A 115,343-nucleotide genomic window follows, 5' to 3' on the forward strand; every position below is an offset into this window, starting at 1 on the left:
CGATTTTAGCGATTGATTTTGGGGGAACACAGGTGAAGTCAGCACTTGTTTCGGAGCAGTTCGCCATTGAAAAGAATCTGCCGACGCAGTCATCCCCACAAACCTTGGAACAAGCTATTGACGTGATTGATCAGATAGTTACTTCAGTTAAAGTAGACTTATCAGGTTTAGCAATTAGTGTTCCAGGGACAGTTGATACTGAGGAAGGTGTGATTTATCATGGTGGCTTATTGAGGTTCTTCCACGGCTTTCGTATTAAAGAGGTCCTCGAAGCCAAGTACCATCTGCCTGTAATGGCTCTTAATGATGGTAAAGCAGCGGCCTTAGCAGAGCTAGCCACAGGTCATTTGCAAGGAGTGACCAATGGTGCAGCCCTTGTTTTGGGTTCAGGTCTAGGTGGTGGATTTATTATTAATGGTAAACTTTTTCAAGGAAGCCACTTTCAAGCGGGGGAGTTGACCTTTCTTTTACCAGTTCAAATGGAAAAAGTTGATCCTTCATTGATGCGAGGCATGACTTTGTCGGCTGTCGGTTTAATTACCGAGGTAAATGAAGTGCTAGGTAACTCAGATTTAAAGGATGGTTTAGCCGCATTTAAGGCCATAAATGCAGGAGATAAAACGGTCTATTCGCTTTTTGAAAGCTATTGCCGTAATCTAGCCATTACCATTTTGAATCTTCAAACCATCTTTGATGTGGAAACCTTTGTTATTGGAGGTGGTATTTCAGCTCAGCCGATACTTATCGAGGAGGTCAACCGCCAGTTTGATAAGGTTCACCATGAGATTGACTTTATCGGTAAAATTATTAAACGTCCCGAGATTGTTGCTTGTCATCATCATAATGGAGCTAATCTAATTGGGGCAGCCTATTTTCTTAAGCAAAAATAAACGGATACTAAAATCAATTACTGATAAGAATATACATAAAATACCTAACTTTTTTGAGGCGAGCGGTTAATCCCGTTCGTTTTTTACTGTTAACACTTTACAATATTCAGAAAATTCGCTATAATAGGACCATTAAAATTTTGGAGGTGTCTTTATGACAATTTATAATTTCTCAGCAGGACCTGCTACATTACCAAAACCAGTGCTTGAAAAAGCGCAGGCTGAATTGCTTAACTATCAAGATTCCGGTATGTCCGTGCTAGAAATGTCCCACCGTTCTCCAGAATTTGACAAGATCGTTAAAGATGCGGAAGCGACACTTCGTGAGCTCATGGCCATTCCTGATAACTATAAGGTTATTTTCTTGCAAGGTGGCGCTTCAACGCAATTTACAATGGTCCCACTTAACCTCGCTCAAGGTAAGAAAGCTTACTACCTTGTAGGTGGTTCATGGGGTAAAAAAGCTTATACAGAAGCTGTTAAACTTTCAAAAACCATTCCTTTCGAACCAATTCTTTTGGCCTCTTCAGAAGAAACTGTTTACGATCACATCCCAAGTTTTGACCCATCAACAATTGATCCAGAAGCTGCTTATGTTCACTTGACAACGAACAATACCATTGAAGGTACAGCTATCTACGATTTGCCTGATACTAACGGTGTGCCAATTGTAGCTGATATGTCTTCAAATATTTTGGCTGCTCGCTACAATGTTGAGGACTTTGCCCTTATCTACGCTGGAGCTCAAAAAAATATCGGACCAGCTGGTGTAACAGTAGTTATCGTTCGTGAGGACTTCCTAAATGACCAGCCACAATTGTCTGCCATGTTGGATTATCGTATTCAAGCTGAAGCAGGATCACTTTACAATACACCACCATGTTTCAACATCTATATTTCAAAACTCGTCTTTGACTGGGTTAAAAATGAAATTGGTGGCGTAGACAAGATGGCTGAAATTCAACGCGAAAAATCAGGACTTCTCTACGATTACATTGAGTCATCTGATTTCTACACAAACCCTGTCAAAGATGCCAAGGATCGTTCTGTCTGCAACATTCCATTCGTCACACCAAGTAAAGAGTTGGATGCTAAGTTTGTAGCAGAAGCAGATGCTCTTGGTTTCAAGAATATCAAAGGACACCGTTCAGTAGGTGGTATGCGTGCTAGTATTTATAATGCTTTCCCACGTCAAGGTGTGCTTGATTTGATTGACTTTATGAAGAAATTTGAAGCCGAAAATAAATAATTAGGTAAAGAGATGGAAATTAGACAAGCCTTTCCAAATGAAATTGGGGCTATTATGACTGTCATTGAGAGTGCTAGAACTGCTTTAGCAGAAGCTGGTAGCACCCAATGGCAAGGAGCTGATGGTTACCCTACTGAAGAAACAATCTTCGACGATGTCCTTAAGGGACAGGCCTATGTAGGACTCATTGATGGTCAAATTGTTTCTTATGCTGCGGTGATTACTGATGGAGACCTTGCTTACGACAAAATCTATGATGGAGACTGGAAACATCACAATAAGCGCTACATTACTTTCCATAGGGTTGCTGTTTTGACTGAGGTTACGGGTCAAAGGGTCGCTCAAACCTTTATTCAAGGTCTTATTGAGGGAACTGATGCTCATGATTTTCGTTGCGATACACATGAAAAGAATCTTATCATGCAGCATATTTTGGAGAAACTTGGCTATGTCTATTGTGGCAAGGTCCCTATTGATGGTGAACGTCTTGCTTATCAGAAAATCAAAACCAAACGTGAAAAAGCCTTTTATCAAGAAGTTGATGAAGCAGCTCACCACGGGATACATTGATTTAAGAGGAATAAAATTATGGTATTTAGTGTAAAAACATATAACAATATTAACCAGATTGGTTTGAAGGAACTTGGAAATCATTTCCAAATTGATGGTGATTTAGCGGAAAATCCAGATGCCTACATCATTCGTAGTCAAAATCTCCATAATACCGTCTTCCCTGACAACTTGAAAGCTATTGCGCGTGCTGGTGCAGGAACTAACAATATTCCAGTTGACGAAGCAACTGAAAAAGGAATTGTTGTCTTCAATACTCCAGGTGCCAATGCTAACGCTGTTAAAGAAGCTGTTCTGGCCTCTATCTTACTCTCAGCACGTGACTATATTGCGGCCAATGCTTGGGTTAACACACTTAGTGGTGACGATGTTCCTAAACAAATTGAAGCAGGCAAGAAACAGTTTGCTGGTAGCGAGATTGCTGGTAAGACCCTTGGTGTTATCGGGCTTGGTGCTATTGGTGCACGTATTGCCAATGATGCTTACCGTTTGGGTATGAAGGTCTATGGTTACGATCCATACGTTTCTATTGAAGCAGCTTGGAATATTTCTCACCATGTAAGACGTGTTTCTGATCTCAAAGAGATTTTTGAAAACTGTGATTATATCACTGTTCACGTTCCATTGACACCTGACACAAAAGGAACTTTCAATGCGGATGCCTTTAACCTTATGCAAAAAGGGACAACTATCATTAACTTTGCCCGTGCAGAGTTGGTAGATAACGATGCCCTCTTTGATGCTTTGGAAACAGGTGTGGTTAAACGTTATATCACCGACTTTGGTACAGAAGAGCTACTTAATAAACCTCATGTGACTGTCTTCCCACACGTTGGAGGATCAACAGGTGAAGCAGAACTTAACTGTGCGATTATGGCCGGTCAAACCATTCGTCGTTTCATGGAAACAGGTGAGATTGTTAACTCTGTTAACTTCCCACGTGTGCAACAGGCCTTGAGTGCCCCATACCGTATCACCTTGATTAATAAAAACGTGCCTAATATTGTGGCTCGTATCTCTACAGCGGTTTCTGATTTTAATATCAATATTGATAATATCATCAACCGTTCTAAGGGTGAATATGCCTATACACTTCTTGACCTTGATGAAACAGACAAGTCTAAGATTGATGAATTGGTTGCTAAGTTTGAAGCTAGTGACAATATCGTTCGTGTGCGTTTGATTAAAGGTAAATAATAAGAGTTAATTGACAGGAACAAGAGATTCCTGTCTTTTTTGTTATAATAAAGACATGCTTTATCGTCAGTATTATTTATCTCCTATTGGACGCTTGTGCTTGGTGGCAAGTGACCAAGCACTTTATGGCATTTGGTTGGAGGGACAAAAGCATTTTCAGGCAGGTATTAAGGAAGAGGAATTAGTAGACACCTCAAATCCTATCTTGAAAATGACGAGGGATTGGTTAGAGGCTTATTTTAAAGGTAATAATCCAAGTCCAGATACCCTCCCTCTAGCAGATAGAGGGACAGCCTTTCAGCTAAAAGTTTGGTCAGCTTTACGGGACATTCCTGCGGGTCAGAGCAGAACTTATAGTCAGATTGGTAAAGTGATTTCATGTCAATCAGCTCAGGCTGTAGGAACTGCTGTTGGTAAGAATCCCTGGTTGATTCTGATCCCTTGTCATCGGGTTCTTCCTAGTAGTGGTCATATAGGAAATTACGCCGCAGGAGAAGACGCCAAGCGTTTCTTACTTCATTTAGAAGGCATTAGGTTTGACAATCCTTAGATAGATATCTTATGCTAGAAAAAAGGAGAAAATTATGTACACTTTTTATGAATATCCCAAATGTAGCACTTGTCGTAAGGCAAAGGCAGAACTCGATCAATTAGGTTTAGATGTTGAATCTATTAATATTAAGGAAAATCCACCTTCAGCTCAATTTTTAAAAGAGCTTTTGGTAGGGTCAGATTTAGAACTTAAGAAATTCTTCAATACGAGTGGTCAATCCTACCGCTCTCTAGGTCTAAAGGATAAGTTGCCAACCCTATCTCTTGATGAAGCTGTTGAACTCTTGGCTTCAGATGGTATGTTGATTAAACGTCCTATCTTGATTAAAGATGGTAAGGTTTTACAGGTTGGTTACCGTACCCCTTACCAAGACTTAAATTTATAAAAAATAAGCAAAAAATCTTGCCACAGTAAATAGAAGTATGGTAAGATTAAAACAGTTGCCGCTATAGTTAAATGGTATAATAGAGCAATGGTAATGCTCCGTTCCGAGTTCAATTCTCGGTGGTGGCATCTGTGATAAAGTCCAGCCTTAGGGTTGGATTTTTTTATATTCAAAGAGGCTGATTTATACCTCTCAATTTTTCAAAAGAATTTACTGAAAACTCTTGAAATTCAAAAAAAAAGGAGTAGACTAATAGGTGATTAAACCTAGGAGGCAAGTCGTGAAATACTACGTTCAATTCATGTTGATTTGTTTGTTTGCCGTTATTGGTGAAGCTATTTCAACATTCTTCAAATTACCTATTCCTGGAAGCATTATTGGTTTATTCTTGCTTCTTATTGCTCTTCAGCTTAAGTGGATTCGTCTACGTCATATTCATGCAGTAGCAGAGTTTTTAATTACCAATATGACCATTCTATTTTTGCCAGCAGGTGTCGGTATTATGGAACGATGGAATGCTATTTCAGCGAATATTGTCCCTATTATTTTGATTATTATGGGAGCCTTGGTTCTTAATATTGTAGTGATTGCAGTAGTTGTCGGTTTCATCAAAAAACATTTTGAAGGTGATTACGAGGAGGTTAAACGTGGCTAATTTTTTTAATACACCCTTGTTTGGGCTAACACTTTCTGTACTAGCTTACACAATAGGGCTTTTGATTTATCGCCGTTTTCCTAATCCTTTGACAACGCCTCTTCTTGTATCGACTGCCTTGATTATCGTCATTTTGCACTATACAGGTATTTCCTATAAGGATTACTATGTAGGTGGTTCTTACCTTAACAGTTTGATTATTCCTTCAACAGTCGCGCTAGCAGTTCCTTTTTATAAGAATCTACACCTCATGCGCCATCACTATAAGAGTATTCTAATTGGATCAACTGTTGCCTGTGTTCTAAATACGAGTTATACGGCCTTGATTGCTAAGCTTTTTGGTATGGATTATTTCCTAGCCATCTCTCTCTTTCCTAAGTCTGTAACGACTGCCATGGCTGTAGGGATTTCGGAAAAAATGCAGGGGATTACGACGGTAACCTTGGTTGTAGTTGTTATTACGGGTATCTTAACCTCTGTCTTAGGTCCTGTCTTTCTAAAAATGATTGGGATTAAAGACCCAGTCGCTATAGGACTTTCACTAGGAGGAACCGGACACGCTGTAGGTACAGGAACTGCCTTCAGATATGGTCAGGTTGCAGGTGCCATGGGTGGTCTCTCAATCGCTGTAACAGGGATTCTATATGTCTTTATTAGTCCTATTGTGGCGAGTTTGATTCTGAAATAAAAAATTAAGGTTTGGATAGGTTTTCCAAGCCTTTTTAGCTGTGAAAAGCAAGCAAAATCTGACCTTTTATGTTATAATTAAGGTTATGAATTACGGAGATTATATCTGGGATTTGGGTGGTACCTTATTGGATAATTACCAGGTATCAACCCAAGCCTTTCTAGCAACTTTAGAACAGTTTGAGCGTACAGCAGAACCTCAAGCAGTCTATGATGCCCTTAAGGTATCAACGAGCACTGCCATTGCTATGTTTGCGCCTGATATAGCTGATTTTCGAACCCTATATAAGCAAGAGGAAGCCAAGCATTTACAGGAACCTGTTCTTTTTGAAGGTGCTAGGGCTGTCCTAGCTAAGATTGTGACCGAGGGTGGGCGTAATTTTTTGGTTAGCCACCGTAATCACTTGGTGCTAGACATCCTTGATAAAGCAGAAATTGCCTCTTATTTTACAGAGGTTGTAACTTCTGAAAATGGTTTTGCTAGAAAGCCGAGTCCAGATAGTTTCCTTTATTTAATTAAAAAATACGATATTAAACACGGCTTGGTCATAGGTGACCGCCAGATAGATATAGAGGCAGGAAAAGCAGCGGGTCTGGATACCTTGCTTGTTGATGGCCATAAATCATTATTGGAGATTGTGACATAAATGACTGATGAATTAAAAAATCTTGAAGAAAAAGCGCAAGAATATGATGCCAGCCAGATTCAAGTCCTAGAGGGACTTGAAGCGGTACGTATGCGCCCAGGTATGTATATTGGCTCAACCTCAAAAGAGGGGTTGCATCATTTGGTATGGGAGATTGTCGATAACTCAATCGATGAGGCCTTGGCTGGTTTCGCCACTCATATTCAAGTCTTTATCGAGCCGGACAATTCTATTACGGTTGTCGATGATGGTCGTGGTATTCCAGTCGATATCCAAGAAAAAACTGGCCGTCCTGCGGTAGAAACTGTCTTTACGGTACTTCACGCTGGTGGTAAATTCGGCGGAGGCGGTTATAAGGTCTCTGGTGGTTTACACGGGGTTGGTTCTTCGGTCGTTAATGCCCTCTCAACACAACTTGATGTTAAGGTTTATAAAAATGGCCATATCCACTTCCAAGAGTATAAACGTGGGGTAGTGGTAGCAGATTTGGCAGTAATTGGTGAAACAGAGAAACATGGTACGACTGTTCACTTTACGCCAGACCCAGAGATTTTCCAAGAGACAACCGAGTTTGATTTTGGAAAATTGGCTAAACGTATCCAAGAATTAGCCTTTTTGAACAAGGGGCTCCGTATCTCTATCACAGATAAGCGTGAAGGTCTCGAACAAGAGAAACATTATCACTACGAAGGTGGTATCACATCCTATGTGAAATACATCAATGAAAACAAGGATGTTATCTTTGATGAACCTATCTACACTGATGGTGAGATGGATGGTATTTCGGTTGAAGTTGCTATGCAATACACGACTGGCTATCATGAAACGGTAATGAGTTTTGCCAACAACATTCACACCCATGAGGGTGGTACTCACGAACAAGGTTTCCGAACAGCCTTAACGCGTGTCATTAATGACTATGCACGTCAGAATAAGATTCTCAAAGAAAAAGATGATAATTTGACAGGGGATGATGTTCGTGAAGGTTTGACTGCTATCATCTCTGTTAAACATCCAAACCCACAGTTTGAAGGTCAAACCAAGACCAAGCTTGGAAACTCTGAAGTGGTTAAGATTACCAATCGTCTTTTCAGTGAAGCTTTGAGTCGCTTCCTCTTGGAAAATCCTGCTATCGCTAAGAAGATTGTTGAAAAAGGGATTTTGGCTTCTAAGGCCCGTATCGCCGCTAAGCGTGCCCGTGAAGTGACACGTAAGAAGTCAGGTCTTGAAATTTCTAACCTTCCAGGGAAGTTGGCAGACTGTTCATCGAATAATGCTGAAATGAATGAACTTTTCATTGTCGAAGGGGACTCAGCCGGTGGATCTGCTAAATCAGGTCGTAACCGTGAATTCCAAGCTATTCTGCCAATTCGAGGTAAGATTTTGAACGTTGAAAAGGCTAGCATGGATAAGATTCTAGCCAATGAAGAAATTCGTTCTCTCTTCACAGCTATGGGAACAGGTTTTGGAGCTGAATTTGATGTCAGCAAGGCGCGTTACCACAAGTTGGTAATCATGACCGATGCCGATGTCGATGGGGCCCACATCCGTACTTTGCTTCTGACTTTGATTTACCGCTTTATGCGTCCAGTCTTGGAAGCAGGCTATGTCTACATTGCTCAACCACCAATTTATGGGGTTAAGGTTGGTTCTGAGATTAAAGAATACATCCAACCTGGTGCCGATCAAGAAGACAAATTGCGTGCTGCTTTTGAAAAGTATAGTGTGGGACGTTCAAAACCTACAGTACAACGTTATAAAGGTTTGGGTGAAATGGATGACCACCAACTTTGGGAAACTACCATGGACCCTGAAAATCGTTTGATGGCACGTGTTTCTGTGGATGATGCTGCAGAGGCCGATAAGATTTTCGATATGCTGATGGGAGACAAGGTTGAACCTCGTCGCGAATTTATCGAAGAAAATGCCGTTTACAGTACTCTAGATATCTAATATTCTTTTAGAAAAGGGTGCAATGCTAGAATAACTATGATATAATCGTAATGTTATTCTACATTTATGAACATAATAGACGATTAAGGAGAAACTATGTCTAGCGGAATTGTTTTACTGATTGTAGTGGTAGTTATACTCGTAATTATCGCTTACTTAGTCGGTATTCTTATTAGAAAACGAAATGATTCGCGGATTGCACAGCTTGAAGAACGCAAGCAAAAATTGTTTGACTTGCCAATTAACGAAGAAATTGAAGAAGTTAAAAAGCTTCACTTGATTGGACAAAGTCAGACAACCTTCCGTGAATGGCATCAGAAATGGATAGATATCTCGACAAATTCATTCGCAGATATTGAAAATCATATTTTCGAAGCTGAAAATATGAACGATACCTTCCATTTCTTCAAGGCTAGTGGTGAAATCAATAACATTGAGAGTCAGTTAGATCTTGTGGAAGAAGACATCAAGTCTATCCGCGAAGCGCTCTCAACCTTGAAAGAACAAGAAGAAAAGAACAGTGCTCGCGTTAAGCATGCATTAGACTTGTACGAAGAGTTGCAAAACTCAATCGAGGAAAACTCTGATAATTTCGGTTCTACCATGACCGAAATCAATAAGCAACTTAAAAACATTGAAGCTGAGTTTGCAGAATTCGTGACTCTTAACTCATCAGGTGACCCTGTTGAAGCATCTACTATCTTGGATCGTGCAGAAGAGCACACTATTGCATTGGGTCAAATTTCAGAGAAGATTCCTGCTATTGTAGCTAAGTTGGAAGATGATTTCCCAGATCAGTTGGATGATTTGGAATCTGGCTATCGCAAGTTGATTGAGCAAAATTATCACTTCCCTGAGAAAAATATCGAACGTCGCTTCCAAGAAATTCGTGAAGCTATCCGTTCAAACTCAAGTGAGTTGGTTTCTCTTGATTTAGACCGTGCGGAAGAAGAAAACGCTGAGATTCAAGAAAAAATTGACAACTTGTATAGCATTTTTGAACGTGAAATTGCCTCATACAAGGTTGTTATGCGTCAAAAGAAAATTTTGCCAGATTATCTCAAGCATGCTAAAGAAAACAACAAGAAACTTCAAGAAGAGCTTGAGCGTCTCATGTTGACTTACATCTTCGATGAAACATATGCAGCAGATGTTCGTAGCTTTGCATCTGATATTTCAGGTGTGGAGACGGCTGTTCTTCCAACCCTTGAAAATTTTGAAACTCAGGTAAAACCATTCTCAGAACTTGAGAAAATCTTTGAAAAGAGTCTTAATACCTTGTCAGCTGTTGAAAATGGTCAGGTTGAGGTCTTTGAAAATCTTCAGGCTATTGAGAAAAACGAAGCTAAAGCACGTGAAGAGCTTGATCTTTATGTTAATAAATTGCATGTTATCAAGCGTTACATGGAAAAACGTAACCTACCAGGTATTCCTCAATCCTTCTTGAGTGTATTCTTCTCAACTAGTGCTCAAATTGAGGCCCTTATGGATGAACTCAGCCGTGGCCGTATTAATATTGATGCGGTAATGCGTTTGACAGAAACATCTAAAAACGCCATTGATCATTTGGAAGAGACTGCTTACTTGGTTGTTCAAAATGCAACCTTGACTGAGCAACTCTTGCAATACTCAAACCGCTACCGTTCGTTCGAACCTGCTGTTCAAAGTAGCTTTGAGCATGCACTTAAATTGTTTGAGGTTGATCATGATTATGATGCATCTTTGGAAGAAATCTCTTATGCCTTGGAAACAGTTGAACCAGGTGTGACAGATCGTTTTGTATCATCTTACGAGAAGACACGCGAACAAATTCGTATGTAAGAGAAAGATTCTGGACTGCGGTCCAGATTTTTTTGTAAGGTCCGTTTTTCATTTCATATTTGAATTAAATCTAGTGAAGGCTTATATAGGCATCGAAGAATCGAGGTAATTATGTCAGAAGTTAAAGGTTTATTAGTTATGGACGTAGATTCTACGCTAGTCCAAGAAGAAGTTATTGATTTATTGGGAGAAGAAGCAGGCGTTGGTCAAAAGGTTGCTGAAATCACAGAGCGTGCCATGCGTGGAGAATTGGATTTTAGACAGGCCTTGAATGAGCGTGTGGCGACCCTCAAGGGATTGCCAGAGAGTATATTTGACAAGGTCTACGCCCGTATTCATTTCAACAAGGGAGCCAAGGAACTTGTAGAAGAACTCCACGCCCGTGGCTTTAAGGTAGGCTTGGTTTCTGGAGGTTTCCATGAGACTGTGGATAGACTAGCAGTTGAAGCAGAAATCGATTATGTTAAGGCTAATCACCTAGAGGTGGTTGACGGTGTCTTAACTGGTAAGGTCTATGGTGACATTGTCACCAAAGATGTCAAGGTAGCCAAACTCAAAGATTGGGCAGCAGAAAATGGTCTCGAACTCTCGCAAACCATTGCTATGGGTGACGGTGCTAATGATTTGCCTATGATTAAGACAGCTGGCATCGGCATCGCCTTTTGTGCCAAACCAATTGTTCGTGAACAAGCGCCTTATCAAATCACAGAACCAGATTTATATAAGGTGATTGAGATTTTGGATGAGGTTGAGAAATAGTAGCTATAAAAAGAGTCCTTTGGATAATTCCAAGGGACTTTTTGGGCAGCAAAAAAGCACCGAATCGGTGCCACTTTCTCAAGTTGAATACGGACTAAGCCTTATTTTAACTTTGCTGTATTGTTTCGAATGGTTTCACTCCCCCATTGTAATGATTTTGGTTGACTTCTCTTCAAACGCATCTTATCATAGAGGAGTATAGTATTGAAATGGGGGAAGAGACATGTTATACGAATATCCAGCGATTTTTCACACGATTGAGGAAGGTTATCAAATTAATTTTCCTGATTTTGGTCGTAGCATTAGGGCAGATTCTTTACCTCTTGCCATGACAAAAGCGTCTGTGTTCTTATCACATATTATTAAGGGGTATGGAGATAAGGCTTTACCTGAGCCGACTGCGGTAAGCAGCATTCCTAATGAGGAAGAACTCGTCGTGTTAATCCAAACAGAGCTTGATTAAGACTAAAAACTCTCGGAAGATTAATTCCCGAGAGTTTTAGGTTTTATTGGCCACATAGACGCCCAAGACGACTAAAATTCCTGCAAGAATTTGTAAATACGAGAAGGGTTCTCCTAAGACGACGACAGCCGCTAGAATTGAGATAATTGTCGAAATCCCAATAAAGGATGCTGTTCGGTTAACCCCGATATTTGCGATGGCAAAATTTGATAGAAGATAGCCCAGAACACTGCATCCCAAGCCTTGATAAAGGATGGTGATAGTGAATTTTGGATTGGTCACAGGGAGTAGCAAGAGCTCTTTCAAATCGCCTGCTAGAAAGCCTTGGCTGAGTGCAAAGAGTCCAAATGTCAGGCAACCACTGGCAAGCATAAAATAAGTAATCTCAAGGCTACTGAATTGACTAGCCCTTTCAACATCAACGCAATACAGGGCGTAGGAGACAACTGCTAGACCTAGAATCAAGTAGCCCACCAGGGAGAAGTGGGTAGAACCGCCAGCAGCAAAGACAGCCATGATGATACCGACGAGGGTGGTGATGACACCAACCACCTGCCAACGGCTGGGCCATTCTTTTAAAATAAGGCTAGACATGATAAGGGCAACGACTGGGATGCAGGCGAGAAAGGCTCCACTTTCAGAAGCCGTCGTCATACGAATACCAATTGTTTCACAGATAAAATAGATTATCGGATTGAGGATAGCAATACGTGTCAGAGGTTTAAGATTTCTACCGTTAATTGTTATCCGACGTCGACTGATGAGAAAATAGAGGTTAATAAAAAGGAAGGCTGTGACAAAACGCCAAGAGATTAAAGCCAGGTCACTGACCTGTGCTGTAATAGATTTGGTAAAGATAAAACTGAGCCCAAAGAGAATCTCACAAGTCGCTGCAGCCAAACATCCCAAGACGATTTTATTTTTCATTGTCTCACCTCCTGAATTTGGATTTCCACGCCTATTATAGCACTTTCAGGAAGCGTTTACATCAATCTGAATCTAAAAAATAGACTAGCAGAATAGCTAGCCTTTTTTATCTTATTTAGTTACCAATTGAGACAGTTCCGTCTGATCCGACTTTGACGTTTGTACCGTCTTGGCTATTAACTTCGACTGAACCATCTTGACCAACTGTTGCGCTGTTACCTTCGCTATCGTTGGCTTCTACAGTGTTATTGCCGTTTGTTTTTGCTGAGTTACCGTTTCCGTCGCTGACTTCAGTTGATCCATCTTTGCTGACTTTTACTGAAGCACTTGAATCAGTTGAAGAAGATTCTTTGGTCACCTTGCTTGATGATGGTGCTGAAGATGACGAGTCAGTTTTGTCTTTAGGGTTGCCACATGCTGCTAAGGTCAACAAGGCAAGAACTGAGACAGAGGCTAAAGTTAATTTAGAAAATGTTTTCATAATAGTCTCCGTTTTTCTTAGTAAATTCATTTTAAATGAAAAACCAAAATTTTAAAAGCGCTTCCAGTCATTTTTACTCAACTGTAACCCCTTGGTAATATCAGTGTTGTACAAGACTAATCTATTGGAAAATCAGAGCTGATAACCCTTACGCTTTCTGTTTTTTTGATAGATATTTCAAATCGTTCAGCTCGGTCCTCAGGCCTCTCTTTGTTATAATAATAAAAACAGATTGAGGTGATATGATGTATCAAACAACAATTAAAGGTGACAAACGATTCCATTCACTTTCAGAGGGGTATGGAGCACCTGTGGAACTTTTTGGCTATACGGAAGATGGGGAAACACCTATGAGCCTGGTGAATATTGCTTTGGCTTCTTGCGTGACCATGTGTCTACAGAGTTATTTTGCCAAGTATCAGGGAATTGAGGAGCTTGCTATTCAGGTTGATTCCAACTATGAAGAAGGGCATTTCACACTTGCGATTCATTTACCTAAGGATCTGATTTTGGAAAATGAACAAGAACTCTTGGTTTTTGTGGATAATTATTGTCGAGTGAAGAAGCTTTTTCGTGAAGATATTAAGGTTGATATTAGCTTAGCTAAATAAGCTTATTATCCTTTATGAACTTCGTGTTATACTAGTAGATAAAGACGTGTCATTTCACTAGGTGTGGAATGAGCAACGATAGGAGGGCTTGCTATGGAAGACAAACTACATGAGATCCGTGTATTTGAGAATTTTCAAGAAGAACTATTTGAAACGGGACATGTTATCGTGACAACTAAGGTAGTCGAGAAGTCCCTGAATTATTTTGGTAATGCTCATGGGGGATATCTGTTTACGCTTTGTGACCAGGTCGCAGGGCTCGTGGCCATTTCAACAGGTGACTATGCGGTGACGCTTCAGTCTAATATCAATTATCTCAAGGCAGGGCATTTGTCTGACCAACTCAAGATTGAGGGATTGTGTGTTCATAATGGTAAGACGACTAAGGTGGTGGAAGTTGTCATTACTAATCAGGAAGAGAAAATTCTTACAAGGGCTACATTTACTATGTATGTGACAGGCTCGGTTGAGGAATAGAAAAGGAGCGTTTATGTCAGATTTTCAAACCATGGATGACTTTGCAGTCTTTGTTAATGACTACCTGACACCAAACCAACTGGGCGTTCAAGCATATTCCTATGCATCTGACCAGCAGGAGCTCTCTCTTCTGGTGACCATTGACGATTATGAGATGATGTGTCGTTGGCATGCTGTCTGGACTTTTTCAGGTTTACACCAGGCCTTCTTTCAGTCTGTAATGGACACAGATAACACCTTTTCTATTGATAGTGATAGCTTGGCTATGAAGGCTCGTTTAAGGGATCAAGAGCTCTTGTTTAAGGCAAAGGGGCTTGAGATGGTGGTTGTCGATTTGCCTGAACCTCTTTTTCGTTTAGCTGATGTGTCTTTTAACGAAGGAGGAAAGCACTTTACCTACCTTTGTGAAGATCAAAGTGTTGCAGCAGAAGATTGGGTCTTGGTTCCTATAGGCTCTGGTAATGCCGAAAAAGAAGCATTTGTAGAAAAGATTTCCTATGTCCTAGCGGACGAGGTTCCAGTTGAGCTGACAAAACTGAAAAAGGTGATTCAAAAGTTGGATTTAGTAACCGTTCGTTATGATGTGAGGATTGTTAGGAAGGGTTTTTTGAGTTTTTCAGGAATGGCTTTTGAAGGCGAGGAATTAGGTAAGCCAACAGACTTCCTTTGGGTACCTTTTTTAGCAGAACAAGATGATTTGTCTGTTTCTACCTATGGCATTCGGATCAATGATGGCAGTCGCAAGACTTATGTAACAGCCTTGGCTGGTGAGGATGATAGTATGGAAATGATTGCTCTAGCACCAGCTACTTATGCGGTATTTAAACTTAGAGGGCCTGCAACGGCAGCTGTTTGGGAGAGTTTTCACTATGCTAAGAACCATTTTGAAATGATTGACCAGCCCACTGTAGAGGTTTATCTCCCAGGAAATCGTCAGGCTGAAGATTATGAAATGGAAGTTTGGATTCCAATAAAGGAGGAAGTTTAGATGCGTCTGGATAAGTTTTTGGTAGACTGTGGTGTCGGGAGTCGTAGTCAGGTCAAGATCTTTCTAAAAAAGAAGCAAGTGACTGTAAATGGTCAGGTGGAGACGTCAACTAAGATTCAGATTGATGAGAAGCAAGATCAGATTGCTTTTCAAGGTCAAGCATTAACACACGAGACCTTTGTTTACTATCTTTTAAATAAGCCTCAGGGTGTCATTTCAGCAACAGAGGATGCCCGTCACAAGACAGTGCTCGATTTACTCGATGACACAGCAAGACATAAGCAAGTTTTTCCAGTTGGTCGCTTGGATATTGACACTCATGGTCTTCTTCTATTGACCAATAATGGTGACTTAGCTCACGCCATGCTATCTCCAAAGAAACATGTGGACAAGATTTATCAAGCCAAGGTGGATGGTATCATGGATCAGGAGGATATTCTGGCTTTTGAAAAAGGGATTGAACTCAAAGACCATACTTGCCAATCAGCTAAACTAGAGATTGTATCCGTAGATAGGGCTGCTGGGACTAGCTTGGTTCAGATTACCATTGCTGAGGGGAAATTCCATCAGGTTAAGCGTATGGTAGCTGCTTGTGGTAAGGAAGTGACAGAGTTACAACGTATGAGTATGGGGCCTTTAAGTCTGCCAGATGATTTAGAACTTGGTGCTTGGCGACGTTTAACCGAGGAGGAGTTGGAAGCTTTGGCTGTTTTTGGAATTCCTTTGGCTTAAGCTAGTTAAGAGTTGCGAAATGGGCAGATTTTTGTTACTATTATTGTGAAATAATAGAAGAAAAAACGAGGTAAATTCAAGTGGCATTTGGAGATAACGGACCACGTAAGAAATCATTTTTTGAACGTCTAACAGTATTGGTCGTTTTGATTATGCTATTAGTAACAGTTGGGGCATTGATTTTCCAAGCAGTCGCAGCTGTCCTTTAAGACGCTATCAAGCGTTTTTTTGTGTCTGTCAGAAATTCTTTTATATGAGAATGTCTTGATATAGGACACATGAATCAGAAAGAGAGATATAGAGATGAGTATGTTTTTAGATACAGCCAAGATTAGTGTCAAAGCTGGTCGTGGTGGTGACGGGATGGTCGCTTTCCGTCGTGAGAAATATGTACCCAATGGCGGTCCTTGGGGCGGTGACGGTGGTAAGGGTGGCTCAGTCATTTTCAAGGTTGACGAAGGCTTGCGTACCCTTATGGATTTCCGTTATAACCGTAAATTCAAGGCTAAGAATGGCGAAAAAGGGATGAACAAGGGAATGCACGGTCGAGGTGCTGAAGACCTCATCGTTAGCATCCCGCCAGGTACGACAGTTCGTGATGCTGAGACTGGCAAAGTTATTACTGATTTGGTTGAAGATGGCCAAGAGTTTGTCATTGCTCACGGTGGACGTGGTGGTCGAGGAAATATCCGTTTTGCAACACCTCGTAACCCTGCTCCTGAAATCGCTGAAAATGGTGAACCAGGTGAAGAACGCGAACTTCAATTGGAATTGAAGATTTTGGCTGATGTTGGTTTGGTTGGTTTCCCATCTGTTGGTAAATCAACGATTCTCAGTGTGGTAACAGCAGCAAAGCCGAAGATTGGTGCCTATCATTTTACGACAATTGTTCCTAATTTGGGAATGGTTCGTACCAAGTCAGGTGAGAGCTTTGCTATGGCTGACCTTCCAGGATTGATTGAGGGTGCTAGTCAGGGTGTTGGTTTGGGAACGCAGTTCCTTCGCCACATTGAGCGTACACGTGTTATCCTCCATGTGATTGATATGTCAGCGAGTGAAGGACGTGATCCTTACGAGGATTATCTTCAGATCAATAAAGAGTTGGAAACTTACAACTTACGCTTGATGGAACGCCCACAAATTATTGTGGCTAATAAGATGGACATGCCTGAGGCTGAGGAAAACTTGAAAGAGTTTAAGGAAAAATTGGCTGCTAACTACGATGAATTCGATGAGTTGCCACAAATTTTCCCAATTTCAAGTTTGGCTCACCAAGGTTTGGAAAATCTCTTAGAAGCTACTGCAAAATTGCTTGATGAGACAGACGAATTCTTGCTTTATAGCGAAGATGATATGGAACAAGAAGAAGTTTACTACGGCTTTAACGAGGATGAACGTCCATTTGAAATTAGCCGTGACGATGATGCCTCATGGGTACTTTCTGGTGAGAAACTTGAAAAACTCTTTGTTATGACCAACATGGAACGTGACGAATCAATCATGAAATTTGCACGTCAATTGCGTGGTATGGGAGTTGATGAAGCGCTTCGTGAACGTGGTGCTAAGGATGGCGACATCGTTCGTATTGGTAACTTCGAATTTGAGTTTGTGGATTGACGTTGAAAGACTCTCTAAGTGCTGAAGCACTTGATAGTCTACGGCAGCCGCTATGGCGGATTGCCTATCAACCTCACTAACTGCGCAAAGTCGGTATAATCGACCGACTTTCCTTCGTGTCGTGACCATGAAAGACTCTCTGAGTGCCAAGCACTTGATAGTCTACGGCAGCCGCTATGGCGGATTGTCTATCAACCTCACTAACCGCGTAAAGTCGGTATAATCGACCGACTTTCCTTCGTGTCGTGACCGTGCAAGACTCTCTAAGTGCCAAGCACTTGATAGTCTACGGCAGCTGCTATGGCGGATTGCCTATCAACCTCACTAACTGCGTAAATTCGGTGAAATATAAAAAATATTGAAATAAGAGGTTTACAATGGGAGATAAACCGATATCCTTCAGGGATAAAGATGGGAACTTTGTTTCTGCGGCCGATGTTTGGAATCCAAAGAAACTTGAGGAACTCTTTACGCGCTTAAATCCTAACCGAAAACTCCGTCTTGAGCGTGAACGTTTGGCAAGGGAAGAAGCAGCAAAACACCCTGAATTAAATGAAGAAACAGAGCAAGTCTAGCACTTGCTCTGTTTTTTTCTTATCCAAATTGGTAATCAAAAACAGCTACTCTAGCAAGAGTAACTGTTGTGATGATTAAGCGTTTAGAACCTTGTCTAAGAAATCTTTCAAACGTGGGTGTTGTGGGTTATCGAAGATTTGATCTGGCGTACCATCTTCGAGGAACTCACCGTCCGCAGTAAAGATTACTCGGTTGGCTACCTGACGGGCAAATCCCATTTCGTGAGTAACGATAATCATGGTCATACCTTGCTCTGCCAATTCTTTCATAACATTAAGAACGTCTCCGACCATTTCGGGGTCAAGGGCAGAAGTAGGTTCGTCAAAGAGCATGATGTCAGGATTCATCGCCAAACCACGTGCAATTGCCACACGTTGTTTTTGTCCACCTGACAAGCTATCAGGTGTAGCATCGGCTTTGTCAGCAAGTCCAACACGATCAAGAAGATCCATAGCTAATTTATCAGCTTCTTCCTTGTTCATACGTCCAAGTTCAACAGGTGCAAATGTTACGTTTTCAAGGACTGTCATGTGTGGGAAGAGGTTGAAATGTTGGAAGACCATCCCGATATTTTCACGGGCTTTGTCAAGGTCTGTCTTAGGATCTGATAATTCATAGCCATCAACGACTACTTTACCAGATGTCACTGTCTCAAGTAGGTTAAGCGTACGAAGGAAGGTTGATTTTCCTGAACCTGAAGGACCGATGATACATACAACGTCACCTTCGTAGAATTTGGCGTCAATGCCTTTAAGGACTTCATTGTCGCCGTATGATTTGTGCAAGTCCTGCACATCGATTTTCAATTCAGCCATTATTTAAGTCTCTTTTCTAGTCGTTTAGCCAATTTCGTCAAGCATGTGATGATGACCAAGTAAAGGATGGCCAAGATCGCATACATACGGAATGATTGGTAGTTACGAGCAATGATGATTTTACCAGTTTGGAAGAGTTCAACCAAACCAATAGCTGATACGATAGTCGTATCTTTCAATGAGATAACAAATTGGTTGATGAAGTTTGGCAACATCAAGCGAACCGCCTGTGGCAAGATAACCTTACGCATTGTTGTATTGTAAGGAACACCCAAGCTTCGGCTGGCTTCCATCTGACCAATAGGGACAGCTTCAATACCACCACGCACAATTTCGGCAATGTAAGCACCACCGTTAAGTGAAAGGGCAATTGTCGCTGCCACAAAATCATTGATTGGTGACTGGTGACCAGTGATATTTTCAATCAAGTTAGGAATACCCCAATAGATGAAGGCTGCAACGATCATCAATGGGATACCACGAACCACGTCAACAAAGACTTGTGAAATCACACGAAGTGTCTTGTTTGGTGCAACTGCCATCATACCGAAGATAACACCGATAATCATAGCAATAGCAAATGAAAGAAGGGTCAAACCAAGGGTAATTCCAAGACCTTGGAGAAGTTGTTTGTAGTTGTTTTTAATCAAGCCTACGATGGTTGTTTCATCGGTAACTTTTTTTGAGCTTCCTTCTTTTGATTTGTTGCTATCGAGGTATTTATTGATAATCTTATCGTAAGTACCATCTTTCACGATAGCAGCCAAACCATTGTTGAACATTTCAATCAACTCAGGATTAGCACCTTTTTTAACAGCAAAGCCGACTTCACCAGTAGCAATACCTTCAATTGGTGTTGTAAAGTTACGCCCTTGTTGGATAGCGTATAGAAGAACGGCTTCATCATCCATAAGAGCATCGATTGAACCAGAGTTCAAGCTGTCGTACATAGTAGAAGCTTCATCGTAAGCACGAACAGTAAAGCCATATTCACCAGCATGGTCTTCCAACCATGAGTAAGATGACGTACCATTTTTAGCTCCTACAGTCTTACCTTTGAGATCCTTGTAAGATTTAACCTTACTTCCTTTAGCTACAGCCAAACGAATGTTTGATGTGTAGTAAGGATCAGAGAAGTCAAAGATTTGTTTACGAGCATCAGTGATGGTCATACCAGCCAATACGGCATCAGCTTGGCTAGATTGTACAGCATTAAGTGATGCATCGAAACCAGGGTTTGTCAATTTGACATTGAAACCTTGGTTTTTAGCAATGGCATTGATGATATCGACATCGATACCTACATATTTACCTGAACCATTTTGGTATTCGAATGGAGCAAAAGATGAGTCCATTGAGATAGTGTAGGTTTCCTTAGCAGGAGTGGCTTTTGCGTTGGCATCACCAGTCAATTTAAGATCTGCTGAAGGTTTTGATGAAGAAGATTTTGATGAGTCACCCAACCATTTGTTCATGATTTTGTCGTAGGTGCCGTCATTCTTCATTTCCTTAAGAGCTTCGTTGAAATCTTTGATAAGATCTTCGTGTTTTCCACCTTTTTTAACAGCGAAAGCGAAGCTACCGATAGATTCAGGCTTAATGTTGATAGCGTAGTCTTTTCCTTGACCAATAGCGTATTTAACAACTGGTGTGTCGTCCATAGCTGCATCAACAGAACCAGAATCCAAGCTGTTGTTCATCAAGTCGCTAGTGTCAAAAGTTTTAACAGTGAAACCATATTTGCTAGCATTTTTATCAAGCCAAGTTTGAGAAGCGGTACCGTTTTTAACACCGACTGTTTTACCCTTCAATTGTTTGTAGTCGCTGACTTTATCGCTACTACGTGTGTAGATAACAATTGAGGTGTCGTAATAAGTGTCTGAGAAAGTAAAGACCTTCTTACGTGCGTCGGTAACAGTAGTACCGGCCATAAGGGCGTCAGCTTGGCCTGATTGAACAGCATTGACAGCTGCATCGAAACCAGGGAAGGTTTGGTTAACGTCCCAATTTTTACGTTTGGCAACTTCGTTGATGATATCAACGTCGATACCCTTGTAGGTCTGATCAGAATCTTTGAATTCAAATGGGGCATAGGCTGTATCTGAAACGACTGAGATAGTCTCGGCAGATACCTTAGCTCCGAAAACAAAGAAAACTGACATGACACTCAAGAAGAGTGTCAGAAGTTTTTTCTTCATTATAAAAAGTCTCCTTTATAAAATACCTTCCTATTCTATCAAAAAAAGGTCTTGTTATCAAACTTCTTGGAGTTTGATGTTAGGAAATGTAACAAAGTTCGTTAGATATGAGAAGAGTTTTAGAAGAATTTGACAAGCTTGTGTCAATTAGTTACACTGTAATCGAATACATGTAAGATTTGTTACAGGAGCTAAAAAAATGAAGAAACGTATGCTTGAGAAATATACTAGCCTATATGATAAAGTCCCAAGTTGGCTTATGATTATGCTGTCCTGTTTTATTGCCTTTGGTTATTTCCTTATAAGTGGATTTCTATCAGGGATTGTTGTGGGAATTCCAATGGCTATTGTTCTTTCGTTCTTAGTATTAAATGGTAACATTCAGTTCCAGGATATACATTCGATTTACTATAAAATATTTTCAACCTTGTATTTTCAGTTGGGAGCCTTTGCCTTTACTGCCTTAGTTATCTTTTTCTGGGTTAAAGTTGTTGAAAAACGTCCCATTCGTACACTTGGATTTTTCAAGGGGCATATTTGGTTGAACTTGCTTAAGGGTTGGGGACTTGGAACTTTGCTCTTGTTAGTTAGTTTCCTTGGGACTTATTTACTAGGCGGTTTAGAATTTGTGAAGGTAGACTTTTCGCAGAAAACCCTCTTATACATACTTTCCCTAATACCTTTCTGGTTTATCCAAGGTGGAACCGAGGAACTGGTGACACGTGGTTGGTTGCTTCAGACGGTGACTAATAGATTGAACCTTTCTTGGGGAATTGCTATTTCAAGTTCTCTCTTTTCAATGCTACACTTGGGAAATCAAGGAGTTACCGCCTTGTCTCTCATCAGTATTGTTCTAGTGGGTGTTCTCATGGCTCTTTACATGCTCAAGACAGATAATATCTGGGGTGTAGCGGCTCTTCACGGTGCTTGGAACTTTGCGCAAGGAAATCTAGTTGGCGTGTCAGTTAGTGGACAGAATGCAGGCGGCAGCTTATTGCACTTTCAGGCCAGGTCAGGCGTGCCTGATTGGTTGTCAGGAGGAGCTTTTGGTTTAGAAGGAAATCTTGTTACCTGTCTCGTACTCCTGGTAGGTATCGTCATCCTTCGTCTACAATTGAAAAAAGAAAACTTTTAAGGCTGAGTTCAAAGACTCGGTCTTTTTACTTCTGTGTTAAAATAGAAGAAACGCTTGGAGGAGACAATATGATAGTTAAGCTTGATAGGGTCATGTTGAAATTGAAAATAGTCGTTGGCCTTATATTTTCTGTCTTGTCTTTATGGATTCTTTGTCCTGAGCTAATTAGAGGTTCTCTTCGTGATAATCCAGTCAAGCAGTTCCTTGCTGTCATTGTTTTATTTTGGCTTTTATTATCCATTGTTCACCTTATAGACGGTATCGTAAATCTCAAAGGTCATGGAAAGCTCTTGGAACTGGATGACAATTCCTTGACCTACTATGGCCAAGCATTTGGACGGAAAACTTTTGACATTCCCTTATCCGAGATTGAATTTGTCAAGAAAGCTTGGACAACACGGATGGAGGATATTGGACGCTCTTCGACAGTGAGATATTCTTTGAAACGCATCGAGCATGTCTTCGACTATGATGCCGAGGTTGATGATAAAAAGAGATATCAGGTGTTGCTTATCTTCTTCAAAAATGGTGAGACAGCTGTTACCTATGACAAAAAACTTGGTCATCAATCACGGAAGAAACGTGCCTATGTCGCTAAGATGCGAATGATTCAAATTCCGCTTACAAGTGGGGAAATCTTCTCCGACCAAGAGATGAATGATTACATAAATGAAAGGAAAAAGAATGATAGATAGAAAAGAAGATAACCAATTCCATTTGGTTTCTAAATATGAACCTTCTGGGGATCAACCTCAGGCCATTGAAGCCTTGGTTGATAATATCGAAGGTGGGGAGAAGGCTCAAATCCTAAAGGGAGCGACAGGGACAGGTAAGACCTATACCATGAGTCAGGTCATCCAGCGCGTCAATAAACCAACCTTGGTTATCGCCCACAATAAAACTTTGGCAGGTCAGCTTTACGGAGAATTCAAGGAGTTTTTCCCAGACAATGCTGTGGAATACTTCGTTTCCTACTACGATTTCTATCAGCCAGAGGCCTATGTACCATCATCAGATACCTATATCGAAAAAGATAGCTCTGTAAACGATGAAATTGATAAGCTACGACACTCAGCAACGTCGGCCCTCCTTGAGCGTAATGATGTTATCGTTGTGGCTTCTGTTTCTTGTATTTACGGTTTGGGTTCGCCCAAAGAATATGCTGATTCAGCAGTCAGCCTTCGACCAGGCCAAGAGATTTCTCGAGACAAGCTGCTAAATGACCTAGTTGATATCCAGTTTGAGCGAAACGATATTGATTTCCAACGTGGGAAATTCCGTGTGCGTGGCGATGTGGTCGAAATTTTTCCTGCCAGCCGTGATGAGCACGCCTTTCGTGTCGAATTTTTCGGTGATGAGATTGACCGCATTTGTGAGATTGAGAGTCTGACCGGACGTAATCTCGGTGAAGTTGAGCACCTTGTTCTTTTCCCGGCTACTCACTTTATGACCAATGAAGAGCATATGGAAGAAGCCATCAAGAATATTATGGAAGAGATGGAGGCTCAGGTTAAGCAATTTGAAGCCGAGGGGAAACTCATCGAGGCTCAACGTATCCGTCAAAGGACAGAATACGATGTCGAAATGCTCCGTGAGATGGGTTACACCAACGGTGTCGAAAACTACTCGCGCCACATGGATGGTCGAAAAGAAGGCGAGCCACCGTTTACTTTACTTGATTTCTTCCCAGAAGATTTCCTCATCATGATTGACGAAAGTCACATGACCATGGGACAGATTAAGGGAATGTATAACGGAGACCAAGCTCGTAAGAAGATGTTGGTTGATTACGGCTTCCGTTTACCGTCAGCTCTTGATAACCGTCCCCTTCGTCGTGAAGAATTCGAAAGTCATGTGCATCAGATTGTTTATGTATCAGCGACACCAGGTGACTATGAGATGGAGCAGACTGAGACCGTCGTTGAACAAATTATCCGTCCGACAGGGCTTCTTGATCCAGAAGTCGAAGTGCGTCCAACTATGGGTCAAATGGACGATCTTCTCGGTGAGATTAATGCCCGTACTGAAAAAGGTGAGCGTGTCTTTGTAACAACCTTGACTAAGAAGATGGCTGAAGACTTGACGGACTACCTCAAGGAAATGGGTGTCAAGGTCAAATATATGCATTCTGATATTAAGACTTTGGAGCGTACTGAGATTATCCGTGACTTGCGTTTGGGTGTCTTTGATGTTCTTATTGGGATTAACCTTCTCCGTGAGGGGATTGACGTTCCTGAGGTTAGTCTGGTTGCTATTTTGGATGCTGATAAGGAAGGTTTTCTTCGTAATGAACGTGGGCTTATCCAAACGATTGGACGTGCTGCCCGAAATAGTGAAGGGCACGTTATCATGTATGCGGATAAGATTACGGAGTCTATGCAGAAGGCCATGGATGAAACAGCTCGCCGTCGTGAAATCCAAATGGCTTATAATAAGGAACACGGTATCACTCCGCAAACGATTAAGAAAGAAATTCGGGACCTTATTTCGATTACCAAGGTCAATGAAGCAGAAGTGGCAGAGGATACTGTGGACTACAGTGCTATGAACAAGAAAGAACGCCAAGAAGCCATCAAGAAACTTCAAAAACAAATGCACGAAGCGGCAGAACTGCTTGACTTCGAGTTGGCGGCTCAAATCCGTGATATGGTTCTTGAGCTGAAGAGTATGGATTAAGGCTAGTTACATCACTTAGGCATTATAAGTAAGAAAGGAAATATATGTCACGTTCACAAGCAACTATTTTAACTAATATGTGTCTCATCGAAGATGGCCGTGGAAATATTGTCATGCAAATCCGCGATCCAAAGCGTTATTACTGGTCGGGAGCAGCCCTACCCGGTGGCCATATCGAAGCACATGAAGGTCTGGTAGAATCAGTTATCCGTGAGGTTGAAGAAGAAACTGGCTTGACCATCAAAAACCCTAAATTAGTTGGTATGAAGCATTTTTACACGACAGATGATGAGCGTTATCTAGTATTCCTTTATAGAACTTCGGATTTTGAAGGAAAAATCCATTCAACAGAGGAAGGCGAAGTTCGTTGGGTTGCTCGAGAGGAGGTAGCTAATATGGATTTAGCTTATGACATGCTCAATCTGCTACGTGTCTTTGAAGAAGACAATCTCTCAGAACTTTTCTATCGGGAGCGACTCGAAAATGACTTTATCCGAGAATTTTGGTAAGAATATGAACTATTTATTCAAATGAATGAATAGTTTTTTTGTCGTTAAAATCAGATAGGAGAGCTTTAAATAAGTAATTTTTAGATTTTGTAATGACGATAAAATTAATAAAAATGAAAACTTTAATCAATAAAAGTTCATTTTTTCATTGACAAATGCATAATAATGCATTATTATACTTACATAAGTTAATAAATATAGAAAAGAGATTGATTATGAAAACATGGAAAAAACTTTTGTTGGGATTTGCAGGGATCTTTGCTTTGACGACTTTAGCAGCTTGTTCTTCGTCGAAGGACACTTTGGAAAAGGTACAAGATAAAGGAACTTTGACAGTTGCTCTTAATCCACACTTTGCTCCTTTTGAATTCAAGACAATCCAAAATGGTAAGGATACGATTGTTGGGGCAGATGTTGAAATTGCTAAGGCTATTGCAGATGAGCTTGGTGTAAAAGTTAAATTCTCTGAAATGTCTTTTGATAATGTCTTAGCCAATGTTCAATCTGGTAAGGCAGACATCGCCATTTCCGGAATCTCAGCCACTGAAGAACGTCAAAAAATCTTTGATTTCTCAGATACCTACTATGAGTCTGAAACGGTTCTTGTTGTCAAAAAAGATGCGACAGGAACTTACAAACAAACCGGTGATTTTGCTAAAAAATCTGTAGCCGTTCAAAAAGGTTCTATTCAAGAAAGTATCGCCAAAGCCAACTTGTCAGATGCTAATGTGGTATCCTTGGCACAACCTGGTGAAGCTATCAATGAATTGAAATCTGGTCAAGTTGAAGGAGTGGTTCTTGAAAAAGCCATTGCACAAGGTTATGTAGACCAAAACAGTGACTTAGCTGTGTCAGACATTACGCTCAAGTCTGATTCAAAAGATGCCTATGCCGTCGCAATGCCTAAAGGAAGCGATAAGCTAAAAGCAAAGGTTAATAAGGTTATCGCTAAACTCAAAAAAGAAGGTAAGATTGACAGCTATGTTAAAGATGCCTATGCTCTTTCACTTAAGAGCTCTACTAAATAAGGGGTTATTATATGAAGAAATTTTGTTTTATCCTTACAGCTCTAGTCGCTACCTGCTTTCTAGTTGCTTGTAGCGGAAGTCAGGGAGTAAGTCCCAAAACGATTAAGGAAAAGAAGAAAATTGTCGTGGCAACAGAATCTGAATTTGCGCCTTTTGAGTTCAAATCGTTGGTTAACGGCAAAGATACGCTGGTTGGAGCAGATATCGAATTGGCCAAAGCTATCGGTGAAAAACTCGGTGTAAAGGTTGAATTTTCCGTGATGTCTTTTGATAATGTTCTTGCTAACGTGCAAAGTGGTAAAGCCGATATCGCCATTGCAGGGATTTCGGTGACAGACGAACGTAAGAAGGTTTATGATTTTTCAGATAGCTACTATACATCAGAAAATGTAGTGATTGTCAAAAAAGACAAGGTCAATGACTACACAAGCACTGATAGTCTCGCAAAACAAACGGTCGGTACGCAAAAAGGGTCTGTTCAAGAAACCGTTGCTAAGAAACAAATTTCTAAGGCAAGTGTCGTATCACTAGCTTCAAATGGTGAAATGATTAACGAACTCAAGTCAGGACAGCTTCAAGCAGTTGTACTTGAGAAGGCCATTGCAGAAGGTTATATCGCTCAAAATGATGATTTAACCCTTGCCAACTTTAATCTCAAGTCAGATGGCACAGATGCTTATGCTGTCGCAACACGTAAGGGTTCAGATGACTTGCTTAAAGAAATCAATGCCGTCATCAAAGAGACTAAGGACTCTGGAAAATTTGATCAATGGTTGAAAGAAGCATCAACCTACAAACAAAGTAAGTAAATTTAAAGCTCCCGAGCACCTGAAAAGAGTAAATTTCAGTGCTTTCATCAACAACGAAAAGTCTTGTTTGGTCCTCGCTTTATTCACTTAAGGGGAGTCTCCAAAAATTCTTAAATCTAAATGGGGAATACCCCATTTTTTATTGAATTCTCTGCTAAAAACAGTTATTATCAAAGTAGGTAAGTCTGTTCAAATAGACAAATGACATCTTATAGAGTGCTTAAGAAAAGCAAGGAGAAACTATGAAGCTACCACGTTTTGGTGTTGAAGAATGGCTTAATGTCCATGAAAAATCTGCCATATATGATATCGCAGGAGTTTCAATTAAGGCCCTCACAATGGAAGAATTATTTGACCTGTCAGGCCTTGATAAGGATGCCTTTTTTGCCCAACTTCTAAAGAAAAAGATGGATTACGGCTGGATTGAGGGGTCACCAGAGTTCAAAACTCAAGTGGCTAGCTTATACAAGAACATGCCGGTTGATAATATCCTCCAAACCAATGGGGCTACAGGAGCGACGATGCTAGCCCTTTATGCGCTTATTGAGCCTGAGGACCATGTCATCTCCATGTATCCAACTTATCAACAGCTCTATGACATTCCTAAGTCGCTAGGAGCAGACGTGGATCTCTGGGAGGTTGAAGAGGACAAGGGGTGGTTGCCTGATTTGGACCAACTCCGCCGTCTCATTCGTCCTAATACCAAAATGATCTGTATTAACAACGCCAACAATCCTACCGGTGCCCTTATGGACGCTGCTTACCTCGAGGAGCTAGTGGCTATCGCTAAAGAAGTAGACGCCTATATCTTCTCAGATGAGGTCTATCGCAGTTTTGACCAGCCTACGCCTTCTATTGTAGATTTGTATGAAAAGGGCATTGCCGTCAATAGTCTGTCAAAGACCTATTCCATTCCCGGTATTCGTGTGGGTTGGGTAGCTTCTAACACTGAGGTAGCGGACATTCTGCGTGACTACCGCGACTACACGATGATTTGTGCTGGTGTCTTTGATGATATGGTGGCTACCCTTGTCTTGGAAAATAAAGAAGCCATCCTAGAGCGTAATCGTCAGATTGTAGAGGAAAATCTAGCTCTTATGGATGCCTGGATTGCCAAGGAACCTAAGGCATCATGGATTAGACCTGCTAGTGTTTCCACATCTTTCGTCAAATTAGATGTGAATCGTCCTATCGAAGATTTTGCTTTGGAGCTTCTTCAGGACTATGGTGTTCTTGTGGTTCCGGGTAACCGTTTTGACAAGGAGTCCCATGTCCGCATCGGTTATTGCTGTGACAAGGAAGTTCTTCAAAAGGGCTTAGAAAAATTGTCGCAATTTCTTAATAAATGTTGACAATGCTACTAATTTTAAGTAAAATAACAAGCGAAAAATTATATTTATACAGGAGTTTCTTATGAAAATGAAAAAACTTTTCCTTGGGGCTATGGCTCTCCTTGCTACTGTGACTTTAGTAGCTTGTGGGTCAAAAAAGGATGCTTACTTATCCATTAAAGAAAATAAAAAACTTGTCGTGGCTGTCAGCCCAGACTATGCTCCATTTGAGTTCAAAACTTTGGTAGATGGTAAAGACCAAGTAGTTGGTTCAGATATCAAGTTGGCACAAGCTATCGCTGATGAACTCGGTGTTAAGCTTGAAGTTACAACAATGAGCTTTGACAATGTCCTTTCTAGCCTTCAATCAGGTAAGGCTGATCTTGCTATTTCAGGTATCTCAGTAACAGACGAACGTAAGAAAACCTTTGATTTCTCATATCCTTACTACGAAACACAAAATGCTATCATCGTTCGCAAAGATCAAGAGTCTACTTACTCAAGTCTTGATGCTTTCAAAGGTAAGAAAGTAGCAGTTCAAAAAGGTACCATTGAAGAAGGCCTTGCTAAGAAACAATTGAAAGATTCAACAGTCGTATCACTTACAGCAATGGGTGAGGCGATTAACGAGGTGAAATCTGGCCAAGTTGATGCTGTTGACCTTGAAAAACCAGTAGCAGAAGGTTACGTGGCACAAAATTCAGATTTGGCTTTGGCAAGCGTTGCCCTCAAAGTTGATGATGGCGATGCAAAAGCAGTCGCTATGGCTAAAGGCAACGAAAGATTGAAAGAAGTAGTCAACAAAGTCGTCAAGAAATTGAAAGCAGATGGTACTTACGACGAGTACATCAAGGATGCTTCTAAATACACAGCAGTTGAATAAATCAGTAGCTAGGGGAGATGCCTCCTCTAGTTTTTGTATAGGAAAAAACTTGGATAGTTTTAGTAGACTTAGAAGTCAACTGTAATAGCAAAAATTCCTAAACTTAAATATATTTCTTGACAGAAAAAGGCGAGTCTTGTATACTTGAATAGAACGTGTAAAATGTTACATTATCTTGAGGAGGTGAATTCAATGTCAAAAACAGTAGTACGTAAAAACGAATCACTTGACGACGCTCTTCGTCGTTTCAAACGTTCTGTGACTAAAGCTGGTACTCTTCAAGAGGCTCGTAAACGTGAACATTACGAAAAACCTTCTGTAAAACGTAAACGTAAATCAGAGGCAGCTCGCAAACGTAAAAAATTCTAATTAAGAATGAAATTAACAGAAAAAAGCTTGAGTCTTCTCAAGTTTTTTTCTTTTCATCGAATAAAGAAGTCGGTTAGTAGGTATGAGATACAAAAAATAAGACGTCTGAGATTTCAGACGTCTTAAGTTTCATATGTCTTTAGTTGAACAAATAAAGATTATTTGTTTGCAAGAAGGTCGCGGATTTCAGTAAGCAATTCTTCTTGTGATGGACCTGCTGCTTCAGCAGCATCTTCAGCTTCTTTTTTGCTAAGAGCAGTTGCTTTGCTAGCAGCTTTAACAACGAAGAAGAGAGTAGTACCAACGATGATGAAGTTGATAACTGCGCTCAAGAAGCTACCGTATGCGATACCGTTCCATGACAATTTAGAGAGGTTTTCAACGTTAGCGGCCTTAACAACTGGGTTAAGGATAAGTGGTGTGATGATATCACCAACAAGTGAAGTGATGATAGCGTTGAAAGCGGCCCCCATAACAACGGCTACAGCAAGATCAAGGACGTTACCCTTGAACAAAAAGTCTTTAAGTTCTTTAATCATTTTGACAATGAATCCTTTCTTTTATTTACTTTTAATATTTTATCTGATTTTGTAAATCTTGACAAGAGATTTGCTCATGTAAAATCAATTTTATTTTACTTTCATTTTTCATCGTGTTATAATTAGGGGTAATGCAATTATGGTAAGATAGGGGGCGATTAGATGGTGATTGATAAAGCTTTAATAGAAGATATTAAGAGCAGTACCAACATCGTCGACGTAATTGGCGAAGTTGTCAGTCTTAATCGTGCAGGTCGCAATTACCTGGGTCTCTGCCCCTTCCATAAGGAGAAAACCCCCTCATTTAACGTTATTGAGGACAGACAGTTTTACCATTGTTTTGGTTGCGGAAAGTCTGGGGATGTCTTTAAATTTTTAGAGGAATACCGTCAGATTTCTTTCCAAGAAAGTGTCAAGGTTCTGGCAGACCGCTTAGGTATTGCAGTTACGATAGACGCACCAAGACAGGCTCAGCAACAGAATTCTCCTAACCAAGCTTTCTATGATCTTCATGAGGATGCGCTTAAGTTTTATCACGCAGTCCTGATGACGACCAAGATAGGAGAAGCAGCGCGTGCCTACCTCTATGAGCGTGGTATGACTGACGATTTACTTAAGACCTTCCAGATTGGTCTAGCCCCTGACGAACCAGATTATCTCTATCAGTCTGTATCAAAAAAATATGACGAAGAGGTACTGACAGAATCAGGTCTTTTTAATCTTTCTGAAAGTAATCGTCTTTTCGATACTTTTAAAAATCGAATCATGTTTCCGCTTAAGAATGAGTTTGGAAAGACTATCGGTTTTTCAGGGCGTGTTTGGACTAAGGAAGATATTGAAAAAGGACAAGCCAAGTACAAAAATACAAGGGCTACCCGCATTTTCAATAAATCTTATGAACTCTACCACCTCGATCAGGCTAAGCCAGTGATTCAGAAGACTCATGAGGTCTATCTGATGGAGGGATTCATGGATGTCATTGCTGCCTATAGGGCTGGGCATGTTAATGCTGTGGCTTCTATGGGGACGGCATTGACTCCTGAACATGTCAATCGTCTGCGTAAACTCACCAAGAAAATTGTTCTGACCTATGATGGTGATAAGGCTGGGCAAAATGCGATTGCCAAGTCTCTTGAGCTTTTATCGGATTTTCAAGTCGATATTGTTAAAATTCCAGACAATATGGACCCTGATGAATATCTACAGAAAACATCCGAAGAGGCTTTGGGGAAACTCTTGGTCGAGTCCCGCATTTCAGATGTGGAATTTTGGATTGGACAGCTCAAGCCTGCTAATGTAGACAATCTTCAAGCAGAGATTGCCTATGTTGAGCAGATTGCTAAGATTATTGCCAAGTCACCTTCTGTGACGGCACAAAATTCTTACATTTCTAAGGTGGCTGACCTTTTGCCTGACTTTGATTTTTTCCAAGTCGAGCAAGCGGTCAATAACGAACGGTTGACCATGAGGAATCAGCAGACGGCTCAATTATCGGCTGCTAGTAATAGTGCTTATGAGTCTTCAGCGTCAGGATTCAGAGGGACGGTCAAACTACCTTCTACACCTAAGATTACAGGTCTTCGTCGAGCGGAAAATCAACTCTTCCATCGTATGCTTAATCATCCTATGATTTTGAATGACTATCGCATGAGAGAGGAGTTTTTCTTCCAAACACCTGAGTTAGAGGAGCTTTATCATATTCTGAAACAGGATGGTCAGATTGATACCGTAGCTTTGTCTCTACTTTCTCAAGAGGTGCAAACAGCCTATTATCAGGTTTTAGAGGAGATTTTACCACCTGAAACCAGTCTTGAAGAAGTTCAGGCTATCGAAGAGCGTAGAAATCATTTATTGAGGGAACAGGACTTTCGTAAGCAAAGTAAACAAATAAGAGAATCAAGTAACCACGGTGATGTGGATGCAGCGGTGGAAGCCCTGCAGATGCTCATCGCCCAAAAACGAGATATGGAGTAACACATGGCAAAGAAAAAACAAAATACAGCATTTAACGTTCAAGTCGCTGATTTCATTCGTAACCACAAAAAAGCTGGTACAGCAATTGATGATGAAGTCACAGAAAAACTAGTTATCCCATTTGTTCTTGATGCTGATGGGATTGATGACCTTTTGGAACGTTTGACAGACGGTGGTATCTCTATCACTGATAAGGACGGAAATCCTTCATCTAAATATGTTGTTGAAGCCCCAAAACCAGAAGAGTTGACAGACGAGGAACTTCTTGGCTCAAACTCAGCTAAGGTCAATGATCCTGTTCGTATGTACCTCAAAGAGATTGGGGTAGTTCCTCTCTTGAGTAACGAAGAGGAAAAAGAATTGGCTATCGCTGTTGAAAATGGTGACTTGGAAGCTAAACAACGTTTGGCAGAAGCCAACCTTCGTTTGGTAGTCTCAATCGCTAAACGCTATGTGGGACGTGGTATGCAGTTCTTGGACTTGATTCAAGAAGGTAACATGGGGCTTATGAAAGCCGTTGATAAATTTGACTACTCTAAGGGTTTCAAATTCTCAACTTATGCGACATGGTGGATCCGTCAAGCAATCACTCGTGCTATCGCAGACCAAGCACGTACCATCCGTATCCCAGTTCACATGGTTGAAACTATTAATAAATTGGTGCGTGAGCAACGTAACCTCTTGCAAGAGTTGGGACAAGACCCAACACCTGAGCAAATCGCTGAACGTATGGATATGACTCCGGATAAGGTTCGTGAGATCCTTAAGATTGCTCAAGAGCCAGTTTCTCTAGAAACACCTATCGGTGAAGAAGATGATAGCCATTTGGGTGACTTTATCGAGGATGAAGTTATTGAAAATCCAGTAGATTACACAACTCGAGTGGTTCTTCGTGAACAATTGGATGAAGTGCTTGATACCCTTACAGACCGTGAAGAGAATGTTCTTCGTCTCCGTTTTGGTCTTGACGATGGGAAGATGCGTACTTTGGAAGATGTTGGTAAAGTCTTCAACGTTACTCGTGAACGTATTCGTCAGATCGAAGCTAAAGCCCTTCGTAAATTGCGCCACCCAAGTCGTAGTAAACAACTTAAAGACTTTATTGAAGACTAAGATAGTAAATGGAAGGGGCCTGATTATTAGGTCCTGATTTTGGAGGAAAAGCTATGTCTGAAGTAAAATACACTGAAGCAGAAATTGAAAAAATCAAAGACCGCATCTTGGAAGCCTTAGAAATGGTCATTGACCCAGAGTTGGGGATTGATATTGTCAACCTAGGCCTTATTTACGATATCCGTTTCCAACAAGACGGCTATACTGAAATCGATATGACCTTGACGACTATGGGATGCCCCTTAGCAGATCTTTTGACAGACCAAATCTATGACGCTATGAAAGAAGTGCCTGAAGTCACTAAGACTGAGGTTAAATTGGTCTGGACACCAGCATGGACTATCGAAAAGATGAGCCGCTATGCCCGTATCGCCCTAGGTATTCGTTAGGAGAAGGCTTATGAAAACACTGGCTATCGTTGTTCCTTGTTATAACGAGGAAGAGACTATCCACCCTTTTTTAGAGGCTTGTCAGGCAGTTGAACGACAAATGGCCAATCAGTTGACTTTCAACTATTATTTTGTCAATGACGGTTCAAAAGATCGAACTTTGGAAGTTTTGAGACAGGTTTCAAAGCAATTTGAGAATGTCCACTATCTCTCCTTCTCTCGTAATTTCGGGAAGGAAGCAGGCTTACTTGCAGGCCTTGAAGCAGCTGAAGGCGACTACGTCACAGTTATGGATGCCGATCTTCAAGATCCACCCGAACTGCTCATCGAGATGTATGCCAAAATTCAAGAAGGTTACGACGTTGTCGGGACACGACGTGCTGACCGCAAGGGGGAGCCACCTATTCGTTCACTCTTTGCTAAGGCCTTCTATTGGTTGATTAATAAAGTTTCTGACACAGAAATGGTAGACGGGGCGCGTGATTTCCGTTTGATGACGCGTCAGGTTGTTGACGCCATCCTTGAGCTCAAGGAAGTGAATCGCTTTTCAAAAGGGCTCTTTTCTTGGGTCGGCTTTGATGTGGCCTACGTCTCTTATGAAAATCGTGAACGTGTGGCAGGAGAAACCTCATGGTCTTTCTGGAGCCTATTGAACTATTCACTTGATGGCTTTATCAACTTCTCCGAAGTACCGTTGAAGCTTGCCACATGGGCAGGAACCTTCTCATTCTTAATCTCTTTGGTTGGAATTGTCTTTGTCGTTATCCGAAAACTAACTATAGGTGGGAGTGTTGCAGGCTGGGCAAGCCTTGTCTCAATCATCCTCTTTATCGGAGGAATCCAACTCTTAGCCTTGGGGATCATCGGTCACTACATTTCCAAGATTTTTTTAGAAACCAAGAAGCGACCAGTTTATATTGTTAAGGAAAAAGGGTGAAGGAATGAGTGGAGAGTTTTTAGGAGTGTTTCATAACTTAAAGGATTATATCAAGAGAAATAAATTTGTTTTATCTCTTATCTTAGGTGTTTATCTTTTAGTTAACATTAACATCAGCTTAGCTGAGTATCCGTACATTGATGATATAGGCCGTCAAATTCTGGGTTATACAGGATTTTCTGAACATTACTCTAGATATTTGAGTGAATTCTCAGCACGTCTTATTCAAGGTGGTGCTCATTTAACGGATCCTGGGCTGACTACAAATATTATCACAGCCTTCATATTAACATTTGCAAGCACGATATTATTGTTTGTACTGTTTCCATCGAAAAAGGTTACTCCAGTTTTAGCCCTAGCTTCAACTGTAATTGGAATAAATCCTTGGTTTTTAGAGCCTTTGAGCTTTAGGTTTGACAACCCATTTATGTCACTAAGTATTTTAGTGTCAATACTTCCTTTTATCTTCTGGGAGTCTAGAAAATTATTTAGCGTATGTTCAGTTGTATGTATTTATCTTATGTGTAATTCATACCAAGCATCATCGGGAATATATATTCTAATGACGCTCACACTGCTCTTTTTAGAGGTAGTTTACAGCGGTAAATTGAATATAAAGAGTTTAATCTGTTCAGTTTTATCCTATGTTGGGGGCATGGCTTTATATAAAATACAAATTACTATCAAGCCACCAATTTTTGCCGACCAAGGAAAAATACCAAGTTTATTACATCTTCCTAGTATTATGCTTGCGAATGCTAAAGGGTATCTGAAAAATATTTATCTTCAAAGCTCGAAAGTTTGGATTCTTTTATTCCTAGTAATACTTATCTTATTAGTATTTAATATAGTTAGTAGTAGTAAGCAAAAGAAAATTGTAGCGTTAGTTTTTACGTTTGCTTGGCTAGGTTTAGGAAGTATTTTGAGTTATGGAAGCTACTTAATACTTTCAGAACAATTTTATTTGTTGAGACCCAGATATGAATATGGATTGGGAATCTTTGCGTCCATTGTGTTAGTTATTTCTTTAGGAATAACCAATCGAAACCAGATTATTAATATTTTAAAATCTGTACTTTCTAGTTTACTCATTTTTTATTTCCTTGCTTTTTCATTTATTTATGTAAGCAATTTAAAGCAACAGAATAATACATTTGAAGTACAAAGTGCTATGCTAGGAAATAGTTTGAATAAGTATTTGAATGATAAAAATAATGTGGTCAATATTAATCATTTTGTTGCTAATTCCCCTATCTATGAAAATGCGACCTCGGTCTATCCAATGATTAGTAGTTTAATTATGCCTAATACTAATGTTTCTTGGGATATGACGATGAGATTTAATGCAATCACAAAATTAAATGTTGATTTTAGACCATTTGATGCAGCTACGGTAAATTCAGAGTATAAACAATTAGAAACAACCAAAATGTATAATGTTTATACCAAAGATAATGAACTTTTTGTCGTGATGAAATGATAAATTATATTTTATGAAAGCAGATTTTTTCTGCTTTTTTTGATAAAATTAAAGTGCTATTAATGAAAATTACAAGGAGAAAAATATGATTTTAGTAACAGGTGCAAATGGGCAACTCGGAACTGAGCTTCGTCACCTTCTTGATGAACGTAACGAAGAATATGTAGCAGTAGATGTGGCAGAAATGGACATCACGGATGCTGACAAAGTAGATGAAGTTTTTGCGGAAGTAAAACCAACCTTGGTTTATCACTGTGCTGCTTACACAGCTGTTGATGCTGCTGAAGATGAAGGTAAAGAACTTGACTATGCTATTAACGTGACTGGTACTGAAAATGTCGCTAAGGCTGCCGAAAAACATGGTGCAACGCTTGTTTATATTTCAACGGACTACGTTTTTGATGGTGAAAAACCAGTAGGTCAAGAGTGGGAAGTTGATGACAAACCAGATCCACAGACAGAGTACGGTCGTACAAAACGTATGGGTGAAGAACTAGTCGAAAAACATGTGTCAAACTACTATATTATCCGTACTGCGTGGGTATTCGGTAACTATGGTAAGAACTTTGTCTTCACCATGCAAAACCTTGCTAAGACTCACAAGACACTTACAGTTGTTAATGACCAACACGGTCGTCCAACTTGGACACGTACTTTGGCAGAGTTTATGACTTATTTGGCTGAAAACCGTAAGGAGTATGGTTACTATCATTTGTCAAATGATGCAGCAGAAGATACAACTTGGTATGACTTTGCGGTTGAAATCCTCAAAGATACTGATGTTGAAGTGAAACCTGTTGATTCAAGTCAATTCCCAGCTAAAGCTAAGCGCCCACTTAACTCAACAATGAGTTTGGCTAAGGCTAAGGCTACAGGGTTTGTCATCCCAACATGGCAAGATGCTTTGAAAGAGTTTTACAAACAAGAAGTGAAATAAGAATACTTAATGAGCTTTTTAAGTTAAAAGAGAGAACGTGTGTCATGCTGTTCTCTCTTTTTTCATTGAGAATATGATATAATTAATGGAATATAGTTATCGAAAGAGAGTGAAATAATTGAAAAAAGTAACTGCCCAAAAGGTATTTTTCTGGAATATTTTAGGAAGTATGTCTTCAGCTGCTGTTTCAGTTATACTTCTTTTTATTGTTACACGTGCTTTAAATAGTGTTTCAGCGGATACCTATAGTTTTGCCTATGCGATTGCGAATCTCTTTGTTATTGTAGCAAGTTTTCAAGTTAGAGATTTCCAAGCGACAGATATAAGAGAGAAGTATTCTTTTGATACTTATTTCGTAACAAGGATTATTTCAAACGTTGCAATGGTTCTTCTTTTAGTGACGTATTTAATTTTTAATACAAATACTCACTCAAATCTAGGGATAATTTTTTGGGTATCTTTTTTCCGTGTTAGTGAAGCTTTATCGGATGTTTTTCAAGGATTATTTCAGCAGAAGGAACGTTTGGATATTGCCGGGAAATCACTGTTTTTGAGAAATACTATTTCAACAATTGTATTTGCTTTAACTCTAGTCATCTCAAAAAATCTATTGTGGTCCGTGATTTCACAAACTATTAGTTCATTTGTTTTTATTGCTCTATTCGATTACCCTCATTCAAAGTTCTTCCATCGCTTAAATCTTATGAGTGTTAAGCCGAGTAATATTATCAATGTATTGAAAGATTGCTTACCTTTATTTATTAATGCTTTTTTGTTGGTCTCAATTTATAATCAGCCTAAATATGCTTTGAATGATATTTTTAATCAAGGTTTGATTGAAAATGGTGTTCAGCGAGATTTTAGTATTTTATTTACACCAATTTTTGCAATGAATCTTATGATTGTATTTCTTAGACCGATGATTACGCAACTTGCAGTCTTTTTAGAAGAAAAGAAGATTTCTCATTTTGTCACTTACAAGAATAATCTCTTCAAGATTTTATTTGGAACTTGTACATTAATATTTCTGATTGGTGCTTTTATAGCCATTCCAGCTTTGGATATTGTATATGGGACTAACCTTAAACAGTATCAGACTAGTTTTGTTGTTTTGTTGCTTGGAGGAATTGCAAGTACTTTTTCAACTGTATGTGATAACATTTTGACAATATTTAGGAAACAACATTTTTTAGTTATTTCCTTTATCGTAGGCTATATTGTGTCAATCTTAACTGCCAAGCCTCTAGTGTCGAAATTTGAAATTTTTGGAGCCTCATTATCATTTCTTTGTGCGATGATAGCATGGCTACTTGCTTCTCTAGTAATTTATTTTGTAACAAATCCATATACAATCTTTAGAAGGAAAAAATAATTGACATGAAATTTTCTATCATTATTCCAGCATATAATGTGGCAGATTATTTAGAAAACTGTGTAGAGAGTATTCTTAAACAAACATATGATAATTATGAAGTTATAATTGTAAATGATGGTTCAACAGATGAGACAGGTAAAATAGCTGATGATTTGTCATTACAATTTAAACAAATTAATGTAATTCACCAATCTAATGGAGGTGCTTCAAAAGCTCGTAATACAGGGATGAAAGAAGTTGTTGGTGATTATATTTTATTTTTAGATGGTGATGATTTTTGGAGTGATATCTACTTTTTAGATCAGGTTGCTAGTGAACTAAATAAGCAACTAGTAGATGTTGTTATTTTTGGTTATAGTTATTACTATGATAATGAAATTAAAGAGATTCCAGTTTCTCGTTTAAACGACTTAATCGAAGCTACTAATTTTGGATTATTCAATGGTCCTAATTGGAATAAATGTATTTCTAAGGAATTAATTAATAAAGAGTTAAGTTTTCCTGAAGATTTGGTCTCTGAAGATAGTTTGTACTGTTCATCAATAATGAAGATGATGGAAAGTTTTTCTGTAATTAATAGCACTCAGTACATGTATCGTCAGAACAGAGTTGGAAGTTTAACAAATGTAGTGAAAGAAAGAAATGTATTAGATACTCTTAAGGGAATTAGTAGAGGTTTATCTGATGAAAAGTCATTATCTGAAGTTAAACGTAAAGCCCTAAACACCTATTTTACAATTTCTTATATTTCAATTCTTCCTTACGCTAGGCCATATTTATTTAACCAAGAAATACGTGATTTGTTAATTCAATATAAGTATTTGTTGAGAAATTCAAGTCATATAAACAACAAATCATTTAAAATGACAGGTATCTTTGCTTCGATTTTGGGAATTAATATCTCAACAAGGTTATTTTCTCACCTTCTGAAATTTTATAAAAAATAATAGATAGAAAGTATAATATGTCTAATCCAACCGTTTCAGTCATAATTCCTGTATATAACGCACAAGAGGGAATTAAACAATGCCTGGATTCTCTTCTAAATCAATCATTTACAGATTTTGAGATTATTCTGTTAAATGATGGCTCTACAGATAATAGTTTAGAAGTTATTAAAAAGTATGCAGCTGATAATGATTTTATCCGAGTAATTGATAAAGAAAACGAGGGAGTTGCTAAAACCAGAAATAAGGGTATACAACTTGCTAATGGAAAGTACATTGTATTTATCGATAATGACGATTTTGTTGATTCAGATTATTTAGAGCGTTTTTATAATGAAATAGATCAAGAACAACTAGATATTGTTCTTGGTGGTTATAAGCGTGTTAATCAGGAAATGAAGACGCTTTTTAAACAAGATTTAACACAATCTGAATGGTCTAAGTATATAGTCGTTGCACCTTGGGCACGTATTTATCGAACTTCGTTTTTAACAGATAATAATATCCAGTTCTTTGATTATCCAATAGGTGAAGATGTTATCTTCACTTTGACTGCTTACAATCTAACAGAAAGAATTAAAATAATTGATTATAATGGCTATAATTGGTTTTTTAATGAGAAGAGTATATCAAACACATCTCAAAGAGGGTTTAATCCGAATATAGATATTGTGTATTTCTTGAGTCACTTGCTTCAAGTTGCTGGTGATTCAAAATATATTCGCTATTTTATTAAACGATATTACATATGGTACTTACTCTTTTCTGGAAGAGCAGCTTCAAGTTCATCGTTTATGGATCAATATAGAAGAATTAAGCAATGGATTTCTAAAGAAAATCTTGATTCAAATTTAACACCATTATCATCTGAGATAACTGGAGAAAGAATTCAAACAGTTATTTCTGTAATGGCTTTTAGAACTTTGGAACGCTTAAGATTAGTTTCACTGTTTTCGATATTTTACTGTAAAGGAAAGGAGAAGTAGTTGAGAGTTTTAATGATAATTCCTGCCTACAATGAGGAGGAAAGTATTTTCGACACGGTAACGAGTATCTTGAATTACCGCAAGAAAGTTGATTTTGATCTGGACTATGTTGTTATCAATGATGGATCAACAGATAAGACAAAACAAATTCTGGAAGAGAATCATTTTAATGCGGTTAATCTCGTGATGAATCTTGGAATTGGCGGTGCAGTTCAAACAGGATATAAATATGCACTAGAGCATGACTATGATGTAGCAGTTCAATTTGATGGCGATGGCCAGCATGATATTGAATCCTTGTCAGATTTGCTAGAACCAATTCGAAAAAATGAAGCAGACCTAGTTATTGGTTCTCGCTTTGTTGGTGATGTTAAGTCTGAATTTCAAACAACTTTTATGAGGCGCTTCGGAATTAGTGTTATTTCCAACCTTATCAAATGGACAACTGGACAAAGAGTTTTAGATACAACTTCGGGGTACCGTTTGGCTGATAAAGATGTTATTAAACAGTTCGCTAAGCGTTATCCAATCAAATATCCAGAACCAGAAACCATTGTTCATATTTTGAAACGTAAATATCGAGTTGTTGAACGACCAGCAAATATGTTTGAACGTACTGGTGGTGTTTCTTCCATTACGCCAATTAAATCGATTCGATATATGCTTGAAGTGTGTTCGTCGATTGTTATTGCAGCCTTTATGAGGGAGAGTGAATAATGTCAGTTTTATCTATTGTGATGTTGGTAGCTTCCATCTTTTTCCTTTATCTAGTCATTAGAAATATCAATAAGAACAATATCTTATTTGAACAGGCCTTCATGTGGATTGTCATCAGTCTGGTAATGATTGTTATTTCGATTTTTGATGTTATTCCAGTTTATTTTGCAGGATTACTTGGATTTGAACTGACTTCGAATTTTTTGCTGTCGCTTGCTATCTTTTTCTTATTGGTCATCGCTTTCCTACAAACCATGACTTTATCGAAACAAAAAGAGCAGATTAAACATTTAGTTCAGGAATTATCTATTCTAAAAAGTCATGTAGAAGAGAAAGAGGAAAAGAATGAATGATAATCATACTTGGGTAATTTGCGCTTATGGAGAAAGTGATTATCTTGAAGCCTGTATTCAATCTTTAAAAAATCAAACTCTTTATTCTCAAATTATCTGTTATAGTTCAACGCCACTTGATTCGATTAAGGAGCTTTGCCAGCGTTATGATATCCCATTTTATACTAAACAAGGTGGGGGGATTGGTAAGGATTGGAATAATGCCATTTCTTTTGTAGGAACAAAATATGCTACTATCGCCCATCAGGACGACTACTATGAGCCAAGATATGCAGAAAAAGTATTGGCCAAGATGGAAAAAACTAGTGATGTTCTAATCGGATATTCTGATTATTTTGAAGAAAAAAATGGTCTTAAGATCCCTGCAAATACAAACCTCAAGATTAAAACCTTGATGCTAAAAACAATGAATCTTTTTCCTAGTAGTCATTTTTGGCGTAACCGCGTAATGGCCTTTGGTAATCCAATTTGTTGTCCAGCTGTCACCTATAACCTTGAAAAATTGAAGAATTTCTATTTTGATGAGGGAATGAAGGTCAGCCTTGATTGGTATGCTTGGTATAAGATTAGTGAATACAAGGGACGTTTTGTTTATGTGTCAGATAAGCTAATGTGTCACCGAATTCATGAGGAATCTGAGACTTCTAAGACTATTGCTGATAATACTCGTAGTAAAGAAGATTTGTATATGTACCAACTTTTTTGGCCAAAATGGATAGCAAACATTCTTATGAAACAGTATGTAAAAAGTCAGAAGACGAATGGATAGTGTACAAAAAAAATTATAAAGCAGAATCATTCTGCTTTTTTTGTTGCTCAATAGCAAGAGGACTTTTTCTTTTTTGTATAAACTATAGTATAATTAAGGTGGTATGCACTTTCAAAGATTACTACTTTAGTCAATCTTTGAAGCCTAGTAGTATTAGTAATTTTCAGGTACTAATTGATATTTTGTTAAACAAAATGGATGGAAAAATGAATAATTTAATCTCAGTGGTTGTGACTTGTTACAATCATGAAAAGTATATTGAGCAGTGTCTGCGAAGTGTTTTTAATCAGACCTATACTAATATCGAATTAATCGTTTTGGATGATGGTTCGACGGATAGTTCAACTCAAATTATCCAAGAGGTTTTGAAGGATTCACCTTTTGGGACAAGATTTGAAACTCATGAAAACCTTGGAGTGGTAAATAATCGAAATTTAGGACTCGAGCTTATTAGAGGTGATTATTTGCTATTTGTAGATAGTGATAACTACCTCGATGCGGATTATGTGGAACAGTTGTATAGTAAGTTGACGGAAACAAATGCTGACATCGTTTACTGTGATCTTTTTAACCCAGAAAAAGAAGAGTTCTACCTCAAAAGCCGTGAATTTGACTTAACTGCTTTCCTAAATGCTAGTTTTATTGATAATTGTTCTTTGATTCGTAGAAGTATTATTGGAAATACTCGTTATGATGAGAAGTTAAATCGTAAAAAGCTTGAAGATTATGACTTTTTATTGAACTTGATTATTAATAACGGTGCTAAAGCGGTATATCAACCAAGCACTAAGCTTAATTATCGTGTCTTTGAAACAGGGTCAATTTCTGGACGTGACTCCGTTCGCTACCATTATGAAATCTATCTTGACATTCTTGAGAAGTATCTTGATAAGCTTCCTCATGAAGTTTACAAGGCAGTTTGTGATAACCTCATGGTTTTGGAAGAGCGGTTGGATAGCTTGCTTAAACATCACGATGAAGTGACAGACTATGTTAATCGCTTGAAAAAAGAACGCGATCAACTTGAACAAAGGAAAGATGCACAATCTAAGCGATTGAAGGACGCCCATAAAGAGATTGAGCTTATCCGAAGTTCACTGTCATATCGTTTAGGTAATGCCCTTATCACACCTATAAAGACAGTAGGAGTCATTGCTAAGAATCCAAAAGCTATTAAAAATTATTTGAGAGCTTTAAAAGTCAAAGTGATACAGCTACGTCGTCGAATGACACCTCTTAAGGTTCGCCAGTTACGACGTCTCAGAAATAGTCAACGCTCCGCCTTGTCACATAATGGTAAGAAAGCGTTGGTTTATGTTATTTTTGAGTCTGAAGCTCGTCTTCAAGAATACAAATTACGTTTCTTACAAGCCTTGGCTCCATTGGTAGATGATGTTATTGTCGTTGTCAATGGACAGCTTCACGATGATGATATTAATACCCTTGAGGCCTACGGTAAGGTTTTGACTCGTGATAACAAGGGATATGATACTGCGGCCTTTAGAGAAGGGATTTTTGCCTTTGGTAAAGACAAGCTTAAAGATTACGACCAGCTCCTCTTGGTGAATGATACTAACATTGGTCCGATGAGAGATTTGTCTCAAGTATTCCAGGAAATGGCTGACAAGCAGCTAGATTTCTGGGGAATTTCTTTTGGAGAAGAGCAAGAAGATGTTACTAAGGAGAATCCTTATGGCTACATTCCTAAGCATCTTCAATCTTATTTCCTAGTTATTGAAAAGCTCATGCTAAACGATGATGACTTTTATGAGTACTGGACACACTTGACGGATACAGATTCTCGTGATAAAGCTATTGGTCGACATGAGACACGTTTTACCAAGCATTTTGCTGATTTAGGTTATCGTTATGATGCGGTTGTGCAAGAATACGAAGATTCTGCCATGTATATCCACCCACTTAAGATGCTCAAAGCAGGTAGTCCTTTGGTGAAATACACGGCTCTGAAAAATTATGATGAAGACCAGTTCTTGTGGCAAGGTCTGGACCGTGATTCAGAAGTCCCTGACTTGTTAGAGTTTGTTTCAGAAGAAACAGATTACCCAGTGTCGATTCTGGAAGATATTGTAAATAAATTTAAGGCGGTTCCACGTGATCAATATATTTTATTGATTGATGGGGTTGAAAATATTATTCCGCAATGTACCCGTTACCGTGTCTTGAACAAGGCAGAGCAATTACGTAAGCATGGTTTTGCAGTCAAAGTTGTTAACCTATCTGATTTCCAACTATCGATGGCTCAAAACGCTAGTCACATCATTATCTACCGTTCACCAATCTCACCTGAACTTTTGCGTCTCTGTCATTTGGCTAAGGAATATGGAAAACCTGTCTTCTTTGATATTGATGATTTAGTCTTTGATACAGTTTATACAGATCAATTGAGTTATACGCAAGGGCTTAATTCGGTTGAAAAAGGAAACTATGATGCAGGTGTTCGAAATTATGGTTATATGCTAGAAAACTGTGATGGTGCCATTACTTCGACTAACCAGTTGCAGGAGGAGCTGTTTAAGTATCAAAGTAAGGTTTTACTTAATCGAAACTTGGCTTCTGATGACTTAATCGCTATTAGTAGTCAATACATCAAAGATTACTCTCAAACATCCGATATTGTTAAGATTGGTTATTTCTCTGGTTCCATTAGTCATAATGAGAATTTTGAATTGATTAAACCAGCTATTAAAGAATTGCTTACAAAATATAGCAATGTCCAATTACATATTGTCGGGATTTTGGATATTCCGCAAGATATGAAGCCCTTTGAAAATCAAATTGTAACTCACGATTATGTGGACTGGGACAAATTGCCTGCCTTGATTAGTGAGGTTGATATTAACCTGGCACCGCTTGTGGATTCTATCTTTAATCGTGCGAAATCTGAAATTAAATGGATTGAAGCTGGCTTGGTCAAAGTACCAACAGTTGCGAGCAAGATAGGAGCTTTCTCAGATGCCATCGTTGACGGTGAAACAGGATTGTTGGCTACCGATGAAGAGTGGTTTGACAAGCTTGAAGCCTTGGTGCTATCTCCAGAATTAAGACAGAAAATTGCAGATGCTGCTTATCGGGCTGTTCTTGAAAACTGTACCTTAAGCAAGAAAGATGATATGGTGACTTATTTTGAACAGAATTAAACAAATAAAAGTTGAAAATTTATTTTTCATATTAGCGACGATTTTTATTTTCTCGTTTATGTTTGTATTTCCAATTAATCGTGTGCCAGATGAAACAAACCACGCGCGTATGACTTGGGAAACTTTCCATAAACCAACCAAAACGTCTTTTAAGTGGATGGATGAGATTCCAAGTAATGATAAGGTTAAGTTAGCGGAATATAAACAGATTTTTGCTCAAAAGATTGATATGAGTAAGGAACCCTTTCAATTTGGTGTGAGCTTAAAAACAATCTCCTTTATTCCACAGTTGATAGGGATGACGATTGGAAGTTGGATTAGTCCTACAGTCGGGATGATCATCTATATGGGACGCATTTTTAATGCACTGGCCTATATACTAGGAATTTACTTTTTAATACGTTATTTCAAGTATGGGAAAACAGCCCTAATGTTTATTTCGCTGCTACCTATTATGGTTCAGCAAGCTTCATCACTTTCTTATGATGTGATGAACTATTTGGAAGTGATGTTAGCTCTTGGTTTTATCACCAATCTTGCCTATTCTAAACGTTTTACTAATCGTAATTTTATCCAGGTGATAGGTCTAGCGATTTTGCTTCTAGCAACCAAGCCAAATAATGTTTTATTGTTGGGATTGATTCCGTTTGTACCGCTAGAGTTTGAAGGTGTTCTTGCTTTTCTAAATCGTCCAGTGCAAGCTATTAAGACCTTTATTTCAAAATATAAAGTAGTCTTCTACCTTCTCTTTGTAGTAGGTGTCGTGGTGGTTCTGCAATTCTTAATGAAGAATCAGGGCGGTCTACGTCATTATGGCGAAGTTTTGCGTAATACGCTCTTTAATCCTGAGTTAAATGACAATTTGAATGGTATCTTGTCACTTGGAATGTTCGGTTATCTTGGTAACCTTACTTTACAAATGCCACTTTGGTTAATATTTATTGATATCGTTGTTCTTGCTATTTTATTCCTATCAAGTAAGAAGGATTTCTTTACAAAAGACTTTGCTAATGCATCCTGGATTCTCTTCCTAATAGAGGTTCTAGCTGCTGTTACAGTAATGTATATGCAGTGGACACCAGTTGTTCTTGGTCAGGGAGCTAATATATCTGTTGGTGCTCAAGGTCGTTACTTCACGCCATTTATCATTCTTTTGTTGCCACTAGTCGCCAACACAGCTAAGATTGATTTATCTCGACAGAAAAAATTGAAGATAGCAACCCTGACTTTAATTGCTAATTTCTTGGTCGCTATGTATTTGATTCTTTTCCATTACTGGGGGGTATTTGCATAATTTATGACTAAAACAATTTTATTTATTTCTCCGACAGGGACCCTGGATAACGGTGCCGAAATTTCGATAGTCAATCTTATGAAATTTCTTGTGGAAAAAGGTTATCGTGTGTTAAACGTTTTCCCTGATTACAAGGTGCCATCTCAAGAGGAGTATCAAGCAGAACTTCAGAAAGCAGGAATTGAGACCTATGGTCTTTCGGCTGTCAAATGGTGGTGGGAAGAAGCACCAGGTGGATCGCCAGCAAATCATTTTTTGCGAGTGAAGTCTTATAATAAGAATGTTAAAGATATTCGAAATATTATTGTGGAAAACACGGTAGACCTTGTTATTAGTAATACAGTCAATGTTTTTCAAGGTGCACTTGCTGCTACTTTTGAGAATGTCAAACATTTTTGGTTGATTCATGAATTTCCTGAGGGGGAGTTCGGTTACTATAAAGAAAAACTTGACTTTATAGACAAGTTTTCTGATGAGATTTTTGCTGTAACAGGAGCGTTGACAGAGGATTTACAAAAGTATTTTCCAAATAGGAAGATTTATTCCTTTGCACCTTATACTCAAATTGAACCTAAAGAAGGGCTGGGAACTGAATCCAACGACCACCATCGTATCGTTTCAGTTGGTCGCTTGACTCAGAGAAAGAATCAGCTTGAGTTGATTAAAGCTTTTCAAATGCTTCATCTAGCAGGCACTGAACTTGTATTTTTAGGTGCATGGGATGAGGATTATAAACAACTCTGTGATGATTATATTGTAGAGCATAATTTGAAAAATGTTTCATTTATGGGATATTTAGATGATCCTTGGTCAGAGATTACTGATAAGGATTTAGCTGTTTTCCCGTCGAGTATGGAGACGTTTGGTCTCGTTTATGTTGAATCTGTTTTAAATGGTATTCCAACGATTTTATCAGATAATGCGGGACATAAATCAGCCTTCGAGTATATGAATGAGCAAGGTCATATCTACCCTTTGGGTGACTTGGATACCTTAACTAGCATGATTTCAGAGGTCCTTGGTGGATTTGACCAAGAGAAACTTGAAGCAGTAAAAGCTGTTCCAAGTTTGAAAGAGAGATACTCTCTGGAGAGTGTTTATGCTAATATTACTGAAAAACTTGAGGATGATGAATTGCGTTATAAGAAAGTAAATCAGAAAGATGTGGATTTTCTCAACAGCCGAAAAGCACTAACGAAGAGTGTGAAATCTGCTGTAAAAAAATTATTTCAGCTTAAAAAGATGAATTAAGGTAAAATCTCGTTATCTATGATTAAGAATGAAAAGGCCATTTTCGAAGGGCCTTTTTGCTTTACTCTTTCTGTCCAATCATGCAAAATACCTTCCAAAATGGTATAATAAAAGCTACTATGTATAATTCTGTGTATTTGAGAGATGTGACGAATGGAGGTAAACTTTGAAGGATATTTTTATCATAGGTAGTAGAGGTTTGCCTGCTCAATATGGTGGTTTCGAGACATTTGTTGAAAAATTGATTTCTCATAAGGTATCGCATGCTATACGTTATCACGTGGCTTGCTTATCTGACGAAAGTACTGGCAACCATTTTGACTATAAAGGTGCGGATTGTTTTACGGTCAATCCTCCAAAGCTAGGTCCTGCGCGTGTCATAGCTTACGATATGATGGCTATCAATTATAGCTTGAAACTTATTAAAAAAGAGGGAATTCAAGCCCCAATTTTCTATATTTTAGGAAATACCATTGGTGCCTTCATTGTTCATTTTGCCAAGAAAATTCAGTCCGTTGGTGGGATTTTGCTAGTCAATCCTGACGGTTTGGAATGGAAACGTGCTAAGTGGTCTAAACCTGTTCAAAGTTATCTCAAATACTCTGAAAAAGAGATGACAAAGTATGCGAACTTAATTATTTCTGATAACCTAGGTATTGAGACCTATATTCAAAATACCTATCCGTGGGCTAGAACGACTTTCATTGCTTATGGAACTGATTTATCTAAGACGACTTTGACTGCTGAGGATGACTCTGTTCGAGATTGGTATCAGAAATGGCAGACTCAAGAAAAAGATTACTATTTGATATTGGGTCGATTTGTTCCTGAAAACAATTACGAAACTGCGATTCGTGAATTTATGAAGTCCTCTACAGAGCGTGATCTTGTTATCATCTGTAATCATGAAGGAAATGCTTACTTTGATGAACTACGACAGATTACAGGATTTGATAAAGATAAACGTGTGAAGTTTGTGGGTACTGTCTATGATCAGGATTTGCTCAAGTATATTCGCAACCAAGCCTTTGCTTATATTCATGGACACGAAGTAGGTGGAACGAATCCGGGCTTATTAGAGGCCTTGGCTCAAACGGACCTCAACCTTATTTATAATGTAGACTTTAACCATCAGGTTGCTCAAGAGACTGCCTTGTATTGGAATAAAGAGGATAGGAATTTGTCTCAGCTTATCGATTCTGTAGATGGTCAAGTGTCATTTGAGGACTTGGGAAATGCTGCTAAAGCAAATATGAAAGAAAATTACACCTGGGAAAAAATCGTGGGTGAATACGAGGAGCTATTTTTATCATGAAAGTAACTATTCTCATGTCTACTTATAATGGCGAGAATTTTTTAGCAGAGCAAATAGAGAGTATTCAGCAACAGACTTATACGGATTGGACCTTGTTAATTCGTGATGATGGTTCTAAAGATAAAACGAGAGAGATTATCAAACGTTTCGCTTTAGAAGATGATCGCATTACTTTTATCAATCCTGATCAAACTGAAAATTTAGGTGTAATAAAGAGTTTCTTTACGCTTTTGAAGTATCAAGAATCTGACTACTATCTTTTCTCGGACCAGGATGATACTTGGTTACCTGAGAAGCTATCTCTTCAGCTTGAGGAAGCGAGTAGATACCCATCTGATAAACCACTTTTGGTATACACGGATTTAAAGGTTGTGAACCAAGATTTAGAGGTGCTTCATGAGAGTATGATTCGTACTCAATCTGACCATGCTAATACTAAGTTGGTTCAAGAAATGACAGAAAATACTGTTACAGGCGGTGTGTCGCTAATTAATCATGCTCTAGCCGAATTATGGACTGGTGAGGAAACTAACGAGCTTCTGATGCATGACTGGTATTTAGGTTTGTTAGCGTCAGCATTTGGCAATCTCGTTTATATTGACCAACCAACAGAGCTTTACCGTCAGCATGCGGATAATGTCTTGGGAGCTAGAACGCTTCGGAAACGTATGCAGAATTGGATTCGCCCTCAGACCTTGTTCAACAAATATTGGAAGTTGATAAAGGCTAGTCAGAATCAGGCGGAAAACCTCCTGTCTTTGCCATTGAATGCTGAAGATAGAGAGTTGGTTGAAAACTTTGTGACCATTATGGATCAAGGGGTAAGAGAGCGTTATCGTCGTTTGAAAACATATGGTTACCGTAAAAATAGGGCTTTTCATACCTTTGTATTTACGGGTTTGATTTTGACAAAATTCATGTATAAGGAGGACTAAATGAATTTCTTTAGTCAAAAAAATAGGATTTTACTTAAGGAACTGATTAAAACGGATTTTAAATTGCGTTATCAAGGTTCTTTCATTGGTTATCTTTGGTCTATTTTGAAACCTTTGATGATGTTTACAATTATGTACCTTGTCTTTGTTCGTTTCTTGAGATTTGATGATGGGACACCACACTATGCAGTAGGCTTGCTTTTGGCTATGATTTTTTGGGGCTTCTTTACAGAGGCTACCAATATGGGGATGCTTTCCATTGTTTCACGAGGAGACCTATTACGTAAGCTTAACTTTCCAAAGCAAACAATCGTTATCTCATCTGTGCTAGGAGCAGCGATTAATTTCTTGATTAACCTAGTGGTTGTTTTCGTATTTGCCTTGATTAACCATGTTCCGATTGGTTTCAATACTTTGGTTATCATTCCTCTCTTTATTGAAGTGCTATTGATGGCAATGGGAGTTGCTTTTATTCTATCAGCACTCTTTGTTAAATACCGTGATATTGGTCCAGTTTGGGAAGTAGTACTTCAAGCTGGTATGTATGCGAGCCCAATTATCTATTCCATCACTTATCTTATTCAAAGAAATCAAGAGTTTGTTGCAAAGATTATGATGTTGAATCCAATCGCTCAGATTTTACAGGATATGCGTCATTTTATCATTGACCCAGTTAACCCAAGAGGATGGGATATTATTAACAATAAGTTGATTGCTTTTATTCCTTATGCGATTCCTGTAGTGATTTTTATCATTGGTTTCCTTGTCTTTAATCGAAATGCTAAACGATTTGCGGAGATTCTATAATGTCAAATAATATTGCTGTAAAAGTAGATCATGTAAGTAAGTATTTTAAATTACCAACTGAGGCGAGTCAGAGTTTGAGAACGACTCTAGTCAATCGCTTTAAAGGAATTAAAGGGTATACTGAACAACATGTCTTAAAAGATATTTCATTTGAAGTTGAAAAGGGTGATTTCTATGGAATTGTTGGACGTAATGGTTCTGGTAAGTCAACGCTTTTAAAAATTATTTCTGAGATTTATGTTCCGGAGAAAGGTAAAGTTACAATTGATGGTAAGTTAGTATCTTTCATTGAGCTTGGGGTTGGGTTTAATCCGGAATTAACTGGTCGTGAGAATGTCTATATGAATGGTGCCATGCTTGGTTTTTCAACAGAAGAAGTAGATGCCATGTATGATGACATTGTAGACTTTGCTGAACTTCATGATTTCATGAATCAAAAGTTGAAGAACTACTCAAGTGGTATGCAGGTTCGTCTAGCCTTTTCAGTGGCTATCAAGGCTCAAGGTGATATTCTTATCTTGGATGAAGTCTTAGCCGTAGGTGACGAGGCCTTCCAACGTAAGTGTAATGACTATTTCATGGAACGTAAGCAATCTGGAAAGACAACTATCTTAGTTACCCATGACATGTCAGCAGTTAAAAAATACTGTAATAAAGCAGTTCTGATTGAACATGGTTTGGTAAAAGTGGTTGGTGATCCAGACGAAGTTGCTAACCAATATAGTTTTGATAATGCTGCTGGTCAAAAGGTTTCAAACGACGACGTTGTTGTTGAAAATCCTAAAATCACTGATTTACAAGTAAAACTCTTGAATGACAATATTATCAGTCCTGACCAAGATATTTCATTTGAGATTTCATATGATGTCAATGAGGATATTGAGACCTATATTGCCTTTTCATTGACAGATATTGACCGTGGTATCTGGATTTATAATGACAATTCCATGGACAATAAAACGAGTGGTTCTGGAAGAAAAACACTCACATATAAATGTAGTCTTGCCCATCTTAATAACATTAAGCTTAAGCTTCAGGTTTCTGTTCGAGATAAGGATGATCAGATGATTGCCTTTGCTGATTCGGAAAATTCACCAGTTATTCTTTTAAATCGAACTGATATTGAGGATGATGATAAGTCTGCTAAAGATTCTGCAACCGGTATGGTTCAGAGAAATGGAAAATGGGAGATTCAAGAATAAATGAAACGTCTCTTATTGTATGTTCATTATAATAAGTACGACGAATTAAGTGGTCATGTGCTCTACCAATTGGAGCAACTTCGACCACTTTTTTCTAAACTTATTGTGATTTCAAATAGTCAACTAACGGAATCGGCAACATTAACTCTCAAAGAGCTTGGCATAGATGAAGTTATCCAGAGAGAGAATCTGGGCTTTGATTTTGCAGCTTGGAGAGATGGTATGGCTCATGTTGGATTCGAACATTTAACAGACTTCGATTCGGTTACACTAATGAATGATACTTGCTTTGGTCCTCTTTGGGATTTGTCTAACATAGTTGAAGGATTTGAACAACGACAGAATGTTGATTTTTGGGGGATGACGAATTTTAGAAAGACCAAATATTTCGATGAGCATCTGCAAAGTTATTTTATATCTTTCAAAAAACATGTTGTCGATTCAGAAACCTTTCAACAATTTTGGACTTCTATAAAGACTTTTACCGATGTTCAAGATGTTATTGATAATTATGAAACTAGGGTTACTAGTGTTCTTCTTGAAGCTGGTTACCGTTATGATGCTGTCTTTAATACTATTGATGCAGAGGCAGAAGACTTAATTCACCCTGATTTTTCTTACTATAGACCGATAAGTACACTTGAACATAAGGTACCGTTCATTAAACTAAAAGCATTTACTGACAATGAAAAAAAGGGAAGACTACTTTTAGACTATATTACTAAGCTATCGGCATATCCAGTAGCACTAATTAAGTCCCATCTTAACAGCTACCATTCGCCAGATAGCTTAGTCATTTTAGATGAGAAAATCATTGAACCTTCATTTCATTCGGTAAGTGGGAAAGGCTATCATTCGGCTATCCATGTACATATTAGTGACCTTGAGAGACTAAAAGTTTTCTCTGATAAAAAGTTATCTGCCTTTTATTATTTCACTTTATCAAGCCATTTGGATAAAAATATCGTTGAGAACACCTTATTAAATAGCTTTGATAAAGATAGATTTCAGCTAGTCTCTCAAAGATTTGATAATCATTACCATGCCTTAGTATCCTTGGCATCTCAGCTTAGCGAGTATGACTTTGTTGGGCATTTTCACACAGAAGACTTTGGAAATGAGGGCAAACTTGTTGATGAAGCTACAAGACTTGCTTTAGTGGATATGTTATTAGATGAAGAGAAAGTGGCATCAATCTTTGACCATTTTCCAGAGGTTGGTCTGGTTTTTGCTGATTTATCAAAAGAACTCTATTGGACAGATGCAATTGGTGCCTTAAATCAAGAACAAACTGTTAAACTAACTGACGAATGTCAAAAAGTAATCAATCATTCGCTTCATATTTTTCAAGGTTCTATGTGGTTATCAAAAGATTTTCTAGAAAAAATTATTCTTAAGGATAAGCAAGCTTTCTATGACTTTGATGAGGATACCCTTTCTTATCTTTTCTATCGAAAAGCCTGGGATCTAGGAATTGATTATCGCATTATTTCTTCTGAAAAAATATCTTTTGCAGAACGTTATAAGCTCCATCTTATTGAAATGTCGCAGGTAGCAGAACCACTGACGTTAAAGAAAAAATTTTCAGCATATCGAAAAGCCTTGTTAAAGAAATTAGGTTTAAAAAAATCTTCAGCTACTTAACTTCCCCTCCCACTTACGAATAGGTAAGTAGGAGGTTTTTTTCTTATGTATAGTATTGTAGCTGAGGAGTCGGGGCTTTTGCCTCGTGAACGACTCTTACAGAAGGGAGCAGAGGTGTTGTCTGACCAAGAGCTGTTGGCGATAGTACTGCGGACGGGGACTAAGTCTGAGTCGGTTCTATCTATGGCCAATCGTATTTTGAAAGGGATGACGAGTTTGGCGGATTTGTCTCGTTTGTCCTTGAATGAGCTTCAGGAGATTTCTGGTATTGGGCGTGTGAAATCCATTGAGCTCAAGGCTATGGTGGAGTTGGCTAAGCGGATTGAGAAGGCTGAGTTGGCTCGTTCCGAGCAGATTATGTCCAGTCAGCAGGTGGCCCGTCGTATGATGTTGGATATTGGGGACAAGCCTCAGGAGCATCTGGTGGCTATCTATTTGGATACGCAGAATCGTATTATTCAGCAAAAGACGGTCTTTATAGGTGGGGTTCGTCGTTCGATTGCTGAGCCGCGTGAGATTTTACATTATGCCTGTCATCTGATGGCAACGTCTTTGATTGTGGTTCACAATCATCCGTCAGGTGAGGCATATCCAAGTCGAAATGATATTGATTTTACTCAAAAGATTAAGCGGTCCTGTGATGATTTAGGGATTTGTCTGCTTGATCATCTGATTGTTGGAAAATCAACCTATTATTCCTTTCGTGAGGAGAGGGAGGATTTTGATCTTTAGGTTGAACCTATGTGATAAAGACAAGAGAAAAGCAACTGAGTGCAGTCTCAGTTGCTTTTAAAGTTCGTTAACGACGTATTCAAAGAGTTTGAGGTCTTCTTCACGTTTGTCTAGGAGAAGTTCTGGGTGCCACTGTACACCAAGAAAGCGAAGGTCTGGACTATTTGACTCAACAGCTTCGACTGTGTTGTCCTCAGGATCACGCGCAATAACACGAAGGTCAGAGGCCAAGTGTTTGATACTTTGATGGTGGAAGGAGTTGATAGAGGTTCCACATCCGTAGATTTCTGCCAACTTGCTGTTCTCATCAACAATCATCTCATGGTAGAGGTAATCAGAAGGCTTGTCCTGCCAGTGATTCTCAATATCTTGATGGAGGCTACCACCTAGTGCGACATTCATGAGTTGGGTACCGCGACAGATTGAAAAGATGGGTTTCTTCTGCTTAGTGGCTTCCTCGATGAGTGCCATTTCAAAGATATCTCGTTCGAGGAAGAAGTCATCTTCACTGGCATGGTTCTCTTCGTTGTAGAATTTAGGGTCAACGTTTTGCCCACCGATCAGGATAAGCTTATCAATCATGGAGATGTAGGTCTTGGCTTCCGAAGGATCGGATACTGGTAGTAGGATTGCTAGGCCACCGGCTCTTTGAACTCCTTCTACAAAGCCAGATGGGGCATAGGACCAGTTGATGTCTTCATGGGCTGGATTAGGCCTTACATTGGCAGTGATTCCGATAATTGGTTTAGTCATCGTTTCTCCTTGATTTTTCTTCTTCTTTCATGAAATAGAGTAGGGTTTGTAGTTCGCTAGTCAAGTCTACGTATTGGACTACCACATGGCGTGGAAGATTGAGGTTAACTGGAGAGAAGCAGAGAATGCCTTCAATTCCAGCATCAACCAAAAGATCAGCCACCTCCTGAGCCTTAACTGATGGCACTGTCAGGATGGCTGTTTTGATATCTTCTTGGGCAATCTTGTCCTTAATCTGGGAAATCCCATAGATAGGAATCTTGTCCTCAGTTTGAGTTCCAACCAATTCATTATCGTCTGTATCAAAAGCCATGACCAGCTGCATGCGGTTACGCTCTTGAAAACGGTAGTGGAGGAGGGCACGCCCGACATTACCAACACCTACGAGGAGTACCTTGGTAGTCGCATTGTCATTTAGGAGTTCAGCGAAAAATGTCATCAGCTTGTTTACGTCATAACCAAAACCACGGCGACCTAGTTCACCAAAATAGGAGAAGTCACGACGAACAGTAGCAGGATCAATCCCAATCGCTTCAGCAATTTGTTTAGAGCTTGCTTTGTCGATATTTTCACGATGGAATCGTTTGAAAATACGATAGTAGAGAGAGAGACGTTTGGCAGTAGCGTTTGGGATGTTTTTCTCAAATGTCATTGATCGCTTTCCTTTCTTTAATTAGTATGATTCTCTTATATTTTAAGAAAAGTTTGTGAAGATTGCAACAAAATAGTGTAGATGAGGCGATATAAAAAACCTATCACATGGATAGGCTATTTCTATGTAGTAAGAAAAAATTTAGACTTCTTCTTGCTCGAAAACGTTACGATCAACCAAACTCTGCATCAAGAAGTAGAATTTTTCTTGCAAGATGTGGTGATCTTCATTTTTAAAGATATTAACGTTACGAAGGCCAGATTTGTCTGTGATAGACAATTTGAAGCCTGTCAAGTCTTTGTTAATAGTGATTTTGAGTGGGAAACCTTCGCCTGAGTTAGGCACTTTTTCGAGAAGGCGGTGCAACTCGTAGTTTCCGATTTTATTTTGCACAAAAGTCGTATCACGTAGAGTGAATTTTTTGACATTAGGACTGATGGTGTAACGGTACTTACAGTCAGTCAAATGAATGCTTTTTTCAAATGCCATGTTAGTCTCCTATGATTTGATTAAGTTTTTCTGCTAGGGCCTGGAGTTCTTCAGCGGTATTTTCCTCTGATAAACTAATGCGAATGGCTGTTTTTAGCTTGTCAGAATCCTTGCCATAGAGAGCCTGGATGACGTGGCTAGGGTCAACAGTTCCAGCAGTACAAGCAGAACCCGTTGAGACAGCAAAGCCTGCTAGGTCTAACAAGGTTAAGAGAGGGCCGTTTTCCTTATCAGGAAAACTGATGTTGATGACGTGAGGTAGGCTAGGTCCTCCACCATTGATTTCATAAGGAATGGTAAGGGAATCTAGAAAGGCCTGACGAATCTTTTCAACATGTTGGTAATTGTCTTGGTAGTGGTCACTAGCATGCTTGTAAGCAGCGGTCATACCTGCAATCCCGACCAGGTTTTCAGTACTGGCACGGCGTTTTTCTTCTTGCTCACCACCATGGAGTAGGTTGTCAAAATGCAAATCGTTATGATAGAGCAAGCCGACACCTTTAGGTCCGTGGAATTTATGGGCACTAATAGAGAGAAAATCTGCTCCAAGTTCCTCTGGGTGAATAGGAAGCTTTCCTGCTACCTGAACGGCATCGACGTGGAAGGCAGCTTGGTGATTGGCAAGCAAGTCACCAATTTCCTTAATAGGAAGCAATTGGCCAGTCTCATTATTAGCATACATAACAGAAACCAGAATGGTATCGTCACGTAAGGCATCAGCGATTTGTTGGGAAATAATGACTTGATTTTCTGGTTGAATATAGGTTACTTCAAAACCAAAACGCTCTTCCAAGTAGGCCATAGTGTGAAGGACAGAGTGGTGTTCAATAGCAGTTGTAATCAGGTGCTTACCTTTAGCTTGATTGGCTAGGGCGTAACCTTTGATAGCTGTATTGTTTCCTTCAGTCCCTCCAGAAGTGAAAATAAGCTTACGAGCAGGGACTTCAAAGTATTTGGCCATTTCTTCACGGGCTTCACGAAGTTCCTTAGAAGCCTGTCGACCGTAAGCATGGAGGCTGGATGGATTTCCAAAGGTTTCAGTCATGACATGTGTCATAGCTGAAATAGCAGCAGTATTTAAAGGAGTTGTTGCTGCATTGTCCAAATAAACCATAGCTTAGTCCTCATTTGCAGTGTAAGCAAAGAGTGGGCTAAGTGGTTGACGTTCGAAAATACGAGTAGTAGCGTTAGCGATTAGCTTACTTGCTGAAATGTATTTAACGTTTGTAGGAACTTTTTCTTTAGTTGCAACTGAATCTGTCACCAAGATTTCTTTAATTGGAGCAGCGTTGAGGACTTCAGCAGCACCTCCTGCAAAGAGACCGTGACTAGCTACTGCATAGATGTCTTTAACGCCACCACGTTCAAGGATTTTAGCAGCTTCAGCAAACGTTTTACCAGTGTTAAGGATATCATCAACCAAGATTGCTGTTTTTCCTTCAACCTCACCGATGATGTAGCCTTCTTCACGTTCTGAATCATCTTGAGCGTAGTCAATGATAGCGATTGGTGCATCAAGGTAGTCCGCCAAGCTACGAGCACGTTTAACACCTGAGTTTTTAGGGCTAACAACGACAACATCACTTCCTGTGAATCCTTTTTTGTTGTAGTATTCAGCAAACAAAGGCATTGTGAAGAGGTTATCTACTGGGATATCGAAGAATCCTTGAACTTGGACAGCGTGAAGGTCAAGCGTCAAGAGACGATTGACACCAGCTTTAACTAGCATATTGGCAATCAATTTAGCAGTGATTGGTTCACGTGACGCAGCGATACGGTCTTGACGTGCATAACCAAAGTAAGGCATAACAACGTTGACAGAGTTAGCACTGGCACGTTTGCAGGCATCAATCATGATGAGCAATTCCCAAAGGTGGTCGTTAACAGGGTTGCTAGTAGATTGGATGATATAGATATCGTCCCCACGAACAGACTCTTCAATGTTGATCATGATTTCACCGTCAGAAAATTGACGTGAAGATACTTTACCAAGTGGCAATCCAGTAGCCTCAGCAATTTTTTCAGCAATTTCTGGGTTTGAGCTGAGCGAGAACAATTTCAATTGTGGGTTTGCTTTTTGATGTACCATGACGATGGTGACTCCTTTAAAAAAATAAGATGCTAAGCCCAGTTAGGGCTATTGTAATAAAACTACAGATAGTTCTATTTTAGCAAAAAGAAGCAGAAATTTCAGCCTTCAAAGTGTGGTATTAGTGAAAAATACCGAACCTTTGTTAGATAAAACGCCTTTGTATGCGTTTTTAGAGAAATCTATTACCCTCTGGAGTTCTAAATACTTGTGGCATTTGAAGCTACATGTGTTTAAAATAAAAAAAAACAAGGAGCCAACTCCTTGTCTAAATTTTAGTCTTTGTCTCGTTTGAGGGTAGCTACAAAGCGTGCAACCTTACTCTTGGCATACTTAAAGTCAATATTATTTTCTTTAAGAAAGGCATCAAAGTCGTCTTTACCTTTCTCAGCATCCGAAACTTCTAGTTCAAGCTCGTAATCTTTCTTGTCAGCATAGACATTGACATCAAGAGCCATGAGGCCGATGTTGGTCTGGTATTCGCGACGAGTTGTGGTCAAATGTCCGAGGATGGTTAGGTCCTCTAGTTTAACCCCACGTTCTAAAAGAATGGATTTGATTTGACAATCAGGAAAGTCCAGCGACTTAGTCAAAGCCTTAGCATCCGCAGAATCCATGGTAACGTTGTACTCCATGTTCCCGACTTTTTCAGGGATTTTCAAGGTCAGCTCACCATGAGTGGGAAGTGTCCTAATACGCAAAGACAACTTTTTATTTCTCATGTCACTCTGAGGAGTGTCGATGTAGTAGTTTGTTTGCGTAACAGGTGTCACATGGGAGAAAAGCATCGCTAAACGATTGTACTCGTCTTTGGTGAGTAGAGTCTTGTACTCTATCTCTAAATGGTTCATGTGTGTCCTCCCTTGTGCTTTCAAATGTGGTATAATATAACAGATTGTATTTATTTTATAAAAAACTAAAGCTTTTGACAAGGAGGAGTCCTATCTTGACCATGGATTGGGAAGAATTTCTAGACCCCTATATTCAGGCCGTAGGTGAGCTCAAAATCAAGCTCCGAGGCATTCGTAAACAATTTCGTAAGCAAAATCGTCACTCGCCTATTGAGTTTGTGACCGGACGTGTGAAGTCAGTGGCTTCCATTGAGGAGAAAATCGCCCTTCGTGGCCTTTCGATTGAAAATTTGGCTCAAGATATGCAGGATATCGCTGGTCTCCGAGTCATGGTCCAATTTGTCGATGATGTGGATGAGGTTTTGGCTTTGCTTCGTCATCGTAGTGATATGACTATTGTTTCAGAGCGAGACTATATCAGAAACCGTAAAAATTCGGGTTATCGCTCTTATCATGTTATTATCTCTTATCCCGTTGACACCATTGATGGTCGTAAGGAGATTCTTGCAGAGATTCAGATTAGGACTTTGGCCATGAACTTTTGGGCCACCATTGAACATTCCCTTAATTACAAGTATCAGGGGAATTTTCCTGAGGAGATTAAACTTCGCTTGGAAACTACGGCCCGCATGGCTTATGAGCTTGACGAAGAAATGCGGAAGATACGTGATGATATTAGAGAAGCCCAGTTGCTTTTTGATCCAATTAATAGAACTTTGAAGGATAGTGTAGGAAATAGTGATGACACAGATGAAGACCTCTTCGGATGAGATGAAGGTAGCTATTATTGCCAATGGCAAACCCCAAAGTAGGCGTGTTGCCTCGAAACTTTTTAATGCCTTTCGAGATGATCCTGATTTTTATTTGACCAAGAAAAACCCAGATGTGGTCATCTCAATTGGTGGTGATGGCATGTTGCTATCGGCCTTTCATATGTATGAAAAAGAGCTTGCGCGTGTGCGTTTTGTAGGGATTCACACGGGTCATTTAGGCTTTTATACGGATTATTTGGATAGTGAAGTGGATCAATTAATCGAGACGCTTCGAAAAGATAGTGGTGCAAAGATTTCTTACCCTCTTTTGAATGTCAAATTGACCCTGGCTGATGGTCGTTCTTTTACGTCGATTGCCCTCAATGAAGCAGCCATCAAGCGTAATGAGAAAACCATGGCAGCAGATGTTTGCCTTAATGATGTCTTGTTTGAGAGCTTCCGTGGAGATGGGTTGTCGGTGTCAACGCCTACAGGATCAACGGCCTACAATAAATCACTGGGTGGTGCGGTCCTTCATCCCACTATTGAAGCCTTGCAACTGACAGAGATTGCCAGTCTTAATAACCGTGTGTACCGGACCTTAGGAAGTCCCCTTATTGTGCCCAAGCATGAGAAGATTACCGTTTATCCTACCCGAATGGGAAGCTACACTCTATCCGTTGATAATAAAACCTATACCAACCGTAATGTGAAAAAGGTAGAATTTTCGATTGACCAACGAAAGATTTCTTTTGTTGCTAGTGCTAGCCACACAAGTTTTTGGGAACGCGTACGAGATTCCTTTATTGGAGACATGGAAGAATGAGATATGAATTTACCGTAGGACGTTCATGTCGAGTTAAGACCTTTTTGAAGGAGCATGATATTTCAAAAGGACTTCTGGCCAAGATTAAGTTTGAAGGTGGTCATATTTGGGTTAATGGCGAGGAGCAGTTTGCGACTTATCCTGTCCATGAAGGAGATGTGGTTGCCATTGAAATCCCTGACGAGGCACCGCATGAAACCTTGAAGCCAATTCCTTTTGACTTGGATATCGTCTATGAGGATGATAACTTCTTGGTGATTAATAAACCCTATGGCTATGCTAGTATTCCAAGTGTTAACCACGATAATACCATGGCTAATTTTGTCAAACATCATTTTGTCAGCAATAATTATCCCAACCAGCGTGTGCATATTGTGACACGTTTGGATAAGGACACCTCTGGTCTCATGCTGTTTGCTAAGCATGGTTATGCCCATGCTCGTATGGATAAACAGTTACAACAGAAGTCTATCAAGAAACATTACTATGCCTTGGTTGAAGGTGAGACCAAACTTGAGAAGCAAGGTGAAATCATTGCACCGATTGCGCGTGATGTGGATTCCATTATCACACGTCGAGTCCATAAGTCGGGGAAATATGCCCACACTAGTTATCGTTTGGTAGGTGATTATGGTAGGGTTAAACTGGTTGATATCAATTTGCATACTGGGCGTACTCACCAGATTCGCGTCCACTTTGCCCACTTAGGCCTTCCCCTTTTGGGAGATGATCTTTATGGTGGTTCTCTAGACTATGGTATTGAACGCCAGGCCTTGCATTGTCACCGTCTTGCATTTGTTGATCCTTTTACCAAAAAAGAGATGGTCCATGCATCTTCCTTGACAGATGATTTTGAAACCGTTATCATGAACTTACAAACTAAAAAAGATTGATTGAGGAATTTTTTTATGCGTAGTCTATTTGGTGAACTTCGTGAACATATTTTAGGGAAAGGTGTTAAGATTGTTTTCCCTGAGGGTAACGACGACCGTGTGGTTCGTGCAGCAGCCCGTTTGAAATTTGAAGGATTGGTTGATCCTATTATTTTGGGAGACCCAGCTGAGGTTCACAAAATCTTGAGCGATCATGGTTTTGCAGACTTTAACTATACAATTATTAACCCTGAAACCTATGAAGGTTTTGAGGAAATGAAGGAAAAATTTCTTGAAATCCGTAAAGGAAAAGCAACAGTCGAAGATGCGGAAAAATTGCTTCGTGATGTCAACTATTTCGGTGTTATGCTAGTTAAACTTGGTCTTGCTGATGGGATGGTTTCAGGTGCTATTCACTCAACAGCGGATACGGTACGTCCGGCCCTTCAAATTATCAAAACAAAACCTGGTATTTCTCGTACATCAGGTGTCTTCCTTATGAACCGTGAAAATACCGATCATCGCTTGATGTTTGCTGACTGTGCCATCAACATTGAACCAAATGCTCAAGAATTGGCAGAAATTGCAATTAATACTGCTGAAACAGCTAAAGTTTTTGGTATTGATCCTAAAGTGGCCATGCTTAGCTTCTCAACAAAAGGTTCTGCTAAATCGCCAAAAGTTGACAGGGTTGTTCAAGCAACAAATATTGCTAAAGAAATGCGTCCTGACTTGGCTATTGATGGGGAGTTGCAGTTTGATGCAGCCTTTGTTCCAGCAACAGCAGCTATTAAGGCTCCAGATAGTGACGTAGCAGGACATGCTAATGTCTTTGTTTTCCCTGGCTTGCAAGCAGGTAACATTGGATATAAGATTGCCCAACGTTTGGGAATGTTCGAAGCTATCGGACCAATCTTACAAGGTCTTAATAAACCAGTAAACGATCTTTCTCGTGGTGCTAGTGCTGAAGACATTTATAATTTAGCGATTATCACAGCTGCTCAAGCTCTTAATAACTAATTTTGTCTCAAAAAAGAGGTCTGACCAAGGTGTTAGGCCTTTTTGTTTTATGCATGGCTGGTGATTAAAAATAAATCGATTAAAGTAGCTAGAAATCCAGGAAATACAATGGACTGTTGAGTTTTTCGTGTTTCATTATGTACTTTGCTTGTGCAAAATATTCTGAAAGTGACTGCTTTTCTTGATTATTTATGCTATAATGAAAGAGTAAAATTTTATTTTTTGGAGAAATCTTATGAAAAAAAGCAAATGGTTAGCCCTTGCGGGTGTCGCCCTTCTAAGTGTTGGTGCCTTAGCGGCTTGTTCTTCTAAGTCAAGTACTAGTGGAACGACTTATGGTTATGTTTATAATTCAGATCCAGAATCATTGGATTACATCACTTCAAATACAGGACCTACAAAAATTGCTGTAACTAATGGTGTAGATGGACTTATGGAAGCGGACAAATATGGTAATCTTGTCCCTTCAGTAGCTGAAGATTGGTCTGTCTCTCAAGATGGTCTGACTTATACTTATAAAATCCGTAAGGGAGTTAAATGGTATACTTCTGATGGTGAAGAGTATGCTGATGTGACTGCTAAGGACTTTGTGACTGGTCTTAAGCATGCGGCTGATGGCAAGTCTGGAGCCCTCTATTTGGTACAAGATTCTATTGCTGGATTGTCTGACTACCTTTCTGGTGCCAATAAAGATTTCTCAAATGTTGGCGTTAAAGCAATCGACGATTATACATTGCAATACACCCTTAAAAAACCGGAGCCATACTGGAACTCTAAAACAACTTATGGCTTGCTCTTCCCAGTTAACGAAGACTTTCTTAAGAACAAAGGGAAAGATTTTGGTAAGTCAACAGACCCAACATCTATCCTCTATAATGGTCCTTTCATTCTCAAATCTTTGACAGCTAAATCATCTATTGAGTTGACTAAGAATGAAAATTATTGGGACAAGAAGAATGTACACTTTGATGCCATCAAATTGTCATATTATGACGGTTCGGATCAAGAGGCTCTAGAACGTGGTTTCACGGATGGTGCCTATAGTTTGGCTCGTGTCTACCCAACGAGTTCTAACTATGCTTCAGTTGAGAAAAACTATAAAGATAATATTTATTACACAGCACCAGGTGCATCTACATCGGCTATTGGTGTGAATATTGACCGCCAAAGCTATAAATTCTCAGCCAAGAAGACGGATGCTGAAAAGACATCAACTAAGAAGGCTCTTCTAAACAAAGACTTCCGTCAATCAATCAACTTCGCAATTGATCGTACGGCTTATCAATCACAAATGAATGGTAAAGATGGTGCAGCTCTAGCTCTACGTAACCTCTTTGTTCCTTCTGATTTTGTCAGTGCAGGTGATAAGACCTTTGGAGATCTTGTAACAGAGAAAATGTCCTCTTATGGTGATGAATGGTCAGGTGTAAACTTTACTGATGGTCAAGATGGCCTCTACAATGCTGAAAAAGCTAAGACTGAGTTTGCCAAAGCTAAGGAAACTCTCCAAGCAGATGGTGTTCAATTCCCAATTCACTTGGACCTTCCTGTTGACCAAAGTTCTAAAATCAATGTTGCTCAGGCCCAATCTTTGAAACAAACCATTGAGCAATCATTGGGTAGCGATAATGTGGTTATCGATGTTAACCAATTATCATCTGATGACATACAAAATGCAACCCTTAACGCGGCTAATGCAGCGGCAGAAGACTGGGATATTTCAAACGGTGTCATTTGGGGTCCAGACTATCAAGACCCATCAACTTACCTTGATATCTTTAAGACAACTTCAAGTGAAAATACCAAGACTTTCATGGGGTATGATGATCCAAACAATGCTGCCGCAGCTCAAGTAGGTCTTAAAGATTATGACGCCTTGCTTGATTCAGCAGCTTCAGAAACAACAGACCTCAACGCTCGTTACGACCGTTATGCTCAAGCCCAAGCTTGGTTGGAAGATAGCTCTCTTGTCATTCCATTGACTGTTGGTAACGGTGCAGCACCAGTTATCTCACGTTTGACACCATTTACGGGTGCTAGCATGCAGGTGGGTGATAAGAACTCATCAGACTACTTCAAATATGTGAAACCACAGGAAAAAGTAGTTACTAAGAAAGAATATGAACAAAGTCGTGAAAAATGGCTTAAAGAAAAGAAAGCATCTAACGAAAAAGCTCAAAAAGATCTTGAGAAACACGTTAAATAATAATCTTGAGGAAAAGGCAGTTTGCCTTTTTCTTTTGTCAAAAAAGGGCTAATTCCTAGTGTTCATGAGGGGTATAATTGTGAGAAAGTCAGCATAAGACAAAATATTCTGAAAATTGTACTCATCTTATTTTTTATGGTATAATGTAGGCATATCAAAAAAGATTTTTGGAGAATGCTTATGAAAAAAAGTAAATGGTTGGCCCTTGCGGGTGTTTCCCTCCTAAGTGTTGGGGTTTTAGTGGCTTGTTCATCAAAATCAAACACTTCAAGCAATACTTATAACTATGTTTATACTGCTGATCCTGAAACATTGGACTATCTTATTTCCAATAAAGGTTCAACGACTGATGCTGTGACAAATGGTGTCGATGGCCTTTTGGAAAACGATAAATATGGTAACTTGGTACCTTCTATTGCCAAGGACTGGACTGTTTCAGCTGATGGTTTGACTTATACTTACAAACTTCGTAAGGGAGTTAAATGGTACACTTCAGATGGTGAAGAGTATGCAGAAGTAACAGCTAAAGACTTCGTAACAGGTCTTAAGCATGCTGCTGATAAAAAGACAGAGTCAATTTACTTGGCAAAAGATTCTGTAGTAGGTCTTGCTGATTATTTCAATGGTACTGATAAAGACTTCTCTAAAGTTGGCGTTAAAGCTCTTGATGATTACACTCTTCAGTACACACTTAAACAACCAGAACCTTACTGGAATTCTAAGATGACTTATTCTCTCTTCTGGCCTGTAAATGAAGAGTTTCTTAAGTCAAAAGGGGATAGCTTTGGTAAATCAACAGATCCATCATCTATCCTTTATAATGGTCCATATATCCTTAAGTCATTGACAGCTAAATCATCTATCGAGTTGGCTAAAAATGAAAACTATTGGGATAAGAAAAATGTTCACTTTGACGGCGTTAAACTATCTTTCTACGATGCTTCAGACCAAGAATCGCTTGTCCGTAATTTCACTGACGGAGCTTATAGTCAAGCACGTCTATACCCAACAAGCTCAAACTTTGATTCAGTAGAAAAACAATATAAAGATAATATCTTCTATACACAACCTTCTGCAGATGTTCTTGGTGCTGGTGTTAACATTGACCGTCAGTCTTACAACCATACATCTAAGAAGACAGATGCTGAGAAGGACTCAACTAAGAAGGCTCTTCTTAACAAGGACTTCCGTCAATCAGTTAACTTCGCTATTGACCGTACAGCTTATTCAGCACAACTTAATGGTGAAAAAGGTGCAGCTCTTGCGATTCGTAACCTACTCGTAAAACCTGACTTCGTTTATGCTGGTGACAAGTCATTTGGCGATTTGGTAACTGAAAAGATGGCTTCATATGGTGACGAGTGGTCAGGTGTTAACTTTAAAGACAGTCAAGACGGTATCTTCAATGCTGATAAGGCTAAGGCTGAATTTAACAAAGCTAAGGAAGCTCTTCAAGGAGAAGGTGTTCAATTCCCAATTCACTTGGACCTTCCAGTTGACCAAGCAGCTAAAACAACGGTTGCACGTGCACAATCTTTGAAACAATCTGTTGAAAAGACACTTGGTAAAGAAAATGTCGTGGTAGATGTTCATCAAATGTCTCAAGATGATCTTCTAAATAGCACATTGTATGCAGCTAATGCAGCGGCAGAAGACTGGGATATCAATATTTCAGTTGCTTGGGCGCCTGACTACGAAGACCCATCAACATTCCTTGATATCTTCAAGACAACAGCTAGTGAAAACACAAAAACTTACATGGGATTTGACGATCCTAATAATGCAGCAGCAGCTCAAGTAGGTCTTAAAGACTTTGATGCTTTGGTTGAAAATGCAGCTAAAGAAACAAGCGACCTCAACGTACGTTATGAACGTTATGCGGAGGCACAAGCTTGGTTGGAAGATAGCTCACTCTTCATGCCACTTATGGTTAACAAGGGGGCTGCGCCAATGGTAGCTCGTTTGACACCATTCTCAGGTGCTTACTCTCAAGTAGGACCTAAGGGTTCTGACAGATACTTCAAGTACCTTGAACCTCAAAAAGATGTTGTCACTAAGAAAAACTATGATAAAGCTCGCGAAAGCTGGCTTAAAGAAAAGTCTAAGTCCAACGAAAAAGCTCAAAAAGACCTTGAGAAACACGTTAAATAAAAGGACGATGGAACTTTCTCATTAGATTGGGAAAGTTCTTTTGGAATTAAAGGAAGAGACATGAAAAAATATATTTTATTGAGAACCCTCCGTTCTCTATTGTCAATATTTGTCGTGACGGCCTTGACCTACACGATTATCTATACCATGGTGCCGAGGCGTCTGATTTTCAGACAGGACCCTAACTACAATAAGATTGCTAAGACAGCTGATTCTAAGGCTAACTATGAAAATACAATCTATGAACGTATGGGTTACATTGATTACTATGACACCAAGGAGTTGCAGGAGAAAGCTAGCTCCCTTGATAAGTCAGTAACCACTAAGCCAACAAAAGAAAATAAGGCTATCTATCAAAAATATGTGGATAGTTTGGGACATGGCTGGCGTTTACATCAGTTCAAGCAAAGTAAACAATTCTATGCGACACGTGATGTGCCAGTACTTGAACGTGTGTTTGGCTTCTATACGCACCTCCTTGAATTTGACAATACTGGATGGGTTAAAGATAAAACAAATCCAAACTTGAAGCGTTATATCCGTATTGAAAATGACCCAGCTATCGGTTGGTCAGTTGTTGGTTCAGGGACTAAGCATAAATACTTGCTTTACTTTAACGGTCAGTTCCCATTTGTTCACCAAAACTTTGTTAAGATGAACCTTGGTACATCTTACCCAACTTATGCTGAGCAAGGTGTTCTTGATGTTATTACACAAGGTCAAGGACAAACACAAAGTTCTGAGGTCAACTTCCCTACTGGTAAGAAGGTATCTTCAGTAGATATCTACTCTCGTACTTATAAATCACCAAGTCAGGCTGATGCTAGAGATCGTTCTTACTATGGAAATGACCCATACACAGCGACCAAGAGTCGCTACCAATACCCATCAATGGTGACAAGTTCTGCCATTGCAGGTCTGATTGGTTTGGTCTTGTCTTATGCTTTGGCAATTCCATTGGGATCATACATGGCACGCTTTAAAAATACCCTCTTTGATAGTGTATCAACAGGTGTCTTGACTTTCTTGCTTTCACTACCAACCATCGCCTTGGTTTATATCATTCGTTTGATTGGTTCTGAGATTGGTCTTCCAGATTCCTTCCCTATCTTGGGTGCGGGTGACTGGCGTTCATACGTCTTGCCATCTGTTATTCTCGGTCTCTTGTCAACACCAGGTCTTGCGATTTGGATTCGTCGTTACATGATTGACTTGCAATCACAAGACTTCGTTCGTTTTGCACGTGCCAAAGGGTTGTCAGAACAAGAAATTTCGAATAAACACATTTTCAAAAACGCTATGGTTTCCTTGGTTTCAGGAATCCCAGCATCTATCGTTAGTGTTATCACAGGGGCAACCTTGACAGAAACAATCTTCGCCTTCCCTGGTATGGGTAAAATGTTGATTGACTCTGTCCGTGCTTCAAATAACGCTATGGTTGTGGGTCTTGTATTTATTTTCACAGCCCTCACCATCTTCTCATTGCTTGTGGGTGATATCCTTATGACTATGATTGACCCACGTATCAAATTGACATCTAAAGGAGGTAAATAATGGCTTCAATTGATAAAAGTAAGTTCCAATTTGTAAAGCGCGATGATTTTGCCTCTGAAACAATTGATGCGCCGGCCTATTCATACTGGAAATCGGTGATGCGTCAGTTCTTCAAGAAAAAGTCAACAACTGTCATGTTGGGAATCTTGATTGCTATCATTTTGATGAGCTTTATCTACCCAATGTTTTCAAAATTTGACTTTAATGACGTGTCTAAGGTTAATGACTTTAGTGTACGTTATGTGCATCCAAATGCTCAATACTGGTTCGGTACGGACAGTAATGGTAAGTCTCTCTTTGACAGTGTTTGGTTTGGAGCTCGTAATTCTATCCTTATTGCTGTTATCGCTACCTTCATTAACGTTGTTATTGGTTTAGTCGTTGGTGCTGTTTGGGGGATTTCTAAGACCTTTGATATGATTATGATGGAGATCTACAACATCATCTCAAACATTCCTGCCCTCCTTGTCGTTATCGTCTTGACTTACTCATTGGGTGCAGGTTTCTGGAACATGATTTTTGCCATGACTGTCACAGGTTGGATTGGTATTGCTTATACTATCCGTATTCAAATCATGCGTTACCGTGATTTGGAGTACAACTTGGCTTCTCGTACTTTGGGAACACCAACTCCTAAGATTGTGGTTAAAAATATCATGCCACAACTTGTATCAGTTATCGTGACTATGGCTAGTCAGCTCTTGCCAGGATTTATCTCTTACGAAGCCTTCCTTTCTTACTTTGGTTTGGGGCTTCCCGTTACGACGCCTAGTCTTGGTCGTTTGATTTCAGACTATGCACAGAACGTTACAGTCAATGCTTACCTCTTCTGGATTCCATTGACTACCTTGATCCTCGTTTCCCTCTCTCTCTTTATTGTCGGTCAAAACTTGGCGGATGCCAGTGACCCACGTACGCATAGATAGGAGTCCAATATGACAGAAAATAAAAATGTAATATTATCGGCTCGCGATATCGTCGTGGAATTTGACGTTCGTGACCGTGTTTTGACAGCTATTCGAGGGGTTTCCCTTGATTTGGTTGAAGGTGAAGTTTTAGCCTTGGTTGGTGAGTCTGGTTCAGGTAAATCAGTTTTGACCAAGACCTTCACAGGGATGCTTGAAGAAAATGGTCGTGTCGCTAGTGGTTCTATTGATTATCGTGGCCAAGATTTGACCAAGCTTAAGAGTCACCAAGATTGGGCAGCAATTCGTGGAGCTAAGATTGCAACTATCTTCCAAGATCCTATGACCAGTCTTGACCCAATTAAGACTATCGGTAGCCAAATTGTTGAAGTCATTGTCAAACACCAAGGAAAATCAGCCAAAGAAGCTAAAAAAATGGCCATTGATTACATGGACAAGGTTGGTATTCCTGATGCTGAAAAACGTTTCAACGAATATCCTTTCCAATACTCTGGTGGGATGCGTCAACGTATCGTCATTGCCATTGCCTTGGCTTGTCGTCCCGATATCCTTATCTGTGACGAACCAACAACTGCTCTCGATGTGACCATTCAAGCTCAAATCATCGACCTCTTGAAATCACTCAAAGAGGAGTATGGTTTCTCAGTGATTTTCATTACCCATGACCTTGGTGTGGTAGCAAGTATCGCAGACAAGGTTGCTGTTATGTATGCTGGTGAAATCATTGAGTATGCAACTGTTGAGGAGATTTTCTATGAGCCTTGTCATCCATACACGTGGAGCTTGCTTTCAAGCTTGCCACAGTTGGCTGATGATAAGGGTGAGCTTTTCTCAATTCCAGGGACACCACCATCACTTTATACACCAATTGTTGGAGATGCCTTTGCCTTGCGTTCAGACTATGCTATGCAAATTGACTTCGAGGAAAAAGCACCACAATTCCAAGTCTCAGATACTCACTGGGCTAAGACCTGGCTCTTACATGAGGATGCACCAAAAGTTGAAAAACCTGCGGTTATCCAAAATCTACATGAAAAAATCCGTGCTAATATGGGATTTGCACATTTAGGAGATGAGGAGGAAGGCAATGCCTGAGAAGTTAGTTGAAGTAAAAGATGTGGAGATTTCCTTCGGTGAAGGAAGCAAGAAATTCGTTGCTGTCCACAATGCTAATTTTTTCATCAACAAGGGTGAAACCTTTTCCCTCGTTGGTGAGTCTGGTAGTGGTAAAACTACTATCGGTCGTGCCATTATTGGTCTGAATGATACAAGTAATGGTGAGATTATTTTTGACGGTAAGAAAATCAATGGACACTTATCTCACTCTGAGAAAAACGACCTTATCCGTCGTATTCAGATGATTTTCCAAGACCCTGCGGCTAGTTTGAATGAACGTGCAACGGTTGATTATATCTTGTCTGAGGGCTTGCATAACTTCCATCTCTATAAGGATGAGGAAGATCGTAAAGCCAAAATCAAGGAAATCATCAAAGAAGTGGGACTTCTTGAGGAACACTTGACACGTTACCCTCACGAATTTTCTGGGGGACAACGTCAACGTATCGGTATTGCGCGTTCCTTGGTTATGCAACCTGACTTGGTCATCGCTGATGAACCAATCTCAGCCCTTGACGTGTCAGTCCGTGCCCAAGTTTTGAACTTGCTTAAGAAATTCCAAAAAGAGTTGGGATTGACCTACCTCTTTATCGCTCACGACTTGTCAGTGGTCCGTTTCATTTCTGACCGTATCGCTGTTATTTACAAGGGTACAATCGTGGAAGTTGCTGAGACAGAAGAACTTTACAACAATCCTATCCACCCTTACACCAAGTCACTCTTGTCTGCTGTTCCTATTCCAGACCCAATCTTGGAACGTAAGAAAGTCTTGAAGGTTTATGATCCAAACCAACACGACTATACTGTTGATAAACCAGAGATGGTTGAAGTACGTCCAGGACACTTCGTTTGGGGTAACAAGGCCGAAATCGAGACTTATCGTAAAGAACAAAGTAAGTAAGTCTTTTCAATGCAAAAAAAACCGTGTTCCTTTTGGAACACGGTTTTTCTTTAGTCCAAATTTAAGCGTTTGGTCATGATATAGTAGGTACCAAAGTAACTTGCCGCGATGAGAATGAGAGACTGAACTAGACTAAAGATATATGACGAGTTATTAATTGCAGTATTTGTTGCATCTCCGGTCAGGGCTGCACCGAGTCCAAAGAAGAAACCAATAAAGAATAGGATAGCCTGAATGGCGAAATAGGCGACAAATCCCATAAGAACTTTGTTAGTATTGAAGAGGTTTCCGATACTAATACAGAGGTAATAGAAAAGGATACCAGCAATCATTGACAAGATTGTAGAAGGGATGAATAGGTAGAAAGCGCCTATCTCTTTTAGAATTTGGCCAAAGTAGCTGGTAGCTAGGAGGATATCTTTCATATCAAGGCAGAAAGCAGCTATAATTCCAATCGAAAGAAGTATAACGAGTGATGAAATGATATCTAAAATAAAGGCTACCAAGAGTTTAGACAAGATTAATTGGTGGGCAGAAACTGGGAGCGTATTGGTTAGATAACCTTCTCTCCCAAAGACAGTCTTTGCAAAGCGTCTGACAATGAGGACTATTGTCGCTATATAAATAGTTCCCCATACAATAATGGTAGCAAAAACCATCAGTGTGAAGAAAGCAAAGAAGAGTAGACTAGGTTCTTGGTGGCTCTGTTCAGTTACAAAAATAGATTTTCGAAGCATTAAACCCAAGGGGATTGAGAGTAGGATGGCAATACCATAGATGCCGAGGTACCATTTACGGACCGATTGTAATTCATATTTAACTAATTTCCAAAACATGCTCATACCTCCTAGTTGTGGAACATCTCTCTAAAGAGTTTGTCGATAGATTTGCCATGGGCTTGACGAATATTATCAGCGTCCCCTTGAAGTTCAATCTGACCGTATTTTAAGAAGACAACTTCATCTAGGACAGATTCAATGTCTGCAATCAGATGGGTTGAAATGATAACAGAAGCATCTTCAGAGTATTGGTTGATGATGGTTTTAAGGATGTAGTCACGTGATGCAGGATCGACACCACCGATAGGTTCATCGAGGAGATAGAGTTTAGCCTCACGACTCATAACCAAAATCAACTGAACTTTTTCTTTGTTACCTTTTGAAAGATCTTTAAGGCGCAAATCAGGCTGGAGCTTTAAATCCTGCAAGAGTTGCAAGGCAAGAGGATAGCGGAAGTCAGCATAGAAATCTTGGAAGAAGTCCAAGTAGTATTGGATAGTCTTACTTTCATCTAAATAAGTTGTATCAGGTAGATATGCTACTTGAGCTTTGGTGATAGGTGATGGCTGAAATCCATTAATGGTTACTAAACCAGAAGTTGGTTGGAGGAGGCCATTCAAAATCTTGATGAGAGTTGTTTTACCACTACCGTTTGGTCCTAAGAGACCAATGATTTTACCAGAAGGAATGGACATGGTCACATCTCTAAGGGCTGGAAGACCATTATAGGTCTTGGTGAGATTTGTTAGAGTTACAATATCAGTCATCGGTCTATAAGTCCTTTCCTGTTTGTTCAATGTAGTCAGTAATGATAGCTTTGATTTCAGGTGAGCTAAAACCAATGGCTGCCATCTCAGTGACAAAGTTCTTCATGAGACTTTGGGCAATCTCATGTCGTTTTTGATCAATAAGTTTTTCATCTTCGGTAACAAAGCGACCAGAGGTACGGGCAGAATAGACCAGCCCCTCTTTTTCAAGTTCTTGGAAGGCTCTTTGTACGGTGTTGGGATTGACCCCGGCTTCCTGAGCAAATTCCCTTACAGGTAGGAGTTGTTGTCCCATACTCAATTCCTTGGAAGCTATCTTCAGTTTGACGCGATAGGCGATTTGAAGATAGATTGGCGATTTTTCATCAAATGTCCAAGCCATAAGAGACTCCTTTCTAAAAGTATAATAGTATTATTTTTGTACTATCGTAATGATACAACTAAAATGATGAATTTGCAAGTAAAATGCCATATTTTCTCTAATTTCTTTGGCTTTTCCCAAACTTATGTTCCTATTTTTGGTACAATAGGGGCAAGTATATTCGACCTGAAGGGAGATTATTTTGAAAATTTTAGCAACAGATATGGATGGGACTTTTCTAGACCATCTTGGTGCCTATGACAAAGCACGTTTGGATAACCTTTTGGATGCTTGTGAAGCTAAAGATTACGTTTTTACCGTAGCTTCTGGCCGAGCTCTCTTGGCTTTGGAGGAGCTTTTTGATGGGTTTGTGGACCGCATTGCGATTATTGCGGAAAATGGGGCCTTGGTTCAGTACAAGGGTGAAGTCTTGTTCGAGTCCAAACTAGACCCTAAGGATTATTTGGAAATTGCAGACACGACCTTAGCCTTGCCAACTTGTGAGGGAATTCTTTTGTCAGGCCGTCGTGGTGCCTATGCACCAAATGATGCAGACCCAGCCTATCTTAAGGCTATGGAACGTTACTATGAAAATGTTATGGCAACGGACCTTGAAGCGGTCACAGATGATATTTTCAAGGTGACTGCTAAGTTCCAAGGAGATACCATTATGGAACGTGGTGACTACCTCAACACAATTTTTGAGGATATGACAGCTGTGACAACTGGCTTTGATTCCATGGATATTATCCTTAAAGGGGTGGACAAGGGCTTTGGTCTCTACCATCTTTGTCAAGAGTTGGGACGTCAGGCTTCAGATGTTGTAGCCTTTGGTGATAACCTCAACGATATGGAGATGTTGACCTTTGCTGGACGTGCAGTTGCTACGGAAAATGCGCGTGATGAGATTAAGGCAGTGGCAGATGAGGTGATTGGTCACCATAAAGATGGTGCAGTCTTTGACTACATGGAAGGGTTGGTGGGCTCAGATGTCTGAGATTAAATTACTAGCCTTGGACCTAGATGGAACCCTCTTTACTAAGGATAAGCAAGTAACAGCTGAAAATAGAGCTGCTTTGAAGGCGGCAGAAGCTAAGGGGGTTCATGTGGTCATTACGACTGGTCGTCCTCTACCAGCTATTACTCATATCTTGGAAGATTTGGGCTTGTTAGATGATAAGCACTATAGTGTGACCTTCAATGGTGGCTTGGTTCAGCGTAATAATGGGGATATCCTCATAAAGAAAGAGATGAGTCGAGAAGATTTAAAGCAGATTTATGCTGTTTTTGAGCCTCTGGGGCTTCCGATGGATGTTATCAGTGATGGCATTGTCTATGGTGTACCAAGTAAAGGCAATCATTCTCTCTATCGTCAGGCTAATCCTACCTTGACCTTCGTTGATGTGGAGAGTATTGATGACATTCCTGAAAATATCGTCTATAATAAGGTAGTTACGGTCTGTGAGGAAGCATTTTTGGATGCCCAAATTCAAAAACTACCTGACCATCTATACCAAGCGTTTGAGGTCTTTAAGTCTCGTGAAATTATCCTAGAGGTCATGCCTAAAGGTGTTCATAAGGCTGTAGGTTTGAGACTCTTGACTGATTACCTTGCTCTGGATAAAGGTCAGGTCATGGCTATGGGAGACGAGGAAAATGACTTGACAATGCTGGAGTGGTCTGGTTTTGGTGTGGCTATGGCGAATGCTGTTCCCAAGGTCAAGGCTGTTGCCAAGGCAGTAACGACAAAAACTAATGAGGAATCTGGAGTGGCTGAGGCCATCCACAAATATATTCTAGAGAAATAAGGAGAACCAAATGGGTCTATTTGATCGATTATTTGGACAAGAGGAAAACCAGTCACAGGAAACTGTAGCAAATCACGAAATTTCAGAAACTGAGGCTCTTGATAATCAAGACTTGTCAACAAGTGAAGGGATAAGCGAGAGTCAAACAGAACAGCTCAGTGAGTCAGAGACTCAAGTAGAAGAGATTTCATCCACAGAATCTGTTGAATCAAGTGATTCTACAGTGACTGAAGGAAGTGAAGCAGTGTCTGACGAAGACCTTTCTGTTGATAATCAGGCTTCAAGCGAAGCAGAAGGTGTTTCAGAGTCAGAAGAAAGTCAAGTTGCTGTGGATAACCACTTTGCGGATGTCATGGCTGATTACTATGCTAAGAAGGCTCAAGTAGCTGCTGCTGCAGAAAAAGGTGAAACTGTCACTTTTGAAGCCGTTCAAACCCGTAAAGTTGAGGAAAAACCTGAAGAAGTTCAGGCTTCAAAAACTGAAACAGAACAAGAAAAATATAACCGCACCCTCAAGAAGACGCGTACTGGTTTTGCTGCTCGCTTGAATGAATTCTTTGCGAATTTCCGTCGTGTTGATGAGGAGTTCTTCGAAGAATTGGAAGAAATGCTGATTCTTTCCGATGTTGGGGTTAATGTTGCAACGCAATTAACGGAAGATTTGCGCTATGAAGCTCGCCTTGAAAATGTCAAAAAGACTGAGGATTTGCAACGCTTGATTATCGAAAAACTTGTGGATATCTACGAGAAGGATGATGTCTACAAGGAGCAGATTAATTTCCAAGATGGTTTGACAGTCATGCTTTTCGTTGGTGTCAACGGTGTTGGTAAGACAACGTCTATCGGTAAGTTGGCGCATAAATACAAACAAGAAGGCAAAAAAGTTATGTTGGTAGCTGCCGATACCTTCCGTGCGGGAGCTGTCGCTCAGTTGGTTGAGTGGGGACGTCGTGTTGATGTGCCAGTAGTGACTGGTGCTGAGAAGGCTGACCCAGCTTCAGTGGTCTTTGACGGTATGGAAAAGGCCCTTGCTGAGGGAGTCGACGTCCTTATGATTGATACTGCGGGGCGTTTGCAAAATAAAGACAATCTTATGGCAGAGCTTGAAAAGATTGGTCGTATTATCAAACGTGTGGTTCCAGAAGCACCTCATGAAACCCTCTTGGCCTTGGATGCCTCAACGGGTCAAAATGCCCTTAGTCAGGCTAAGGAATTTTCAAAAATTACACCTCTTACAGGTCTTGTCTTGACTAAGTTGGATGGTAGTGCCAAGGGTGGGGTGGTTTTAGCCATTCGCCAAGAGTTGGATATTCCAGTTAAGTTAATTGGTTTTGGTGAGAAAATTGATGATATTGGTGAGTTCCATTCAGAAGAATTCATGCAAGGTCTCTTGACTGGTTTGGTTTAAAGGAGTATTTAAAAAAGAGTGAGTACTGAGAAAAGGAATTCACTCTTTTTAATGGTGTCCTCACCTTGAAAAAAGTCGCTTTTATTGGTAAAATAGTAAGGAAAAACGCATGCTCTGAAAAGTGAGCTGTAACTTAATCACTGAACAACCCCTAAGCCAAAAAAAGAGATGATTGTTTTCTCTTTTTTAAGGTGAGTCATAAGAAGATTTTTAATCTTAGTTTAAGGAGAAGACATGTCTGAACGTGGACTTTTGATTGTTTTTTCAGGGCCTTCTGGTGTCGGAAAAGGAACTGTTCGTCAGGAGATTTTTTCAACACCTGACCATAAATTTGAATACTCAGTATCAATGACCACACGTGCTCAACGTCCTGGTGAAGTTGATGGAAAGGATTATTTTTTCCGTTCGCGTGAGGAGTTTGAAGAGCTTATTCGTAATGGTCAAATGTTGGAATATGCTGAGTATGTGGGTAACTACTACGGAACACCTTTGACTTATGTTAATGAAACCTTGGATAAAGGTGTTGATGTTTTCCTTGAAATCGAGGTTCAAGGGGCCCTTCAGGTTAAGAAAAAGGTCCCAGATGCTGTCTTCATCTTTTTGACACCACCAGACTTGAACGAGCTTCAAGAACGTTTGGTTGGTCGTGGGACAGATTCTGAGGAAGTTATTGCTCAACGTATCGAGCGTGCGCGTGAAGAAATTGCTCTCATGAGCGAATACGATTATGCCATTGTTAATGATGAAGTGCCTTTGGCTGCTGAGCGTGTCAAACGTGTTATTGAAGCAGAACACTTCCGAGTTGACCGTGTGATTGGTCGCTATCGTAATATGATTTCAGAAAAGAAATTATCAGATAAATAAATTAGAAATAGGTATAGAATTATGATGTTGAAACCCTCTATTGACAAACTTTTGGATAAAGTGCCTTCAAAATATTCATTGGTTATTTTGCAAGCCAAACGTGCCCATGAATTAGCCGCTGGTGCTGAACCAACTCAAGAGTTTACGTCAGTAAAACCAACCCTTCAAGCCCTTGAAGAGATTGAATCTGGTAATGTGACTATTCACCCAGATCCAGAATCTAAACGTGAATTGGCACGTTTGAAAGTGATTCAAGCACGTCTTGCTGCTGAGGAAGAAGAACGTAAAATCAAAGAACAAATCGCTAAAGAAAAAGAAGAAGGCGATAAAATCTAAAATCAAAGTCTTGCTTTGGTTTATGAGGAGAGGGGAGCTGAGGCATAGTGTCTCAGCTTCCTTCTTTATGACGATAATAGACAGCTCATATTTTCTTGAGCTTGGAAGATACTGGTCTTAAGGAAGTGACAGGAGGAAATTTATGGTTTTAGTAGCACATATTATTGTCGACGTTCCTCTGATGCAGACGGACAGACCTTATAGTTACCTGGTACCGGAAGCCATGCAAGAACAAATCGCCATCGGTATGCGGGTTCATGTGCCTTTTGGTAAAGGAAATCGTCTACTTCAAGGTTTTATTATTGGCTTGGAAGAGCAGGAAAATTTAAGAGATTTTCCTGAACTAAAACCCATCGCTGAGCTTTTAGATTATGAGCCAGTCCTTAATCAGGATCAGCTGGATTTGGCTGATCAGATGCGACATACGGTCTTTTCTTATAAGATTTCCATCTTGAAGTCAATGCTACCTGGTCTCCTTAATTCGCAGTACGATAAGGTTATCATGGCAACTGATAAACTGGGTGAAGAGGAAAAAGAGACTCTCCTTCAAGGGCAGAATCATATTCTTTTCTCGCAGTTGTCAGAGGTACAACGTCAAGCCATTCCTCGTCTGGTCCAGTCTGGGCGTGTAACGGTTGATTACCTTGCTAAAGATAAGCAGAATATTAAGACTGAGAAGCACTATAGTGTTCAAAAGGGTATTCTCGAGACTTTGGCTATTTCGCAAAGGGCTAAGAAACGATTGGAGTTGCGAGACTTCTTGCTAGAAAAGAGTGAGTCTGGCAAGTTGACGGATCTCCACAAGCTTTTTTCACGAGATGTGGTTAAGTTTTTCATTGAAGCTGGTGCCTTGGTCATCACCGAAGTTGAGGTCAATCGTGCTGATAGCTACTTTGAAAAGGTAGAAAAGACAGATTTTCTTGAGCTTAATGCTCAACAGGCGCACGCTGTTGAAGAAATGACGCGTCAAATCGGACAAGGTGGCAAACCTTTCTTATTGGAAGGGGTAACGGGATCAGGTAAGACAGAGGTCTATCTGCATCTTATCGAGAGGACCTTGGCTATGGGGAAAACGGCCATTGTCTTGGTGCCAGAGATTTCCTTGACACCTCAAATGACCAATCGTTTCATTTCACGTTTTGGTGACTTGGTGGCGATTATGCATTCAGGCTTGTCAGACGGTGAGAAATTTGACGAGTGGCGAAAGGTTAGGTCAGGCCAGGCCAAGGTTGTCGTAGGAGCGCGTTCGGCTGTTTTTGCTCCCTTGGACAATATCGGCGCGATCATTATCGATGAGGAACATGAGGCTACTTATAAGCAGGAGTCTAATCCTCGCTATCATGCTAGAGATGTGGCCTTGCTTAGGGCTAAGAGTCATGGAGCCGTGCTTGTCCTTGGGTCAGCAACACCATCTATTGAGACTCGGGCGAGAGCTCAGAAAGGGGTTTACCATTTTCTTGAGTTGACACAAAGGGCTAATCCTAATGCTAAAATTCCGCAGGTGGAAGTGGTGGACTTCAAGGATTTTGTGGGCCGTCAAGAGGCGAGTGATTTTACACCACCTCTTTTGGAAAAAATCAGGGAACGTTTGGCACGTAAGGAACAAGTCGTATTGATGTTAAATCGTCGTGGGTATTCCTCTTTTGTCATGTGTCGTGACTGTGGCTATGTGGATGATTGTCCGAATTGTGATATTTCACTTACCTTGCACATGGATACCAAGACCATGAATTGTCACTATTGTGATTTTCAAAAAGCAATACCACATGTCTGCCCTAACTGTCAGAGTCGTCAGATTCGTTATTATGGGACTGGGACACAAAAGGCCTATGATCAATTGACGGAACTTTTGCCAGAAGCCAAAGTGATTCGTATGGATGTTGATACGACACGTAAGAAAGGTGCTCACGAGAAACTCTTGGAGGCTTTTGGAAGTGGCAAGGCTGACATTTTGCTTGGGACTCAGATGATTGCCAAGGGCTTGGATTTTCCCAATGTCACCTTGGTAGGGGTCTTGAATGCAGATACATCGCTTAATTTACCAGATTTTCGTTCGGCTGAGCGTACCTTCCAGCTTTTGACTCAGGTAGCTGGTCGTGCTGGTCGTGCTGACAAGGAAGGGGAAGTTATTATTCAAACCTATAATCCTAGTCATTATGCCATTCGGTTTGCGCAACAACAGGATTATGAAGCTTTCTATGCTTATGAGATGGGGATTCGACGTCAGTTGGCCTATCCGCCATATTTTTATACGGTAGGAATCACGCTTTCTCACAAGGATGAAGAGTTTGTCGTCCGCAAGAGCTATGAGGTTATGGCTTATTTAAGAGAGCACTTGTCAGACAAGGTGACCTTCCTAGGCCCAACGCCTAAGCCTATTGCTCGAACACATAACCTTTATCATTATCAGATTATTATCAAATACCGTTTTGAGGATAACTTGGAAGAAACGCTTAATAGGGTCCTTGACATGACTCAGGAACCTGAAAACAAGGACCTGCGTTTGATTATCGATCACGAACCTCAGAATTTTACCTAATCTAGAAAAGGAAGAATATGACAAAATTAGTATTTATGGGAACGCCTGCCTTTTCAGCGACAGTGCTGGAAGGACTTTTGACAGATGAGCGTTACGATATTGTTGCTGTGGTGACGCAACCAGACCGTGCTGTCGGCCGTAAAAAAGAAATTCGCATGACACCGGTCAAGGAAGTAGCCTTGGCGCATGACTTGCCAATTTATCAACCGGAAAAATTGTCAGGGTCAGAAGAAATGGCGCAATTGATGGCACTTGGTGCTGATGGGATTGTTACTGCAGCTTATGGACAATTTTTACCAAGCAAGTTGCTTAATAGCATGGATTTTGCGGTGAATGTCCACGCTTCTCTCTTGCCAAAATACCGTGGTGGGGCACCTATTCATTATGCCATTATCAATGGGGATGCAGAAGCAGGTGTGACAATTATGGAAATGGTCAAGGAGATGGACGCTGGTGACATGGTTAGCCAAAAGGCCTTGCCAATTCTTGACGAGGATAATGTTGGTACCATGTTTGAAAAATTGGCCGTCTTGGGTCGTGACCTTTTGCTTGAGACCTTGCCTGCCTATATTGCTGGCGAAATCAAACCTGTTCCTCAAGATGCCAGTCAGGTAACGTTTTCGCCAAATATTAGTCCAGAAGAGGAGCGTCTTGATTGGAATAAATCGTCTCGTGACATCTTCAATCAAATCCGTGGTATGTACCCATGGCCTGTGGCACATACCTTGCTTGACAGCAAACGTTTCAAAATTTATGAAGCGGACTTGGTAGAAGGTCAAGGACAGGCTGGTCATATCATTGAAAAGACCAAGAAGAGTTTGGTAGTTGCGACTGGTCAAGGAGCCATTTCACTTAAGACAGTTCAGCCTGCAGGAAAACCCCGTATGGCTATTGCTGATTTCCTTAATGGGGTCGGACGCAATCTTGAAGTAGGTGATGCATTTGGCCAATGATTGGAAAAAAACAGCCCGTGGACAGGCACTTGAAGTCTTAGAAGAAGTCTTCCAGGAAGGAGCTTACTCAAATATTGCTCTCAATGCCCATCTGAGCAAGTCGCATCTGACAGATAAGGACAAGGCCTTGGTGACGGAAATTGTCTATGGGACCGTAGCTCGTAAGATTACGTTGGAGTGGGTCCTAGCCCATGTCATCGAGGACCGTGACAAGCTTGAACCTTGGGTCTATGACTTATTGCTTTTGAGCCTCTATCAGTTGGCCTATTTAGATAAGATTCCAGCCCATGCGGTGGTTAATGATGCCGTTTCTATTGCTAAAAATCGTGGCAATAAAAAGGGGGCTGAGAAGCTGGTCAATGCGGTTCTTCGTAAACTATCTAGCCAGCCTTTGCCAGATCCAAGCACAATCAAACGTGTCAATAAACGCTATTCTGTTCAGTATTCTCTACCTGTATGGTTGGTTAAAAAACTTATCGACCAGTATGGAGAGGATCGTGCCCTTGCTATTTTCCAAAGCCTTTTTGTGAGAAACAAGGCTAGTGTGCGTGTAACGGATGCGTCACGTTTGGAAGAGATTGCGGAGGCCACTGGGGCTGAGTGTTCAGTATTATCCCCAGTCGGGCTTGTTAAGTTTTCAGGTTACTTTGCTGGGACAGATTATTTTAAAGAGGGCTTATTGACCATTCAGGATGAGACCAGTCAACTGGTTGCGCCAACTTTAGGGATTCAAGGTGAGGAAGAAATCCTGGATGCCTGTGCGGCACCTGGAGGTAAGACGGTACATATGGCCTCATATTTGACGAGTGGACATGTGACGGCGCTTGACCTCTATGATCATAAGCTTGCTCTTATCAAAGAAAATGCACAACGTCTTGGCTTAGCTGATAAGGTTAAGACTCAGAAACTGGATGCTAGTCAGGTACATCAAGTCTTTCCAGCTGATAGTTTTGACAAGATTTTAGTGGATGCACCTTGTTCAGGAATTGGGCTCATTCGTCGGAAACCCGATATCAAATATAACAAGGATCTACAAGACTTTGAGTCCCTTAAGGCTGTGCAGTTGGATATCCTATCCAGCGTTTGTCAAACCCTACGAAAAGGTGGTATAATAACATATAGTACTTGCACCATCATAGCAGAAGAAAATCAAGAGGTGATTCAAGCCTTTCTTGAGAGCCATCCTGATTTTGAGCAAGTTGCCTTAGACCATCCATTTAAAGACATCGTGGTCAATGGCTGTTTGGCAATTACCCCCGAACAGTATCTAACTGATGGTTTTTTCATCGCACAGTTGCGTAAAAAAGCTTAGGGTTACAGAGGAGGAAATGCTGACGCAAGTCAGAAAGAAAACTATGGAAATATCATTATTAACGGACATTGGCCAAAAACGGTCAAATAACCAAGATTTTGTTAATAAATTTGTCAACCAAGCTGGTGTTACCCTTGTCGTTGTTGCAGACGGGATGGGCGGACACCGTGCTGGAAATATTGCCAGTGAGATGTCAGTGACTGATCTTGGTCGTGACTGGATTAACACTGATTTTCGTGAGTTGAGTCAGATTCGTGATTGGATGATTGCTGCCATTGATGCAGAAAATCGTAAAATTTATGAACTTGGCCAAAACGAAGAATATAAGGGAATGGGAACAACTATCGAGGTTCTTGCCTTTGTTGATAATGCTGTGATTTTTGCCCATGTTGGGGATTCACGTATTGCCCTTATCCGTAATGGTGAGTATAAGCAATTGACGAATGACCATTCTTTGGTCAATGCTCTTATCAAGGCTGGTCAGTTGACCGAAGAAGAAGCAGCAGTTCACCCACAACGTAATATCATTACGCAATCTATTGGGCAAGCTGCTCCGATTGAAGCTGACCTTGGTGTCCAACAATTAGAACCAGGGGACTATATTTTGGCCAATTCAGATGGTTTGACCAACATGATTTCAGTCGAACAGATTGTTCATATTGTCAACAGCCCTGGTTTCGTCGAAGAAAAAACGAGTCGTTTGGTAGCTGCAGCCAATGAGGCAGGTGGTCTTGATAATATTACCGTTGCTCTCATTAAGGTAGAAAGTGAGGAAGGATAATGATCCAAGTTGGCAAATTGTTTGCTGGACGTTATCGAATCCTTAAATCTATCGGACGTGGTGGTATGGCGGATGTTTATCTGGCTAATGACCTGATTCTGGACAATGAAAAAGTGGCTATTAAGGTACTTCGTACCAATTACCAAACTGATCAGGTGGCTGTGGCCCGTTTCCAACGTGAAGCGCGTGCCATGGCAGAACTCAGTCATCCTAATATCGTTGCTATCCGAGATATTGGCGAAGAAGACGGCCAGCAGTTCTTGGTGATGGAGTATGTGGACGGTTCGGACTTGAAGAAATACATTCAAGACCATGCGCCACTTTCTAACCAAGATGTTGTGCGTATCATGGGGGAGGTCCTTTCCGCCATGACTCTTGCCCATCAAAAGGGCATTATCCACCGTGACCTTAAGCCACAAAACGTTCTTTTAACTAAGGACGGTACAGCCAAGGTCACAGACTTCGGAATTGCGGTTGCCTTTGCAGAGACTAGTCTAACTCAAACGAACTCTATGTTGGGTTCTGTCCACTACCTGTCACCAGAGCAGGCTCGTGGATCTAAAGCGACTATCCAAAGTGACATCTATGCTATGGGTATTATGCTTTTTGAAATGTTGACAGGTCATATTCCTTATGATGGCGATAGTGCAGTAACCATTGCACTCCAACATTTCCAAAAGCCACTCCCATCGATTTTGGCAGAGAACCGTAACGTTCCCCAAGCTTTGGAAAACGTGGTTATTCGAGCAACAGCCAAAAAACTAGAAAATCGTTACAATAGTACTTTGGAAATGAGCCGTGACTTGGTAACGAGTTTGCATCCTAGTCATCGACGCGATGCCAAGGTAGTCTTTGATGATATGACGGATACCAAGACCTTGCCGAAGGTTGATCCAGTTCCATCAGCAAGTCTTGAGAAAAAAGCCGTTGCTGCTGAGCCATCAGAGCCTACACCTGCTCCAAGTAAACAACCAAGGAAAAAAACGACACCAGCTAAGAAGAAAAAGAAGAAGAACTTCTTCTCAACCTTACTCAAGGTTTTCCTAGGACTGGTCTTTATTGGTATTATCATCTTTGCCTATTTGGTATTTACCAATCCTGATAATGTCCAAGTACCTAATGTGGTCGGTCAGGAGTTGTCCACAGCTCAGACTAAAATTGAGGGTGCTGGATTTAAGGTAGGAGAAGTCAAGGAAGTGGAAGATGACTCTGTCGATACGGGTAAGGTCATCAAGACCGATCCTACAGCTGGAACCACACGAAAAGAAGGTTCAAGTATTGATCTCTATGTTTCTTCTGGTAGTAAAGGTTTCGCTTTGAAAGACTACAAGGGTAAAAACTATAAGGATGCCATTGAGGACTTAACTTCGAATTATGGTGTTTCTGAGGACCAAATTGATATTCAGCATGTCGAAGACGACAGTGCTGAAGAGGGAGAAATCCTATCTCAAAGTCCAGGGAAAAACAAGTCCTTCAATCCTAAGGATAGTAAGGCTAAGATTAAGTTCCGTGTGGCAACTCCTAAGACAGTTACCATGCCTGATGTGACTGGTTTGACGGTTTCAACAGCAGTTCAAACCTTGAATCGTAAGAATATCTCAAGTAGTAGCATCGAGTACCACGACTATAATACTGGTGCCAAATTAGATAAGGATAAGGTTCCTAGCAGTACGGAGGTCCTTTATCAAGATCCACAAGCTGGTACAAGTGTTGATGGTACAGTGATTCTCTATGTTTCGGTTGCAACAGCAAGTTCAAACCTTCAGTCAAGCTCAAGTAGTACGACACATTCGTCATCAACGAGCTCAAGTACTGACAGTACAACTTCAAGCACTGAAACCTCGACAGAGGCTACTCACACAGAACTACAATAGATTAAAAAAACTTAGACATAATAAAGAGAGGTTATTTAATCTCTCTTTTTTGCTACCTAGAGATCTTATCGATAGCCTAAAAAGCCTGCTTGCCAGAGGTCAGAGATTCTTTTATAATGAAGACATCACATATAGGAGAGACGCTATGAGAAACCGTAGAAAACTGAGAAGGTATATCATTACCTACGATATTGTCATAACAGTCCTGGCCCTGATTTCCATTGGCTTGGTTATCTTTGATTTAGTTGGCTTAATTTCAATTGGAAGGCGACCTTTTAGAGTGATAGATCAGTCTATAACGCTCATATTTGCCATTGATTATGCGATTCGTTTCTCCTTAGCACCTCGTAAGCGAATCTTTGTTAAAACACATGTGTTGGACTTGTTGGCTATTATTCCCTATAATGAAGTCTTTACCTTCCTCCGATTTTCAAGAGTGGGACGCTTTGCCAGGTTGGCCAAACTCTCACGTTTAATTGGTTTGAGTAGCAAACTCAAGCATATTTCCAATCGTATCAATCGCAGAAATGGCTTTTATTTTCTACTTTCGGTTAATAGTATTATCATTCTTATCAGTAGTGCTGTTATTGCCCGAGTAGAACACCATAATTTTATAGATGCTATTTGGTGGTCTGTAGCAACGGTGACTACGGTTGGTTATGGAGATATCGTCCCTAAAACGCTTGTAGGTAAGGCAGTCGCTGTTATTCTCATGTTTAGTGGGATTGCCACTCTAGGGTTGTTAACTAGCTCTCTTAATAATATTTTTGTGCGGTCAGGTCGTCAGACTGAACGAAAATTAGCCGAGCTTAAGAAAGAATTAGCAGAGCAGCGTGTCATACTGGAGGAAATCAGAAGTACAGTGCTAATGATAAGAAGCAAAATGGACGATACTGACGATTAAGATTTTTGAATGAAAGACTGTGTTTCCTGTAATGGAGGCACTTTTTTGCTTTCTTCTGCCCCTTTTCTATCTTGATTACTCAATGCTCAAACTGGGTCTTTTTGTCAATTGCCTTAAAATTTGATAGAATGAAGCCTGTATACTTTTATTTGAGAGGTCCTTATGACCAAATTTAATTTTTTCTTAGTGGTGGAAGCCCTGCTTTTGACTCTGGGCCTGATTACCATTTTTAATAATGATATTACCAGTTTTATTTTCATTCTGGTTTTGACCTTGTTAGCGGTTCGCTTTTTTAATAAGGAATCCAAAAGTGACTTTGTCTTGACCATCTGTTTGATCTCACTTTTTCTGGTTTCCATGTGGAATATCTATGTGGTACTTGCGATTTTAGTGGGTGTGGCCTATGTCATGATTAACCATTTTTCACAGGTTAAGAAAAAGAATCGCTACGCTCTCATTCAATTCAAGGAAGACGACTTGGATCCTCAGGCTGTGCGAAATCAGTGGATTGGAACTCGGATGGAACCTGTCAGTGATCGTTATGACTTTGATGATATCAATATCATCCGTTTCTTTGGAACAGATGTGATTGATTTGACCCAGGTTATCGTCTCGGGGCGAGATAATGTTGTGATTTTGCAGAAACTTTATGGTCCGACGACTATCTTGGTACCAATTGATGTTTCCGTCAAGCTCAATATATCAGCGATTTATAGCTCTGTCACCTTCTTCAATGAAGATGAGTACGACCTCCGTTACGAAAGATTGACCTTGCAGGGGGCGGAGTATGAACATGCTCATCGAACAGTGAAATTGATTCTCAATGTGGGAGCTGGACCAGTGGAGGTACGTCGCAAATGAAGAAACAGTACCTATTTTTGATTCTGATTTATTCAGTTGTTGTTCTGGTTGGCGTTACCCTAGTGGTTATGGATAGCTTTAACCTTAACTTTTCATTGGTTTTTGGTAATCTATCTCAGGTCTTCCATTTTCTTTTTAACATGTTTTTTGTGGTTCTGAGTTTGCTCATTTTGCTTTATATTCTTTGGGCCATTGCCAATGATAACAGTATGCGATCAGTCAATCAGGATTTGCGCCGCATTATCAATAATCAACCAGTCAAACGTCAGGGAGATATTGAGTTAGACAAGAATATGATGCGCTTATCTCATAAGATGCGTAAATTGACTAAGGACTTGCAGAAAACTGAGAATGCTCAAGCTCTTCAAAGCCGTGATATTATTAAGAAGGAACGAGGACGTATTGCTCGTGACCTTCACGATACCGTTAGTCAGGAACTTTTTGCGGCTAGTATGATTCTTTCTGGTGTCTCTCAGATGGCGGACCAGCTAAGTAAAGAAGATTTGCATAATCAAATTCAGGCGGTTGAGGCCATGCTGACGGATGCTCAAAATGATATGCGTGTCTTGCTTTTGCATCTTCGTCCGACAGAGCTTGAGAACAAGACCTTGCAAGAAGGCTTGCAGATGATTCTTAAGGAATTAACCGATAAATCCAATATCCATGTCGTCTACAAGGATATGGTTAAGAAAGTGCCTAAGCGTATTGAAAATAATCTCTTTAGGATTGCCCAAGAGTTTATCTCTAATACTCTTAAACACGCCAAGGCTAGCCAGATAGAGGTTTATCTCTATCAAAATAGTCAGGAAATTCAATTGAAAATGTTGGATAATGGTGTTGGTTATGATTTAAATGCGTCGACTGACGAGATGAGTTATGGACTGAAAAATATCCAGGAGCGTGTCGATGAAATGGCGGGAACTGTGCAGTTCCTATCTGCTACAGGTAAAGGAACATCTATTGATGTTCGTGTGCCGATATTAAGAGGAGAAGACAATGTCGAATAAGATAAATGTGATTTTGGTCGATGACCATGAGATGGTCCGTTTGGGCCTTAAGAGTTTCCTGAATCTCCAAGGAGATGTCGAAGTGGTTGGAGAAGCGAGCAATGGCCGAGAAGGTGTTGACCTTGCCCTGGAACTTCGTCCAGATGTCGTCGTAATGGACCTTGTTATGCCTGAATTAGATGGTGTTCAAGCGACTTTGGAATTGCTCAAAGAATGGCCTGAAGCCAAGATTTTGGTTTTGACTAGCTATTTGGACAATGAAAAAATTTATCCAGTCATTGAAGCTGGAGCCAAAGGCTATATGCTTAAAACCAGCAGTGCGGCAGAGATTCTCAATAGTATCCGTAAGGTTTACCGTGGTGAAGAAGCTATCGAAACTGAGGTGGACAATAAGATTAAATACCATGATAGCCATCCGGACCTACACGATGACTTGACGGCACGTGAACGTGATATCTTGGCCCTTTTGGCTAAGGGGTATGACAATCAAACCATTGCTAATGAGCTATTTATTTCGTTGAAAACCGTTAAAACTCACGTGTCTAATATCCTTGGAAAACTCAATGTTGATGACCGTACTCAGGCTGTTGTTTATGCCTTTAGACATCATTTGGTTTCGCAGGATGATGAATAAAGCTATCAACTAAGCTTGTTATCTAGGGGCTAGAGAGGGTTATCATAACTCTTAACCCTAAGTCGGATTTTATGAGTCAAATTCTTTGACTTTATTTCTAGCAAAACATATAATTAAACCATCCTAAAACTTTTCTTTTTTCATATGAGGTTGAAGCGACCTCATATCATCTATCTAAGTTCGCTTAGATGATGAAATCTCCTAACTCCTAGCAATCGGTATTTCCGGTTGCTTTTTTTGAAAAAAAGTTTAAAAAAGTGTTGACAGCCTACTAGTTTTTCTGTAGAATAATAAGAGTCTTTTGGGGTATAGCCAAGCGGTAAGGCAAGGGACTTTGACTCCCTCATGCGTTGGTTCGAATCCAGCTACCCCAGTTCTACCTGAGGGTAGAGACACAGATTATGGTCCGTTGGTCAAGGGGTTAAGACACCGCCTTTTCACGGCGGTAACACGGGTTCGAATCCCGTACGGACTATAAGTACCAGCTAGAGAAAGCTGGTTTTTTTGTGTCCTTTTTGATAAAATAGAGGGGTTGACTGGCCTAGGTCAGACATTTTATACCACTTTAAAATCATAAATAACGAGACCTCGACCCGAAGAAAAACCTTTGTTTTGTGATGGCTGTCAGATGATGATAAGCCCTTGGTCGAGTTGTGGTTTTATTTGAATAAGTAAACAGATAATAAGGAAATGCAATGACATACTATAACGTTGGAAAGATTGTAAATACACAGGGCTTGCAGGGGGAACTTCGTGTTTTGTCTGTAACAGATTTTGCGGATGAGCGTTTTAAGAAGAAGAGTGTCCTAGCCCTTTTTGATGACAAAGATAATTACATCATGGATGTCGAGATTGCGAGTCACCGTAAGCATAAGAACTTTGATATCGTTAAGTTTAAAGGACTTTACCATATCGATGATGTAGAGAAGTATAAGGGCTGTAGTCTTAAGATTGCTGAGGAAAATCTAACAGACCTTGATGACGGGGAATTTTACTATCATGAGATCATTGGCCTTGATGTTTATGAAGGCGACACTTTGATCGGTCAGGTCAAAGAGATTCTCCAACCGGGAGCTAATGATGTTTGGGTAGTGAAACGTAAAGGCAAGAAAGACTTGCTCTTGCCATATATCCCACCTGTAGTTCTTGATGTTGATGTTGCAGCTGGTCGTATTGAGGTTGAGCTCATGGAAGGATTGGACGATGAAGATTGATATCTTGACCCTATTTCCAGATATGTTTGCTCCCTTAGAGCATTCCATTGTTGGTAAGGCAAAGGATAAGGGGCTTCTAGAAATCAACTATCACAATTTCCGTGAAAATGCGGAGAAGGCTCGTCATGTAGATGACGAACCTTACGGTGGTGGACAAGGCATGTTGCTTCGTGCCCAGCCAATTTTTGATACCTTTGACAAGCTAAATGTCACTAAGCCTCGCGTTATTCTCCTAGATCCTGCGGGGCGTACCTTTGATCAGGCCTATGCAGAAGAATTGGCGCAAGAAGAGGAATTGGTCTTTATCTGTGGCCATTATGAGGGCTATGATGAGCGCATCAAAACTTTGGTGACAGACGAGATTTCCTTGGGAGACTTTGTCCTAACTGGGGGAGAGTTAGCTGCTATGACTATTGTAGATGCTACCGTCCGTTTGATTCCTGAGGTTTTAGGTAAGGAAGCTAGTCATAAGGATGATAGTTTCTCATCAGGGCTTTTGGAGTTTCCACAATACACTCGCCCAGCTGAATTTCGTGGCATGAAGGTGCCAGATGTGCTCTTGTCAGGTCACCATGTCAATATTCGACGTTGGCGTATGGAACAGAGTTTGCGTAAGACCTGGGAGCGTCGACCAGACCTCTTGGAAAACTATGACTTTACGGATGAAGAACGTCAGATTTTAGAAGAGATAAAAGCAGAAGGGAAATAAAATGTCAGAAGAAAAGATTTACGATATTACCATTATCGGTGGTGGGCCAGTAGGACTTTGGGCTGCCTTTTACGCCGGTCTACGTGGTATGACTGTTAATATTATTGAGAGTCTGTCAGAGCTTGGTGGACAACCTGCCGTTCTCTATCCAGAGAAGAAAATCTACGATATTCCAGCCTTTCCGCAAACGACAGGTGCGGAATTGACAGAAAATCTCTTGACTCAACTTAAGCGTTTTGAAGATCGTGTCAGCATTCATTTGAAAGAAGAAGTGCAAACCTTTGAAAAGAAAGAAGGCATCTTCATAATTGCTACTAGTAAGGGCCAACACTTGTCTAAGGCTATCGTCATTGCTTGTGGGAATGGTGCCTTCGCTCCCCGTCCTTTGGGTGTGAACAATGAAGAAGATTATGCGGACAATAACTTGTTCTATAATGTGCATAGTCTTGACCAATTTGCCGGCAAGAAGGTTGTGATTGCTGGTGGTGGAGATTCAGCTGTTGACTGGGCTAATCACTTGGATGGAATTGCTGAGAGTGTGACTTTGATTCACCGCCGTGATGCCTTTCGTGCCCATGAGCATAGTGTAGAGCTTCTTCATCAATCGTCAGTTAGTGTGATGACACCTTATGTACCACTTGAAATCAAGGGTGAAAATGGTCTTGCCCAAAGTTTGACCGTTCAAAAAGTTAAGTCAGACGAGGTTGTGGAATTGCCACTTGATGCCCTTATTGTTAGCTTTGGCTTCTCAACCAACAATAAAAACCTTCGTAACTGGAATGTTGATTACAAACGCTCTAGCGTTACTGTTAATGCGCAGTTTGAAACCTCACAAGAAGGTGTTTATGCTATCGGTGATGCGGCAGAATATGAGGGTAAGATTGATTTGATTGCTGTGGGAATGGGTGAAGCTCCTATCGCTATCAACCAAGCTATCCAATATATTGATCCAGACGGTAAGAATCGTCCGGTTCACTCAACATCATTAATTGAAGAATAATGTCAAAAGAAGGAAAGTCTCAAAAATAACTTTGTCTTCAATCTAAGGAGAGACTTGTCTCTCTTTTTTCATGTCTAAAAACGTGGTATAATACACCTATGGCTACAACGAAAAAAACGAAAAAAGGAGCGGTTTCTAAGAACAGTAAGAAGCGGCTTACAAAAGCAGAATTAGACAGACAGAAGGCGATTAAGCGAATGCTATGGACCTTCTTTTTTGCCTTTGTTTTAATTTTCCCAGTCTTTCGATTGGGTTTCTTTGGGGTTACCCTCTATAATCTCTTTCGAGTATTTGTGGGGAGTATGGCTTATCCTTTAATTTTTGCTATCTATGTTTATCTCTTTGGCTTTAAATGGTTACGTAAACATAGTAACTACGTAACAGGATTTTGGATGATCTTCGCGGGTCTCTTGTTGGAGTTTCACGCCTATCTCTTTAGTCTAGAACGCATGAGTGGTCTGGATATTTTCCCTGGTACCAAGGACTTGCTTTTTGGGGAACTGGTCAGTGTGCAAGTAGCTCGTTTTGCGGGTGGTGGTATGTTGGGGGCTCTCCTATACCAACCGATTTCCTTCCTCTTTTCAAATATCGGTAGCTTCATGATTGGGGTATTGATCATTCTCTTGGGTGCCTTCATTCTTAGCCCTTGGGATGTCTTGGATATCATGGAGTATGCTAAAGAAGCTTGGCAGAAAGGGGCTGAGAAGCGTTTGGAACGGACGGCTCAACGTCAGGAAAAGAAGGCAGAACGTCAGGCTCAGAAAGAACGTGAGGCGGAAGAACGTGCCGAAGCCGATCGTCTGGCTGATTTAACTGTTGACGAGGAGACGGGAGAAATCTTAGATGATGCCGCAGAGGAGTTACCACAAGAAACTGAGATTTTTGCACCTGAACCTGAAATCAGTGATTATGCCTCTGAGGGCTACTATGATAATCTCCCTCCAGAGGATTATGAGGATTTCCAAGAAGATTATGCACCTTATCCAGAGGATGTGCCAACCGAGGAGTTTCCGCCATCTATGGTTGTTGAGGGAGATGATGCACCTGTCGAGGTTGATTTCACGCCGAAGGAGCTCTTACAGTATAAATTACCTCAGATAGATCTCTTTGCACCTGATAAGCCTAAGAGTCAATCTAAAGAGAAAAACATCGTTCGTAAGAATATTCGAATCTTAGAAGATACTTTCAAGAGTTTCAATATTGACGTCAAGGTTGAGCGAGCCGAAATTGGACCATCAGTGACCAAGTACGAGGTCAAGCCTGCTGTTGGGGTTCGTGTTAATCGCATTTCAAATCTAGCTGATGACTTGGCTCTGGCTCTAGCTGCGAAAGATGTCCGTATTGAGGCCCCTATTCCTGGAAAGTCTTTAGTTGGGATCGAAGTGCCTAACTCTGAGATTGCGACGGTTTCTTTCCGTGAACTTTGGGAACAGTCCAAGACGGATCCTAATAAGCTCTTGGAAGTTCCTCTCGGTAAGGCAGTTGATGGTTCGGCTCGTAGCTTTGATTTGGGACGGATGCCTCACTTGCTGGTGGCTGGGTCAACAGGTTCTGGTAAATCGGTTGCGGTTAACGGAATCATCTCTAGTATTCTTATGAAGGCTCGTCCTGACCAGGTTAAGTTCCTCATGGTCGATCCTAAGATGGTTGAGCTCTCTGTTTACAATGATATTCCTCATCTCCTTATCCCTGTGGTGACTAACCCACGTAAGGCTGCCAAGGCTCTTCAAAAAGTGGTAGATGAGATGGAAAACCGTTACGAACTCTTTAGTAAGTTTGGCGTACGTAACATTGCTGGCTACAATGCCAAGGTTGAAGATTGGAATGCCCAATCCCAAGAAAAACAGATTCCCCTACCTTTAATTGTGGTTATCGTTGATGAGTTGGCTGACTTGATGATGGTAGCCAGTAAGGAAGTGGAAGATGCTATCATTCGTTTGGGACAAAAAGCACGTGCTGCGGGAATTCACATGATTCTCGCCACTCAACGTCCGTCGGTTGATGTTATCTCTGGTTTGATTAAGGCCAATGTGCCTTCTCGTGTGGCTTTTGCGGTGTCTTCGGGAACAGATAGTCGTACCATTTTAGATGAAAATGGGGCAGAAAAGCTACTCGGACGTGGGGATATGCTTTTCAAACCGATTGATGAGAACCACCCTGTTCGTCTACAAGGTTCCTTCATTTCTGATGATGACGTGGAACGTATTGTGACCTTTATCAAGGATCAGGCTTCTGCTGACTACGATGAGAGCTTTGACCCTGGTGAAGTTTCCGAGAATGATTTTGGTGGAGGTTCGTCTGCCAATGGTGGTAGCTCAGAAGGAGACCCTCTCTTTGAAGAAGCTAAGGCTTTGGTCCTTGAAACACAAAAAGCCAGTGCTTCCATGATTCAGCGACGTCTGTCAGTTGGTTTCAACCGTGCCACTCGTTTAATGGAAGAATTGGAAGAAGCCGGCGTTATCGGACCGGCTGAAGGCACCAAACCACGTAAGGTTTTGATGACTCAAGAATAATGAACTGGAAAGAGTCATAAGACTGGTTTTGAAAGGAATTAGAACAGACAAAAGAAATGAGAAAAATGAGCATTTTACCATTTGTTTTCTCATTCTTTTTTTATGTTCAAAATAGACCAAAAAATTGCAAAATATTCCATAAGAACGCTTACAAAACGAACATTTTCTGATATAATAGGAGAAAAAGTGAGTAATAAAAACTAAGGAGTTAAAAAATGGACAATTTATTAACCGTTCATTTTCATAGTATGCATGGCGACTATTCCCGATATAGTATGTGGAAGTGGCTAGATGGTTATTGGGGCGAAGTGGCCCATTTTTCACGTGAGGACGATTTTGGCCTTGTTGGTCAGGTTACTTCTCCCTCTAATCGTTTTATTGATTCTGTCAATCTTTTGGTCAAAACGGAAGACTGGTCGAGGCAAACACATGATTATCGTGTCCGACGCTTCCTAGGGGATGCTCCCAATGCTATTTGGATAGTTGAAGGTGACCCAACGGTTTATTATTCTAAACAGGCAGCCTTGACTAGCCATAGTTTTGAAGGTCGCGACCAGCATGCCTTTGATATGGCTCTTCGTAGACAGGAATTTGATCAAAAGTGGGGTTTTCAAGGCTGGTTAGGGCATGAGTATGAAAAAGGGGCTACAGAGTTTCGCCTTTGGTCACCACTAGCTCGTCGTGTGCAGCTCTTACTTTTTAAAAAGGGCAGTAAAAATCCTAAGGTCATTAAGATGAGTCGAGGAGCTAGCGTCAATAAGGACCGTCATGAGATGAATACTCACGGTGTTTGGAGTGCCACTGTCAAAAAGGATTTGGATGGGGTAGCCTACCAGTTTCGTGTTTATCATGAGGAAAGCTTCTATCAGGATACGAGAGACCCTTATAGCATCGCCCTTAGCTTAGATAATAAAAAAAGTTTAGTGGTCAATCCTAAGCGACTTGTTCCAAGAGGGTATGAAAAGGTTACCAAGCAAAAAGCGAGCTGGCGTAAGGCAAATGCTTGCTCATCCGTTATCTGTGAAATGCACGTCCGTGACTTCTCAATTTCAGAGACATCTGGTGTTAAGAAGTCCTATAGAGGAACCTATCTAGGTGCTTGTCAGAAAGGGACTAGAAATGCCCAAGGAGATGTGACTGGTTTTGATTACCTCAAACGTATGGGTTACAACTATGTCCAACTGCAACCGGTCTTTGATCACCATAAAACCTACGATAAAGGTGGGAAGCTTCTCTACAACTGGGGGTACGATCCTGAAAATTACAATGTTCCGGATCGTCAGTTTGCTGCTGATCAAAAGAATCCCGTGGCACCAATTCTAGAGCTTAAGAAAATGATTCAGGCCTACCATGAGGCAGGAATAGGGGTTATCATGGATGTGGTTTATAATCATACTTACTCTTCTTACAGCTCTCCCTTCCAACTTTCTGTGCCGGCTTATTACTACCGTATGCATGACAATGGGTCTTTCCAAGACGGATCAGGCTGTGGAAATGAAACAGCCAGTGAAAAGGAAATGTACCGTAAGTATATGATTGATTCTTTGGCCTATTGGGCAGAAGAATTTGGAGTGGATGGTTTCCGTTTTGACCTTATGGGCTTGCATGATGTTGCTACTATGAATGCCATTCGTTCGGCCATGGATGATATTGATCCTAGGATTCTTCTATATGGTGAAGGATGGGATATGGGAATTGGTCTTCCTGTGGATCAAAAGGGCAAGAAGGATAATGCAGCCCTGATGCCTAGAATCGGATTTTTCAATGACAATGCGCGTGACGCCGTTAAAGGGGCAGAAGTCTATGGACATATCAGTAACGGTTATGTGTCTGGAGCCCCATTGGAAGACCAGATTGCCAAGAGTCTGCTTGGTAGCCGTGGTTTTGTAAACTACCTCATGCCGGGTCAGGTTCTCAACTATATTGAAGCTCATGACAATTACAATTTGAATGACCTTATGCATCATTTGCATCCACATGATTCGCCAGAAGATATTGAAAAACGTATCTACTTGGCAAATGCTCTTAATCTAAGTATGCAAGGGATGTGTTTCATGCAGTTGGGACAAGAATTTCAGCGTAGTAAGATGGTTGCAACAGGTGAAGACGGAAACTACACGGAATCGGATGTTAAGCGTGCCATGAATAGCTACAATGCTCCTGATGCCGTTAATCAGGTGGATTGGAATCAAGTGACCCTTAAGAAAGACTTGGTTGCTAAAGTTGCCAAATTAATTGAGCGTAAGCAAACCGTACCAGAATTGTCATATCGTTCATATGCAGATATTTACGATAATCTCTATGTCGCAAAAGCGGAGTACGATTCAGGTATTGTTGAATTGCACATTTCTGGAAAATTACGTAAGACTTTTGTGTTCGATAATATGAAAAAAGATTTGGAGATTTACTGACAAGAATGTCAAGAAATGTTATAATACAGTAAACGCTTACATAAGTGGTTTTGTTTACTTGTAAGCCCTATCGGTCTGAAGGGTTTTCTAGTGTATTTACATATATTTCAATGTTTTAATTTCTTGATAGTTAGAACTATCAAGGCTAGTTTAAGAAAGGAGTGATGGTATGAATCTCGATGAAGCCATGTACACATTTGGAACAGGTGAGAACTTCCACCTTCAGAATTATTTGGGTGTGCATGAATTAGAGGGAGAAGAAGGTTTTATCTTCCGTGTGTGGGCCCCTCATGCTGAGCAGATTCAGGTAATTGGAGATTTCACAGGTTGGTTTGATGAACCTCTGGATATGACCAAAAACCATATCGGTGTTTGGGAGGCGACTTCAGCTCTCCCAGAGGAAGGACAACTCTATAAGTTCTTGGTGAAACGTAAGGGAGGTCAAGTCGTCGAAAAGATGGATCCTTTTGCGACTTACTTAGAGCCTCGTCCTGGAACAGGAGCTGTGATTCGTAAGAAGAAAACTAAGAAGTGGAAGGATGGCCTTTGGATGGGTCGTCGTAAACGCTTTGGTTTCCAAAAACGTCCGGTTAATATCTATGAAGCTCATGCATCATCTTGGAAACTAAAAGAGGATGGTCAACCTTATACTTTCAAAGAATTGAAAGAAGAGTTGATTCCATATTTGGTTGAGATGAACTATACTCACGTGGAATTCATGCCACTCATGGCTCATCCTCTTGGGATGAGTTGGGGTTACCAGCTTATGGGTTACTTTGCTTTTGAGCATACCTATGGCACACCAGAAGAATTTCAAGATTTCGTAGAAGCATGTCACCAGAATAATATCGGTGTCTTGGTAGACTGGGTCCCAGGTCACTATACACAGAATGACGATGCTTTGGCCTACTTCGATGGTACACCAACTTTCGAATATCAGGATCATGATCGAGCTCATAACTATCGTTGGGGCGCACTTAACTTTGACTTAGGAAAAAATCAAGTTCAGTCTTTCCTTATTTCAAGTGCTCTTTACTGGATTGAAAATTATCATATCGATGGTATCCGAGTGGATGCAGTATCTAACATGCTCTATTTGGACTATGATGAAGGTCCATGGATGCCTAACAAGGACGGTGGAAATCGTAACTTGGAAGGCTACGGCTTCCTTCAAAAACTCAATCGTGAAATTAAAAAACGCTATCCAGATGTTATGATGGTTGCGGAAGAATCAACTGCAGCAACGCCAATCACCCAACCGATTGAAGAAGGTGGTCTAGGTTTCGACTTCAAATGGAATATGGGTTGGATGAACGATATCCTCAAATTCTACGCAGAAGATCCAGTTTACCGTCAGTATGACTTCAATCTGATGACCTTCAGTTTCATGTATTGCTTCAATGAAAACTATGTTCTACCTTTCTCACATGATGAAGTGGTTCATGGTAAGAAGAGCATGATGCATAAGATGTGGGGTGACCGCTATAATCAATTTGCTGGTCTTCGTAACCTCTATGCTTACCAACTCTGTCACCCAGGTAAGAAATTGCTCTTTATGGGTTCTGAGTTTGGTCAATTCTTGGAGTGGAAGTTTGATTATCAACTCGAATGGGGTAATCTTGAAGATGAGATGAACCAGAAGATGCAGGCCTTTACTAGCCATATGAATGCTTTCTACAAGGACCATAAATCTCTCTGGCAGATTGATGATTCTTACGATGGTATTGAAATCATTGACGCGGATAACCGTGCTGAAAGTGTGCTTTCCTTCATTCGTAAGGATGACAAAGGCGATAAGGGTGACTTCCTTGTCTGTGTCTTCAACCTAGCTCCAGTGGAACGTCAAGACTTCACTATTGGATTGCCAGTCGCTGGTATTTATCAAGAAGTACTTAACACTGAGATGGAAGAATTCGGTGGTGTCTGGAAAGAAGGAAATCCTGAAACTCGTACCCAAAAGGCGAAGTGGAAGGATTATGAAAATACCCTTAGCTTCACATTGCCAGCTCTTGGAGCAAGTATCTGGCGTGTTAAACGTCGCTTGAAATAAAGGGTAGAATTAAACGTGTACACGATTTGTTTTTCAGGGATGATAGCAAGAAAGTCACGGTTGAAAGAAGCTTTCTGACGCCCAAACTATTGCCACACTGAGAAACTTACTTTAATTGTCATAATCAGTTTCGGCTGATTGTCTAACATCCTTTTGAGGATGAAACTAAAAATCATGAGGGGGACTATTCATGAAAAATGAAATGTTGGCTTTGATCCTTGCTGGTGGGCAAGGAACTCGTCTTGGAAAATTGACCCAAAGTATTGCCAAACCAGCTGTTCAGTTTGGTGGACGCTACCGTATCATTGACTTTGGTTTGTCAAACTGTGCCAATTCAGGAATTAACAATGTAGGTGTCATTACACAGTATCAACCACTTGCTTTGAACAATCATATCGGTAATGGTTCAAGTTGGGGATTGGATGGTGTTAACTCTGGTGTATCAATTCTTCAACCTTACTCAGCTAGCGAAGGTAATCGTTGGTTTGAAGGTACCAGCCACGCTATTTATCAAAACATTGAGTATATCGATAGCATCAATCCTGAATATGTTTTGATTTTGTCTGGTGACCATATTTACAAGATGGACTATGATGATATGCTCCAATCTCACAAAGATAACAACGCAAGTCTTACTGTCGCCGTTCTTGATGTGCCACTTAAAGAAGCTAGCCGTTTCGGTATCATGAACACTGATGCTAATAACCGTATTGTTGAGTTCGAAGAAAAACCTGAAAACCCTAAATCTACGAAAGCATCAATGGGTATTTACATCTTTGATTGGAAACGTCTTCGCAATATGTTAGTATCAGCTGAAAAGAGTTCAGTTGATATGTCAGACTTTGGTAAGAACGTTATCCCAGCTTATCTTGAAACAGGTGAAAGCGTCTTTGCTTATGAATTTGAAGGCTATTGGAAAGACGTAGGTACTATCGAATCCCTTTGGGAAGCAAATATGGAGTACATTTCTCCTGAAAATGCCTTGGATAGTCGTAACCGTCAATGGAAAATTTACTCACGTAACGTGATTGCTCCACCAAACTTCTTTGGTGAGAATGCTCATGTTGAAGATTCACTCGTTGTTGATGGATGTTTGGTTGATGGAACTGTTAAACATTCTGTGCTTTCAACAAGTGCACAAATTCGTGAAGGGGCAGTCGTTGAAGATTCAGTGATTATGAGTGGTGCAATTATTGGTAAAGGTGCAAAAATTAAACGAGCTATTATCGGTGAAGGTGCACACATTTCCGATGGTGTGGAAATTGACGGTACAGAAGAAGTGCAAGTCGTAGGATACAATGAAGTAGTGGGGGTACCAAAAGATGAAGATTGATAAATATTCTGCAATTCTAGGAAATACCGTAGGATTCCATGACATGGGTGGTTTGACTGAGCACCGTCCTATTGCCAGCCTACCATTTGGCGGAAAATATCGCCTCATCGACTTCCCGTTGTCTAACTTGGCTAATGCTGGTATCCGTAGCGTCTTCGGAATCTTCCAAAACGAAAACATCAGTTCTGTCTTCGACCATATTCGTTCAGGTCGTGAGTGGGGCTTGTCTACTCTTCTCAGTCACTACTACCTTGGTATTTACAATACTCCTGTTGAAAGCTCAACTGTTGATGAGGAATACTATCGTCAAATTTTGACTTACCTTAAACGTTCAGGCTCAGATCAGACTGTAGCTCTTAACAGTGATGTTTTGGTCAACATTGATCTTAACCAAGTTTTCCACCTTCACAGTACAACAAAACCAAAAGTTACTGTGGTCTACAAAAAACTTCCTAAAGAACTCATTTCAGATGTAAACAGCGTTTTAGAAATTGATGACTCTGACAAAGTGCTTGGCCATGAGCTCTTCCAGGGTGGCGATAAAGAAGTTTACAATATGTCTACAGACATCTTTGTTGTGGATACACCATTCTTGATTGAAAAATTGGAAGAAGAAGCAGCTAAAGAAGAACCTCGTAAGCTTCGTTATGTACTTCGTGATTTGGCAGTTGCTGAAAATGCTTTTGCTTACGAGTACACTGGTTACCTTTCAAATATCCACTCAGTAAAAGCGTACTTTGATGCTAACTTGGATATGCTGGAATCACAAAAATTCTATAAACTTTTTGCACCAAACCAAAAAGTTTATACAAAAGTTAAAAATGAAGAGCCAACATACTATGCAGACTCTTCTGAAGTTAAGCTTTCACAATTTGCATCTGGTTCGATTGTTCGAGGTAAAGTTGAGAACTCAATGATTTCACGTAATGTTGACTTTTCTGAAGGTTCTAGTGTTAGCCATTCAATTATCTTCCCACGTGTTAAAGTTGCTAAAGGCGCAACAGTTGAATATGCTATTGTGGATAAAGGTGTTGAAATCGCTGAAGGTGTTACGGTTCGCGGTACAGAAAACAACCCAGTTATCATCAAAAAAGGTAGCGTTGTAACAGAGGATATTGTACGATGAAAATTTTATTTGTAGCAGCAGAGGGTGCACCTTTCGCTAAAACTGGTGGTTTGGGTGACGTTATCGGTGCTCTTCCTAAATCTCTAGTCAAAAATGGTCACGAGGTTGCCGTAATTCTCCCATATTATGATGTGGTTTCGGCTAAATTTGGCGATCAGGTTGAAGACCTTGGCTTCTTCTATACAAATGTTGGTTGGCGTCGTCAATATGTCGGCATCAAGAAAATTGTCCGTGATGGTGTGACCTTCTTCTTCATTGATAATGAACAGTATTTCAACCGTGGTACGGTATACGGTGAGTGGGATGATGGTGAGCGTTTTGGCTTCTTCCAAATGGCTGCCCTTGAGTTGATGGAAAAAGTGGACTTTATTCCAGATATTCTCCATGTTCATGACTACCACACAGCCATGATTCCATTCCTTCTTAAGGAAAAATACCATTGGATTCAAGCTTACCAAGGTATTAAGACAGTCTTCACTATCCATAATATTGAGTTCCAAGGTCAATTTGACAGTGGTATGCTTTGGGAAATCTTTGGTGTTGGTTACGAGCGTTATGCTGATGGTACTCTCCGTTGGAATGACTGCCTCAACTGGATGAAAGCAGCTGTTCTTTACGCAGATCGTGTAACAACAGTTTCTCCATCATACGCTGGTGAAATTCAAACACCTGAATTTGGTAAAGGCCTAGATCAAATTATGCGCATGGAATCTGGTAAGTTGTCTGGTATTGTTAATGGTATCGATACGGACCTCCTTGATCCAGAAACAGATGCTCACATTCCTTATCATTTCTCAGTGGATGATTTGTCAGGTAAGGCCAAAGACAAGGCAGCTCTTCAAGAACGTGTTGGTCTCCCAGTTCGTGAAGATGTCCCATTGATTGGTATTGTGTCACGTTTGACTGACCAAAAAGGTTTCGATTTGGTTGTCAACGAACTTCACAACATCTTGCAACATGATGTTCAGATTGTTCTTTTGGGTACTGGTTACAGCGACTATGAGAATTCTTTCTCTTGGTTCGGTCACGCTTACCCAGAAAAAATGTCTGCCAACATTACTTTCAACCTAGAGTTAGCTCAACAAATTTATGCTGGTTGTGACATTTTCCTTATGCCTTCAGCCTTTGAACCATGTGGCCTCTCTCAAATGATGTCTATGCGCTACGGTACCTTGCCAGTGGTTAGCGAGGTTGGTGGTCTTCGTGATACTGTTGAACCATACAACCCTGTGACAGGCTCAGGTACAGGATTCTCATTTGGTAACTTCTCAGGTTACTGGATGGTTCAAACCCTTGAAAAAGCTCTCGATGTTTACGAAAACAATGCTGATGCTTGGAAACAACTCCAGCACAATGCTATGACACGTGACTTCTCATGGGATACAGCAAGTTTGGCATATGTTGATTTGTACAAACAATTAGTATAATTGCAAAGATAACTTTTCTCGCAAGGGAAAAGTTATCTTCGTGTAAAGCGTTTGAAAACGCTTCTATATAATCTTGACAAAAGTCAGGATAGCATCTCCCAATCTTGCTGATAAAGCAATGAAAGAGAAGATATCTAAAAATCTGAATAGAAGACTAACTCTAATCGTGTTTAATAAACCTGACTGTTTTGATAGTTTTGTAAATAAAGATTTTGAAATATCTGTTTCGAATCTTGATTGGCAAGGTTTGGAAGTTTGAGGAAAATTTCCAATTCCCTCTTATCTGAATAGATCCCTCTGTAAGAAGTGTATTGAAGATAAGGAAGTAGTAAGAAAGGATTTCTATGCAACTCGAAAATTTAACAAAAGAACAATTCATCCGTGACTTTAAAGACACGCTCCACCAAGAACAGTTGATTAAAGTGGCTAAGGCTACACCAACTGAAATTTTCACGGCCCTGGCTGGTTTGATCCGTAAGTATTACACTAACACATGGATTGAACGTAACCATGCGCTTTCAGACAATCAAGAAAAGATTGCTTACTACTTCTCGATTGAATTCCTTCCAGGTCGTATGTTGGAAACTAACCTCCTCAACCTTGGTATTCTTGACCTTGTTAAAGAAGGATTCGCAGAACTTGATATCGATTTCCGCGAAGTGGTAGAAGCTGAGCATGATATGGCACTTGGTAACGGTGGTCTTGGTCGTTTGGCTGCTGCTTTCATGGATTCGCTTGCAACTACTGGTTATCCAGGTTTTGGTAATGGTCTTCGTTACCGTTATGGACTGTTCAAACAACGTATTGTTGATGGTTATCAAGTTGAATTGCCAGATGGATGGTTTGGTTCAACAGGAAATGTTTGGGAAACACGTAAAGACCATGATATTGTCTATGTAAAACTCTTCGGTGATGTTGTCCTTGAGAGTGACGAAGATGGTCGTTTTGTTCCAACTTATAAGAATGCTCAAGTTCTTCGTGCTGTGCCTTACGATGTGCCACAAATCGGTTATCAAAATGGTGTGATTAATAACCTTCGTCTCTGGGATGTTGAAATTCCTGAAGAGTATGAATTGGACTACCCAACTTTGGAAGCTCGCCGTCGTGTGAAAGATATTACAGCCATTCTTTATCCAGATGATACAACGATTGAAGGTAAAGAATTGCGTTTGGTTCAAGAGTACTTTATGACAAGCGCAGGTCTTCAAACAATCATTAAGTCTTACCTCAAGATGGGCTTGCCATTGAAAGATATCCACGAAAAGGTATCTGTTCACATCAATGATACTCACCCTGCGGTTGCACCAGCTGAATTCATGCGTCTCCTCCTTGATGAATACGGTCTTTCATGGGAAGATGCTTGGAATGCGACTGTTAAGACCATGAGCTACACTAACCACACCATCCTTCAAGAAGCCCTTGAAAAATGGGATCAACAACTCTTCAAACGTGTACTTCCACGTGTTTACCAAATCATCTTGGAAATCGATAACCGTTATGTAGCTGCAATGGCTGGACGTGGTGTTGCTGCAGATGTTATCGAACGCACTCGTATCGTGAAGGATAACCAAGTGCATATGGCTAACTTGGCGATTATTGGTGGTCACTCAGTCAACGGGGTTGCCAAACTCCACACAGAACTTCTTAAAGAAGATACCCTTCACGACTTCTATACTATTTATCCTGAAAAATTCAATAACAAGACAAATGGTATCGTTCAACGTCGTTGGACACAAATTGCAGCTCCTGAACTTTCAGCAGCAATTGATGACGTGATTGGTAACGGTTGGCGTAACGACATCCATGAGCTTGAAAATCTTACAACCTACTTGGATGACAAGGAAGTATTGAACCAGTTCTATCAAGTTAAGAAAACTGCTAAACAACGTTTGGCAGACTACATCAAGGAAACAACAGGCGTAGAAGTGTCTACTGATGCTATCTTTGATGTTCAAGTGAAACGTCTTCACGCTTACAAACGTCAATTGCTTAACCTTCTTCATATCATCAAACTTTATTGGGATCTTAAAGATAACCCAGATAAAGACATGGTACCACGTGTATTCATCTTTGGTGCCAAAGCTGCGCCTGGTTATCACTTCGCTAAATCTGTTATCAAACTCATCAACGAAGTTGCCAACCTTGTTAACAATGATGAAAGCCTTCAAGGAAAACTTAAAGTTGTCTTCCTAGAAAACTACCGTGTCAGTCTTGCGGAGCTTATCATTCCAGCAGCTGATGTCTCTGAGCAAATCTCATTGGCTTCTAAAGAAGCATCTGGTACATCAAACATGAAATTCATGATGACTGGTGCTATCACCTTGGCAACACTTGACGGTGCCAACATTGAAATCAAGGATGAAGTAGGCGATGAGAATGTTGTCATCTTCGGTATGGACAAGGACGAAGTTTATGAACACTATGCACGTCACGATTACTACTCTCGTGCAGTTTATGAGAATAACCCAGTCGTTCGTCGTGTCGTTGATACCTTTGTTAACGGTACGATTCCAAATGCTCAAGCTGAAGGTACTGAAATCTATGAAGCCCTCATCACCCACAACGATGAGTACTTCCTCTTGGAAGACTTCGCCGCTTATGTAGAAGCTCAAGAGAAAATCGATGCGCTTTATCGTGATCATGATAAGTGGGCACGCATGAGCTTGGCAAATATTGCTAAATCTCATAAGTTCACTTCAGATGATACGATTACAGAGTATGCTAAAGAAATTTGGGAATTGAAAAAATAAGCGATAGCTTATGAATCACAAAAAGACAAAGGCTAGAAATGGTCGTTGTCTTTTTATTTTTTTAGAAGAGGGGTGTCATAGACAGCCCAAAAGCATTTATAATTGGCAGGAGAAGTTTATCTGCAGATCTATCTTAGCCCTTGAAACTTGCACTAGCTTATCAAGGTGTTATAATAACTTATAGGTGTAAGCATCAAAAAGGGGGAAAATACATGGCTTTACGCAGCCAATTAATTACTAAGGAGTTTCCAGAATTAGATAGGGTAGAGCGCTTAAATAACGAGGCCTTCCCAGAAGAAGAACGTATTCCATTAAGTGAGTTTTTACAATTGGATGGCCGTGATGATTATCATTTCTTTGCCTTTTATGACGAGGATGATTTTGTTGGATTTGCCTCAGTTCTCTACAATGCCAAAGTTTTTTATGTGAGTTTCTTTGCCATCGTTCCTCAAATGCGGAGTCATGGCTACGGAAGTGAGATTATTGATAAACTGGTGGACTTTTATGGTCCATCTCGTTCTATGGTCTTGGAAGTAGAGCGCTTGGATGAACCAAATGACAATCCTGAGCAACGTGAGGCACGTTGGGATTTCTATAAGCGTAATGGGTTCAAGACTTCCAATGCTTTCTTGGAATATGAAGGTTTGAGTTTTGAGATTCTCTATCGTGGAGATCACTTTGACGAAGAAGCCTACAGAGAGATATTCCGCAAACTTCAGGAAAATGCTTATTTTGACTTCAGTATTAAACATCGTCGCTTGAGTGATTTATAAACGATCAAACCAAACAGGTCTTAGTCGACCTGTTTTTCATTTGTTTTCAGCTTTTGCCAATCGTTTTCAGAATATTTTGTCCTCCTATGCTATAATGGAAGTACTATGAAGAAAGTAATTTTACAGTATCTGGCAAGTGCTCTGACTGTAATCCTTATACTTGGTCTTGTGGTTTTCAACAGACAGCGAAATCACTCTCTGGTAAAGAAGGTCAAAGACCCTGAGATTTCCTATATCTATAAGGATTCTTTGGAAAATCTAGATAGACTGGCCCTTAGTCAGGCTGGGATTATACAATCCTATCAACTCGATTCTTTGTCTGTTAGGAAGGAAGATGGAAAGATTCACCTCGTTCTCCATATCAATCATTCCTATGATATGCAGGTAAATCTTGTCCTAAAGTCTGATATCTACGGTGATTTGTCTGTGGTTCAAGCTACGCCATCAAAGGCTTTGAAGCTAGCCTTGGAGGACGAGTCTTATCAGAAACGGTTGACCTTAATTTCGCAAAAGGCAGATGCTATTATATCTCGTGATCACTGGGATCAAGGCATTAAACCGGCCTATGTGGCTCAGGTCAGAAGTAAGATGAAGAAGACTTCTTTGAACCAGTTGGAAAAGGTTCTGCAAGAAATTGATCAAGAAAGTAAGGAAGTGGGCTCCGATACCTATACGGCCTTTTTCCAAGCTTCTCAACTGCCTAATCACGACAAGCTCAATTTGGTTATGGAGCACATGCAGGTTTATGTGGATAAGTACCAGTTTCTCCAGTTAGGGAAGTCAGGTTATAAATTTTCCAAAAAGCTAGAGCCAACCAGCGCTTTTTACAGTTACTTCCGTGAGGCTATTATGGAGACCTATCAGACGGATCTAGGGCTTGGAGTAGATGAGTTAGGTATCAAGCTCCACCTTTTTAGGTCTTGGATTGATAAGCAGTCCATGGACTATATTAGGACCAACTACAAGGGCAAGACGGATTTAGACAAGCTTCTGGCTTACAGCAAGGACAAGAAGATTAAGTTGGATTATACTACAGGTGCTTCCTATCATAATCGAAGCTTGGGAGACTTTACCTATCCAGAGAACATGAAAATTCAGCTACCTCAGACCAGTGTCATGGGACCTTACGGTGTCAGCAATTCCCGCTTTATTGAATTTATTGTCAATATGGATACAGGGAAATTTGTTTCTGAGTGGAATGTCTACAAGACTAAAAAAGACGGTAGCATCGACTCTAATCCTAAGCATTACAAGATTGAAGATGGTGCTGACATTGCTGATACGGACTCTGCTAACTACGGCCTATCTAAGGGATTAAATGCTGACTTGCCAGCCTATCTCAATAATAGCCATACCTATCTCGATGTTCATCACCCTGCGGATAATGCGATTAGACGCAAAATGGTTAGAAAGTGGAAAAATGCCAAGAATGTCTTAAATGGTGGGCGCTATGCTGATATTGTTAAAAAAGGAGGCTTGAAAGATCTTGAAACATGGAGACAAGTTAAAGCTGAAGACCGCCTCCAGGTCTACAATGCTTACCTTGATTATATTCGCTCTCATCTTGTGCTTAATGGGTTTGACAGCTTTTACCAAGAAACCTACAACCCCCAAGGTGGAGACAAAAAAGACTGAAACCCTTGATAGTGTTCTTGTCGCTAAAAATTTCTATCGTGTAAGGGATGCCTATGCCATCAAGCTCTACGGGCAGGATGAGGGGATGTCCTTTGATGTGGCTGGTCAGAGACTCTTTGGGTCAAATATTGCTATTAAAGATGGTCTGTTATATGGCTCCAGTCTTGGAGATTTGACCATTGAGGCTTATTTTCAGGGGGAGGCGTCCTACCTTTTAGAGGCCACCCAGAAGCTCCCAGTGGACAAAAATCGTATCAAGGCTAATCACTATAGTCAGGACATCGTTCTGAATAACGTTTGGTCTAGTCTGGAAGGTCAAGAAACCTCCAACAGTATCATCACTCAGTTTCAGGATAAGACCATGCTTAAGCTGCGGATCAGCTACAACAAAGAGTTTCTTCCCACAAAGATTCAAGGTTTTTACAATAGCCAAACCTTTAATGGCTGGCGGGACCTATTTTATATAGATTATCCATATAGTGATCAGGAAGCCTTCAATCAGGCTCAAGATGCCTATATACAACACATCCAGTACATGGAAACGCATCCTGAGGAAGAAGCAGGAGAGTTTGGTTAATAAAGCAAAATCACCTTTATCTCGAGATAAAGGTGATTTGTTTGTTCCTAAGAATTAGGTTTTAGGTTTGACTTGTGGTAACTTCTGGAAAAAGCTTGTCTAGGATTTTTGGAGTGATAGCTTGTCCAGGACCTTCAGCACAATAGGTGTGCATATACATAGAGGGATTGAAGTTGAGCTCGATACAAGTGCAATGAGGTTTTTCCTTGCTAGCAGGCTGAGTTTTATCTGGAATGATGAGGTCAACCCCGCAAGCCCAGGCCCCCATGCTAGTCGCCATAGCTGCAGCTAATTCTTGATAGGATGAATCCATGGTCTCAGTAACATCAATAGAGTCACCACCCGTAGAGATGTTGGAGTTACGGCGGAGATTGACCTTTTTCCCTTCTGGGAGAATATCATCAGGTGCATAACCTTGCTGAGTCAACATCAATTGTTCGATGTCTCCTAGCTCAATGATTTCCAGCGGTGAGCGGTGGTCACGGCCTCGCAATGGGTTAGCATTTTTCTGAGCGACTAATTCACGAATGGTGTGTTTGCCATCACCGACAACATTAGCAGCGACACGAAGGAGAACAGCCTCACAACGCCCGTCCAGAATGAAGAAACGGTATTCGGTTCCTGGGATAAATTCTTCAACAAGAACAGCTGTATCTTCTGCAAAGGCAATCTCGAGGGCTTTCTTATAGTTATCAAGGCTGGCAGGCTCTTGGAAAATGGAAATGCCCAGACCGAAGTTGGTTGATTTTGGTTTAACCACAATTTGCTTGCCCTTGATAAGAGGATAGTAGGCTAGACCTTGTTCTAGACTGGTAAATTCGTCGCCGGCAGGGACAGGGAAGCCAGCATCAGCCAGGATTTTTTTGGTCACGGTTTTATTAGCCATGGCAAGAGGAACTACATAGTTGTCTTTTGAGGTCATGTTACCATTTTTGACGTACTCAACATGATCTTTATGCCAGAGTTTAAGGAATTGATCCTGCTCATCTAGGATTTCAAAATGAAGCCCTTTTTGAATGGCATCAAAGAGCAGCATCTGGGTAGAAAGTTCCATCTCCTCATAACCCTTAAGGGCATAGTGGGCAGTCCAGTCGTAATCATGATAGGCAAGAGCCTTGTCAAGGGCAAAGTCAGCAAGGGACTTGTCTTTGATATGAGGCAAGAGTTGGGCTGCTAGTGTCTGGTTAGGATCTGCAAAGGCATCTTTAACTTGTTTGACCAAACTTTGATGATAGTCACCAAGCCCAAAGTGTTGCACCAGTTGGTCCAGAGCTGTCGTAATATTCTGAGTTTCAGCTTCAGAAGGTAGAGGTTCTAAAGGATGAGAGAGGGCAATTTTTTCATTCAGCGCGTGACCTTGAGCCAGAGCCTGATCAACATTTTCAGGGGCATCCAGCCAGAGGAAGGCTAGAAGGAGTAGGTGTACGGTATCCATGGTATTTTGGCTAATACCGATACGCTCAAAGGGGTTGAGGTCGAAGTTACGGAATTCCAGGTAGGTAATTCCCTTGTCAAGGAAGGAGCGATTAACCTTTTGTCCACGGAAACGAACAGCCGAGTAAAATTCCTTTTCCGCAATCAAATCACCTTGTTCGACATAGTTTTCGATGGCAGAGACATAGTCTTCTAGGCTTGCAAAAGATACTTGGATTTCTTCCTTATTGACATAACCATGGTCGCTGTTTCGGAAGGAACGCACGGGTTCTGGCACTTCTTGGTCGAAGAAGCCTTGCTCAGCAACAGGTGCAGCACCAAAGAGATAGGTAATCACCCAACGATAGCGCAAATAGTTCTGAGCCAGCTTAAGATAGAGGGCGTTTTTGAAAGCAATTATATCAATCTGATCACTTTCTTGGAATAGGGCCTCAACCAAATCTTTCCCTAGTTCCATATTATAGTGGATACCTGAGATAGCTTGTAATTTAGTTCCGTATTTTTCGGCCAGGTAGTTACGATAATGGCGTTCAAATTCATTTTCCAGTTGGGCAACTTGGATTTCTTGGGCGTTGATACGAGGAGGCATGGACAAGGGCCAGAGAAGTTCATCTTTACTGATGGAACGTCCAGCTACATCGGTAATGGCTCCAAGAAATCGACGAGCCTCAGTGGTAGATTTAGCAACTGGTGTGATGAGTTCCATCTGAAACTCACAAAAATCTGTTTGAATATAAGGGTGGAAACTTCGAGCTCCTAGGCAGGAAGGGTGAGGCGTATGTGCTAATTTTCCCTGTCTATCGACACGAAGACTTTCACGTTCAATTCCAAAGTTAGCTTGAAGGATAGGGCTAGTAGGCTCCAGCTTTTGAAGCAGTTGATTTATAGTCATAGAGTCACCTTTTCATCTAATGTTAGTGATAGTCTATTATAAATAGGAGAAGAAAACAACTTTCCGCTACGGTTAAGGGGAATTTCCGAATGTTTTAGATAAGAATTCTTAAAACCAGTTGCTTTTTAGCTCTATTATATGCAAAAATTGTAAAATACCCACCGATTTTTTGGTAAAATGTTATTTCTCTTGCAATTTAAATCAAATTAGCCTATACTAATGACGTGTATATAAGAATGAAAGCATCCCTAGGGTCTGCCCTCAGGGGCTTTTGTATGCTCTCAAAAGGGTATAACCGTTCTTTTATAGATAAAGGATGAGCGTTAAGAGTAGCTTTCAGACAGTATGCTCTGCTCAAAAATGATGCTTTCACCGTGATGGATTACAGGACTAGCTTATATCTATCAATGCCTGAAACATGCTCTGCTCAGGGCAGGCGATATTTTTCGCCGTGGTAGGGGTCATCCTGAACCTATTTGCACTTGTTCGAAGTTGCTCACGATTCGACAGCTCGCTCTGCCCAAAAGCGATGCTTTCGTCGTGATGATATTCCTATAACTGCAGAAGCAGTTATAGGAAGCGGAGTTATCGAGACTTTGGCTCGATAACTAGTCATGGAACGACTGAGTCGGTCGCTGACGTCCGCCATCACTCAAGAAAGCATCAAAAAAGAAAAACAAATTAAACGGAGGTAATTATGTTTCAAACCCTTATCCCCCAGATAAAGGAATACAAGAAACCCTCAATCCTAGCGTCCCTCTTTATGACACTAGAAGTCATGTTTGAGATTTCCATTCCCTTTGTCATGGCTAATCTTTTGGACAAAGGTGTCCAGCAATCCAACATGTCTAACATTTGGCTCTACGGTGGTCTCATGCTGGTCTGCGCCTTTCTATCACTATTCTGCGGCATGCAGTCGGCTCGCTATGCAGCTTTTGCCTCTGCTGGATTTGCCAAGAATCTACGTCAGGCCATTTTCAAAAAGGTTCAAACTTTCTCTTTTGAAAATATCGATAAGTTCTCAGCTGGTGGTTTGGTGACACGTATGATGACAGATGTTACCAACGTGCAGAACTCTTATCAGATGATTATCCGTGTCTGTGTGCGTGCACCGCTTAACCTGATTTTTGCTATTGCAGCAAGTTTCTTGATTAATGCTGAAATGGCTTGGATTTTTGTTGGTGTAACGATCTTCCTTGGTGTGGTTTTGGCCATTATTACCAAAATCGTATATCCTCTTTTTACTCAAGTATTTGAGGCTTATGACAACCTTAACAACAGTATCAAGGAAAATATAACCAACATGCGTGTGGTGAAATCCTATGTTAAAGAGCAGGAAGAGACTGACAAATTTAAGAAGGCCTCACGTCGTATTTACAAGATGTTCATGCGTGCCATTCGTGTAGTTATCATGTCTAACCCAGCTATGATGTTGTCTATGTATGCGTCCTTCCTTATGATTTCCTGGTTTGGTGCCCATCTCATCGTTGGTGGTAGCTTAACTACAGGGGAATTGACTTCGATGTTCAGTTACACCATGACCATCCTCATGTCACTCATGATGTTCATGATGATCTTTGTCATGTTGTCTATCTCTACAGCATCTGTTGAACGTATTGATGAAGTTCTTAACACTGAAGCCACCATTGTTTCACCTGAAAATGGTTTAACAGAAGTTGCAGATGGTTCTATCAGCTTTGATCATGTGGATTTCTCATACACGGATGAAAATGGTGACAAGACCCATGTCCTCAAAGATATCACTTTGGATATTAAGTCTGGTGAAGTTATTGGTATCCTTGGTGGAACGGGTTCGGGTAAATCAAGCTTGGTTCAGCTGATTCCTCGCCTTTATGATGTGGAAGAAGGTCAGGTTAGGGTTGCCGGGCACGATGTTAAGGACTATGATTTGGATAGCTTACGTAAGCAAGTTGCCATGGTTCTTCAAACCAATGTCCTTTTCTCAGGAACCATTAAAGAAAATATGCGTTGGGGAAATAAACAGGCAACAGATGAGGAAATCATTGAAGCTTGTAAGATTGCCCAAGCTGATGAATTTATCCAAGAGTTTAAGGATGGCTATGATACCAAGATTGAACGTGGTGGAGCCAATGTCTCAGGGGGACAACGTCAACGTCTTTGTATCGCACGTGCCCTTCTCATGAATCCGAAAATTTTGATTCTGGATGATTCGACATCAGCAGTTGATACTAAGACAGATAGTTTGATTCGTCATGGTTTCGCGTCGAGTCTCAAGGAAACAACTAAGATTATCATCGGCCAACGTATTTCATCTATCCAAGATGCCGACCGTATCATCGTCATGAATGATGGTCGTATCGATGCTATTGGTACTCATGACGACTTGGTGGCTAATAATGCTATCTATCGTGACGTCTACAAGATGCAAACACAAGGGAAAGGGGTAGCAGATGCAGAATAAGAAAAAAGCTAATTGGGGCTCTCTAGCACGTCTTCTACGCTTTTTGTGGCAAGACTACAAACTTTCGCTTAGTATTGCCTTTGTCCTCATTGTTGTTGCTTCTTTGGCAACGGTCAATTTGACGGCTTCTATTCAGTCCTTGGTTGACGTTTACGTTCAACCCATGCTCAAATCTGGTAGCCATGACTTTGGGCCATTGTTACGTTTCTTGACGTCAGTTGGGGTCTTTTGTCTTATCGGTGTGGTTGCCAACTATGTGGCCTCCCTCCTCATGGCGACGATTTCACAAGATTCCCTGCGTTCCCTTCGTAATCAGCTTTTTGCTCGTATGCAAAAGCTTCCGATTCGCTACTTTGACACTCACCAACACGGGGACATCATGTCTATCTATACCAATGACATCGATGCCCTTCGTCAGGCTGTTGAGCAGTCTATTCCGCAGTTGTTACAAACGGCCATTACCCTTATCGGGGTGACTGTGACCATGCTCACGGTTAGCCCTCTCCTCTTTATCGTGGTTCTAATCATGGTAGGCATCATGTTTATGGTCATCAAAAATGTATCAGCCAAATCAGGTCGTTACTTCGGTGAACAACAAAAGAACCTAGGGATTGAGAATGGTTTTATCGAAGAAATGATGTCAGGTCAGAAGGTAGTCAAGGCCTTCGTCCACGAAGAAGAAAGTATGGCTGACTTTGACAAGATTAATGAACAACTCTTTGAGTCGTCATATTTAGCCAATCGCTATGCCAATGTTCTCATGCCAATTCTTGGGAACTTAGGAAATGTTTCCTTTGTTTTGACTGCCCTGGTTGGTGGACTCTTCGCTCTAAATGGTGTCGGTGGCTTGACTATTGGTGGTCTCATGGCCTTCCTACAATTGAACCGTTCCTTCAATGGCCCTATTACTCAGGTATCTCAACAACTTAACTTTGTCCTTATGGCACTTGCTGGTGCAGACCGTATCTTTGACCTTTTGGATGAAGCAGAAGAAGTTGACCAAGGTAAGGTCACTTTGGTCAACTACGAATTGGTAGACGGTCAGATGGTTGCGACAGACAAGAAAACCAACCACTGGGCTTGGAAGCATCCACGTCCAAATGGCGACTACGAGTTGGTCGAGTTGGTCGGAAATGTGGTCTTCCAAGACGTTGATTTCTCTTACGATGGTAAGAAACAAATCCTTCACGACGTTAACCTCTATGCAGACAAGGGGCAAAAGGTTGCCTTTGTCGGTGCGACAGGTGCTGGTAAGACGACGATTACCAATTTGATTAACCGTTTTTACGATATCCAATCTGGTGTGATTACTTATGATGGTATCGATGTGAAGCTGATTGAAAAAGCTTCTCTTCGCCGATCACTTGGTATCGTGCTTCAGGATACCCATCTCTTCACAGGGACTATCGCTGAAAATATTGCCTACGGCCGTGCGGATGCGACTCGTGAAGAAATTCTTGAAGCTGCTCGTATTGCTAACGTGGATTCCTTTGTTCAACATCTGGACAATGGTTACGACACTGTTCTGACAGACGATGGTGCAGGCTTGTCTAATGGACAACGTCAGCTGATTGCCATTGCGCGTGCTGCCCTTGCTAATGCACCGGTTCTTATCCTTGATGAAGCGACATCCTCTATTGACTCTCGTACCGAAAAAATGGTCCAAGAGGGGATGGACCGACTTATGGAAGGACGTACGGTCTTTGTTATCGCCCACCGTCTTTCAACCATCGTTAACTCTGACGTTATCATGGTTATGGACCACGGACGTATCATTGAACGTGGTGACCATGACAGCCTTATGGAACAAGGTGGTACCTACTACCGACTCTATACTGGTGGTCTTGAAATTGATTAACATTAAA

105 protein-coding genes and 3 tRNA genes (1 of these 108 only partly in view) are annotated in these 115,343 nt (G+C 40.5%); 93 read left to right on the top strand and 15 right to left on the bottom strand.

Annotated elements, in window-relative coordinates:
* The 14 genes from PCY16_RS05435 to PCY16_RS05500 all read left to right on the top strand — a co-directional run.
* Positions 1-890, top strand: partial view of an ROK family protein gene (locus PCY16_RS05435; RefSeq protein ID WP_048790227.1) — the 3' portion only. Its footprint begins 4 nt before the window's first position; 890 of the gene's 894 nt are visible here — the last part of the coding sequence; its start codon lies beyond the left edge, outside the window; the stop codon is at positions 888-890.
* A gap of 154 nt (positions 891-1,044) precedes the next feature.
* Positions 1,045-2,139, top strand: coding sequence for a 3-phosphoserine/phosphohydroxythreonine transaminase (gene serC, locus PCY16_RS05440; protein WP_195413463.1), 1,095 nt, complete (start codon positions 1,045-1,047; stop codon positions 2,137-2,139).
* A gap of 12 nt (positions 2,140-2,151) precedes the next feature.
* Positions 2,152-2,709, top strand: coding sequence for a GNAT family N-acetyltransferase (locus PCY16_RS05445; RefSeq protein WP_073950287.1), 558 nt, complete (start codon positions 2,152-2,154; stop codon positions 2,707-2,709).
* Positions 2,710-2,727: 18 nt separating this feature from the next.
* Positions 2,728-3,906, top strand: coding sequence for a 3-phosphoglycerate dehydrogenase family protein (locus PCY16_RS05450; RefSeq protein ID WP_060972241.1), 1,179 nt, complete (start codon positions 2,728-2,730; stop codon positions 3,904-3,906).
* Between the two features lie 55 nt (positions 3,907-3,961).
* Positions 3,962-4,456, top strand: coding sequence for a methylated-DNA--[protein]-cysteine S-methyltransferase (locus PCY16_RS05455; protein WP_195413464.1), 495 nt, complete (start codon positions 3,962-3,964; stop codon positions 4,454-4,456).
* Between the two features lie 34 nt (positions 4,457-4,490).
* Positions 4,491-4,844: an arsenate reductase family protein gene (locus PCY16_RS05460; RefSeq protein WP_014634868.1), complete on the top strand. Its 354-nt coding sequence runs from the start codon at positions 4,491-4,493 to the stop codon at positions 4,842-4,844.
* 57 nt (positions 4,845-4,901) lie between these two features.
* A tRNA-Thr gene (locus PCY16_RS05465) sits at positions 4,902-4,972 on the top strand.
* A gap of 152 nt (positions 4,973-5,124) precedes the next feature.
* Positions 5,125-5,499, top strand: coding sequence for a CidA/LrgA family protein (locus tag PCY16_RS05470; RefSeq protein ID WP_014634867.1), 375 nt, complete (start codon positions 5,125-5,127; stop codon positions 5,497-5,499).
* Positions 5,492-6,187 (top strand): LrgB family protein, encoded by a 696-nt coding sequence (locus PCY16_RS05475; RefSeq protein ID WP_002884772.1) that lies wholly within the window; start codon positions 5,492-5,494, stop codon positions 6,185-6,187. The genes PCY16_RS05470 and PCY16_RS05475 overlap by 8 nt, the downstream gene beginning before the upstream one ends.
* An 85-nt stretch (positions 6,188-6,272) precedes the next feature.
* Entirely contained in the window at positions 6,273-6,833 is a 561-nt protein-coding gene (locus PCY16_RS05480; RefSeq protein ID WP_060972624.1) for an HAD-IA family hydrolase, read from the top strand.
* Positions 6,834-8,786: a DNA topoisomerase (ATP-hydrolyzing) subunit B gene (gyrB, locus tag PCY16_RS05485; protein ID WP_195413465.1), complete on the top strand. Its 1,953-nt coding sequence runs from the start codon at positions 6,834-6,836 to the stop codon at positions 8,784-8,786.
* Between the two features lie 96 nt (positions 8,787-8,882).
* Positions 8,883-10,607 carry a septation ring formation regulator EzrA gene (ezrA, locus tag PCY16_RS05490; RefSeq protein ID WP_002891504.1) on the top strand — a complete coding sequence of 575 codons (1,725 nt, stop codon included), beginning with the start codon at positions 8,883-8,885 and terminating at the stop codon, positions 10,605-10,607.
* 111 nt (positions 10,608-10,718) lie between these two features.
* The gene (gene serB, locus PCY16_RS05495; protein ID WP_195413466.1) at positions 10,719-11,366 is read left to right on the top strand and encodes a phosphoserine phosphatase SerB; all 648 of its coding nucleotides are present in this window, start codon (positions 10,719-10,721) and stop codon (positions 11,364-11,366) included.
* A gap of 223 nt (positions 11,367-11,589) precedes the next feature.
* A complete protein-coding gene (locus tag PCY16_RS05500; RefSeq protein ID WP_073687910.1) occupies positions 11,590-11,829 on the top strand; it encodes a hypothetical protein in 240 nt (79 codons plus the stop codon).
* Positions 11,830-11,865: 36 nt separating this feature from the next.
* On the opposite strand, the gene PCY16_RS05505 is transcribed toward PCY16_RS05500, so the two are convergent.
* Positions 11,866-12,756, bottom strand: coding sequence for a DMT family transporter (locus PCY16_RS05505; protein ID WP_073687909.1), 891 nt, complete (start codon positions 12,754-12,756; stop codon positions 11,866-11,868).
* A 115-nt stretch (positions 12,757-12,871) separates the two neighbouring features.
* Complete coding sequence (locus PCY16_RS05510; protein ID WP_195413467.1) at positions 12,872-13,237, bottom strand: histidine kinase; 366 nt, start codon at positions 13,235-13,237, stop codon at positions 12,872-12,874.
* Between the two features lie 245 nt (positions 13,238-13,482).
* Between PCY16_RS05510 and PCY16_RS05515 the strand changes: the two genes are divergently transcribed.
* The 7 genes from PCY16_RS05515 (at position 13,483) to PCY16_RS05545 (ending at position 18,237) form a co-directional block, all read left to right on the top strand.
* Positions 13,483-13,848, top strand: a complete 366-nt coding sequence (locus PCY16_RS05515; RefSeq protein ID WP_195413468.1) for an OsmC family protein — start codon at positions 13,483-13,485, stop codon at positions 13,846-13,848.
* A gap of 93 nt (positions 13,849-13,941) precedes the next feature.
* A complete protein-coding gene (locus PCY16_RS05520) occupies positions 13,942-14,325 on the top strand; it encodes a PaaI family thioesterase (protein WP_022496322.1) in 384 nt (127 codons plus the stop codon).
* Positions 14,326-14,338: 13 nt separating this feature from the next.
* On the top strand, positions 14,339-15,313 hold the full coding sequence (locus PCY16_RS05525) for a GyrI-like domain-containing protein (protein WP_195413469.1): 975 nt from the start codon (positions 14,339-14,341) through the stop codon (positions 15,311-15,313).
* Entirely contained in the window at positions 15,314-16,045 is a 732-nt protein-coding gene (locus PCY16_RS05530; protein ID WP_195413470.1) for a pseudouridine synthase, read from the top strand.
* A gap of 80 nt (positions 16,046-16,125) precedes the next feature.
* Positions 16,126-16,254, top strand: a complete 129-nt coding sequence (locus PCY16_RS05535) for a DUF4044 domain-containing protein (RefSeq protein WP_002884629.1) — start codon at positions 16,126-16,128, stop codon at positions 16,252-16,254.
* A gap of 94 nt (positions 16,255-16,348) precedes the next feature.
* Positions 16,349-17,662 carry a GTPase ObgE gene (obgE, locus tag PCY16_RS05540; protein WP_155222463.1) on the top strand — a complete coding sequence of 438 codons (1,314 nt, stop codon included), beginning with the start codon at positions 16,349-16,351 and terminating at the stop codon, positions 17,660-17,662.
* A 377-nt stretch (positions 17,663-18,039) separates the two neighbouring features.
* A complete protein-coding gene (locus PCY16_RS05545; RefSeq protein ID WP_002884415.1) occupies positions 18,040-18,237 on the top strand; it encodes a hypothetical protein in 198 nt (65 codons plus the stop codon).
* A 75-nt stretch (positions 18,238-18,312) separates the two neighbouring features.
* Here PCY16_RS05545 and PCY16_RS05550 read toward each other — a convergent pair whose 3' ends face one another.
* On the bottom strand, positions 18,313-19,053 hold the full coding sequence (locus PCY16_RS05550) for an amino acid ABC transporter ATP-binding protein (RefSeq protein WP_060972636.1): 741 nt from the start codon (positions 19,051-19,053) through the stop codon (positions 18,313-18,315).
* The gene (locus PCY16_RS05555) at positions 19,053-21,251 is read right to left on the bottom strand and encodes an ABC transporter substrate-binding protein/permease (RefSeq protein ID WP_149561447.1); all 2,199 of its coding nucleotides are present in this window, start codon (positions 21,249-21,251) and stop codon (positions 19,053-19,055) included. Before PCY16_RS05555 ends, PCY16_RS05550 begins: the two co-directional genes overlap by 1 nt.
* 199 nt (positions 21,252-21,450) lie before the next feature.
* Between PCY16_RS05555 and PCY16_RS05560 the strand changes: the two genes are divergently transcribed.
* The 9 genes from PCY16_RS05560 to rpsU all read left to right on the top strand — a co-directional run bounded on the left by PCY16_RS05560 (position 21,451) and on the right by rpsU (position 29,991).
* Positions 21,451-22,386 (top strand): CPBP family intramembrane glutamic endopeptidase, encoded by a 936-nt coding sequence (locus PCY16_RS05560; protein ID WP_149561446.1) that lies wholly within the window; start codon positions 21,451-21,453, stop codon positions 22,384-22,386.
* Between the two features lie 68 nt (positions 22,387-22,454).
* The gene (locus tag PCY16_RS05565) at positions 22,455-23,081 is read left to right on the top strand and encodes a hypothetical protein (protein ID WP_021143782.1); all 627 of its coding nucleotides are present in this window, start codon (positions 22,455-22,457) and stop codon (positions 23,079-23,081) included.
* Positions 23,071-25,062, top strand: coding sequence for an excinuclease ABC subunit UvrB (gene uvrB / locus PCY16_RS05570; RefSeq protein WP_041826694.1), 1,992 nt, complete (start codon positions 23,071-23,073; stop codon positions 25,060-25,062). The genes PCY16_RS05565 and uvrB overlap by 11 nt, the downstream gene beginning before the upstream one ends.
* A gap of 44 nt (positions 25,063-25,106) precedes the next feature.
* Positions 25,107-25,571 carry an 8-oxo-dGTP diphosphatase gene (locus PCY16_RS05575; RefSeq protein WP_060971812.1) on the top strand — a complete coding sequence of 155 codons (465 nt, stop codon included), beginning with the start codon at positions 25,107-25,109 and terminating at the stop codon, positions 25,569-25,571.
* 215 nt (positions 25,572-25,786) lie between these two features.
* A complete protein-coding gene (locus PCY16_RS05580; RefSeq protein ID WP_014632791.1) occupies positions 25,787-26,599 on the top strand; it encodes a transporter substrate-binding domain-containing protein in 813 nt (270 codons plus the stop codon).
* Between the two features lie 11 nt (positions 26,600-26,610).
* On the top strand, positions 26,611-27,408 hold the full coding sequence (locus PCY16_RS05585; RefSeq protein ID WP_195413471.1) for a transporter substrate-binding domain-containing protein: 798 nt from the start codon (positions 26,611-26,613) through the stop codon (positions 27,406-27,408).
* Positions 27,409-27,650: 242 nt separating this feature from the next.
* Entirely contained in the window at positions 27,651-28,760 is a 1,110-nt protein-coding gene (locus PCY16_RS05590; RefSeq protein ID WP_195413472.1) for an aminotransferase, read from the top strand.
* A gap of 67 nt (positions 28,761-28,827) precedes the next feature.
* Positions 28,828-29,622, top strand: coding sequence for a transporter substrate-binding domain-containing protein (locus PCY16_RS05595; RefSeq protein ID WP_037601831.1), 795 nt, complete (start codon positions 28,828-28,830; stop codon positions 29,620-29,622).
* A gap of 192 nt (positions 29,623-29,814) precedes the next feature.
* Complete coding sequence (rpsU, locus tag PCY16_RS05600) at positions 29,815-29,991, top strand: 30S ribosomal protein S21 (protein WP_002884573.1); 177 nt, start codon at positions 29,815-29,817, stop codon at positions 29,989-29,991.
* Positions 29,992-30,149: 158 nt separating this feature from the next.
* On the opposite strand, the gene mscL is transcribed toward rpsU, so the two are convergent.
* Positions 30,150-30,530, bottom strand: a complete 381-nt coding sequence (gene mscL / locus PCY16_RS05605; RefSeq protein WP_037601679.1) for a large conductance mechanosensitive channel protein MscL — start codon at positions 30,528-30,530, stop codon at positions 30,150-30,152.
* Positions 30,531-30,692: 162 nt separating this feature from the next.
* Between mscL and dnaG the strand changes: the two genes are divergently transcribed.
* The 21 genes from dnaG to radC all read left to right on the top strand — a co-directional run bounded on the left by dnaG (position 30,693) and on the right by radC (position 54,845).
* On the top strand, positions 30,693-32,504 hold the full coding sequence (gene dnaG / locus PCY16_RS05610) for a DNA primase (protein WP_149561444.1): 1,812 nt from the start codon (positions 30,693-30,695) through the stop codon (positions 32,502-32,504).
* A gap of 3 nt (positions 32,505-32,507) precedes the next feature.
* Complete coding sequence (gene rpoD, locus PCY16_RS05615) at positions 32,508-33,617, top strand: RNA polymerase sigma factor RpoD (protein WP_002884252.1); 1,110 nt, start codon at positions 32,508-32,510, stop codon at positions 33,615-33,617.
* 53 nt (positions 33,618-33,670) lie between these two features.
* The gene (locus tag PCY16_RS05620) at positions 33,671-34,006 is read left to right on the top strand and encodes a metal-sulfur cluster assembly factor (protein ID WP_002884757.1); all 336 of its coding nucleotides are present in this window, start codon (positions 33,671-33,673) and stop codon (positions 34,004-34,006) included.
* A 10-nt stretch (positions 34,007-34,016) separates the two neighbouring features.
* Positions 34,017-34,943 (top strand): glycosyltransferase family 2 protein, encoded by a 927-nt coding sequence (locus PCY16_RS05625; protein WP_014634844.1) that lies wholly within the window; start codon positions 34,017-34,019, stop codon positions 34,941-34,943.
* Between the two features lie 4 nt (positions 34,944-34,947).
* Entirely contained in the window at positions 34,948-36,423 is a 1,476-nt protein-coding gene (locus tag PCY16_RS05630) for a glucosyltransferase domain-containing protein (RefSeq protein WP_195413473.1), read from the top strand.
* Positions 36,424-36,508: 85 nt separating this feature from the next.
* On the top strand, positions 36,509-37,360 hold the full coding sequence (gene rfbD, locus PCY16_RS05635) for a dTDP-4-dehydrorhamnose reductase (protein WP_021146239.1): 852 nt from the start codon (positions 36,509-36,511) through the stop codon (positions 37,358-37,360).
* A gap of 118 nt (positions 37,361-37,478) precedes the next feature.
* Complete coding sequence (locus PCY16_RS05640) at positions 37,479-38,732, top strand: oligosaccharide flippase family protein (RefSeq protein WP_195413474.1); 1,254 nt, start codon at positions 37,479-37,481, stop codon at positions 38,730-38,732.
* Positions 38,733-38,737: 5 nt separating this feature from the next.
* Positions 38,738-39,682: a glycosyltransferase family 2 protein gene (locus PCY16_RS05645; protein ID WP_003094727.1), complete on the top strand. Its 945-nt coding sequence runs from the start codon at positions 38,738-38,740 to the stop codon at positions 39,680-39,682.
* A 17-nt stretch (positions 39,683-39,699) separates the two neighbouring features.
* Entirely contained in the window at positions 39,700-40,668 is a 969-nt protein-coding gene (locus tag PCY16_RS05650) for a glycosyltransferase (RefSeq protein ID WP_064518982.1), read from the top strand.
* On the top strand, positions 40,669-41,385 hold the full coding sequence (locus PCY16_RS05655; RefSeq protein WP_064518984.1) for a glycosyltransferase family 2 protein: 717 nt from the start codon (positions 40,669-40,671) through the stop codon (positions 41,383-41,385).
* Positions 41,385-41,738, top strand: a complete 354-nt coding sequence (locus PCY16_RS05660; protein WP_003094173.1) for a DUF2304 domain-containing protein — start codon at positions 41,385-41,387, stop codon at positions 41,736-41,738. The genes PCY16_RS05655 and PCY16_RS05660 overlap by 1 nt, the downstream gene beginning before the upstream one ends.
* Positions 41,731-42,507: a glycosyltransferase family 2 protein gene (locus PCY16_RS05665; RefSeq protein ID WP_003094408.1), complete on the top strand. Its 777-nt coding sequence runs from the start codon at positions 41,731-41,733 to the stop codon at positions 42,505-42,507. The genes PCY16_RS05660 and PCY16_RS05665 overlap by 8 nt, the downstream gene beginning before the upstream one ends.
* Positions 42,508-42,713: 206 nt before the next feature.
* Positions 42,714-45,665: a rhamnan synthesis F family protein gene (locus PCY16_RS05670; protein WP_195413475.1), complete on the top strand. Its 2,952-nt coding sequence runs from the start codon at positions 42,714-42,716 to the stop codon at positions 45,663-45,665.
* Positions 45,652-46,959 (top strand): DUF2142 domain-containing protein, encoded by a 1,308-nt coding sequence (locus tag PCY16_RS05675; protein WP_301354371.1) that lies wholly within the window; start codon positions 45,652-45,654, stop codon positions 46,957-46,959. Before PCY16_RS05670 ends, PCY16_RS05675 begins: the two co-directional genes overlap by 14 nt.
* 3 nt (positions 46,960-46,962) lie before the next feature.
* Positions 46,963-48,210 (top strand): glycosyltransferase family 4 protein, encoded by a 1,248-nt coding sequence (locus tag PCY16_RS05680; protein WP_101799712.1) that lies wholly within the window; start codon positions 46,963-46,965, stop codon positions 48,208-48,210.
* A gap of 166 nt (positions 48,211-48,376) precedes the next feature.
* A complete protein-coding gene (gene cps2T, locus PCY16_RS05685) occupies positions 48,377-49,525 on the top strand; it encodes a beta 1-4 rhamnosyltransferase Cps2T (RefSeq protein WP_101799711.1) in 1,149 nt (382 codons plus the stop codon).
* Positions 49,522-50,460 (top strand): glycosyltransferase family 2 protein, encoded by a 939-nt coding sequence (locus PCY16_RS05690; protein ID WP_101799710.1) that lies wholly within the window; start codon positions 49,522-49,524, stop codon positions 50,458-50,460. The genes cps2T and PCY16_RS05690 overlap by 4 nt, the downstream gene beginning before the upstream one ends.
* Entirely contained in the window at positions 50,461-51,267 is an 807-nt protein-coding gene (locus PCY16_RS05695; RefSeq protein ID WP_101799709.1) for an ABC transporter permease, read from the top strand.
* Positions 51,267-52,469 carry a polysaccharide ABC transporter ATP-binding protein gene (locus PCY16_RS05700; protein WP_101799708.1) on the top strand — a complete coding sequence of 401 codons (1,203 nt, stop codon included), beginning with the start codon at positions 51,267-51,269 and terminating at the stop codon, positions 52,467-52,469. Before PCY16_RS05695 ends, PCY16_RS05700 begins: the two co-directional genes overlap by 1 nt.
* Positions 52,470-54,113: a rhamnan synthesis F family protein gene (locus PCY16_RS05705; protein ID WP_195413477.1), complete on the top strand. Its 1,644-nt coding sequence runs from the start codon at positions 52,470-52,472 to the stop codon at positions 54,111-54,113.
* Positions 54,114-54,158: 45 nt separating this feature from the next.
* On the top strand, positions 54,159-54,845 hold the full coding sequence (gene radC, locus PCY16_RS05710; protein WP_195413478.1) for a DNA repair protein RadC: 687 nt from the start codon (positions 54,159-54,161) through the stop codon (positions 54,843-54,845).
* A gap of 57 nt (positions 54,846-54,902) precedes the next feature.
* On the opposite strand, the gene PCY16_RS05715 is transcribed toward radC, so the two are convergent.
* The 6 genes from PCY16_RS05715 to PCY16_RS05740 form a co-directional block, all read right to left on the bottom strand.
* Positions 54,903-55,598 (bottom strand): gamma-glutamyl-gamma-aminobutyrate hydrolase family protein, encoded by a 696-nt coding sequence (locus PCY16_RS05715; RefSeq protein WP_002891450.1) that lies wholly within the window; start codon positions 55,596-55,598, stop codon positions 54,903-54,905.
* Positions 55,591-56,250, bottom strand: a complete 660-nt coding sequence (locus tag PCY16_RS05720) for a redox-sensing transcriptional repressor Rex (RefSeq protein WP_084869710.1) — start codon at positions 56,248-56,250, stop codon at positions 55,591-55,593. The genes PCY16_RS05715 and PCY16_RS05720 overlap by 8 nt, the downstream gene beginning before the upstream one ends.
* 141 nt (positions 56,251-56,391) lie before the next feature.
* A complete protein-coding gene (locus PCY16_RS05725) occupies positions 56,392-56,739 on the bottom strand; it encodes a DUF1831 domain-containing protein (RefSeq protein ID WP_002884733.1) in 348 nt (115 codons plus the stop codon).
* 1 nt (position 56,740) lies between these two features.
* Positions 56,741-57,853: a cysteine desulfurase family protein gene (locus PCY16_RS05730; RefSeq protein ID WP_195413479.1), complete on the bottom strand. Its 1,113-nt coding sequence runs from the start codon at positions 57,851-57,853 to the stop codon at positions 56,741-56,743.
* A gap of 3 nt (positions 57,854-57,856) precedes the next feature.
* On the bottom strand, positions 57,857-58,828 hold the full coding sequence (locus tag PCY16_RS05735) for a ribose-phosphate diphosphokinase (RefSeq protein ID WP_002886837.1): 972 nt from the start codon (positions 58,826-58,828) through the stop codon (positions 57,857-57,859).
* A gap of 275 nt (positions 58,829-59,103) precedes the next feature.
* Positions 59,104-59,679 (bottom strand): CYTH domain-containing protein, encoded by a 576-nt coding sequence (locus PCY16_RS05740; protein WP_038676520.1) that lies wholly within the window; start codon positions 59,677-59,679, stop codon positions 59,104-59,106.
* A 95-nt stretch (positions 59,680-59,774) separates the two neighbouring features.
* Here PCY16_RS05740 and PCY16_RS05745 point away from each other — a divergent pair, with 95 nt between their 5' ends.
* The 10 genes from PCY16_RS05745 to PCY16_RS05790 all read left to right on the top strand — a co-directional run bounded on the left by PCY16_RS05745 (position 59,775) and on the right by PCY16_RS05790 (position 72,003).
* On the top strand, positions 59,775-60,449 hold the full coding sequence (locus PCY16_RS05745) for a GTP pyrophosphokinase family protein (RefSeq protein ID WP_014634828.1): 675 nt from the start codon (positions 59,775-59,777) through the stop codon (positions 60,447-60,449).
* The gene (locus PCY16_RS05750; protein WP_002884507.1) at positions 60,421-61,257 is read left to right on the top strand and encodes an NAD kinase; all 837 of its coding nucleotides are present in this window, start codon (positions 60,421-60,423) and stop codon (positions 61,255-61,257) included. Before PCY16_RS05745 ends, PCY16_RS05750 begins: the two co-directional genes overlap by 29 nt.
* Complete coding sequence (locus tag PCY16_RS05755) at positions 61,254-62,150, top strand: RluA family pseudouridine synthase (RefSeq protein ID WP_037601725.1); 897 nt, start codon at positions 61,254-61,256, stop codon at positions 62,148-62,150. The genes PCY16_RS05750 and PCY16_RS05755 overlap by 4 nt, the downstream gene beginning before the upstream one ends.
* Positions 62,151-62,165: 15 nt before the next feature.
* Positions 62,166-63,149, top strand: a complete 984-nt coding sequence (gene pta / locus PCY16_RS05760) for a phosphate acetyltransferase (RefSeq protein WP_195413480.1) — start codon at positions 62,166-62,168, stop codon at positions 63,147-63,149.
* Between the two features lie 235 nt (positions 63,150-63,384).
* Positions 63,385-65,355 (top strand): peptide ABC transporter substrate-binding protein, encoded by a 1,971-nt coding sequence (locus PCY16_RS05765; protein ID WP_002884208.1) that lies wholly within the window; start codon positions 63,385-63,387, stop codon positions 65,353-65,355.
* 180 nt (positions 65,356-65,535) lie between these two features.
* A complete protein-coding gene (locus PCY16_RS05770) occupies positions 65,536-67,506 on the top strand; it encodes a peptide ABC transporter substrate-binding protein (protein ID WP_195413481.1) in 1,971 nt (656 codons plus the stop codon).
* Between the two features lie 60 nt (positions 67,507-67,566).
* Positions 67,567-69,060, top strand: coding sequence for an ABC transporter permease (locus PCY16_RS05775; protein WP_175063794.1), 1,494 nt, complete (start codon positions 67,567-67,569; stop codon positions 69,058-69,060).
* Positions 69,060-69,986, top strand: coding sequence for an oligopeptide ABC transporter permease OppC (gene oppC, locus PCY16_RS05780; RefSeq protein ID WP_022496729.1), 927 nt, complete (start codon positions 69,060-69,062; stop codon positions 69,984-69,986). The genes PCY16_RS05775 and oppC overlap by 1 nt, the downstream gene beginning before the upstream one ends.
* 9 nt (positions 69,987-69,995) lie before the next feature.
* The gene (locus PCY16_RS05785; protein WP_175057693.1) at positions 69,996-71,081 is read left to right on the top strand and encodes an ABC transporter ATP-binding protein; all 1,086 of its coding nucleotides are present in this window, start codon (positions 69,996-69,998) and stop codon (positions 71,079-71,081) included.
* The gene (locus PCY16_RS05790) at positions 71,074-72,003 is read left to right on the top strand and encodes an ATP-binding cassette domain-containing protein (protein WP_175057692.1); all 930 of its coding nucleotides are present in this window, start codon (positions 71,074-71,076) and stop codon (positions 72,001-72,003) included. Before PCY16_RS05785 ends, PCY16_RS05790 begins: the two co-directional genes overlap by 8 nt.
* A gap of 50 nt (positions 72,004-72,053) precedes the next feature.
* On the opposite strand, the gene PCY16_RS05795 is transcribed toward PCY16_RS05790, so the two are convergent.
* The 3 genes from PCY16_RS05795 to PCY16_RS05805 are packed head-to-tail and all read right to left on the bottom strand — an operon-like array spanning position 72,054 to position 73,931.
* Positions 72,054-72,839 carry an ABC transporter permease gene (locus PCY16_RS05795; protein ID WP_070656554.1) on the bottom strand — a complete coding sequence of 262 codons (786 nt, stop codon included), beginning with the start codon at positions 72,837-72,839 and terminating at the stop codon, positions 72,054-72,056.
* A gap of 11 nt (positions 72,840-72,850) precedes the next feature.
* Entirely contained in the window at positions 72,851-73,549 is a 699-nt protein-coding gene (locus PCY16_RS05800; RefSeq protein WP_070656556.1) for an ABC transporter ATP-binding protein, read from the bottom strand.
* A 4-nt stretch (positions 73,550-73,553) separates the two neighbouring features.
* Positions 73,554-73,931 carry a GntR family transcriptional regulator gene (locus PCY16_RS05805; protein ID WP_002884206.1) on the bottom strand — a complete coding sequence of 126 codons (378 nt, stop codon included), beginning with the start codon at positions 73,929-73,931 and terminating at the stop codon, positions 73,554-73,556.
* Positions 73,932-74,112: 181 nt separating this feature from the next.
* Here PCY16_RS05805 and PCY16_RS05810 point away from each other — a divergent pair, with 181 nt between their 5' ends.
* The 29 genes from PCY16_RS05810 (at position 74,113) to PCY16_RS05950 (ending at position 108,709) form a co-directional block, all read left to right on the top strand.
* Positions 74,113-74,907 carry an HAD-IIB family hydrolase gene (locus tag PCY16_RS05810; protein ID WP_013990229.1) on the top strand — a complete coding sequence of 265 codons (795 nt, stop codon included), beginning with the start codon at positions 74,113-74,115 and terminating at the stop codon, positions 74,905-74,907.
* On the top strand, positions 74,900-75,718 hold the full coding sequence (locus PCY16_RS05815; RefSeq protein ID WP_195413495.1) for a Cof-type HAD-IIB family hydrolase: 819 nt from the start codon (positions 74,900-74,902) through the stop codon (positions 75,716-75,718). The genes PCY16_RS05810 and PCY16_RS05815 overlap by 8 nt, the downstream gene beginning before the upstream one ends.
* Positions 75,719-75,728: 10 nt before the next feature.
* The gene (gene ftsY / locus PCY16_RS05820; RefSeq protein ID WP_195413482.1) at positions 75,729-77,126 is read left to right on the top strand and encodes a signal recognition particle-docking protein FtsY; all 1,398 of its coding nucleotides are present in this window, start codon (positions 75,729-75,731) and stop codon (positions 77,124-77,126) included.
* Positions 77,127-77,360: 234 nt separating this feature from the next.
* Entirely contained in the window at positions 77,361-77,990 is a 630-nt protein-coding gene (gene gmk / locus PCY16_RS05825; protein WP_070576859.1) for a guanylate kinase, read from the top strand.
* A gap of 21 nt (positions 77,991-78,011) precedes the next feature.
* Positions 78,012-78,326: a DNA-directed RNA polymerase subunit omega gene (rpoZ, locus tag PCY16_RS05830; RefSeq protein WP_002886855.1), complete on the top strand. Its 315-nt coding sequence runs from the start codon at positions 78,012-78,014 to the stop codon at positions 78,324-78,326.
* A 142-nt stretch (positions 78,327-78,468) separates the two neighbouring features.
* A complete protein-coding gene (locus tag PCY16_RS05835; protein ID WP_195413483.1) occupies positions 78,469-80,865 on the top strand; it encodes a primosomal protein N' in 2,397 nt (798 codons plus the stop codon).
* Between the two features lie 17 nt (positions 80,866-80,882).
* Positions 80,883-81,818, top strand: coding sequence for a methionyl-tRNA formyltransferase (fmt, locus tag PCY16_RS05840; RefSeq protein ID WP_014634814.1), 936 nt, complete (start codon positions 80,883-80,885; stop codon positions 81,816-81,818).
* Positions 81,808-83,130: a 16S rRNA (cytosine(967)-C(5))-methyltransferase RsmB gene (gene rsmB, locus PCY16_RS05845; RefSeq protein ID WP_155213242.1), complete on the top strand. Its 1,323-nt coding sequence runs from the start codon at positions 81,808-81,810 to the stop codon at positions 83,128-83,130. The genes fmt and rsmB overlap by 11 nt, the downstream gene beginning before the upstream one ends.
* A 43-nt stretch (positions 83,131-83,173) precedes the next feature.
* Positions 83,174-83,911 carry a Stp1/IreP family PP2C-type Ser/Thr phosphatase gene (locus PCY16_RS05850; RefSeq protein ID WP_037598574.1) on the top strand — a complete coding sequence of 246 codons (738 nt, stop codon included), beginning with the start codon at positions 83,174-83,176 and terminating at the stop codon, positions 83,909-83,911.
* Positions 83,911-85,785, top strand: a complete 1,875-nt coding sequence (gene pknB / locus PCY16_RS05855) for a Stk1 family PASTA domain-containing Ser/Thr kinase (RefSeq protein ID WP_155222489.1) — start codon at positions 83,911-83,913, stop codon at positions 85,783-85,785. Before PCY16_RS05850 ends, pknB begins: the two co-directional genes overlap by 1 nt.
* Positions 85,786-85,930: 145 nt before the next feature.
* On the top strand, positions 85,931-86,689 hold the full coding sequence (locus tag PCY16_RS05860) for a potassium channel family protein (protein ID WP_060972670.1): 759 nt from the start codon (positions 85,931-85,933) through the stop codon (positions 86,687-86,689).
* Positions 86,690-86,851: 162 nt separating this feature from the next.
* Positions 86,852-87,550, top strand: a complete 699-nt coding sequence (liaF, locus tag PCY16_RS05865) for a cell wall-active antibiotics response protein LiaF (protein WP_037603001.1) — start codon at positions 86,852-86,854, stop codon at positions 87,548-87,550.
* Positions 87,547-88,557: a sensor histidine kinase gene (locus PCY16_RS05870; RefSeq protein ID WP_002891418.1), complete on the top strand. Its 1,011-nt coding sequence runs from the start codon at positions 87,547-87,549 to the stop codon at positions 88,555-88,557. Before liaF ends, PCY16_RS05870 begins: the two co-directional genes overlap by 4 nt.
* A complete protein-coding gene (locus tag PCY16_RS05875; protein WP_002891417.1) occupies positions 88,547-89,191 on the top strand; it encodes a response regulator transcription factor in 645 nt (214 codons plus the stop codon). The genes PCY16_RS05870 and PCY16_RS05875 overlap by 11 nt, the downstream gene beginning before the upstream one ends.
* Positions 89,192-89,493: 302 nt before the next feature.
* Positions 89,494-89,565: transfer RNA gene (locus PCY16_RS05880), tRNA-Gln, on the top strand.
* Positions 89,566-89,594: 29 nt separating this feature from the next.
* Positions 89,595-89,666, top strand: a tRNA-Glu gene (locus PCY16_RS05885).
* A gap of 220 nt (positions 89,667-89,886) precedes the next feature.
* Complete coding sequence (rimM, locus tag PCY16_RS05890) at positions 89,887-90,405, top strand: ribosome maturation factor RimM (RefSeq protein ID WP_195413484.1); 519 nt, start codon at positions 89,887-89,889, stop codon at positions 90,403-90,405.
* Positions 90,395-91,114 carry a tRNA (guanosine(37)-N1)-methyltransferase TrmD gene (trmD, locus tag PCY16_RS05895; RefSeq protein WP_002886864.1) on the top strand — a complete coding sequence of 240 codons (720 nt, stop codon included), beginning with the start codon at positions 90,395-90,397 and terminating at the stop codon, positions 91,112-91,114. Before rimM ends, trmD begins: the two co-directional genes overlap by 11 nt.
* A 1-nt stretch (position 91,115) precedes the next feature.
* The gene (locus PCY16_RS05900) at positions 91,116-92,114 is read left to right on the top strand and encodes an NAD(P)/FAD-dependent oxidoreductase (RefSeq protein WP_145516771.1); all 999 of its coding nucleotides are present in this window, start codon (positions 91,116-91,118) and stop codon (positions 92,112-92,114) included.
* Between the two features lie 98 nt (positions 92,115-92,212).
* The gene (locus PCY16_RS05905) at positions 92,213-94,627 is read left to right on the top strand and encodes a DNA translocase FtsK (protein WP_145516772.1); all 2,415 of its coding nucleotides are present in this window, start codon (positions 92,213-92,215) and stop codon (positions 94,625-94,627) included.
* Positions 94,628-94,842: 215 nt separating this feature from the next.
* On the top strand, positions 94,843-97,038 hold the full coding sequence (pulA, locus tag PCY16_RS05910) for a type I pullulanase (protein ID WP_195413485.1): 2,196 nt from the start codon (positions 94,843-94,845) through the stop codon (positions 97,036-97,038).
* Positions 97,039-97,207: 169 nt separating this feature from the next.
* Complete coding sequence (gene glgB / locus PCY16_RS05915; protein ID WP_021143825.1) at positions 97,208-99,088, top strand: 1,4-alpha-glucan branching protein GlgB; 1,881 nt, start codon at positions 97,208-97,210, stop codon at positions 99,086-99,088.
* A gap of 190 nt (positions 99,089-99,278) precedes the next feature.
* Complete coding sequence (locus tag PCY16_RS05920; RefSeq protein ID WP_060971508.1) at positions 99,279-100,421, top strand: glucose-1-phosphate adenylyltransferase; 1,143 nt, start codon at positions 99,279-99,281, stop codon at positions 100,419-100,421.
* On the top strand, positions 100,411-101,547 hold the full coding sequence (gene glgD, locus PCY16_RS05925; RefSeq protein ID WP_070576883.1) for a glucose-1-phosphate adenylyltransferase subunit GlgD: 1,137 nt from the start codon (positions 100,411-100,413) through the stop codon (positions 101,545-101,547). The genes PCY16_RS05920 and glgD overlap by 11 nt, the downstream gene beginning before the upstream one ends.
* Positions 101,544-102,974, top strand: a complete 1,431-nt coding sequence (gene glgA / locus PCY16_RS05930) for a glycogen synthase GlgA (RefSeq protein WP_070576885.1) — start codon at positions 101,544-101,546, stop codon at positions 102,972-102,974. Before glgD ends, glgA begins: the two co-directional genes overlap by 4 nt.
* Before the next feature lie 344 nt (positions 102,975-103,318).
* On the top strand, positions 103,319-105,724 hold the full coding sequence (locus tag PCY16_RS05935; RefSeq protein ID WP_195413486.1) for a glycogen/starch/alpha-glucan phosphorylase: 2,406 nt from the start codon (positions 103,319-103,321) through the stop codon (positions 105,722-105,724).
* A gap of 212 nt (positions 105,725-105,936) precedes the next feature.
* Positions 105,937-106,497: a GNAT family N-acetyltransferase gene (locus PCY16_RS05940; protein ID WP_022496317.1), complete on the top strand. Its 561-nt coding sequence runs from the start codon at positions 105,937-105,939 to the stop codon at positions 106,495-106,497.
* Positions 106,498-106,602: 105 nt separating this feature from the next.
* On the top strand, positions 106,603-108,132 hold the full coding sequence (locus PCY16_RS05945; protein WP_195413487.1) for a DUF1310 family protein: 1,530 nt from the start codon (positions 106,603-106,605) through the stop codon (positions 108,130-108,132).
* Positions 108,113-108,709: a hypothetical protein gene (locus PCY16_RS05950; protein ID WP_195413488.1), complete on the top strand. Its 597-nt coding sequence runs from the start codon at positions 108,113-108,115 to the stop codon at positions 108,707-108,709. Before PCY16_RS05945 ends, PCY16_RS05950 begins: the two co-directional genes overlap by 20 nt.
* 61 nt (positions 108,710-108,770) lie before the next feature.
* Here PCY16_RS05950 and gshAB read toward each other — a convergent pair whose 3' ends face one another.
* Complete coding sequence (gshAB, locus tag PCY16_RS05955; RefSeq protein ID WP_195413489.1) at positions 108,771-111,035, bottom strand: bifunctional glutamate--cysteine ligase GshA/glutathione synthetase GshB; 2,265 nt, start codon at positions 111,033-111,035, stop codon at positions 108,771-108,773.
* A 482-nt stretch (positions 111,036-111,517) separates the two neighbouring features.
* Between gshAB and PCY16_RS05960 the strand changes: the two genes are divergently transcribed.
* The 3 genes from PCY16_RS05960 to PCY16_RS05970 all read left to right on the top strand — a co-directional run bounded on the left by PCY16_RS05960 (position 111,518) and on the right by PCY16_RS05970 (position 115,336).
* Entirely contained in the window at positions 111,518-111,643 is a 126-nt protein-coding gene (locus PCY16_RS05960) for a hypothetical protein (protein ID WP_301354391.1), read from the top strand.
* 89 nt (positions 111,644-111,732) lie between these two features.
* Positions 111,733-113,478: an ABC transporter ATP-binding protein gene (locus tag PCY16_RS05965; RefSeq protein ID WP_195413490.1), complete on the top strand. Its 1,746-nt coding sequence runs from the start codon at positions 111,733-111,735 to the stop codon at positions 113,476-113,478.
* On the top strand, positions 113,468-115,336 hold the full coding sequence (locus tag PCY16_RS05970) for an ABC transporter ATP-binding protein (RefSeq protein ID WP_195413491.1): 1,869 nt from the start codon (positions 113,468-113,470) through the stop codon (positions 115,334-115,336). The genes PCY16_RS05965 and PCY16_RS05970 overlap by 11 nt, the downstream gene beginning before the upstream one ends.
* Positions 115,337-115,343 lie beyond the last annotated feature (7 nt).

Origin of the sequence: Streptococcus sp. SS4, assembly GCF_030440125.1 — a bacterium.
GTDB lineage: Bacteria > Bacillota > Bacilli > Lactobacillales > Streptococcaceae > Streptococcus.

What these genes read in the sequence shown, in the direction of transcription:
- serC (WP_195413463.1), top strand. Translation starts at nt 1,045, where the DNA reads ATGACAATTTATAATTTCTCAGCAGGACCTGCTACATTACCAAAACCA.
- PCY16_RS05445 (WP_073950287.1), top strand. Translation starts at nt 2,152, where the DNA reads ATGGAAATTAGACAAGCCTTTCCAAATGAAATTGGGGCTATTATGACT.
- PCY16_RS05450 (WP_060972241.1), top strand. Translation starts at nt 2,728, where the DNA reads ATGGTATTTAGTGTAAAAACATATAACAATATTAACCAGATTGGTTTG.
- PCY16_RS05455 (WP_195413464.1), top strand. Translation starts at nt 3,962, where the DNA reads ATGCTTTATCGTCAGTATTATTTATCTCCTATTGGACGCTTGTGCTTG.
- PCY16_RS05460 (WP_014634868.1), top strand. Translation starts at nt 4,491, where the DNA reads ATGTACACTTTTTATGAATATCCCAAATGTAGCACTTGTCGTAAGGCA.
- PCY16_RS05480 (WP_060972624.1), top strand. Translation starts at nt 6,273, where the DNA reads ATGAATTACGGAGATTATATCTGGGATTTGGGTGGTACCTTATTGGAT.
- gyrB (WP_195413465.1), top strand. Translation starts at nt 6,834, where the DNA reads ATGACTGATGAATTAAAAAATCTTGAAGAAAAAGCGCAAGAATATGAT.
- ezrA (WP_002891504.1), top strand. Translation starts at nt 8,883, where the DNA reads ATGTCTAGCGGAATTGTTTTACTGATTGTAGTGGTAGTTATACTCGTA.
- serB (WP_195413466.1), top strand. Translation starts at nt 10,719, where the DNA reads ATGTCAGAAGTTAAAGGTTTATTAGTTATGGACGTAGATTCTACGCTA.
- PCY16_RS05500 (WP_073687910.1), top strand. Translation starts at nt 11,590, where the DNA reads ATGTTATACGAATATCCAGCGATTTTTCACACGATTGAGGAAGGTTAT.
- PCY16_RS05505 (WP_073687909.1), bottom strand. Translation starts at nt 12,756, where the DNA reads ATGAAAAATAAAATCGTCTTGGGATGTTTGGCTGCAGCGACTTGTGAG.
- PCY16_RS05510 (WP_195413467.1), bottom strand. Translation starts at nt 13,237, where the DNA reads ATGAAAACATTTTCTAAATTAACTTTAGCCTCTGTCTCAGTTCTTGCC.
- PCY16_RS05515 (WP_195413468.1), top strand. Translation starts at nt 13,483, where the DNA reads ATGTATCAAACAACAATTAAAGGTGACAAACGATTCCATTCACTTTCA.
- PCY16_RS05520 (WP_022496322.1), top strand. Translation starts at nt 13,942, where the DNA reads ATGGAAGACAAACTACATGAGATCCGTGTATTTGAGAATTTTCAAGAA.
- PCY16_RS05525 (WP_195413469.1), top strand. Translation starts at nt 14,339, where the DNA reads ATGTCAGATTTTCAAACCATGGATGACTTTGCAGTCTTTGTTAATGAC.
- PCY16_RS05530 (WP_195413470.1), top strand. Translation starts at nt 15,314, where the DNA reads ATGCGTCTGGATAAGTTTTTGGTAGACTGTGGTGTCGGGAGTCGTAGT.
- obgE (WP_155222463.1), top strand. Translation starts at nt 16,349, where the DNA reads ATGAGTATGTTTTTAGATACAGCCAAGATTAGTGTCAAAGCTGGTCGT.
- PCY16_RS05545 (WP_002884415.1), top strand. Translation starts at nt 18,040, where the DNA reads ATGGGAGATAAACCGATATCCTTCAGGGATAAAGATGGGAACTTTGTT.
- PCY16_RS05550 (WP_060972636.1), bottom strand. Translation starts at nt 19,053, where the DNA reads ATGGCTGAATTGAAAATCGATGTGCAGGACTTGCACAAATCATACGGC.
- PCY16_RS05555 (WP_149561447.1), bottom strand. Translation starts at nt 21,251, where the DNA reads ATGAAGAAAAAACTTCTGACACTCTTCTTGAGTGTCATGTCAGTTTTC.
- PCY16_RS05560 (WP_149561446.1), top strand. Translation starts at nt 21,451, where the DNA reads ATGAAGAAACGTATGCTTGAGAAATATACTAGCCTATATGATAAAGTC.
- PCY16_RS05565 (WP_021143782.1), top strand. Translation starts at nt 22,455, where the DNA reads ATGATAGTTAAGCTTGATAGGGTCATGTTGAAATTGAAAATAGTCGTT.
- uvrB (WP_041826694.1), top strand. Translation starts at nt 23,071, where the DNA reads ATGATAGATAGAAAAGAAGATAACCAATTCCATTTGGTTTCTAAATAT.
- PCY16_RS05575 (WP_060971812.1), top strand. Translation starts at nt 25,107, where the DNA reads ATGTCACGTTCACAAGCAACTATTTTAACTAATATGTGTCTCATCGAA.
- PCY16_RS05580 (WP_014632791.1), top strand. Translation starts at nt 25,787, where the DNA reads ATGAAAACATGGAAAAAACTTTTGTTGGGATTTGCAGGGATCTTTGCT.
- PCY16_RS05585 (WP_195413471.1), top strand. Translation starts at nt 26,611, where the DNA reads ATGAAGAAATTTTGTTTTATCCTTACAGCTCTAGTCGCTACCTGCTTT.
- PCY16_RS05590 (WP_195413472.1), top strand. Translation starts at nt 27,651, where the DNA reads ATGAAGCTACCACGTTTTGGTGTTGAAGAATGGCTTAATGTCCATGAA.
- PCY16_RS05595 (WP_037601831.1), top strand. Translation starts at nt 28,828, where the DNA reads ATGAAAAAACTTTTCCTTGGGGCTATGGCTCTCCTTGCTACTGTGACT.
- rpsU (WP_002884573.1), top strand. Translation starts at nt 29,815, where the DNA reads ATGTCAAAAACAGTAGTACGTAAAAACGAATCACTTGACGACGCTCTT.
- mscL (WP_037601679.1), bottom strand. Translation starts at nt 30,530, where the DNA reads ATGATTAAAGAACTTAAAGACTTTTTGTTCAAGGGTAACGTCCTTGAT.
- dnaG (WP_149561444.1), top strand. Translation starts at nt 30,693, where the DNA reads ATGGTGATTGATAAAGCTTTAATAGAAGATATTAAGAGCAGTACCAAC.
- rpoD (WP_002884252.1), top strand. Translation starts at nt 32,508, where the DNA reads ATGGCAAAGAAAAAACAAAATACAGCATTTAACGTTCAAGTCGCTGAT.
- PCY16_RS05620 (WP_002884757.1), top strand. Translation starts at nt 33,671, where the DNA reads ATGTCTGAAGTAAAATACACTGAAGCAGAAATTGAAAAAATCAAAGAC.
- PCY16_RS05625 (WP_014634844.1), top strand. Translation starts at nt 34,017, where the DNA reads ATGAAAACACTGGCTATCGTTGTTCCTTGTTATAACGAGGAAGAGACT.
- PCY16_RS05630 (WP_195413473.1), top strand. Translation starts at nt 34,948, where the DNA reads ATGAGTGGAGAGTTTTTAGGAGTGTTTCATAACTTAAAGGATTATATC.
- rfbD (WP_021146239.1), top strand. Translation starts at nt 36,509, where the DNA reads ATGATTTTAGTAACAGGTGCAAATGGGCAACTCGGAACTGAGCTTCGT.
- PCY16_RS05645 (WP_003094727.1), top strand. Translation starts at nt 38,738, where the DNA reads ATGAAATTTTCTATCATTATTCCAGCATATAATGTGGCAGATTATTTA.
- PCY16_RS05650 (WP_064518982.1), top strand. Translation starts at nt 39,700, where the DNA reads ATGTCTAATCCAACCGTTTCAGTCATAATTCCTGTATATAACGCACAA.
- PCY16_RS05660 (WP_003094173.1), top strand. Translation starts at nt 41,385, where the DNA reads ATGTCAGTTTTATCTATTGTGATGTTGGTAGCTTCCATCTTTTTCCTT.
- PCY16_RS05665 (WP_003094408.1), top strand. Translation starts at nt 41,731, where the DNA reads ATGAATGATAATCATACTTGGGTAATTTGCGCTTATGGAGAAAGTGAT.
- PCY16_RS05670 (WP_195413475.1), top strand. Translation starts at nt 42,714, where the DNA reads ATGAATAATTTAATCTCAGTGGTTGTGACTTGTTACAATCATGAAAAG.
- PCY16_RS05680 (WP_101799712.1), top strand. Translation starts at nt 46,963, where the DNA reads ATGACTAAAACAATTTTATTTATTTCTCCGACAGGGACCCTGGATAAC.
- PCY16_RS05690 (WP_101799710.1), top strand. Translation starts at nt 49,522, where the DNA reads ATGAAAGTAACTATTCTCATGTCTACTTATAATGGCGAGAATTTTTTA.
- PCY16_RS05695 (WP_101799709.1), top strand. Translation starts at nt 50,461, where the DNA reads ATGAATTTCTTTAGTCAAAAAAATAGGATTTTACTTAAGGAACTGATT.
- PCY16_RS05700 (WP_101799708.1), top strand. Translation starts at nt 51,267, where the DNA reads ATGTCAAATAATATTGCTGTAAAAGTAGATCATGTAAGTAAGTATTTT.
- PCY16_RS05705 (WP_195413477.1), top strand. Translation starts at nt 52,470, where the DNA reads ATGAAACGTCTCTTATTGTATGTTCATTATAATAAGTACGACGAATTA.
- radC (WP_195413478.1), top strand. Translation starts at nt 54,159, where the DNA reads ATGTATAGTATTGTAGCTGAGGAGTCGGGGCTTTTGCCTCGTGAACGA.
- PCY16_RS05715 (WP_002891450.1), bottom strand. Translation starts at nt 55,598, where the DNA reads ATGACTAAACCAATTATCGGAATCACTGCCAATGTAAGGCCTAATCCA.
- PCY16_RS05720 (WP_084869710.1), bottom strand. Translation starts at nt 56,250, where the DNA reads ATGACATTTGAGAAAAACATCCCAAACGCTACTGCCAAACGTCTCTCT.
- PCY16_RS05725 (WP_002884733.1), bottom strand. Translation starts at nt 56,739, where the DNA reads ATGGCATTTGAAAAAAGCATTCATTTGACTGACTGTAAGTACCGTTAC.
- PCY16_RS05730 (WP_195413479.1), bottom strand. Translation starts at nt 57,853, where the DNA reads ATGGTTTATTTGGACAATGCAGCAACAACTCCTTTAAATACTGCTGCT.
- PCY16_RS05735 (WP_002886837.1), bottom strand. Translation starts at nt 58,828, where the DNA reads ATGGTACATCAAAAAGCAAACCCACAATTGAAATTGTTCTCGCTCAGC.
- PCY16_RS05740 (WP_038676520.1), bottom strand. Translation starts at nt 59,679, where the DNA reads ATGAACCATTTAGAGATAGAGTACAAGACTCTACTCACCAAAGACGAG.
- PCY16_RS05750 (WP_002884507.1), top strand. Translation starts at nt 60,421, where the DNA reads ATGACACAGATGAAGACCTCTTCGGATGAGATGAAGGTAGCTATTATT.
- PCY16_RS05755 (WP_037601725.1), top strand. Translation starts at nt 61,254, where the DNA reads ATGAGATATGAATTTACCGTAGGACGTTCATGTCGAGTTAAGACCTTT.
- pta (WP_195413480.1), top strand. Translation starts at nt 62,166, where the DNA reads ATGCGTAGTCTATTTGGTGAACTTCGTGAACATATTTTAGGGAAAGGT.
- PCY16_RS05765 (WP_002884208.1), top strand. Translation starts at nt 63,385, where the DNA reads ATGAAAAAAAGCAAATGGTTAGCCCTTGCGGGTGTCGCCCTTCTAAGT.
- PCY16_RS05770 (WP_195413481.1), top strand. Translation starts at nt 65,536, where the DNA reads ATGAAAAAAAGTAAATGGTTGGCCCTTGCGGGTGTTTCCCTCCTAAGT.
- PCY16_RS05775 (WP_175063794.1), top strand. Translation starts at nt 67,567, where the DNA reads ATGAAAAAATATATTTTATTGAGAACCCTCCGTTCTCTATTGTCAATA.
- oppC (WP_022496729.1), top strand. Translation starts at nt 69,060, where the DNA reads ATGGCTTCAATTGATAAAAGTAAGTTCCAATTTGTAAAGCGCGATGAT.
- PCY16_RS05785 (WP_175057693.1), top strand. Translation starts at nt 69,996, where the DNA reads ATGACAGAAAATAAAAATGTAATATTATCGGCTCGCGATATCGTCGTG.
- PCY16_RS05790 (WP_175057692.1), top strand. Translation starts at nt 71,074, where the DNA reads ATGCCTGAGAAGTTAGTTGAAGTAAAAGATGTGGAGATTTCCTTCGGT.
- PCY16_RS05795 (WP_070656554.1), bottom strand. Translation starts at nt 72,839, where the DNA reads ATGTTTTGGAAATTAGTTAAATATGAATTACAATCGGTCCGTAAATGG.
- PCY16_RS05800 (WP_070656556.1), bottom strand. Translation starts at nt 73,549, where the DNA reads ATGACTGATATTGTAACTCTAACAAATCTCACCAAGACCTATAATGGT.
- PCY16_RS05805 (WP_002884206.1), bottom strand. Translation starts at nt 73,931, where the DNA reads ATGGCTTGGACATTTGATGAAAAATCGCCAATCTATCTTCAAATCGCC.
- PCY16_RS05815 (WP_195413495.1), top strand. Translation starts at nt 74,900, where the DNA reads ATGTCTGAGATTAAATTACTAGCCTTGGACCTAGATGGAACCCTCTTT.
- ftsY (WP_195413482.1), top strand. Translation starts at nt 75,729, where the DNA reads ATGGGTCTATTTGATCGATTATTTGGACAAGAGGAAAACCAGTCACAG.
- gmk (WP_070576859.1), top strand. Translation starts at nt 77,361, where the DNA reads ATGTCTGAACGTGGACTTTTGATTGTTTTTTCAGGGCCTTCTGGTGTC.
- rpoZ (WP_002886855.1), top strand. Translation starts at nt 78,012, where the DNA reads ATGATGTTGAAACCCTCTATTGACAAACTTTTGGATAAAGTGCCTTCA.
- PCY16_RS05835 (WP_195413483.1), top strand. Translation starts at nt 78,469, where the DNA reads ATGGTTTTAGTAGCACATATTATTGTCGACGTTCCTCTGATGCAGACG.
- fmt (WP_014634814.1), top strand. Translation starts at nt 80,883, where the DNA reads ATGACAAAATTAGTATTTATGGGAACGCCTGCCTTTTCAGCGACAGTG.
- PCY16_RS05850 (WP_037598574.1), top strand. Translation starts at nt 83,174, where the DNA reads ATGGAAATATCATTATTAACGGACATTGGCCAAAAACGGTCAAATAAC.
- pknB (WP_155222489.1), top strand. Translation starts at nt 83,911, where the DNA reads ATGATCCAAGTTGGCAAATTGTTTGCTGGACGTTATCGAATCCTTAAA.
- PCY16_RS05860 (WP_060972670.1), top strand. Translation starts at nt 85,931, where the DNA reads ATGAGAAACCGTAGAAAACTGAGAAGGTATATCATTACCTACGATATT.
- liaF (WP_037603001.1), top strand. Translation starts at nt 86,852, where the DNA reads ATGACCAAATTTAATTTTTTCTTAGTGGTGGAAGCCCTGCTTTTGACT.
- PCY16_RS05870 (WP_002891418.1), top strand. Translation starts at nt 87,547, where the DNA reads ATGAAGAAACAGTACCTATTTTTGATTCTGATTTATTCAGTTGTTGTT.
- PCY16_RS05875 (WP_002891417.1), top strand. Translation starts at nt 88,547, where the DNA reads ATGTCGAATAAGATAAATGTGATTTTGGTCGATGACCATGAGATGGTC.
- rimM (WP_195413484.1), top strand. Translation starts at nt 89,887, where the DNA reads ATGACATACTATAACGTTGGAAAGATTGTAAATACACAGGGCTTGCAG.
- trmD (WP_002886864.1), top strand. Translation starts at nt 90,395, where the DNA reads ATGAAGATTGATATCTTGACCCTATTTCCAGATATGTTTGCTCCCTTA.
- PCY16_RS05900 (WP_145516771.1), top strand. Translation starts at nt 91,116, where the DNA reads ATGTCAGAAGAAAAGATTTACGATATTACCATTATCGGTGGTGGGCCA.
- PCY16_RS05905 (WP_145516772.1), top strand. Translation starts at nt 92,213, where the DNA reads ATGGCTACAACGAAAAAAACGAAAAAAGGAGCGGTTTCTAAGAACAGT.
- pulA (WP_195413485.1), top strand. Translation starts at nt 94,843, where the DNA reads ATGGACAATTTATTAACCGTTCATTTTCATAGTATGCATGGCGACTAT.
- glgB (WP_021143825.1), top strand. Translation starts at nt 97,208, where the DNA reads ATGAATCTCGATGAAGCCATGTACACATTTGGAACAGGTGAGAACTTC.
- PCY16_RS05920 (WP_060971508.1), top strand. Translation starts at nt 99,279, where the DNA reads ATGAAAAATGAAATGTTGGCTTTGATCCTTGCTGGTGGGCAAGGAACT.
- glgD (WP_070576883.1), top strand. Translation starts at nt 100,411, where the DNA reads ATGAAGATTGATAAATATTCTGCAATTCTAGGAAATACCGTAGGATTC.
- glgA (WP_070576885.1), top strand. Translation starts at nt 101,544, where the DNA reads ATGAAAATTTTATTTGTAGCAGCAGAGGGTGCACCTTTCGCTAAAACT.
- PCY16_RS05935 (WP_195413486.1), top strand. Translation starts at nt 103,319, where the DNA reads ATGCAACTCGAAAATTTAACAAAAGAACAATTCATCCGTGACTTTAAA.
- PCY16_RS05940 (WP_022496317.1), top strand. Translation starts at nt 105,937, where the DNA reads ATGGCTTTACGCAGCCAATTAATTACTAAGGAGTTTCCAGAATTAGAT.
- PCY16_RS05945 (WP_195413487.1), top strand. Translation starts at nt 106,603, where the DNA reads ATGAAGAAAGTAATTTTACAGTATCTGGCAAGTGCTCTGACTGTAATC.
- gshAB (WP_195413489.1), bottom strand. Translation starts at nt 111,035, where the DNA reads ATGACTATAAATCAACTGCTTCAAAAGCTGGAGCCTACTAGCCCTATC.
- PCY16_RS05965 (WP_195413490.1), top strand. Translation starts at nt 111,733, where the DNA reads ATGTTTCAAACCCTTATCCCCCAGATAAAGGAATACAAGAAACCCTCA.
- PCY16_RS05970 (WP_195413491.1), top strand. Translation starts at nt 113,468, where the DNA reads ATGCAGAATAAGAAAAAAGCTAATTGGGGCTCTCTAGCACGTCTTCTA.